A 112,776-nucleotide genomic window follows, 5' to 3' on the forward strand; every position below is an offset into this window, starting at 1 on the left:
ACACGATAAGCGCGGCGAGCGCGCCGAAGACGTCGAAGCCCCTCTTCCACACACCGCCGATGGCAGGCGGCTCGTCGATGCCAAATCGGGGCTTGTCTTCCCTGCTGGCCGTGGATGAAGCGAGTTTCATACGGATCTCCAAAATGCACGAACACGCGAAAGGCTGTTTCGCATTGCACCATAAGTATGGGAGTGGAAATAAGCGTGATGTGTGCCCACAATCGGACAGTGGACAAATATTGCATCATAATTTGTAACGAGAGGACACCAGAAGGCATTTTTAAAGTAAAAATTCGCAACTAAGAATTGAAAACACCGAAAAACAAACAAAATAGTGATTTCTATCGTAAGAAATATTTAAACAAATATTTTTGATAACGATGTTATCTGGCAAAGATCGCAAACCAATATCGATTTTCCGCTGGGCGCCAATGCAAAAACATCTATCGCAATGCAGCGTAGATGACGTGCATCCGGCGCTTTTCATTGCATGGCCTCGACGAAATGACTATAGACGTTCAAGGTATGCGGGGGCGCGCAAGAGGCCCGGTGCAAAGTCAGGCTAGGGCCCTGCGCCGCGTTTCATGCCTGCTTGGATTCTTGGGGTCGTCGATGTCGTTCTCGTTGTTCCTGCGTGGATTCCTGGTGGCGATCGCAATTTTTGCGGTCGTTACATATTTCCTCACGCAATCCATCTGGACGACGGTGATCAACACGATCATCTGTGCGGCCTTGATACAGATCGGCTATGTGATCGGCATCCTTTGGATGGTCGCGCGCACGAAAGCCAGACCGGCCGATGACGCCCATGAGGAGCGGGCCGATACGTCCGGCCTCGATCCCGCCGCCTCCAAGAAGCCGGGTCGCATCGGCAATATCCCAGGATCGCGGCACCCCTAGCGTTCGTCTTCGACGGGAACGCCGCCGGCACCGTCTCGCCACAGTTCTGATCGATGTCTCGCCCTCGAATGAAACGAGAGGTCTGCATTTGAAGCCGTTGCGCCACAACGAGCCGGTCGCTGCCGATGTCTGCGTCATCATCGCGGCCATGGATGCGGCCGCCACCATCGGCCGCGCGGTCTCCTCTGCGCTGAACGAGCCGCGGGTGAAGGAGATCGTGATCGTCGATGACGGATCGCGCGACGATGCGACCGTTCGGGCGGCGCAGGCCGCCGATGATGGCACCGGTCGGGTCAGTGTCGTTCAGCTGGACGAAAATCGAGGCCCCGCTCACGCGCGCAATGTCGCGATAGCCCGTTCGAAAGCGCCGTTCCTTGCAATCCTCGATGCCGACGACTTCTTCGTCTCCGGCCGGTTCGACGCCATGATCGACGGAGAGGATTGGGATTTCGTCGCGGACAACATCGTCTTTGTCGATGAACGCCAGGCGGGACGCCTGCCCGAAATTCCCGCTTTCCACGCCGAACCGAGCTTCGTAAGCTTCAGGGAGTTCGTCGACGGAAACATCTCGCGCAAGGGTACCGAGCGGGGTGAGATCGGTTTTCTCAAACCGGTCATGCGCCGGTCCTTCCTCGACCGGCATGGCCTGCGCTACGATGAAAGCCTGCGGCTGGGCGAGGACTTCGACCTTTATGCGCGTGCGTTGGCGCTCGGCGCGCGCTACAAGGTGGTGCGCCATTGCGGATACGGTGCCGTCGTGCGTGCGGGTTCGCTCAGCGGTCGTCACCGTACGCTCGATCTGAAGCATCTGTATGAGGCTGATCGCGGCATCCTGGCTTCGATCCGCCTGGATGCGACCGACGAGCGGGCGTTGCGCCGCCATGAGCATCATATCCGAGGTCGGTATGAATTGCGCAACTTCCTGGACCGGAAGGCGCAAGCGGGGCCCTTGCGCGCCGGGCTAGAACTGCTCGCGCAACCATCGGCTCTCCCGGCGGTGGTCAGCGGCATCGCATCGGACAAATGGCAGGCCGTGCGCAGCCGCGAAATCCTGCGGGTCCATTCACAGGTCCAGCAACCGCGTTTCCTGCTCCAGGCCCGCAAGGTCTCTCAGAAATAGTCGCGGCGCACCTCGTCGAGGACGGAACGGAGTCGGTCCTTGCAGGCTTGAAGGAGGGCACCGTCGCTCAGTTGCGGTGTGGCGCGCGCGGCACGCCACAGCCCGAGTGCGGCCGGGCTGCCAAGAAGGCTCTTCGCCAGGGACCGAACGCCCTGTGCCTGGGCTGTCTGCCGTTCTTCGAGCAGGAGATCGCCGCCACGAACCGGGCTCCCATGCACCCTGCCGGAATAATCCATCCCCCAGAAGCGCGCGCCCTTGGTGATCGCCTCGGCGCGGGAGGAGAGCGCGATCCGGCGCGGCGCATAGGTGAGGTCGAGCGATTTCGCCCAGTCGTTCCACTTGAAGCTGTTGATGCTCGCCAATGTCGACACAGCCACCCACGGCACGCGGAATGCGTCGGCGAGGATTGCCGCGTGCATGGATTCGGCGATGACCAGATCGGCGCCAGCGATCTGCCTTATGACTTGCCTTGCCTCTCCGCACGGGTCGACATAGCCAATTCCGGCAAGGTCGCAAAGCTGCGGCCACAGCCCGCCAATGGTCGATTCCCAATGCGGCACGAACATCGTGGCACCCGTCTTCTCGATCGACCGGAACTCCGGCATCTCGGTCACCATCACGGCCGGGTCTATGATTCCGAGCGATGGATCGCGTCCGAACTTCTGCGCCGTCAGCGGGCCGCGCAACGCACGTATGTCCCAGTCGGGACCAGTCATGTCCGGCATCTCGCCATAGCCGAAACCGCTGCCGATCACGAGCTTCCGTCCAGCAGGCGGCAGCAGCGCTGCGTTGAGCACCGTGCCGACTCCGACGAGGAGGATGTCGTCGGCGACGTCGCGAAAGCCCGGCAGCAGAAAATCCCAAAGCCACAGATTGAGGTCGTCGCCGAAATTGCCGTGTGCGGATTCCCAGTAGAATGGGGTCATCGCTGGCCGGCCCTGGGCAGAAACTTGCCGGCGGCAAGTCGCATCGCGCTTGTCACGATGTGCGGGTCGCGCCAGGCCCAGCCGGCGAGCTGGCGAAGTTGCGGCGTCTTGCGCTCGCGCATCAACCGCGCCTGTCCCCACAATGCCTGCTGGCGCGCGGTCTGCTTGTAGGACGCGATCGACGCCCGATCCTTCGCGTCGTGCGAAAATCGCGTCTCGAGCCTGTCCAGCGCCACCCAGGTGTTGAACTGCTGTCTGAGGAAGAGCGGCGAGCCACTGTCGACACCGTGAAAGATGTTGACCCCTTCGCCGCGCGTCGCGCCGATGGCGTCGGAAAGGATGGTGCGTCGGGCGTTGCGCACGCACTCGTAGAAGAAGAGCACGTCCTCGGCTGCCAGCCGCAGGGTGGCCTCGAAGCGCGTGGAGCCGAAGAGCGGCGCGCCGATCACCATCGCGGAAAGGTGCATGAAGCTCCAGTTGCGCAGCATCACGCTGGCGATGTCGGGAATTTCGACGATAGGCGGGTCGTCGCTGAGGCGGGTTATTTCCGTCATGTTCGAAAGCGCGGAGACGCCGAAATGATAGTGGAAGGCCGCGCCGCCCGCGATCGACGCGAAATAACAGTCCGCCTCAAAACGTGACAGATGTTCGACGGCGATCTTGAGATGATCGGGGGTCCAATCGTCGTCGGAATCGAGAAACGCGACATAGTCGCTGTCCGTCGGAACGGCGTCGAGGCCGGCATTTCGGGCCGCGCCCGGGCCGGCATTCTTCTGGGTCACGACGCGGATGCGCCGGCGTTCTTCGACACTTAGCCCGGCGAGCTCGGGCTCGAGCGGACAGGGCGATTCGTCGTCGACGACGATGATGTCGAAATAGGCGTGCGACTGAGCGAACACCGAGGCCAGTGCCCGGCGCAATATGCCCGCATCGTGCTGGTAATAGGGGATGATCACGCTGCACTTCGTCATCTTTTCGTGCCTTTTCTGACGATGGAAGGTTCGCACGACGCACGCATATGCCGGCGTCTGGATGCCGATATCACCGGACCTGACTGACTGGTCCCGCGACCAGTACGAAAGAGAAATTGCCGATGGCGCCAGTGATCTCGTTTCGAACGGTGACCAACAATGTCGGTTGGAGCATCCTTTCGAAGACCAGCACTTTCGGGCTGAAATTTGTCACGGTTCCGATCCTCGCCCGGCTTCTGAGCCCCGAGGAATTCGGCATCGTCGCCGTCGCCCAGTTGGTCGTCCTGTTCCTGACCATGGTCGGCGGCGCCGGTCTGGCCGCTGCACTGGTGGTCGAGCGCACCCATGACGAAAAGACGGTGCATTCGGTCTTCTGTACCAATTTCGCGATGGCGATCGTCATGGCGCTGGCGCTTTTCGTCTTCGCCGAACCGCTGGCGACGATGATGGGTGCGCCGGGCGGCGGCGTCGTCGTCCAGGTCATGGCGCTGATCATCCCGATCCTGCTTTGCGGCGACGTCGCCTATGCGCTGCTTGCCCGCCGCATGGCGTTCGACAAGGATGCGTTCTGGAGCGTTCTCTCCGAATCTGCCGGTGCGCTTTGCGCCGTCGCGCTGGCGCTGACGGGATGGGGCTTGTGGGCGCTGGTCGCTCAACTTTTCCTGTCGGCGTTCCTGCGGCTCGGCGGGCTCTTTTACGCGACCGGTTACCGGCCGCGCTTCATGTTCTCGTTTGCGCGTGTTCGCGCCTTGTGGAGGTACAGCGCGAGCCTGATGGGGTCGGAGATTTTCAATTTCATCACGTTCCAGTCGCCGCTCGTGATCGTCTCTCGCTTTCTGGGCATTGCGGAGGCGGGGGCCTATTCGGCCGCGAATCGTTTCGCGAGCATTCCGAACCAGGTCGTTCTGGCTGCGCTGATGGGAGTGCTGTTTCCGACCTTTAGCCACATTGCCGACGACCGGGAAAGGCGCACGCGCGCGCTTTTCCTGTCGACACAGGTCTGCAGCCTCGTCCTCGCGCCGATGATGTTCGGCATCTGGGCGATCGCGGAGCCGGGCATGTATGTGATCTTCGGCCGGCAATGGGCCTGGGCCTGGCCAGTCCTGGGTCTGCTTGCGTTGTCGAAAGGCATATTGGCGCCGTGCAGCACCTACATCCCCTATCTGAAGGGCGTCGGCAAAAGCCACGTTCTCTGGTGGGTTGCGGTCGCCCGCGCCGTACTCGTCAGCGCGGCGGTGGCCTATGGCGCGATTTCGGGGGGGCTCGTCCAGGCCATGATCTGGCTGTGCATCTCGAATGCCGCAACGCTCGTCTTCTATTGCTGGACCGTGTTCCGAACCGACGAGATCCCTTTCCTGCGCAATTTTCTGGTCACCTGCCGGCCGATGGCAAGCGCCTTTGCCATGGCGGTCGCGGTGCGGTTTCTGGTCGACGAACTGCGCGAATCGGATTTCGGCCCCGTCGCCCAGATCGCGATCGGCGGCGCCGCCGGTTCCATGCTCTATGCGACCCTCATCCTCCTGACCGAGCGGGCGCTGTTGCGCGATCTGTTCGGCATGGTCGCGAAATTCCGCAATCGGGCGCAACCCGGGCCAGCATCCTGATTCACGTTACTGGGCGCATGTCGCAGGGCAGTATGCGAACGCTGGATTCGGGCAGACAATGCGCGTGGTCTGAAGAGCGCGATACTAACGCAGTCTCACAATTCGTTATCCCGGCTGGCGCCGCTTTTGGGCTCGCAGCCACATTCTCATCCGGTCGCACGGCTATTTGCATTGCAGCAAGCGCTTCATCGGGAGGTTTCCGCAGCGGCCCTTGGGAGAGGGCGGCGAACGAAGAGGTTATGGATCCATGGATAACGAACCCACCCGTCTGTGCACGATCGCCGCTTCGAGCACCATCGCCATCATCGCCGCGCTCGTGCCGGGCACGACCACCCATGCCGTCGAAGCTGGCGCTTCCTTCGTCGAGGAATTCGACGATCTCGCCTCGGAGCGCTGGTATGTCTCCGACGGCTGGTCGAACGGCGATCATCAGAACTGCACCTGGTCGAAGGATCAGGTTTCGGTGGAGGACGGCGTTCTGCGGCTTGGCTTCGCGACGGATGGCTACAAGGATCGCGACAATGTCTGCGGAGAGGTGCAGACGAACGAACGTTTCGGTTATGGCACCTACGAGGTGCGGATGAAGGCGGTCGAGGGGTCGGGACTCAACACCGGCTTCTTCACCTATATCGGCCCCGTCCACGACCAGCCGCATGACGAAATCGACTTCGAGGTGCTCGGCAAGAACCCGTCGAAGGTCCAGGTGAACCAGTATGTCGACGGCGAGAATGTCGGCGACGAAAAACTGGTCGAGGTGCCCGGCGGGGCGGCCAGCGACTTCAACGATTACGCCTTCGTCTGGGAGGAAGGCCGCATCGCCTGGTACGTCAATGGCGAACTCGTCCACGAAGCGACCGATCCGGACAAGCTGCCCAGCCACGCGTCCAAGATCTATCTGAGCCTGTGGGGCTCGGACACGCTGACATCCTGGATGGGCGCGTTCGAAGCACCGGGCGAGCCGATCGCTGCGCAGTTCGAGCGCGTGGCGTTCACGGCTCCCGGCGACGACTGCCAGTTCCCCGAATCCGTCGTCTGCGCGGACTGAACCCGACAATGCTTCATGTGCTCTATCTCGTTCATGACCTGACCGATCCCGCCGTCGGCCGCCGCGTGGCGATGCTTGAGGCGGGCGGGGCGCGTGTGGCCGTCGCCGGGTTCCGGCGCGACGACCGCGCGGCCCCGGCGCGGCTCGGCAGGTCCACCCCGATCGATCTCGGCATCACGCGCGATGGCAAATTCTTCCAGCGCATCGCAGCCGTCACCGCCGCTGCACTGGCGTTGCGCGCACGGCTGGACGGCGTCGATCAGCCCGACATCATAATTGCCCGGCATCTGGAAATGCTGGTCTTGGCAGACCGCGCAAAGGGACTCTTCCCCCTCCGCCCGGCCATCGTCTACGAAAGCCTCGACATCCATCGCCTGCTTTTGGCCGGCAATGCTGTGGGCCGTACCATGCGCGCCGCCGAGCGGCGATTCGCACGGAGCGCCCAACTTCTCTTGACGAGTTCGCCAGCCTTCCTGCGCGGCTATTTCGAACCCTACGGCCAGCTCGACGCTCCGGTCCTTCTGCTTGAGAACAAGGTTCTCGATCTGGACAATCCATCACCTGCAAAAGCACAGCGACTGCCGGTGCCCACGAAGGGCGAGCCCTGGAAGATCGGCTGGTTCGGCGCGCTGCGATGCGCGCGGTCGCTCGACGTGCTGATCGATCTGGCACGTCATCTCGCTGGCCGTGTCGAACTCGTTCTGCGCGGTCGGCCCGCCTATGACGCCATTCCCGATTTTGACGCGCGGGTCGAAGCCGCCCCTCATGTCGCATTCCATGGCCCCTATCGCAATCCGGACGATCTTGGGGCGATCTATGGCGAGGTTCACTTCAATTGGGCCATCGACTTCTTCGAGGAAGGCCTGAACTCCGAATGGCTCCTGCCGAACCGTCTCTATGAGGGCGGGCGCCACGGCACGATCCCCATCGCCCGCGCCGGGACCGAGACCGCCAGGTTCCTCACCGATCGCGCCATGGGCATCGTGCTCGACACATGTTCCGCCGACGAACTGGCGAGCGTCGTCTCGAACCTCGACGCGGCCCGGTTTGCAGATCTTCACGCACGGCTCGATGCCATCGACCCGGCGACATGGACTGCGACGCGCAGCGACTGCGAAGCCCTCGTCTCGCGCCTGTCGAGCCTTGGTCCGCAACCGGAATTGAGAGCTGCGGCATGACCTTGCAGGCATTGGAACAGCGCGTCATGACCGATGAGCTCGGCACCGAACTGCCACGTACGATGGTGGTCATTCCGTGCCTCAACGAGGCCGCCCATATCGCCGATCTCATCGCAGGACTGATGCCGTCGGCCGAGCGTCTCGACATGCCGATCCTGGTGGTGGATGGCGGCAGCAGTGACGGCACGGCGCGCCTCGTCGAGGACGTCGCCGCGTGCAATCCGCGCGTTCGACTGATCCGAAATCCACGCCGCATCCAGAGCGCCGCCGTCAACATGGCGGTCGCCGATCATGGCGAGCCCTACGGCTACTTCATCCGCATCGACGCCCATGGCGGCTATCCGGACGATTACTGCGATCGGCTCGTGGAAGAAGCGGTGCGTACCGGCGCCGATTCGGTCGTCGTCGCGATGAAGACGGCGGGCGACGTGCCCTTCCAGCAGGCGACGGCGCTCGCGCAGAACTCTCCGCTTGGCAATGGCGGCTCGAAGCACAGGGCGGGCGCGAGCGGGCGTTGGATCGACCATGGCCACCACGCCTTGATGTCGGTCGCCGCGTTCCGCGCCGTCGGCGGCTATGACGAGAGTTTCAGCCACAATGAAGACGCCGAACTCGACCATCGGCTGAACGTCGCCGGATTCCAGATCTGGATGACCGACCGCACCTTCATGACCTATTTCCCGCGCGCGACGCCGGGTGCGCTATTCAGGCAGTATTTCGCCTATGGGCGCGGGCGAGCCCGCAATGTCCTGAAGCATCGATCCGTGCCGAAGGTGCGCCAGATGATCCCGCTGCTGGTGGCGCCGGCGGTGGCTGGAGCCTTGCTGGCCGTGGTCAGCCTTGCGGCCATCGTGCCGGCCTTCGTCTGGATGGCGGCTTGCCTTGCCTATGGCGGCTGGCTCGCGCTGTTTCGCGGCGAGCGAAACGGATTGTTGGCAGGCGTCTCGGCCATGATCATGCACCTCGCCTGGTCGGCCGGCTTCTGGCTTCAACTCGTCTCGCCCGAAGGCAAACGATCGGGCGCGCGATGACCGAAGCACTGCACATCGACATTGCAGTCTGCACCTACAGGCGTCCGCAGCTTGCCGACACGCTGCGCTCTCTCGGTGCGCTTGCGATTCCAGATGGCGTGACGCTCCGGTTGATCGTCGCCGACAACGACACCAGGCCGAGCGCCGAGCGCATCGTCGACAAGATGGCTGGCCAGTTGCCGTACACCGTCGACTACGTTCACTGCCCGGCATCGAACATCTCGCTCGCCCGAAATGCCTGTCTCGACCACGCGCAAGCGGAATGGCTGGCCTTCATCGACGATGATTGCAGCGCTTCGTCGAACTGGCTGGCTGCACTTGTCGCAACAGCGCGCGAGACGGGGGCCGATGCGGTTCTGGGCCCGGTCGCGGCGATCTATGGCGACGCGGCCCCCGTCTGGATGCGGCGCGGCGACTTTCATTCGACCAACCCGGTTTTCGTGCGCGGCGCGCTTTTGACCGGCTACACCTGCAACGTTCTGATGAACGTCACGGCTCCGTCGCTCGAGGGCCGACGGTTCGACCTGGCGCTCGGCCGTACCGGAGGCGAAGACACCGAATTCTTCACCGGCATGGTGCGCGATGGCGGCCGCCTCGCATTTGCCGAGGCGGCGCTGGCGAGCGAACCCGTTCCCGCCGACCGCGCGCAGTTCGGCTGGTTGGCAAAGCGACGTTTCCGCACCGGCCAGACGCACGGACGGCTGCTTGCGAAGAACAGCGGCGGCACGATCGGCAAGGCCGTCGCGCTCGCCGCCGCCAAGACCGCATTCTGCGCGGGCGGTGCGGTTTTGACCGGGCTTCGGCCCGTCACGCGCAACCGCTACTTGCTGCGCTCGATCATGCATGGCGGCGTGGTCAGCGGTCTTCTCGGCCTGCGTGAAATCACCCTCTACGGCAACATCGAAGGGGGGCGCGACCATGCAGCCTGACGTCAGTTTCGTCGTCGCCGCCTACAACGCTCAGACGACGATCGCGCGCGCGGTCGAAAGCGCTCTTGCACAGGAGAAGATCTCGGTCGAGGTCATCGTCGTCGACGACGGGTCGGCGGATGCCACGCTCGAGCGCGTGCGCGCGATCGCCGACCAGCGGATCGTGCTCGTCGAAAAGCGCATCAATGGCGGACCCGGTGCAGCGCGCAATGCTGGATTCGCGCTCGCCAGAGGCCGCTACCTTGCCGTGCTCGACGCGGACGATACCGTGGTGCCGGACCGCAGCGCCCGCCTCCTTGCGCGTGCCGAAGAGGCAGGAGCGCAGATCGTCCTCGACGACCTGCTCGTCATCGACGAGCGCGGCGCGCAAGCTTCGTCTCGGCCGATGTTTGGCCGCGAGCGGCTCGACGCGCTGCCGCCCGTGACGCTCGCCTCCTTCATTGCCGGCAATCTGATGTTCGACGCAGAGTTTTCGCTCGGCTATCTCAAGCCGATCTTCGCGCGTGAGTTCATGCGCGTGCATGGCATCGTCTATGATGAAGGGCTGCGGATCGGCGAGGACTACCTGCTCGTCGCCGACGCGCTCGCTTGCGGCGCGCGCTGCGTCGTCGAGCCCGAGCCCGGCTATCAGTATCACCTCGTCGACGGCTCGGTCTCGCGCGTCTTGAAGCCGCAGCATGTCGCGGCGATTCTCGACGGCGACGAGCGCTTTCTGTCGCGCCACACGCTCGACAACGCGGCCATGGTCGCCCAGGCGCGTCGCACGCGCAGTCTTCGCGAGGCGGCCACGTTCCTCGACATCGTCGCCCATCTCAAGGCGCGCTCGGCGCATCGCGCGGTGCAGGCGGCTTTATCCGATCCGGCCGCGATCCGCCTGCTGAAGATGCCCATCATGGCCCGGCTGCGCCGCCTTGCCGGGCGACGTTCCGCCATGGCGGGGGATGGATAGGAGTTTCGAGGGCGACGAAAGGGCGGGGTGCTCAACATGATGGAATGGAAGACCAGATGAAAAAAGTCAGAAAAGCGGTGATCCCGGTTGCGGGCCTCGGCACGCGGTTCCTGCCCGCTACGAAGGCGATGCCGAAGGAGATGCTGACCATCGTCGACCGTCCCGTCGTGCAATACGCAGTCGACGAGGCGCGCGAGGCGGGGATCGAGCACATCGTGTTCGTCACCGGCCGCAACAAGCACGTCATCGAGGATCACTTCGATATCCAGCCCGAACTCATCGAAACGCTGACCCGGGCCGGCAAGAGCGCCGAACTGGCCGCGATCGAGGCTCTTCAACTCGATGCGGGTCGCGTCAGCTTCACGCGCCAGCAGGCCCCGCATGGTCTCGGCCACGCGGTCTGGTGCGCGCGCGACCTGATCGGCGACGAGCCCTTCGCCCTATTGCTGCCCGACATGGTCTCGTTCGGCGCTCGCGGCTGCCTTGCGACAGCGATGCAGCTTTACCGTGAGGCCGGCGGCAACGTGCTGTCGGTCGAGCAGTGCAATCCGCTCGAGACCGCCAAATACGGCATTGTCGGCAAGGGCGGTCCCGTCGCCGCCGGTTTCGCCATCACCGGGATGGTGGAAAAGCCCAAGCCGTCGCAGGCGCCATCGAACTACTACATCAACGGCCGCTACATCCTGCAGCCGGAAATCTTCGACCTTCTGGAAACGCAGGAGCGCGGCGCGGGCAACGAGATCCAGTTGACCGACGCCATGGCGCGCCTTGCGCGTGTCCAGCCCTTCCATGCGGCGCCCTTCGGCGGACGCATGTTCGACACCGGTTCCAAGGCGGGCTTCATCGAGGCCAATGTGGCGATGGCACTTACGCGCGACGACCTTCGCGATCTGGTTCTCGGGCCGATCGCGGAGCTTGTCGCCGCTCATGCCGGCGCTGCTTCCCGCATCAACCGCTCGGCCTGAGCCGGACCAGAAAGCGAGACGCGCCGCAGGCGCGACCCCGTCATGCACCACAGCAATACCCCCCTGGATACCCGCCGGCTGACGAGGCCGGCGGATTCCGACCAGTTCATCGATCTCGATCGCCTGCTGGCGATGACGCGCCGACGCCTGTCCCTCGTTGCGCTTTGTGCAGTGCTGGGACTGGTGCTGGGGGGCGTATTTCTGCTGGTGACGCCGCCGACCTTCACGGCCGCGACACGCATCCTGCTCGACGAGAACCTGACCAAGTTCACCGAGGAACGGGAAGCCCGGCCCGCGCCGAGCCAGGCCGACTCCATGGTCGCGAGCGAGGTCGAGATCCTGAAGTCGGCGCGGCTCGCCCGCGTCGTCGTAGAGACGCTCGACCTGCACGACAATCCAGCATTTCTCGATCCGCCGCAGTCTCCGCAGGGCTGGCTGCGCAGTCAGCTCCGCTCGCTCGCACGCCTGCTTTCAGGCAGTGCAAGTGCCGGCGAACCGACCGAAGAGGCGCGCATCGGGCGTGCTTCCGCGATCCTCCAACAGAACCTTGTTGCCGAACGCGTCGGACGCAGCTTCGTCATCGACGTGAAATACAGCGCCAAGGATCGCGAGATCGCTGGATCGGTCGCGCGTGCCTATGCCGAACAATATCTGTCGGACCAACTCGATGCGAATTTCGACGCGACGCAACTTGCCGTCACCTGGCTCCAGGGGCGCCTCGATCAATTGCGCAGCGACTGGCTGTCCGCCTCGATGGCGGCCGAACGATTTCGCGCGGAAAACGGTCTGACGGCTGCCCGCGGCGAACTCGTTTCGGAGCAGCAACTGTCCGACCTCAACAACCAGCTCGTTCTAGCACAGGCCGAGACGGCCAATGCGCGCGCGCGCTACGACCAGTACAAGGCGATCATCGACAGCGGCGAGGAGAGCGCAGTCGACAATGCGATCATTCCAACCGATCTGGCGCAAGGATCTGCCCTGACCGATCTGAAGACACGCTATCTGTCGATTACCGAGCGCGCGCAGGAGATCGAGGCACGGTTTGGCGAGGACCATCCGCAGGCCGCCGCTCTGCGCAATCAGGGGAGAGAGCTTCGTCGCCAGATTTTTAAGGAGCTGCGCCAGGTCACGGAAAGCTACCGAACCGAATACGAGGTGGCGCGCACCCGCGAGGCTTCGCTGCGCGAGAATGTCGGGACGATGAGCGGCGAAAGTTCGGCGACCGGCCAGTCGATGGTCAAGCTGCGCGAATTGGAGCAACAATCCTCCGCGCTTGGAAAGCTCTATGAAACGTTCCTCGCCCGCTACGAGGAGGCCTCGCAGCAGCAATCCTTTCCGATCGCCGAGGCCCGGGTGATTTCGCAGGCGAACAACCCGGTTTCGCCCTCGAGCCCGAGCAAGACGCTCGCACTCGGTCTTTTCGTGACGCTGGGCCTGATGGCGGGTGCCGGCATCGGCGGACTGCTGGAATTTCGCGAACGCTTCCTGCGGACCGGCGACGACGTCCGAGACGGGCTCGGCTTCGATTTTCTCGGCTACCTGCCGCTCTTGGGTTCGACCCGCTCGACGCGGACGCAGGCAAGCACGCCGACCGGCGAGCCGAGCGCGCTCGACCATACCGGGTCGAGCCTTCTGAGAGTCGCGGTCTTTTCCCCCGCCTCGCTTTTCGCCGACACGCTGCGCAGCGCCAAGCTGGCTAGCGACGTCCTCTTACCCAACAAGCCCTCGAAGGTCATCGGCTTCGTGTCCGTCCTGCCGCGCGAGGGCAAGACGACGGCGGCCGCGAACTTCGCCGGTCTGCTTGCGGCCAATGGCGCCCGCACGGTCCTGATCGACGGCGATCTGCGCAATCCGGGCTTGAGCCGCCGGCTCGGATCGCAGCCCAAGGCCGGACTGGTCGAAGCGCTCGTCGGACGCGTTGCCTGGCAGAATGCGCTTCTGGCTGACCAGAAGACAGGCCTGTCGATCCTCCCGGCGGTCGTCCGCGGAAGGCTGTCGCACACCAGCGAACTGCTTTCCGGCCAGGCGATGGGCACGATGCTCGAGGAGATGCGCAGTCATTTCGACTATATCGTCATCGATCTGCCGCCGCTCGGTCCCGTGATCGATGCCCGCGCCTTTGCGCCGCTCGCCGACGGTTTCCTGTTCGTCGCCGAATGGGGCGCGACCCCCCGCGCCCTTGTCCGGCGGACCCTGCAGGGCGAACCGCTGATCGCCGCCAGGACGATGGGCGTCATCTTGAACAAGACGGACATGAAGCGCTTGCCCAAATACGGATCGGCGGGTGGCGCGGAGCGCTACTTCCATCGCTATGCCGCCTATTATGGCGAGCAGAGCGGCTAGTGGTGGTTCGAAAGAAAGCGGCCGCGTTTCTGCCAGATGCGCAGCGCGGTCAGCCGCCCGGTCTTGAATGCGCCGGTGTCGAGGTTCATTCGACGGCCGGTTCGTTCGGCTGTGTCGATCGGCGTGTGGCCGTGGACGACGTAGCGCGGCAGGCGGTGCGAAGCCTCGTAAAACGCCTTGCGAATGAAGAGCAGGTCCTCGTCGCGCTGGTCCTCGAGCGCGACGCCGGGCCGGATGCCGGCATGGACGAACAGAAAATGACCGGTATCGACGAGGATCGGCATCGCGCGCAGCAAGCTTACGTGATGCGCGGGGATGGCCGCACGCACCTTGGCACCGATGCGTGCCGGATCGGAGCCCAGCGCCCGCAAATTGCCGGCTTCGATGTCATAGGAGGCAAGCGTTGGCAGTCCGCCGACCGTCAGCCAGTCGGCGAGCGTGATCCGGCCGTCGAGGAAGTCGAGCATGAACCGCTCATGGTTGCCCATCAGGCAGATGCGGTCGAAGCCCGGTGGTGGCGGCCGCGACAGATGCTCCAGCACGTCGCAGGAGCGCGGGCCACGATCCACATAGTCGCCGAGCATGATGATCAGCTTTTCATCGGCAATCCGCGATGCGTCGTCGGCGATCACCGCTTCGAGTGCCAGCAACTCGTCGAGGCAGCCATGCACGTCGCCGACGGCGTAGACGACGAGCCCGTCGATATCGAGACGAATCCGCTCCGGACCATGGGTCCGGTCCGCTTCGGAAGACCCGGAAGAGAACAGCCTTGGCAGCTTCCAGCCTGTCATGCCTTCACCTCACGCCCGAACACGTCCGCATCAGCGAGAGGCGCGGCAGGCCCATGCAAGACCGGAGAAGTCGATGTTGCAGACCCATCCTGCACCTTACGCCGTTCCACCTGTGTCGAACTCCATGTCGCAACGTGTCGCGATCGCGAGAACGCTGTGCATCGCTTTCATGACCTTCGTCCACGTGCAGCCCGGCATAGCCGAGAACGTCTACGATCGCGAGGCCGGGTTTTTCGACATCGTCTATTTCGTCCTCACGCGGCTGATCGGACTGAGTTCCGTTTCCCTGCTCGGCATCGTCTCGGGCTATTTCATCGTTTCCAGCCTCGTCAAGGCGGGCCCGGCGCGCGTCCTTGCCGCCAAGTTGCGCACCCTCGTCGTTCCGCTTGTTTCGTGGAATGCGTTGATGCTTGCGCTGCTTGTCGCCTATGGCGTGCTTTCGGACAATTGGCGCGACATGCTGCAGGCGACGCCGCTCGGCATCGCCAATGCCTTTCTCGCACTGACCGAATGGCCACTGGTCGTCCCGCTCTGGTTCCTGCGCGACCTGTTCGTCTGCTGCCTCGTCTCGCCGCTTCTGCTGCTCGGCCTGCGCCGTTCGGCGCCGGCAGTGTTCGTGGTGCTGGTAGCCTATACGCTGTTCGGGACAGACTGGTATCTCATGCAGCGGCCGCAATTGCTGTTGTTCTTCGCCATCGGCATGTGGCTGCGCCTGGCCGATATCGGCGAATGGCCGCTCGACCGCGTGTTGCGACCGTTCCTCGCCGGGCTTGCCATCATGGTGGCGATCTTTCTCGCATTGCGCATCGAGCGTGTGTCGATCGGTGAGATGAACGAGACGCTGCGCATCGTGCTGGATACGCTGCTGCGCGTGTCCATGGCCGCTGGATGCTGGCTTCTGACGGGCGTCCTGCGCCGCTCGCGCTTCGGCTCGCTGCTGATCCGGTTCGAGCCTTACGCGTTTTTCCTGTTCTGCAGCCACGCGATTGTCTTCGTCTTCGGCGGCATCCTTCTGCGTAGGGTTTTTGGCAATTATGGATCGGAGCTCTATCCGGTCTCGTTCTTCATTCAGCCGGTCATCGCCGTCGTCGCGGCGATCGTCGGCCTGCACCTCATAAGCCGCTTCGCGGCCCTGACGTTTTTTCTCAACGCCAGCAAAGGGCTTCCGGTCGCGACACCTCCGAGCTCGGCGGCCAACCGCAATTCACTGCCGCAGCAAACGCGGTGACCATGAAGATTCGTGTCTAGACAAGGAGCCAGGATGACGATTCTTGTAACGGGTGGTGCCGGTTATATCGGCAGCCACATGGTATGGAAGCTGGTCGAAGCCTGCGAGGATGTGGTCGTGGTCGACAATCTGTCGACCGGCTTCGACTGGGCGCTGCCCATCAACTGCAAGCTGGTCTTGGGCGACATTGCCGATGACGATCTGGTCGACCGGATCATGAGCGAACATTCGATCGACGCCATCATCCATTTCGCAGGTTCGATCGTCGTGCCCGACTCCGTTGCCGATCCGCTCGGCTATTATCTGAACAATACCATCAAGTCCCGCGCGCTGATCGCCTCGGCCGTCCGCAACGGCGTCGCGAACTTCATCTTCTCCTCGACGGCAGCCGTTTACGGTTCGACCGAACAATCCCTGTTGGCAGAGGATGCGCCGACCCTTCCTGGATCTCCCTATGGCACTTCGAAGCTGATGACCGAACTGATGTTGCGCGATGCGGCCGCGGTACACGAACTGCGCTACACGGCGCTTCGCTACTTCAACGTCGCCGGCGCCGATCCGGACAGACGGACCGGCCAGTCGAGCCGGGGCGCCACGCACCTGATCAAGGTCGCCGCCGAGGCCGCGTTGGGCAAGCGCAAGGGCATTGACATCTACGGCACCGATTATGCGACGCCGGACGGAACCTGCATTCGCGACTATATCCACGTTTCAGACCTCGTGAACGCGCACTATCTGGCGCTGCTGAGATTACGCGGCGGAGGCGGAAACCTCGTTGCAAATTGCGGCTATGGTCGTGGATACTCGGTTCGCGAGGTTATCCGCGCGGTCAGTGACGTTAGCGGCGTGGAGTTCGACGTGCGTTTGGCCAGCCGTCGTCCGGGCGACACGGCAAGGGTGGTCGCGAATTCGGACCGCGCGCGATCCGAATTCGGCTGGCAGCCCGAGCACGACGACCTGAAGCGCATCGTCGCCCACGCGCTCGCCTGGGAAGAAGCACTCGCACGGCGCAATTCCACCATTTCAACTGTATGAAACGCGCAGGAACGAATAGATGAATCTTTTCAACGCCTTTCGCAGCCGGTCTCCCTCCCGGGACGCCGACACGGACAGGCAACGCTTCGAGCGGCTGTCCACGACGTTGACCTCAGTCCGCGACGAGGTCGAGCGGGAACAGGAAGGGCTGCGCCGCCGGTACGACGAAAGCCGGCGCGATGCGGGCATGGCGCTCGAGGCCCTGGATGAAAGGCCATTGAGCGCGAAGTTGGCCGCTTCCGTCGACCAGCACAGCGACACCATTCTCAAATGCGAAAAGCGTTTGCAAACGCTCGAGGCGCAAAAACAGCACTTTGCGCGCATTGGTGACCTCCTGTCGGAATTGCCGGGTTCCCGACCATCGGATGCTCCGGCCCGCGTTCTTAGCTGAAGTGATTGCACAAAGCCTTCGACCTGCCGGCGAACACGTTTCCAATGCCGATCAGAACGGGTTGCCCTTGCCGGCTCTGGCGCAGCATATTCCCAACCCGCTCACATCCGTTGCATGGATCCTCTCGCCGAGGCGAGCGATATTCACACCGACGACCGCCGGCTGAGGCTCGAATTGGCGGCGATCTTCCCGAGTTTCTGACCGCCCGGGGCAAGATTTACATTACGTCAATCACCATCGGGTTATTACCGCCCGTGCATTCGCCGAAAGGTACGTTCATGCCCGATATCTGGCAGCCGCTTTTTGCAAATGTCGCGCTGATCGCCATTGCGCTGCTCGCCTGGGAACGCCTGTCGGATTTCTTCTCTTACCAAGACACATATTGGCGATCGCTGACATTCGGGGCCGTAATGGGCGCCGGTTCCATTGCCTCTATGGCGATGGCATCCGAAGCCGTGCCGGGCGTGATCTTCGACTTGCGAACTTCGCTCATTTCGGCGGCGGGGCTTTTTGGCGGAATGCCGGCCGCTCTGGTCAGCGCCGGCCTCGCCTTGGCTTACCGCACCTCGTTGGGGGGTGCCGGCCTCTTTGCTGGAATGATTTCCATAATTCTGGCCTATGCAGTGGGGCTCATTGCGCACAGCCATACGAGCCATCGATCTTTACGTTTTTCGGACGTCCTGATTGTTGCCTTCATCGTTCCCATGTGCACGCTTTTGAGTTTTCTGTTTTTGCCTCAGGGCGGAAGGCTGACAATGTTCAGCGAGACAGGGCTGCCGGTGTCGACTCTGTCCTTCGCGGCTACCTTGCTCATTTCGTCTGCCCTGTATCGGGATGGCCGCCAGCGTGAACTGACGCGCCGGAACCTCATTTACCGCTCCATGGTGGATGAATTGCCCGATTGCCTGAACGTCAAGGATCTCAACGGGCGTTTCCTGGCCGCCAATCCACCGACGGCAAGATTGATGCGCGCCGGCTCAGTTGCCGATTTGATCGGCAGGACCGACTTCGATTTCTATCCGGCATCGGTCGCCACGATCTTTAGGGACGATGAACAAAAAATCCTCGCCAATGGTGAGGCGCGCCGCTTCGACCAGCGCATTCATCTTGACGACGGTACCGACGGCTGGCTTTCAACGCTCAAGGCGCCGTTGCGAGACGAAACCGGCCGGATAATTGGTGTCATCACGCACAATCGAGACGTCACCGAAGAGAGGCGCAACCAGGAGATCAAGAACGAATTCATCTCCACCGTCAGCCATGAACTACGCACGCCGCTGACCTCCATTCGGGGATCGCTTGGTCTCGTCTCGGCCGGCATTGCGGGCGCGCTGCCGCCCAAGGCGGAAAATCTCGTGCGCATCGCCCACACCAACAGCGAGAGGTTGGTCAGGCTCATCAATGACATTCTCGACATGGAGAAAATCGAGTCGGGGAAGCTGATATTCGACATGCAGCGCCACGCGCTGCGTCCGATCGTTGAACAGGCCATCGAGGCGGCCAACAACTACATGCCCGATCGCCAGATACGCATCGTTCTCGTCGATGATGCGCCCGGCTCCGTCGTCGACGTCGATTCCGACCGGATGCACCAGGTCGTCACGAACCTTTTGTCGAATGCGATCAAGTTCTCGCCGCCGGCGGGCATCGTGCAATTGCGCCTTGCCCATCTCGACAACCACGTGGAAATCGCCGTCAGCGATCAGGGAGCAGGCATACCACCCGCCTTCCGCGACCGGATTTTCGGCAAGTTCGAACAGGCGGATTCGTCCAACACGCGGGAGAAGGGTGGCACCGGGCTCGGTTTGAGCATCACCCGAGCACTCGTCCAGAACATGTCGGGCGCGATAGGTTTCGAAACGACCGAGGGCGCCGGCACGACCTTCAAGGTCACCTTGCCGCTCGCTTCCGACGACACGCTCGCAAAGTCGGGATCGCTCCAGACGCGCGAGGCGACGCGCATCCTCATCTGCGAAGACGACGCGGAAACCGCATCGATCATCGCGAAGCTTCTTGCAAGGGACGGATACGGGGCGGACCACGCGCCCGACTTCTCGTCGGCGCAGTCGTTGCTGCGCGACCGGACTTATGCGGCGATTGCGCTCGACATTGACCTCGCCGGCGATTCGGGCGTGCGCCTGTTCAACGAGGTGCGCAATTCGCACCACAACGGCAATATTCCCATCATCGTACTGTCTGCGGCTCCCGATGAGGCGCGCAAGTCGCTGAATGGAGCCGCGGTTGGCATCATTGACTGGCTCGCCAAGCCTGTCGACCCCGAGCGTCTTCACGCTTCGGTCCAGAAGATCGTTGCCGTGCAATCTCGTCATCGCCCCCGCATCCTCCATGTCGAGGACGACCAAGACGTTCTGGAGGTAATGGCGGCCGGACTGGGCAACGACGTCGTCGTGACGTTCGCACACAATCTTGCCGAAGCTCGCGAGCATTTGGCGAAGCAAAGCTTTGAGTTGGTCATCCTCGACATCGGATTGCCGGACGGGTCCGGTCTCGATCTTCTCGGCGTCCTCGACGACGCGACACCCGTCATCATCTTTTCCGCGGCGGATCTAGACGGCGCCCTCGCAAATAAGGTCAAGTCCGTCATGACGAAGACAAAGAGGTCCGAGATCGACGTGGCGCGCTCCGTACGCGCGATACTTGCAGACCGAACCGAGCGGGGTTGAACAGAGAAATCGATGCCGAAAATCCTCTATGTCGACGACGAGGACGACATTCGCGAAATAGCGGAGATGGCGCTCGGACTCGATCCGAGCTTCGAAATCAGGTCCGCCGCGTCGGGCAGGGAAGGGCTGGAAGTTGCAAGATGCTTTTCGCCGGATCTGATCATGCTCGACGTCATGATGCCCGGAATGGACGGACCGTCTACATTTTCGGCGGCGCGGGCGGATCCCGATCTTGGCCACGTCCCGGTTGTCTTCATCACGGCCCGCACGCAGACGCATCAGGTCGCGGAACTGATGGCGCTCGGTGCGCGGGGCGTCATCCCCAAACCGTTCGATCCGATGACACTCGCCGCCCAGGTGTCCCGACTGCTGGATGATGAGGGCAATCGGTGAGATTCACGCCGCAATTGCCGAGGCTGTTCGCCCTGGCATTGCTGGCGACGTGCTCGGCTGAAACGGTTCAAGCGGGCGAGACGATGGACGAGTTGAGCGCTGTCGACCCACCGCCGATCTGGCAGGCCCCGATTTTTTCGCCCGGCCCGGCACCCGACACGATCGCGTTGCAGGGGACGCGTGGGGCGGCGGGCTTCGATCCTCAACTCGCTTATGTTCCCAAGACCGAGCGTCCGGAGGCAGGCGGTCGCGAGCCGTTGCCATTTCGCGCGGATATCCTGGCCGACGCGACGCCGCGCCCGTTCGGCCGCGGCGAACGGGTCGAGATCGTGGCGGGGGATCGAATGACGATCGCCTGCACAAAGGGGGATTTTCCCGCGGGCGCTGTCTTCTCGTTTGCCGGCCGCTTTCCGCAGGAGGCAGCGTTCGAGATCGTAGTCGACGGGCACCTCGAAACCGTCGGTCTGGCTTTGGTGCGCAAAGGTGGTGATGCCAGCCGTCCGGCCGATTTGATCGGCTCCTACGACCCATCGTCCAACCGCATTTTCGTGCCGGCCGGCGTGGCGACGGGCGATGCCGAACTCGTCCTTCTGTGCCCCACCGGCGGGACGCATGTCGAGATCGCCTCCTTGACGCTTGAACCGCGCCGGGTTGCGCGTGATGCGACCCATGGAGCGTGGATTTGGGATGCAGCAGGCTGGCTCGACTGTCCGGACGCGCTGCTCGAGAAGTTGCGTGCCGCCGGCCTCGATGAAATCTACCTCCAATTGCCGCTCGGCGATTCGACGACGTTCGATCCGTGGACGGACTTTCTGCGGCATTTCCGTGATGCAGGCGTGCGCATTGTCGCCGTCGAAGGCGACCCGGCAATGGTTCTGGACCATGGCCGTCGCAACGCGGTCCTGAGGGCGACGAGGCTGGCGGCGTTCCGGCGCGAGCATCCCGGTCTGATCGCAGGCGTGCAATACGACGTCGAGCCCTACCTTCTTGCCGCCCATGCCGCCGATCCCGAAACGAGCTGGCGCGCCTGGGCGGAGCTGATCGTCGAACTGCGAGGCATTTTCGATGCGCCGGTTTCCGTAGTCGTGCCGTTCTGGATGATGGGCGATCCAACGGCGAGAACGGCCCTGACGAAAGCTGTCGCTCATGTCGATGATTTGGTCGTCATGGCCTATCGTACTGACTTTGGCGCAATCGAGGACATCTCCGCGCCCTGGCTCGAATTTGCTGCATCGGAGTCGATCGGTGTCCGGATCGCGCTGGAAAACGGCCCGCTGCCGATCGAGCATCACCGCATCTATCGGCGGGCGCAAGCAGGCGAGGTCGCGCTGCTCGCCGGGCCGATATCGACGGTCGAGCTTCACCCGGGCCCTGTCCATGAAAGCCCGGGTCGCAAGGTCTACGCGTTCAGTCACGAGGTCGTGACCGATCCGCTGCGCACCACCTTCGACGGCGATCTCGCCGGCCTGGCGGCGGCGCGCACGCGCCTGACCGAAACCCTCTCGGCCTGGCCGTACTTTCGCGGGCTGGCTTTTCATGGGTTAATCGCGCTATCAGAATCAACGTCGCATGGCGGATGCGACGCGAGGGACAGATGAGCGATATGAAGACGATCCTGGTCTGCGACGATGACCCGTTGCTGATTGAACTGATGGAATTTCGGCTACGTGCAAAGGGTTTCGAGGTCGCTGTTGCCTGCGATGGGGCGGAAGCGCTGGAGAAGGCGGACGAGGTGCGCCCGGCGGCGATCGTACTCGATGCGATGATGCCGCGCGTGGATGGCTTCGAGGTCCTGAGCCGCCTCAAGGCGAATACCGCGCTTGCCGACATTCCGCTGATCATGCTGACGGCCCGCAAGTCGGAGACCGACATCGTCTCGGCGCTGGACAAGGGCGCCGACGACTATCTCGTCAAGCCCTTCATTCCGGATGAACTGATGGCGCGCCTCTCCCGGCTACTCGCCCGGCAAAAGCGCGGCTAGGCGACCATGCGTCGAATCTCCCGCATCGCTGCAGCCCTCTTTGCCGGTTCGCTGACTGTGTTGCCGGCCGCCGCGCAAACCGCGTCCGAACTCTACGAAGAAGGTGTCACCGCCCGTCAGGAGCAGCGATTTGACGTTGCCATTGTGTCGCTCGAGCGCGCGCTCGCGCTTGAGCCCGGCAATGCGGACGCGCTGGTGCAACTCGGCTTCGCTCGCCTGGGCGCGGGCGATACGGCCGGCGCGCGGACGGCCTTCGAGGACGCACTCGCCATCGCGCCGGCCTATTCCGACGCCACCTTTGGCCTCGCGCAGATCGCGTTGCGTGAAGGCGATGCGGAACGCGCGCGCAGTCTGATCGAACCGCTTGTAGCGGCAAATCCCGACAATGCCGAGTTCCGCGATCTTCAGACATCGGCCGCCGCCGCCAGCGCATCCGATGCGCGCCGATGGCGTCTCGACATCGGAACGGAAGCGAGCGCACTTTCCGGCGGCCGCTCCTCCTGGACCGACAGCGCGGCGGGCCTGTCCTATCGGGCGACCGACCGCACGAGCGTCGGCGGCCGTGTTCGCCACGCACGTCGTTCCGGCGCTGACGACTGGCAGGTCGAGGGACGCATCGATCATCGCCTGACCGATCGGATCGCCGTCCACGGACTTGCTGCTGCGACGCCCGATGCCGACTTCCTCGCCCGATCGTCTTTCGGCATTGGAGGGACTTGGCGCCTTTTCGACGGAACGTCCGTGACTGGCCCGGCCATTTTCGGCATCGATTCCCGCTACGACACCTTCGCGCTCGCCAATGTCTGGACCTTTGCGCCGAGCGTCCAGGTGTTCACAGCCGACGAGCGGTTCGGCTTCACCGCGCGCTGGATTCACGCCGAGGACGACCGCGGCACCGTGGCGGACGGCTTTCTGCTCCGCGCCGACTGGACCGCGACGGAGCGGCTGCGCCTCTTCGCGGGCTATGCCGACGCACCCGAGATTTCCGACGGTCAACTTGACGAGACCGAGACCGTTTTCGGCGGTCTGGCTTTCGACGTCACCGACCGGCTGACGCTCACCGGCAGCTATGCGCATGAGCGCCGCGAGACCTTCGATCGCGACACGTTCGGCATCGGGCTCTCGTTGAGGTTCTGATCGTGCTCGTTCTGATCTGGACCCTGTCATTGATCCTGAGCGCGATTTCGATCCTCGTCATGGTGATCCTCGTTCTGAGGCGCGTCGTCGCCGCGCGCCGGGAAGAGCGCGACGCGGAAAGCCGTCGACGCATCATGACCGCGATGATCTGCCTTGCCCACGACAAGGACGTCGACGCGTTCCTGGCGGTTGCGGCGCAGGCATCGACAAGCGTCACCGCGGATGCGAGTTCGGAATTTCTCGGGCTCGTCCGCGGCGAGGAACGCGAAGCGGTGCTCCAGGCCCTGCTGCGCGCAGGCCAGCCGGACTTTCTCGAACGCGAATTGAAGCGCGGCGACGAAGTGCGTCGGCTTCATGCGGTCGAACTGATCGCGGCCTACGCGCCCGATGTCGCGATCGGTCCGCTGCGCGGACGACTGGAGGGGGACCGCTCGCGCGAGGTTCGCATCGCGGCCGCCATCGAACTCGCCAAGATCGGCACCGTGCCGCCGCTTGGCGAACTTCTCGACCGGATCGGCTACCGCGGACAGCGCTCGCGGCGCCTGGCCGAACTGTTCGGGCTGCTGCCGGAGCAAAGCGCGGCCGAACTGCGCGACCTGACGCGGCAGCGCGATGCGCCCGGTTTCCTGCGCGCTTCGGCTCTCGAGGCGCTCTGGCGGCGCGATGGGCTCGTCGAGCCGTCGATCTTTGTCGAGGCGGCCGAAGACAGCGTGCCGGAAGTTGCCGCCGCGTCCTTGCGCGCGCTCGGCCGGATCGGGCAGCGTACCTCTCTGCCGCTGCTCCTGTCGAAGCTGTACCACCCGGATTGGGAAGTGCGCATGGAGGCGGTCGAGGCCGTCGGGCGGCTCGGCGACCCGGATGCCGCGAAGGCTGTGACCGATCTTCTCGACGACGAGCAATGGACCGTTCGCTACAAGGCCGCGCAATCCCTGCTGCGGCTCGGCCCGGTGGGCGAGGCAACCTTGCGCACGGTCGCGCTGGAAGGCACCGCGCGCAAGCAGCGCACGGCCTCGCTCGTCCTGTCGGAGGGGATGCCGGCATGATCGAGCCGTGGAGCCCCGCGATCGTCTGGGCCGCGACAATCATCGCATGGGCGGTCATCGCTCTCGGGCTGGCCCAGACCACCGTCTACCTCGCTCAACTCCTGTTGGCGGCCTACGCCTTGTCCAAGAGGCCCCCGGTCGCGCGCTCGGCATTGCTTTGGCGCCGCTACGGCGAAGTCGCGCCTCCGATCGCGCTGATCGTTCCGGCCTATAACGAGGAAGTCAACATCGTCGAGAGCGTGCATTCGATGCTCGCGCTGGAATATCCGAACTTCGAGGTGATCGTCGTCAATGACGGATCGAAGGACGCCACGCTGGAGCGTCTCGTCGAAGCCTTCGGCCTGCGGCGCGTCAACCGCCCCTACGAGGAAGCGCTCGCGCACCAGCCCATCCGCGGCATTTATTCGTCACCGATGACGGAGCGGCTATTCGTCGTCGACAAGTCCAATGGCGGCAAGGCCGATGCACAGAATGCCGGCATCAACATATGCCGCGCGCCGATCTTCTGCGTCATCGACGGCGACTCGATCCTGGAGCCCGATGCGCTGATGCGCGCTGCCCAGCCCTTCATCGACGACCCGGTCCGCGTCATCGCCGTCGGCGGCACGATCCGCGTCGCCAACGGGTCGACTATCGAGAACGGCCGGGTCACGCAGATTCACCTGCCGCGGCGTCTGCTGCCTCTCTTCCAGGTCGTTGAATATCTCCGCGCTTTCCTGATGGCACGGCTCGCCTGGAGCCGGATCAACACGCTGATGCTGGTCTCCGGCGCCTTCGGCGTGTTCCGGCGTGCCGAGGTGGTCGCGGTCGGAGGTTTCACCAAGGGCTCGCTCGGCGAGGATTTGGACCTCATCATCAAGCTGCACAGACTGATGATCGATGCCGGACGCGACTATCGGATCGAGTTCATTCCCGAACCGGTATGTTGGACCGAAGCGCCCGAATCTCTTGCCGTCCTCTCGCGTCAGCGCTCACGCTGGCAGCGCGGAGCGTTGGAGGGCTTCTTCCGGTATCGCTCGATGTTGTTTCGCCCGCGCTATGGCCGCATCGGCTTCCTCGGCATGGGTCATATCCTGATCGTCGACGTTCTGGGGCCGATCGCCGAGGTGCTGGGCTATGTCCTGATGCCGCTCTTCTGGTTGCTCGGCATCTTGTCGTGGCACTATTTTCTCGCCTTCACCGCGCTCGTCTTCACCTATGGCATCGTCATCAGCGTCTGTTCGCTGATCCTGGAGGAAGCCGAACTCCAGCGCTTCCCTCGTGCTCGCGATCTTGCAATCCTGACCATTGCGGCGATTGTCGAGAATTTCGGCTATCGCCAGCTCAACAATATCTGGCGCATCAAGGGGTATTGGCAGTTCCTGCGCCAGGATAACAATTGGGGCGAGATGACCCGCACAGGCATTGCCAGGAAGGACGGCTAAGCGGTTCACTGACCGTTCTTTGGGTAGGTCCTTACTTTCGCAACCTGTATCAATCCCACCGGTGCGCCGGTGATTTTTTTACAACGAAGAGCATTGCGTATACGAACGTCTCACGGCGCTGCTTGAATCGCCGTTAGATTGGAGCCGCGGCGTTTCAGCTTGTCGACCGGGCGTCGAGGCCCGTCGTTGCGGCGGCAAAGCGCCGGAGGCGCAATGCATTTGCCAGAACGAACACGCTCGAGAGAGCCATCGCGCCTGCCGCGAGGACCGGCGACAGGAGAATCCCGAATTCGGGGTACAAAATGCCGGCCGCGACCGGGATCAGCGCCGCATTGTAGGCGAAGGCCCAGAACAGGTTCTGCCGAATGTTGTCGATCGTCGCCTTCGACAGGGCGATGGCGTTCGCAATGCCTTGCAGGCTTCCGGACATCAGGACGACGTCGGCAGCCTCGATCGCGATATCGGTTCCCGTTCCGATGGCCAGCCCCACATCCGCTTCGGCGAGCGCCGGCGCATCATTGATGCCGTCGCCCACGAAAGCCACCGCGCCATGCTCGCGCTTCAGGCGACGAATCGCATCGACCTTGCCGCCCGGAAGCACTTCCGCGACGACGTCGTCGATGCCGAGACGACCGGCGATGGCCTGTGCCGTCCGCGAGTCGTCGCCGGTAACCATAGCAACCTTGATGCCGAGACGATGGAGCGTGGCGATCACAGGTGGCGTCGCGGCCTTGACCGGATCAGCGACCGCGATGACGGCCGCCGCTTTTCCACCGATCGCAGCATAGAGCGGTGTCCTTCCATCGGCGGCAAGCCGATCCGCCATGGTGCGAAAGCCCGTCACGTCGACGCCGATAGCCGCCATGAACCGCTCGGCGCCGACCTCGACGCGCAGTCCGTCTATGGTGGTGGCGCGAACACCAAGGCCGGTCACGGATTCGAAGGATGCGATCTGGGGTAGAGCGATGCGCTCCGCCTGCGCCGCATCGACGATCGCTCCGGCGATCGGATGTTCCGACTTCGACTCGGCCGCAGCGACCAGACCCAGAACCGTGGAGCGATCGAACCCGTCGGCAGTTTCGAAATCGGTGAGCGAGGGCTTGCCTTCCGTCAACGTTCCCGTCTTGTCGAAGGCGACGACCTTGGCGTTCTTAAGCGATTGCAGGGCCTCGCCCCTGCGAAAGAGCACGCCCATTTCCGCGCCGCGACCGGTGCCGACCATGATCGATGTCGGCGTGGCAAGACCCATGGCGCAGGGACATGCGATGATGAGGACGGCGACGGCGTTGACGAGGGCAAATGTCAGCGCAGGCGACGGACCGAAGACCAGCCAGATGACGAAGGTCAGCACCGCGATGGCCATCACCGCGGGGACGAACCACAGCGTGATCTTGTCGACCAAAGCCTGGATCGGCAGTTTCGAACCCTGCGCCTCCTCGACCATGCGGATGATCTGTGCAAGCATGGTCTGGCTGCCGACGGCGGTCGCCCGGAACGAGAATGCGCCCTTCTGGTTTACGGTGCCGCCGACGACGATGCTGCCCAGGGATTTTGCCACCGGAACGGGTTCGCCGGTGATCATGGATTCGTCGACATAGCTTTCTCCCTCGATGAGTTCGCCATCGACCGGAATGCGCTCGCCGGGACGAACGTCGATGACGTCTCCCGCTGCGACCTCCGCGATCGACAGTTCAACGGCCCCGCCCCCGCGGCGCACACGCGCGGTCCTCGGCTGCATTCCTACTAGCCGCTTGATCGCCTCCGACGTCCGACCCTTTGCCCGCGCTTCGAGATACCTTCCCAGGAGGATGAGGGTGACGATGACCGCGGCCGCCTCATAGTAGACGTTGACGGTGCCCTCGGGCAGTAAGCCCGGCGCAAAGGTGGCGACGAGCGAGTAACCATAGGCCGCAGCCGTGCCCACGGCGACGAGCGAGTTCATGTCGGGCGCTGCACGGAACAGGGCGGGAAAACCCTTCCGATAGAAACGGAGACCCGGCACGAACAGGGTGAATGTCGTCAGCGCGCACTGGATATACCAGTTCCAGTTCATGCCGATCGAACGTTCGATAAGCCCATGGATCCAAGGCAGCAGATGCACGCCCATTTCGAGTATGAAAACCGGCAGTGTGAGTGCCGCTGCAAGCACGAAATCACGCCGCAATTCGCGGCGCTCCTCGTCCTTTCGCTTGCCGGCGCTCTCGAACAACGCTTCGGCATTCTCGCTATGACGGACCTCGTAGCCCGCTGCCGCGACGGCGGCCACCAGATCGGCCATATCCGCCGAACCGGCGATCGTTGCCCGTTCCGTCGCGAGATTGACGCTCGCATTCACGACGCCGGGAACCTGCCGCAATGCCTTTTCGACGGCGCCGACGCAGGACGCACAGCTCATGCCCTGCACGGTGAGCGAGGTCGTCGATGAAGTTTGACTTTTGCGGAACGGAGCGTTCACGGCCGCTTCTCCTTCAATGCTTTCAAGCAGGAAAGGAAGATGGCGCTTCCAGCCACTGGAAGGTCAAGCGCTCGATTGGCATGTTTTGCCTTCCGTCCGGCGCGAATGCCGGGCGGCGCGCCGGTTCAATAGACGGCGCGCCCGCCGGATATGTCGAAGACCGCCGCGGTCGTAAAGGAGCAATCCTCGGAAGCGATCCAGGTGATCATCGCCGCGACCTCGGCCGGCTCGACGAAACGGTTGAGCGGAATCTTGGCGAGCATGTAGTCGATATGTTCCTGCGTCATCTGGTCGAATATGGCGGTGCGGGCCGCTGCGGGCGTCACGCAGTTCACCAGGATTCCCGACCCGGCGAGTTCCTTGCCGAGCGACTTGGTCAACGCGATCAGGCCGGCTTTCGAGGCAGAGTAGTGCGAGGCGTTGGGATTGCCCTCCTTGCCGGCGATCGACGCCACATTGACGATTCGGCCATAGCCCGAAGTCATCATCAGCGGCGCGAGGGCATGACACATGAGATAGGGGGCGACGAGATTGACCTCGATCGTGCGCCGCCAGATATCGGGTGCGAGTTCCCATGTCTTCGCGTTGCCGCCGGTGATGCCCGCATTGTTGACCAGGATATCGACCGGCCTGGCCTCGAAGCTCCTGCGCGCGGCTTCAGCGACCGCGACATCATCGGTCAGTTCGACCACCGCGCCGCTTGCTTGTCCGCCAAGCGTGCGGACCGCTTCGCCTATGGCCGCCGCATCGACGTCCCACAATTCGACGGCCGCCCCACTGGCGATCATCCGCTCGGCCGTGGCAAAGCCGATTCCGCGCGCGCCCCCCGTGACGATGGCCTTGCGGCCCTGAAGATCGATGCGGTTCATGCGCATTTGCCCCCTTGCTTGCGATCGATGCCATTCAGTTCGGCGACGATGTCGGCAAGCATCGGCACATAGTCGTCGCCCCGTCCGATCCCTTCGGCGGTCGCGAAGCTGTTCTTCACGCTCGACGCCATGTGCGAGGCAATGCCGCTCTCGCTGGCAAGGCCGGTCAGATAGCGCATGTCCTTGTGCGCGTTGCGCAAGGTGAACTTGTGCGCGTCGCGGTTCCGGTCGACCGCGTATTGCATGAAGGTCTGGAAGAAGCCGCAATCCATCCGGCCGCCATCGATGACGGCACGAAACGTTGCGGCGTCGACGCCGTTCCTGGCCCCGATCGCAAGCACTTCGGCATAAAGCGCGGCATAGCCCAGCGCGACGAAGTTGTTGAGAAGCTTGACCGTGTGGCCGGCGCCGACATCGCCCACCCGCACGATGCGAGCTGCCCAGCATCCGAGCAGCGGTTCGAGCCGCGCGAAATCCGCCTCGCTGGCGCCCACCATCGTATCGAGTTTGCCTTCCCAAGCCTCCTTCGGCGTGCGCGCAAGCGGTGCGTCGACAAAGGCGATGCCGGCCGCCTTGCATCTGGCGGCGAGATCGCGCGTCGAGACGGGATTGCTGGTCGAACAATCGATGATCGTATGGACCGCACCCTTGGGCGACAGGATTTCTCCGACCACCGCTTCGACCTGCGGACTGCCGGGAAGGCACAGGAAGACGATGTCGCACCCGGCGGCGAGATTGGCCACCGTTTCCGCCTCGCTTGCACCGCGCTTGCGAAGATCCTCGACGGGCGCGCGGTTGCGATGGCCCATGACGGTCATCGGATAGCCGGCCTCGACGATGTTCTTCGCCATGCCATGACCCATCAGGCCGACACCGATGAAGCCGATCTGTTCGCGTGCGCTGGTCATGTTGCGTTTCCTCCGGTCTCATGTTTTCGGGCACGTTCGTCGGCGATATGCGCCTGTACGATCGCCGCGAAATCCGGATCGGCCTTGAAGCCCGCATTCGCCGCACGCTCGGCCGAAAAATCACGCGGCCAGCCGGCGACGATCCTGCTTATCGCCGCATCCGGCTCGCGCCTGATCAGCGCCACCGTTTCGTCGCCGGCGATCCGGCGCAGTGTGTCGACCATCTCGCCGACCGTGACCGACAGGCCGGGCATCGTCAGTGAACGCCGGTCGCCAAGATCGGCCGTGTCGAGCGTGGCCGCATGAAGGAGAAAACCGACCGCCGCCGCCGGGCTCGCCACCCAATGACGTACGTCGTCGCCGACCGGCAAGACCGCCTCGACGCCGGCGAGCGGCTCGCGGATGATGCCGGAGAAGAAGCCCGAGGCTGCCTTGTTCGGCTTGCCGGGACGAACCACGATCGTCGGCAGCCGGATGCCGATGCCGTCGACGAAGCCCTTGCGGCTGTAGTCCGAAATGAGAAGTTCGCAGATTGCCTTCTGCGCCCCGTAGCTCGTCAGCGGCGCGTGCAGGAAAGTGTCGCGGATCGGTTCCTCGAACGGCGCCCCGAAGACGGCGATCGAGGAGGTGAAGACGAGGCGCGGCCGATAATCGTCGCCCGCAAGCCGGATCGCTTCCAGGAGGTTCTGCATCCCGACGAGATTGATCCGATACCCCTTCTCGAAATCGGTCTCCGCCTCGCCGGAGACGACCGACGCCAGATGAAAGATGACGTCCGGCCTGGCCTCGACGAGGTTCGTGATCGTATCCGCATCGGCAATGTCGCCGGCGCTCGTCGAAACGAGCGGCGAGGCGAATCCGCCTTCGACGACGTCGAAGCAATGGATCGCGGAGATCGGACGCCCGGAAAGCGTCCCGTCGGCAACAAGTGCATCGATCAGCCGGCGGCCGATCATGCCCGCGCCGCCAAGAACCAGTATGCGCATCGGCATCTCCCTCCCCTCCTGAACTTTCAGTGGTTGTCGCGCGGAACGAGCGGCATCTTGCCGTCGACACCACCCTGGGCGAGCCGGCGGTAGGCGACGGCCGGTTCCAGCACCATGCCCGTTTCGAGCTGAGAGACGAGGCCGCGCTGAATCTCCTGCCAGGGCGTCTGGTGCGCTGGAATCTCATATCCGCCCCGGCGTTCGAGCTCGGTGCGGCGGCCTTGCAGTTCGCCGTCTTCGACCAGCATGTCAGCCGTGCCGTTCTTCAGGTCGATGCGGACGCGGTCGCCGGTCCTGAGCAGCGCCAGCCCGCCATTGAGCGCCGCCTCCGGCGAGGCGTTGAGGATCGAGGGTGAACCGGAGGTTCCCGACTGGCGGCCGTCGCCGATGCAGGGCAAGGAGTGGATGCCGCGCTTGATGAGGTAATCCGGGGCGCGCATGTTCACCACTTCGGCCGCACCCGGATAGCCGATCGGCCCCGCACCCCGCATGAAAAGGATGCAATGCTCGTCGATCCCGAGCGCCGGATCGTCGATGCGGTGATGGTAGTCCTCCGGCCCGTCGAACACGATCGCCCGCCCCTCGAATGCCATGGGTCGAGCAGGGTCGGACAGATAGCGGTCGCGGAATTCCTGCGAGATCACCGACATCTTCATGATGGCGCTGTCGAACAGGTTTCCGCGCAACACCCGGAAGCCGGCATTGGTCTTCAGCGGCCGGTCGAAGGGCCGGATGACGCGATCGTCCTCGATCGCGGCGGCGCGGCAGTTCTCGCCGATCGTGCGCCCGTTGACGGTGATCGCGTCCGCGGCGATCAAGCCGTTGGCCATCAGTTGCGCGACCACGGCCGGCACGCCGCCTGCGTGATAGTAGTCCTCACCCAGATATTCTCCTGCCGGCTGGAGATTGACCAGAAGCGGCACGTCCTCGCCATAGGTCTGCCAGTCGTCGATCGTCAGTTCCACCCCGACATGGCGCGCCAATGCGTTCAAATGGATCGGAGCGTTGGTGGAGCCGCCGATGGCCGAATTGACGCGTATGGCATTGACGAAGGCGTCGCGCGTCAGGATGTCGGACGGCTTCAAGTCCTCTCCGACCATTGCGACGATCCGCTTGCCGGTCAGGTAGGCCATTTCCTGGCGGTCCCGGTAGGGAGCCGGGATCGCGGCCGAACCGGGAAGCTGCATACCCAGCGCCTCGGCCAGGCTGTTCATGGTGGTCGCCGTCCCCATCGTGTTGCAATAGCCGGTGGAGGGAGCCGAACTGGCCACCAGCTTGATGAAGCCGGCATAGTCGATCTCGCCGGCGGCCATCATCTCGCGCGCCTTCCAGACTATGGTGCCCGATCCGGTTCGTTCGCCGCGGAACCAGCCATTGAGCATCGGTCCGACCGAAAGAGCGATGGCCGGGATGTTGACCGTCGCCGCCCCCATCAGCATGGCGGGGGTCGTCTTGTCGCAGCCGATGTTCAACACCACGCCGTCGAGCGGGTAGCCGTAGAGCACCTCGACCAGGCCGAGATAGGCGAGATTGCGGTCGAGCGCGGCTGTCGGGCGCTTGCCGGTTTCCTGGATCGGATGGACGGGAAACTCGATCGCGATGCCGCCCGCCTCGCGAATACCCTCGCGCACCCGCTTGGCGAGTTCGAGGTGATGACGATTGCACGGCGACAGGTCGGAGCCGGTCTGTGCGATGCCGATGATCGGCTTTCCCGACTGCAATTCCTCCTGCGACAGGCCGTAATTGAGATAGCGTTCGAGATAGAGCGCCGTCATGTCCGGGTTCAGCGGATTGTCGAACCAGGCGCGCGACCGCAGCTTTCGACCTTCACCCATCGTCATGATTGAACCCTCCCGATTGCCGCCCGTGCGAGTCATTTCCAGTAATTTGGCAGCGCTGCCATTCCTATCGTGCGTTGGCTGCCGACACAACACCCTTGCGCCTTCATGTGGATGCTTCCTGCCTTTTGCGGAACGTCGAATACAGGACGGACGCCCAGATCAGGGCGAGCGCGACAGCGAGCACGGCGGCGATCGGGCGGTTGACGAAGGTCAGGAGCGAGCCGTCGGACTTGATCATCGTCGTGATGAAATTGTGCTCGAGGATCGGCCCGATCACGATACCGAGTATGCAGGGGGCGATCGGAATGTCGTTTTCTTCCATGAAGAAGCCGAGAAGGCCGAACACGAGCATGACGACGATGCCGTAGGCTGCATTGTTGGAGGCGAAAGCGCCGACGATGCAGAAGACGAGAATGATCGGCATCAGGATCGAACGCGGCGTGCGCAGCAGACCTCGCGCCAGCTTGATCACCATCCATCCCAAGGGAATCATCAGCAGATTGGCGAGAATGAAGATCAGGAAGACCGCATAGATCGTCTGCGGATTGAACAGGAACAGTGTCGGCCCCGGATTGAGACCCTTCACATAGAGAACCCCGATGACGATCGCCGTGATCGTGTCGCCGGGGATGCCGAAGACGAGCGCGGGAACCCATGCGCTCGACAGCGCGGCGTTGTTGGAGGATGTCGCCTCGACGAGACCCTCCACATGTCCCCTCCCGTATTTTTCCGGCGTTCGGGAAAAGCGCCGGCTGATCGCATAGCTCACATAGGCCGCCACATCGGCGCCCGCACCCGGCAGGATGCCGATCGCCGTGCCGGTCACGTTTCCCCTGATCTGCTGGCGCCAGTAGTGGGCCAGCATCCCGCCCCAATCGCGGAAGATGTTGCCGACCTTGACCTGGACATTGTCCCAGGACGGTGCCCCGGCCGCCATGGTTCGCATGACCTCGGAAACGGCGAACAATCCGATCATGGCCGGAATGAAGTCGATGCCCGCCATCAGATCGGTCGAGCCGAAAGTAAAGCGCGGGACGCCCGACGCATTGTTGAGGCCCACCGTCGCGACTAGAAGACCGATCAGCAGGCTGACCATGCCCTTGACCGGCGAGGCCGACCCGATGAAGGTCGCGCAGGTGAGGCCGAGCATCGCCATCCAGAAATATTCCTGCGACGAGAAGCTCAGCGCGAACTCCGCCAGCGCCGGTGCAGCGAAAATCAGGACAAGCGTGCCGAAAAGCCCGCCGAGCGCCGAGAAGAGAACGCAGGCGCCCAGCGCCCTTTCCGCCTCCCCCTTACGCGTCATCGCATAGGCTTCGCTGGTATAGGCTGCCGAGGCAGGCGTACCGGGCATTCGCAGCAACGTTCCGGGAATGTCACCGGCGAAGATCGCCATTGCCGCGCAGGTCACCATCGCGCCGACGGCGGGAATCGGATCCATGAAGAAGGTCAGCGGCACCAGAAGAGCCGTCGCCATCGTGGCGGTCAGGCCCGGAACCGCTCCGACGAGCAGACCGAACAGGGCCGCTGCCGTGACGGTCGTCAGAACCTGCCAGGTGAAAACGAGCCCGAATGCCTGGAACATCGCGTCCATTCCGCCCTCCTCCTACCAGGGCAGCCGTGGCATCACGCCGAACGGCAATGGAACCAGCAGCAGGCTGCGGAAGACATAGTCGGTGGCCATCGTCGCCGCGACGGCGAAGAAAATCGCCTTGCCCCATGAGACCGACAGCAATCGAAACAGGACGAGGAGCATCGCGAAGGAAATCGGCACGAAACCGACACGACGGGCAAGGAAGATATAGGCGATGATGCAAAGGATCGTGACGAGAACGGCAAGCAATGCGCCCGGCTGACGGGTCCATTCGGTTCGCGCGACCAGCGGCAGCCGTCCCGCCTGCCATCCCTTGACGAACAGAATGAGCGCGCAGCAGACCATCGCCAGCCCTATCAGCGTCGGAAAGGCCGCCGCGCCATATTGCTGTCCGGGTACAGCCGGCAAGGTGCGCGCATAGATAGCTATGGCGGCTCCGAGAAAAAGGAGCACGATGCCGAGCATCGTGTCGCTGAACCGCATCAGGACCTCCGCCCTACCGCTTGCAGACTTGATCGATCGCCTGCCGGCCGTCCGGCCGACAGGCTCCGCCGTCCGGGCTTATTGCGCGAGCCCGACCGCCTCCATCGTTTCGCCGAGCGAAGCGTCGGCCTGTTCCATGAACGCCCCGAACTCTTCGCCTCTGGCCCAGCGCACGCCATAGCCCTGCGCGGCCATGAAGTTCTGGTAGTCCTCGCTGTTGTAGACGGCTTCGAGTGCATCCATCAGGCGCGTGGCGACGTCATCGGGCAAACCCTGCGGACCGACGATGCCGCGCCATGCGCCGATCTGCCAGTCGGAGCCGATCGCTTCAGACAGGGTCGGCACATCAGGAAAAAGTTCGGCGCGTTCCGGGCCCATCAGGCCGAGCGACTTGACGCGGCCGGCTTCGATCAGCCCGCGCGCCTCGACGAGCGAGACGGGAACGAGGTTGACGCCGCCGGCCATCAGATCCTGCAAGCCGGATGCCGCGCCATCGCTCGGCACCCAAGGCACATTCACCGGATCGATGCCGCGATCGTTCAGCAGGCCGGCGATCGCCAGATGCCAGATGCCGCCCTGGCCGGTTCCCGATGCGCGGAACGTTCCGGCGGGCGAACCGGCAATCGCGTCCAGAAGATCTTCCAGCGTGTCGTATTCGGAATCGGCAAGCACCTGGACCCCGGCGGCATCCTCATTCATCAGGGCGAGCGGCATGTAGTTCGCGTAGGTCAGTTCCGTCAGGCCCTGCCAGTGCATCATGCCGATCTCGACGGTCGCGATGCCGATCGTGTAGCCGTCCGGCTCCGCCTCGGCGATGGCGGAATGGCCGACAACGCCGGAACCGCCGGTCCGGTTCACCACGCTGACCGGCTGACCGAGTTCCCGTTCGAGGCCGGCGCCGATGATGCGCGCGGTGGCATCGGTGCCTCCGCCCGCGCCCCATGGCACGATCAGGGTCAATGGCCTGTCGGGATATTGCGCCGCGGCATACGGTATGCTCCCTGCGGTAACCGTGAGCGCGGCGCCCAGTGCCAGAACGGTTCTTGCAATCATCTTCGTTTCCTCCCTTGGCAATGAATCGGATGGGACCGATGCCTCCCGCATCGGTCAGGTGGTGGCTCCCCTGACAAGTTCGAACGGAACGTCGACGATTTTCGCGCCTCCCTGTTCCATCACCATGCGCGCGCCGATCTCGCCGATTTCGGTGCGCGGCGTGCGAAGGGTCGTCAGTGGCTGGGGTGCGAAGCGGCCGATGTCGAGGCCGTTGAAGCCCATGATGGCGAGTTGCGACGGCACGGCGATGTTGTTAGCGATACAATGAAAAAGACCGCCGACCGCGAAATCGTCATTCGAAAAATAGACTGCGTCGAGATCGGGATTTCGCGCCAACATCCGCTCGAGGGCGGCGCGCCCTGCTTCAGTCGACGAAGTGCGTCCCATGAGCTCCGTTTCCACAACGCTCGCACCGGCTTCGGCGACGACCGCGCTAAAGCCCTCGAAACGCTTTCGCGCTCGTGGGTCGAAGGAGAATTCAGGTCCGACATAGCCGATGCGCCGATAGCCGCGCTCGACGAGGTGACGGGCGCTCACCGCGCCCGCCTCGCGCTGCGAGAACCCGACGACGATATCGATCCCCTCGTCATCGGTATCGAGCAGTTCGGCAATGCGCACGCCGCTGTTCTTCAGCATGGCGCGCGTGCGCGGCGTATGCTCCAGCCCGGCCACCAGAAAGGCGGCGGGGCGCCACGCCAGCATCGATTGGATGACCTTCTGCTCCTGTTCTAGATCGTAATCGGTGACTGCGATAACCGTCTGGAAGCCGATCGGATTGAGCGTCAGCGCCGCTCCGCTCAACAGGTCCGGGAAGACGATGTTGTGCAGCGACGGGATGACGATCCCGACAAGGTTGGACCCTGAGGAAGCCAGCGTTCCGGCGATCCGGTTGGGCACATAGCCCAGTTCCTCGACCGCCTTCATCACGCGGTCGCGGGTGGCCTGCGAGAAGGAGCCGTGGTTGCGCAGGACACGCGAGATCGTGCTCATTCCAAGGCCAACGGCCGCGCTGACTTCGCGCAGCGTGACCTCGTTCCGGTGCTTGTGATCGTCGTCCTGATCCATGGTGCCGATACCCTAGCGGCAACGTCGAGCGACGGCTACCACATATTTGGCAGCGCTGCCAAATATTACTTGCCAGCAATTTGACGATGCGTTACCCGTTTGCTCCAGGTTGCCCGCCGACCCGTTTGCGAACGGTCAGGTTGTACCGGGGAGGAGTGCTGTGACGTCGACGGTGCGGAACATGCCGCATGGCTGATCATGCCCAAAAAAAGGTTTCCGTCGCACTGGTGACGGGAGGCGGTACCGGGGTTGGCCTCGCAATCACGACCGCGCTGGCAAAGTCGGGATGGCAGGTGGTCATCACCGGGCGCCGCGGTCCGGTCCTTCAAGACGCCGTGGCCCGGCTTGGGCGCGACGGCATGGCGGTGACGGCCCTCGTGGCCGACCTCGCCGATCCCCAGGCGGTGCAGCGCCTCTTCGACGAGATCGTGGTTCGCCATGGCAGGTTCGATCTTCTGGTCAACAATGCCGGCATCAACGCGCCGCCCGTGCCGCTGGAAGAGGTCGATTTTGCGGACTGGAATGCTGTCGTCGGGTCAAATCTGACCTCGGCATTTCTTTGCACCCAGCAGGCGGTGCGCCTGTTCAAATCGCAGTCTCCCAAGGGTGGCCGGATCATCAATAACGGGTCTGTGTCGGCGACCACCCCGCGACCCAATTCGGCGCCATACGCCGCGACCAAACATGCGATCACCGGGCTCACCAAGGCGACGTCGCTGGAAGGTCGCACTCACAACATCGCCTGCGGCCAGATCGATATCGGCAATGCGGCGAGCGAGATGACCGACACGATTTCAAAGGGCGTGTTGCAGGCCGACGGGCGGATCGCCGCCGAGGCGACGATCGACCCGCGCGATGTCGCCGACGCGGTCGTCTACATGGCCGGTTTACCGCTCGGAACCAACGTCCTGACGATAACCGTCATGGCAAACACGATGCCGTTCGTCGGGCGCGGATAGCGCGCTCGCATTTCAGCCGGCGCACGGGAAACCAGGGAGAACATCCAATGGCGTCAGTCGAAATCGACGACGTACGCAAATCCTTCGGAAATCACCCGGTCATAAAGGGTGTCAGCGTCGATATCGAGGACGGCGAGTTCGTCATCCTGGTCGGTCCATCCGGCTGCGGCAAATCCACCCTGCTGCGTATGCTCGCCGGTCTCGAGCACATCACTTCGGGCGAAATCCGCATCGGCAACCGGGTCGTCAACGACCTGCCGCCCAAGGAACGCGACATTGCGATGGTGTTCCAGAACTATGCGCTCTACCCGCACATGACTGTCGCCGACAACATGTCGTTCTCGCTCATGCTTGCCGGCGTGCCGAAAGCGCAGATCGAGGAACGTGTGAAGCCGGCAGCTGAAATCCTCGGACTTTCCAGTCTGCTGCACCGCTACCCACGGCAGCTTTCGGGCGGCCAGCGCCAGCGCGTGGCCATGGGCCGGGCCATCGTGCGCGATCCGCAGGTTTTCCTCTTCGACGAACCGCTTTCCAATCTCGACGCCAAGCTTCGCGTGTCCATGCGCACCGAGATCAAGAACCTCCACCAGAGACTGACCACGACCACGGTCTACGTCACCCACGACCAGATCGAGGCGATGACGATGGCCGACAAGATCGTCGTCATGCATGACGGTATCGTCGAGCAGATCGGGGCGCCGCTCGATCTTTACGACAACCCCGCCAATCTCTTCGTCGCCGGCTTCATCGGCTCGCCCGCGATGAACTTCCTCAACGGGCGCATAGACGATGCCGATCCGACCCGCTTCGTCTCCGACGACGGCGTCGCATTGCCGGCCCCGCAGGACATCCGGTCGGCTCGCGGAAAGGCACTTGTCTACGGCATCCGGCCGGAAGCCTTTTCGTTGGGGGGGCCGGTCGAACTCAATGTCCAGGTGATCGAGCCGACCGGCTCGGAAAGCCAGATCGTCGGGCTGATCGGGCAAACGCAGGTGACCTGCGTCTTCCGCGAGCGGGTGGCGCTTGCGCCAGGCGAAACGCTGAACGTGGCGATCGATCCGCACACCGTGCATGTGTTCGACGCGGGCAGCGGGATGCGACTTACCGACTGAGGCAGAGGAGCGGGCGAGGAGGGCGGGAGGCCCAAGGCGTCCCAAACACGAAGGAGGAGATGACATGACGTTCAATCGCAGACAGATCATGACAGGTGCCGCCGGACTTATCGGAACGGCCGCGCTCGGCGGCATAACCATGCCGCGGCGCGCTTTTGCCCAAAATGCCATGCCCACCTACACGCCGGAATCCGGCGCGACGCTGAGGCTGCTGCGCTGGGTTCCCTTCGTCAAGGCCGAGGAAGATGCGTGGAACGCCAACACGCGCGCTTTCACCGAGGCTACCGGCGTCGAGGTGCGGATCGACCAGGAAAGCTGGGAGGACGTGCGGCCCAAGGCGGCGGTCGCCGCCAATATCGGCTCAGGCCCCGATCTGGTGATGGGCTGGTTCGATGACGTCCATCAATATCCCGACAAGCTGGTCGACGTGACCGAACTCGGCACCGCGCTGGGTGAGGCGCATGGCGGCTGGTATCCCGGCCTCGAAGGCTATGCGCGCCGCGACGACGGCTTCATCGCCCTGCCGCTCTGCGCCATCGGCAACGCGATCTGCTATCGCGCGAGCCATGTGGAAGCGGCCGGCTTCTCGGAGTTTCCGAACGACACGGATGGCTTCCTGGAACTATGCAAGGCATTGCAGGCCAACGGCACGCCGGCTGGCTTTCCGCATGGCAAGGCCGTCGGCGACGGCAACAACTACGCGCACTGGCTGCTGTGGAGCCACGGTGGACGCATGGTCGACGAAAGCGGTACGGTGGCCATCAACAGCCCGGAAACGCTTGCCGCCATCGAATATGCGCAGGCTCTCTACGCGACATTCATCCCCGGCACCGAAAGCTGGCTCGACATCAACAACAACCGCGCCTTCCTCGCCGGCCAGTGCTCGCTCGTCGCCAATGGCGTCTCGCTCTACTATGCGGCCCGCAACGATGCGGCCATGCAGGAGATCGCCGACGACATCCGCACCACGACCCTGCCGATCGGACCGGTCGGTGAGTCGGTCGAATTGCACCAGACGTCGACGCTGGCGATCTTCAATCACACGCCCTACCCCGAAGCCGCCAAAGCCTATCTCGCCTTCATGTACGAAGCCGACAACATGAACGCGTGGATCGAGGGCGCCAGCGCCTATTGCTGCCAGCCCCTGCGCGCATTCGAATCGAACCCGGTCTGGACGTCCTCACCGATCCACGAGCCATATTCGAAGGCTTCGGCGAGCCTGCGGCCGAATGGCTGGCCCGGCCCGCTCGGCTATGCGTCGGCGGCAGTCATGGCCGACTATGTCCTCGTCGACATGTTCGCCGAGGCCGTCACCGGGCAACGCACACCCGAAGACGCCATTGCAAACGCCGAACGGCGCATCAACCGGTACTACCGCGTCTGACGCGGCGAGCGCCGGGCTTTTTCGAGCCCGGCGCTTTCGCCTGAGCCCATGTCTACCCGGTGAGGAGTTCACGCCAATGTCCACGACCCTGGAAGGCGACGACGTCACGTCCTCCCGGCCTCGCACATCGATGCTGGCGCGCCTTAGCGAAAGCCGCAACGGGCTCGGCCTTTTGTTCATGCTTCCTGCGGCAGCCTTCCTGCTGTGTTTCCTGACCTATCCGCTGGGCCTTGGCGTCTGGCTCGGCTTCACCGATACGTCGATCGGCCGTCCGGGAATCTTCATCGGCCTCGAGAACTATGTGTGGCTTTGGAACGACAACGTGTTCTGGCTCTCGGTCTTCAACACGCTGCTCTACACCTTCGTCGCTTCCGTGCTGAAATTCGCGCTCGGCCTGTGGCTTGCGCTCGTCCTCAACCAGCATCTGCCGTTCAAGAATTTCTTCCGCGCGATCATCCTCCTGCCCTGGGTTGTGCCAACCGTGCTTTCTGCGCTGGCCTTCTGGTGGATCTTCGATTCGCAATTTTCCATCATCTCCTTCGTGCTGATGGAATGGGGTCTGGTCGAACGCCCGATCAACTTCCTGGGCGACCCGAATCTCGCCCGCGCTTCAGTGATCGCCGCCAATGTGTGGCGCGGTATTCCGTTCGTCGCGATCTGCCTCCTGGCTGGCCTGCAAACGATCCCGCAATCGCTGCATGAGGCGGCAGCGCTCGACGGCGCACGTTCCTGGCAGCGGTTCCGCTATGTCACGTTGCCGCTGCTGACGCCGATCATCGCCGTGGTGATGACGTTCTCGGTGCTGTTCACCTTCACCGACTTCCAGTTGATCTACGTCCTGACGCGCGGCGGACCGGTGAATGCGACGCATCTGATGGCGACGCTCTCCTTCCAGCGCGCCATTCCCGGCGGGCAACTCGGGGAAGGCGCCGCGATCGCGGTCGCGATGATCCCGTTCCTGCTCGGCGCGATCCTGTTCAGCTTCTTCGGCCTGCAACGCCGCAAATGGCAGCAGGGCGCAGCCGATTGAGGACATGTCCATGACCGACAACGCAATCGCCGCCAAACCCGCCGAAGACGACATCGTCGGCATGGGGCAGTACGACACGCTGATGCGCCGCATCGTCGTCGTCTACCTGCCGCTCCTCGTCTTCGTCTTCGTCCTGCTGTTCCCGTTCTACTGGATGGCCGTGACGGCCGTGAAGCCCAATCACCAGCTCACGAATTATCGTGACTACAGCCCGTTCTGGGTCGTCGGGCCGACGCTCGATCACATCAAGTATCTCCTGTTCCAGACCTCCTATCCAGGATGGCTGTGGAACACGATGATCGTCTCCGTCTTCTCGACGATCCTGTCGCTCGCCGCCTCGGTCTTCGCCGCCTATGCGATCGAGCGGGTGCGGTTCACGGGCGCGCGGGTGACGGGGCTGATGATCTTTCTCGCCTATCTCGTGCCGCCCTCAATCCTGTTCATTCCACTCGCCTTCATGGTGTTCCAGTTCGGCATCTACGACACGCGTCTTGCACTCATCCTCACCTACCCGACCTTCCTGATCCCGTTCTGCACCTGGCTACTAATGGGCTACTTCCGCTCGATCCCCTTCGAACTGGAGGAAAGCGCCCTCGTCGACGGGGCGAGCCGCTGGCAGATCCTGACCAAGATCGTCCTGCCGCTCGCCATTCCCGGCCTGATCTCGGCCGGTATTTTCGCCTTCACGTTGTCGTGGAACGAATTCATCTATGCGCTGACCTTCATCTCCTCGTCGGAGAACAAGACCGTGCCCGTCGGCGTCCTGACCGAGCTCGTGCGCGGCGACGTCTATGAATGGGGGGCGTTGATGTCCGGCGCGCTGATCGGCTCGCTGCCGGTCGTCATCCTCTATTCGTTCTTCGTCGACTACTACGTGTCGTCGATGACGGGCGCGGTGAAGGAGTAGGCTTTCTCCAGGAGAAGCGGCGAAAAGGCCGACGCATACGTGTGCCGGCCTTTTCATTTTTCAGATAGTCTTGCGCGGGTCAGTCTGCGGCAGTCCGCTGGTTCTGCTCGCCCAGTCCCTCGATGCCCAGACGCATCGTCTGGCCGGCCTTCAGATAGACGGGCGGCTTCTGACCCATGCCGACGCCGGGCGGCGTGCCGGTGGCGATGACATCGCCCGGATGTAGCGTCATGAATTGCGACAGATAGGAAACGAGATGGGCGACGCCGTAGACCATCGTTTTGGTCGAGCCGTCCTGATAGCGGTGTCCGTCGACTTCCAGCCACATGCCGAGATTCTGCGGGTCCGCTATCTCGTCCGCCGTCACCAGCCACGGCCCGATCGGCCCGAACGTGTCGCAGCACTTGCCCTTGTCCCAGGTGCCGTGGCGCTCGAGCTGGTATTCGCGTTCCGACACGTCGTTGACGACGCAATAACCAGCAACATGCGACAGCGCCTCGGCTCCCGACACGTATTTCGCGGTCTTTCCGATGACGATGCCGAGCTCGACCTCCCAATCCGTTTTCACGGAGCCGCGGGGAATGCGAACCTCATCATTCGGCCCGACTATAGCCGAACGCGGCTTCATGAACATGATCGGTTCCGGTGGAACCTTGGCGCCGCTTTCGGCGGCATGGTCGGCATAGTTGAGGCCGATGCAGATGAACTTGCCAACATCGCCCACGCAGGGGCCGATGCGCGGATTGCCGTCAACCTGCGGCAGGCTCGCCGGATCAATCCTGGCGAGGCTCGCAAGCCCGGACGGCGTCAGCGCCTCACCTGAAATGTCGGCGACCTTGCCCGAGAGATCGCGGATGCGTCCCCCGGCATCGAGTAGCCCCGGCTTCTCCTGCCCCGGCTCGCCATAGCGCAGCAATTTCATGCGTCATTCCCTTCCTGTTGATCAGATCGCCCAGCCGCCGTCGATCAGGTGAATCGCGCCGGTCGTATAGCTTGCCGCCGACAGATAGACGACAAGATCGGCGATCTCCTCGGCCGTCCCTATGCGTCCGATCGGCTGACGTGCGATGAACGCTGATCGCGCCGCCTCGTAGTCGCCCTGCGCCCTCAGCCTTTCGTGCAACGACGGGCTGTCCACTGTTCCCGGGCAGATCGCATTGCAGCGGATGCCCTGCGCCACATAATCGGCGGCGACTGATTTCGTCAGGCCGATCACCGCTGCCTTGGAGGCGCTGTAAAGGCAGCGATTGGGCACGCCCTTCACGCTCGAAGCGACCGACGCCATGTTGATGATGCAGCCGTCGCGACGCTCCAGCATACCCGGCAGCACGGCCTTGATCATGCGGATCTGCGCCTTGACGTTCAGCGCGAAGGCGAAGTCGAACTCATCGTCCGTGCAGTCGAGCACGGTGCCGGCATGAACGATGCCGGCGCAGTTGAACAGGATATCAATCCGTCCGAGTTCACCGACCAGTGACGAAATCGCCGTCGGATCGAGGACATCGAGCGGCCGTGCCGTAATGCCTCGCACGCCTTGAAATGCCGTGAGACCTTCAGAATTGATGTCGGTCGCAACGACCGTCGCGCCCGCTCGCGCCAATGCAATCGCGCTCGCATGACCGATCCCCTGCGCGGCGGCGGTCACGAGCGCGGTTCGGCCCGTCAGATCGATCATCATTCCTCCCTCCTCATGATCTTCCCTCCTAACACCACGCGCAAAGGATGAGAACCGCAAAATGGCAGCGCTGCCAGACCCAGTTGTCCCGAAGCCCTTACTCCATGCTTGCACCAATGGGCAAAAGCGCATCTGGCCCTAAAGCCACACCGGTCTCGCCCTTGAGGCATGTCGAGCGAGATGCGACAACGGTCCCGTTCCGGATATCGAGGTTCGCAATGCTCAAGACCCCTTATTTGCTCTTTCTGGGCGACGCGCCCGATCCGCTTGCGGCCAAGGTCGCCAACGGCATCAAGGACTGGCGGCCCGATCTGTCCGTCGGCCAGTTCCGCATGGAAGGCTGCAAGGCCGATCTCGGCTTGAAGGACATGGCGATATCCGAGGCGAAGGCTGCGGGCGCGAAGACGCTGGTGATCGGCGCAGCCAATCGCGGCGGCGTCATCTCGCAAAGTTGGATCGCGGTGATGAAGGAAGCGATCGAGGCCGGCATGGACGTTGCGTCCGGCCTGCACGATCTTCTCTCCGAAGTGCCCGAACTCGTCGAAGCCGCCGAGCGCTACGGCACAAGACTGATCGACGTGCGCATCCCGACCGTCGATTATCCGATCGCAAACGGCGTCAAGCGCAGCGGCAAGCGGTGCCTCGCCGTCGGCACGGATTGCTCAGTCGGCAAGATGTACACTGCGCTGGCCATGGAAAAGGTGATGCGCGCGCGCGGCATGAAAGCAACGTTCCGCGCCACCGGCCAGACCGGCATCCTGATCACCGGCGAGGGCGTGCCGCTCGACGCGGTGATCGCCGATTTCATGGCCGGCTCGATCGAATGGCTGACGCCCGACAACGATGCCGACCACTGGGACCTGATCGAGGGACAGGGCAGCCTTTTCCACGCCTCCTATTCGGGCGTGACGCTGGCGCTGATCCATGGCGGCCAGCCCGACGCGCTGGTGCTCTGCCACGAGCCGACGCGCAACCACATGCGCGGTCTTCCGGGCTACAAGCTGCCCACGCTCGAGGCGCTGCGCGATCTGGCGCTGACCATGGCGCGAATGGTCAATCCCGATTGCAAGGTCGTGGGAATTTCGATCAACACGGCGGCGATGCCCGAATCCGAGGCGCGCGCCTATCTCGCAGAAGTCGAGGCGAAGATGGACCTGCCGACCGTCGACCCGTTCCGCAACTGCGCGGAACGGCTGGTCGACGCATTGGAGGCGTGACTACGCCTCGTAACCTTCCATGATGGTCATTTCGGCATCCGCCACTTCTTGGCGGATCGCCTTGGCCGCCTGGTATTCGGCCGAATTGTAGCAGTCGAGCGCGTCCTGCATCGAAGCGAATTCGATCACGACATTGCGCGCCCGCCCCTTGCCTTCCATGGCATGATGGGTGCCGCCGCGGGCCAGGAACTTCGCGCCATAGCGCTCGAAGGCCGGCTTGGCGGTCGACACGTAATCCTTGTAGCGCTCGGGATCGCGGACATCGACATGTGCGATCCAGTAACCCTTGGCCATGTTCATCTCCCTTGGATGGTTTGCATTTCGTCGAGAATGGCGCTTGCGGCCGCCCGGCGGTCCGGCGCGGCAATGATCGGGCGTGCGACGACCAAGTGACTGGCGCCAGCGCGCAAGGCGTCTGCGGGCGTCACCACGCGCTTCTGGTCGCCATGGTCGGCTCCGGCCGGGCGAATGCCGGGCGTGACGACCGCCATGTCGGAGCCGACGATGCCGCGCACGCGCGCCGCTTCCGCCGCCGAGCACACGATGCCGCCCATGCCTGCGGCGCGTGCCTGCTCGGCCCGGTTTGCGACCAGCGTCGCGGGGTCGTCGCGATAGCCGGCATCCGCCAGGTCGGCCGCGTCCATCGAGGTCAGGACCGTGACGCCGAGAAGGCAAAGGTCGCTGCCGCGCGCCGCCTCGACAGCCGCGTGCATCGTCTTCGGATAGGCGTGCACAGTCAGCATCGAAACGCCCATCTTCGCGACGTTCTCGACGGCCTTCGCGACCGTGTTGTCGATGTCGAGGAGTTTCATGTCGAGGAAGACATGCTTGCCCTCGGCGGCAAGGTCGCGGGCAAACTCCAGCCCGCCGGCGAAAACGAGCTGGTAGCCGATCTTGTAGAAGGTCGCGAGCCCGTCGAGGTCGTTCACAACCCGTTCGGCATCGGCGATCGTCGGAACGTCGAGACCGACGATCAGGCGGTTGTCCGCTTTCATTATCTCATTCTCGGCGAGAGCAGGCGCGTGCGCTCGATCAGCGTTCGGCAGACATTTTCCATGGCCTTGCGGGTGCGCTCGTCCTTGAAGCGGCCGTTCTCGTCGAAAGCCTCGCCCGCCCGCGCAACCGAGCATTGCGGCGTGACGATCTCGACGCCGCAATTCATCAGAACGGCGCGCAGATGGTAAAGCCCCCGAATGCCGGCGAAATTTCCGTCCGACGACGAGCAGAGGCCGGCGACCTTGCCGGCATAGGGTTTGAACGGCTTGCCATTGTCGGCATGGACGCGGCTGACCCAGTCGATCGCATTCTTCAGCAAGGGCGGGATGGAGGAATTATATTCGGGGCTCGCAATCAGGAGCCCGTCATGCGCCGCGATCTGGCGCGCGAGCCGAAGCGCATTTTCCGGAACGCCGTGTTCGCGCTCGAGATCCTGATCGACGATCGGCATCGGATAGTCCGCAAGCGAGATGCGGGTCACATCGGCGCCTTGCGCCCCGAGCTCGGATTGCGCCACATCGGCCGTCTGGCCGCTATACGCTCCGGTCCGGGTCGATCCGGCGAAGACCAGAATTCTGGGTGCTGCCTGCATACCGCCTCTCATCGCTTCCAAGGCGATTAAAGCGCCTGCCGGTGCTTGTCAAAGGTCAGGCGAGCTGGCGTCGATAGAGCCAGAGCTGGCTCGGCGGCAGGTTGCGAAACACGAAATCGTGGTGCTCGACCGTGTAGTTGCCGCGGCCGGGCGGGACGGGAGATTTCGGGCCGTAGCTGATCTGGACGACCGGCCGCCCATGAGGGATGCGCGCCAGAAGATCCTCGACATAGGCGACGCGCCGATCGACGGGAAAATTGAGCAGTGGAACTGCGGAGACGATCGAATCGAAAACGAGGTCTCTCTTGTCGCCGAGCGTCGCATCGAGATCGAAGGCGTCGCCCTCGATAATGTGAACCTGCGGGAACTCGACCTGAAGATGTTCGACGAAGTCGGCGGAATACTCGATCGAATAAAGCTTCTCCGGCGCGACGCCGCGCTCCAGGATCGCCTTGGTGATGACGCCAGTGCCGGGTCCGAGTTCCAAGACGGGCAGACCCGACGAAGTGTTAATGACGGAGGCCATGCTGCGCGCGGTGACAGAACTCGTCGGCAGCATCGCGCCGACGGCACGTGGCTGATCGATCCAGCCCTTGAAGAATTTCAGTTCCTCGTCGAACCGACGCGTCAGCTTCTGCAATCCGCTCTTCATTTCGCCTTCGTCCCTCCTGAGATGATGGCGGAGACTACAGGCCAAGTGCGACGGAACAAGGACAAACATGTCGCTCGCACGCAATCGTGTGGCGCAATCGGGGTTCTCAGTTCCCGAAGGATTCGAAGAAGTCCTTCATGCGCGAGAAAAAGCCTGAGGATTGCGGGCTGTTCTCCGTGGAGGACAGTTCCTCGAATTCCTCCAGCAGTTCGCGCTGGCGCTTGGAGAGGCTTTGCGGCGTCTCGACCGCCACCTGAATGTAGAGATCGCCGACCTGATTCTGGCGCAGGATCGGCATTCCCTTGCCCTTCATGCGGAACTGGCGGCCGTGCTGGGTGCCCTCGGGCACCTTCACGCGCGTCTGCGTGCCGTCGAGCGTCGCGACCTCGAAAGCGCCGCCGAGCGCGGCCGTCGTCATCGAGATCGGCACCTTGCAGTAAAGATCCGCGCCGTCGCGCTGGAAGAATTCGTGCGGCTTCAGCGACAGGAAGATATAGAGATCCCCGGACGGCCCGCCGCGCAGACCCGCTTCTCCCTCGCCCGCGAGGCGAATGCGCGTGCCATCCTCGATGCCCGCCGGAATGTTGACAGACAGGGCGCGCTCCTCGGTGACGCGGCCCTGGCCGGCGCATTTGCGGCACGGGTCCTGGATCGTCTGGCCACGGCCCTGGCATTGCGGGCACGTCCGTTCGACGGAAAAGAACCCGCCCGTCTGCGCCCGCACGCGCCCCGCGCCGCCGCACATCGAACAGGTGACGGGCTGCGTGCCGGGCCGGGCGCCGGAGCCCGCGCATTCGTCGCAGGCCATCGAGGACGGCACCCTTATCTGGGCTGTCTTTCCGGCGAAGGCCTCTTCGAGCGTGACTTCCATATTGTAGCGCAGATCGGCGCCGCGATTGTTGGCGCCGCCGCGTCGGCGGCCGCCCATCATTTCGCCGAAGATGTCCTCGAAGATGTCTGCGAAACCGCCTGCCTGCCCGAAGCCCGCTCCACCGCCGCCGCCGAATCCGCCCTGCTCGAAGGCGGCGTGGCCGAACCGATCGTAGGCCGCCCGCTTCTGCGGGTCCTTCAGCGCTTCATAGGCTTCGTTGATGTCCTTGAACTTCTTCTCCGCCTCGTGGTCGCCTGGATTGCGATCGGGGTGGTACTGCATGGCCAACTTGCGAAAGGCGACCTTCAATTCCTTCTCGTCAGCGCTCTTCTGCACTCCGAGGGTCTCGTAATAGTCGGCCTTCATGGTCATCCCTGGTTCAGTCTCAAGATTGGGCGAAGGACGGCGCGATCGCCTCGAGCCGAAGCGCGGCGCCTTAGCTGCCCGATTTAGGAAGCCTGCGGCCGATATGCCATAGGCAGGACCATCCGCCATGCGTATTTCGGCAACAGCCGGCATCTAAACGAAGAAACCCGGCGCACGGCCGGGTTCCCGATTCGTCGGCCGATCAGGTCAGGCCGACTTCTTCTTGTCGTCATTGTCGTCGATTTCCTCGAAATCGGCGTCGACCACGTCCTCGCCGCTCTTCTGCGCATCGGCCTTGGCGTCGGCTTCGGCCGCTTCCGCCTGGCTGGCTTCATACATGGCCTGGCCGAGCTTCATCGAGACTTCGGCCAGATGATTGGTCTTGGCGGTTATCGCCTCTGCGTCGTCGCCTTCGGTCGCGCTGCGCAGGTCCGCGATTGCGTCCTCGATCGCCTTCCTGTCCTCGGCCGAAACCTTGTCGCCATAATCCTTCAGCGACTTTTCGGACGAGTGAAGCAGGCTTTCGGCCTGGTTCTTCGCCTCGACGGCGGCACGGCGCTTCTTGTCCGTATCCGCATTGGCTTCGGCGTCCTTCACCATCTTCTCGATGTCGGCGTCCGAAAGGCCGCCCGACGCCTGGATGCGGATCTGGTGCTCCTTGCCGGTGCCCTTGTCCTTGGCCGAGACGTTGACAATGCCGTTGGCGTCGATGTCGAAGGCAACCTCGATCTGCGGCACGCCGCGCGGTGCGGGTGGAATGCCGACGAGATCGAACTGGCCGAGCGCCTTGTTGTCGGCGGCCATTTCGCGCTCGCCCTGGAAGACGCGGATCGTCACGGCCGACTGGTTGTCCTCGGCCGTCGAGAACGTCTGCGCCTTCTTGGTCGGGATCGTCGTGTTGCGTTCGATCAGGCGCGTGAACACGCCGCCCAGCGTCTCGATGCCGAGCGACAGCGGGGTCACGTCGAGCAGCAGCACGTCCTTGACGTCGCCCTGCAGAACGCCGGCCTGGATCGCCGCGCCCATGGCGACGACCTCGTCCGGATTGACGCCCTTGTGCGGCTCCTTGCCGAAGAACTGCTTCACGACCTCGTGGACCTTGGGCATGCGCGTCATGCCGCCGACGAGGACGACTTCGTCGATCTCGCCCGCATTGAGGCCGGCATCCTTCAGCGCGGCCTTGCACGGGCCCACGGTGCGCTGCACGAGATCGTCGACGAGGCTCTCGAACTTGGCGCGCGTCAGCTTCATCGTCAGGTGCTTCGGGCCGGTCTGGTCGGCCGTGATGAAGGGCAGGTTGATCTCGGTCTGCGCGGACGAGGACAGCTCGATCTTGGCCTTTTCGGCGGCTTCCTTCAGGCGTTGGAGCGCGAGTTTGTCGCCCTTGAGGTCGATGCCTTGTTCCTTCTTGAACTCCGCCGCAAGGTATTCGACGAGGCGCATGTCGAAATCCTCGCCGCCGAGGAAGGTGTCGCCATTGGTCGACTTCACCTCGAAGACGCCGTCGCCGATCTCGAGGATCGAGATATCGAACGTGCCGCCGCCAAGATCGTAGACGGCAATCGTCTTGCCGTCCTTTTTGTCGAGGCCGTAGGCCAGGGCGGCCGCCGTCGGCTCGTTGATGATGCGCAGCACCTCCAGACCGGCAATCTTGCCGGCATCCTTGGTCGCCTGACGCTGGGCGTCGTTGAAATAGGCCGGAACGGTGATGACGGCCTTCTCGACCTTCTCGCCGAGATAGGATTCGGCCGTCTCCTTCATCTTCTGAAGGATCATCGCGGAAATCTGCGAGGGGGAGTAGTCGGTGTCGCGCGCCTTGACCCAGGCATCGCCATTGGCGGCCTTGACGATCTTGTACGGCACCATGTCCTTGTCCTTCTGGGTCGTCGGATCCTGGAAGGTGCGGCCGATGAGGCGCTTGATGGCGAACATGGTGTTTTCGGGATTGGTGACCGCCTGGCGCTTGGCCGGCTGGCCGACGAGACGTTCGCCGTCATCGGTGAAGGCTACCATCGACGGCGTGGTGCGCGCGCCCTCGGCATTCTCGATCACCTTGGCGTCCTTGCCGTCCATGACGGCGACGCAGGAATTGGTCGTTCCAAGGTCGATACCGATTACTTTAGCCATTTTCTTTCTTCTCTCCGCGTAAGCAGGCCGTCTGGACCCAATGCGAGGCGTTCCGGACGACGGCCCCTGTTCAGTGAAAACGCCGGTGCCATGGCATGTTCCCATACCCGGCTCGGCTGTGCGGCGTATATAAGAAGGGGGCATTTTTGGCGCAAGTGACGGCAGGCGGCGATTTTCGGTTCCGTGCCGTCATCCTCAGACATCGGCCCAGCCGCCGCCTTTGCCGGCTGCGAAAATCGCGTCGATCACCTTTTGATTGCGGATCGAATCCTCGAGCGTGAAGACAGGCACGGCCTCGCCTTGCGCGGCGCAGGCGAAAGCCTCCACTTCAAGCCGGTATTGCCGCGTGCCGGGAAACCGGAAAACGCGCGATTCGGTGCGGCGCTGGTCGTGAAGCTCGATCCGGTGGTGATCGAAATCGCCGGCATTAAAGGGCGCCTGCACTTGGATGAAGCCGTCCTCGCCGTGGAAGACCATTTCCTGGCGCAGCGCCATCTGCGTGGAGCAATAGAAGGAGAGGTCGAACGTGCCGAAATCGGCGGTGACGTTCGCATAGATGTCGGTGCCGAAGTCCGGGTCGCGTTCCACCGTGGCGCGAACGCGAAACGGTTCCTGCCCTGTCGCTATTCGCGTCGTGACGACCGGGTAGACGCCGATATCCGGCAGCGCGCCGCCTCCAAGCTGCGGCTTGTTGCGCATGTTGTCGGGGTCCCGGTTGAAATAGGAGAACGCACCTTGCACATGGCGCAGACGGCCGATCGCGCCCGATGCAACGAGTTCGCGGACCTTCGCCCATTGCGGGTGATAGAACACCATGAAGGCTTCCGAGACGATGACCATGTTGCGGTCGCGGGCTTCGATCACAGACGCGATTTCGGGCGCCCTCAGCGCCAGCGGCTTTTCGACCAGCACATGCTTGCCGGCATCGGCCGCCCTGATCGCCCACTCGACATGATCGGATGTCGGCAGCGGAATATAGACGCCATCGATTTCGTCCGACGCCAGAAGCGCCTCATAGGAGCCGAAAGCGCGCCGCGCGGCGAAGCGATCCACCAAGCTGCGCGCTCGCGCCTCGTCCCGGCTTGCGATGGCGACGAGCACGCCGTTCCCGGATTCCAGGATTGCCGGAATGACATGATCTCGCGCGATCTTGGCTGTCGAGAGAACACCCCAGCGAAACATCCGCATCTCCTTCGTTGCGGTCTTTTGGGAATAGACCCGCCCGCGCATCGTTACCCGTTCGTTAACGGAGTGGGTCCTCATGCGAAACCGAAAAACGATCGCGCTTGCCGCACTTGCCGCAACGCTCATCCATTTCAGTCCGGCGTTTGCCGGTCCGGCCTATCATGCGCGCGCCGCCGTGGCCGCGCTCGATCTTCCCAAGGTCAAGCGCCAGCCGGCGGCCGATCGGCGCTGTCTCGCTCAGGCGCTTTATCATGAAGCGCGCGGCGAAAGCGTGACGGGTCAGATTGCGGTGGCGCAAGTGATCATCAACCGCGTCAAGAGTCGCGCCTATCCAAATTCCGTTTGCGGCGTGGTCTACCAGAACAGGCACCGGCGCAACGCCTGCCAGTTCTCCTTCGCCTGCGACGGCGTGTCCGAGCGCGCACGCGAAAAAGCGGCCTATGCCAGATCCGAGCAACTGGCCTCGGAGATCCTGTGCGGCTCGGATTGCAAGACGGCGCGCAAACTCGTGCGTCTGACGAGACTGACCGGTATCGTTGCTCGTGCCACCCACTATCACGCGACCAGCGTCATGCCGTCATGGGGGCGCAAGAAGAAGCGCCTGACCAGGATCGGCCGGCACATCTTTTATACGAGCACGCGCGTCACGAAGACGATGTAGTCAGGTGCGCAATACGCCGCCCGTCGACTTTTCGACATTGGCGACGATCCTGGCGGCAAGCGCTTCGAAATCCTCGTCGGTCAATGTCCGGTCGGTGGGCTGGATCGCGACTTCGATGGCGACGGATTTCTTGCCCGAACCGAGCGAAGCGCCCTCGAAGACGTCAAAGACGCGCGCATCCGTGATCAGCTTCTTGTCGGCGCCCGAAGCTGCCTTGACGATGGCGGCCGCCTCGACCCTCCTGTCGACCACGAAGGCGAAATCGCGCTTCACCGCCTGGAAGGGCGAAAGGTCGAGGCGCGGCTTTGTCCGCGTGGGCTTCGCCTTCGGCTCGGGGATCGCATCGAGATAGATCTCGAAGCCGGCGAGCGGTCCGCTCGCGTCGAGCGCCTCCAGAATCCGCGGATGGAACTCGCCGAACGTGCCGAGCACGATCTTCGGTCCGAGCTTGATCGTGCCGGAGCGGCCGGGGTGATACCAGCCCGGTCCGCCAGCCTCGACCTGTAGTTTTTCGACCGGCGCGCCGGCGGCTTCGAGTGCTGCAAATGCATCGGCCTTGGCGTCATAGACGCCGACGGCGCCGGCATTTCCGGCCCAGTGGCGGCCGTGACCTTCAAGCCTGGCGGTGCCGCGCCGGACGCCCGCTGCAACGCGCCGCTGCTGGTCGGCGTCGTCACCCTCATAGATGCCGGAAACCTCGAACAGAGCGACATCACCCATGCCGCGATCGGCATTGCGCTGCGCAGCAGCGATCAGGCCCGGCAGAAGCGAGGGCCGCATGTCCGACATGTCCGCCGCGATCGGATTGGCAAGCTTCAACGCCGGTTGACCGCCGCCGAAGAGCCTTGCGTGCGCCTCGGGAATGAACGACCAGGTGACGGCCTCCATCATGCCGCGCACGGCAAGCGCGCGCCTGGCGGAGCGGGTGCGGATCTGGATCGGCGTCAGCATCTTGCTGTTGACCTTGCCGAAGGTGGGCAGCGGCGCCGGCGCGATCCGGTCGACGCCATGAATGCGCATCACTTCCTCGACGATATCGGCCTTCCCGTCGACATCCGGCCGCCAGGACGGCACCGCGACCTCGATCGTCTCGCCCTTGTCCTGCGGCGCGAAGCCGAGCCGGTCAAGGATTGAGATGGACTCGGCCTTGGTCACGTCCAATCCGGTCAGTCGCCTGACCTCGGAGACGGGCATCGAAACCTGCTTGGCCTCATGCCCCGCATAACCGACGACCTCTGTCTCGCATGGCGTGCCACCGCAGATGTCGAGAACGAGTTGGGTGGCCAACTCCATGCCCGGAACCATGAATTCGGGATCGACTCCGCGCTCGAAACGATAACGCGCATCGGTGATGATGCCGAGTTCGCGGCCGGTGCGCGCGATGTTCAGCGGCGACCAGAGCGCGGATTCGATCAGGACGTCGGTCGTCGCCTCGTCGCAACCCGAATGCTCGCCGCCCATCACGCCGGCGATGGACTCGACGCCGTTCTCGTCCGCGATGACGCACATGGCGGAGGTCAGTTCATACTCGCGCCCGTCGAGCGCCAGCACCTTCTCGCCGTCCATTGCCGCGCGCACGACAAGGTCGCCGGCGACCTTGGCCGCGTCGAAGACGTGGAGCGGCCGGCCGCGGTCGAAGGTTACATAATTGGTGATGTCGACCAGCGCATTGATCGGGCGAAGACCGATCGCGATCAGTCGCTGCTGCATCCATTTCGGCGACGGACCGTTCTTCACGCCCCGAATGAGGCGCAGCGCGAAGCCGGGGCAAAGCTGCGGATCGGCGATCGACACTTTCACCGGCGTCTCGCCCTGACCGGCGACCGGAGCGACGGCCTGAGTCTTCAGCGTCCCGAGCCCAGATGCCGCGAGATCGCGCGCGATGCCGTAGACGCTGGTCGCATCCGGCCGGTTCGGCGTCAGATTGATCTCGATCACCGGATCGTCGAGCCTGGCATAGGTCGCGAAGGGTGTTCCGACCGGCGCATCGGCCGGCAAGTCGATGATGCCGTCATGCTCGTCGGAAAGCTGCAATTCGCGCTCCGAGCACATCATGCCGTGACTCTCGACGCCGCGAATCTTGCCGACGGAAAGCGTCACGTCGATGCCGGGCACATAGGAACCGGGCGCCGCGAATGCGCCGACGAGACCCTCGCGGGCATTCGGCGCGCCGCAGACGACCTGGATCGGCTTGCCGTCGCCCGTGTCGACCATCAAGACGCGCAACTTGTCGGCGTCGGGATGCTGGACGGCGCTGACCACCTTCGCGATCACGAAGGGCTTCAGCGCAGTCTTGTCATCGACGGCCTCGACCTCGAGGCCGATCATGGTCAGCCGATCGCAAATCTCGACCAGCGAGGCGTCGGTTTCGAGATGGTCCTTGAGCCAGGAAAGCGTGAATTTCATCGGTCTCGTCCAGTCTGGTCGTCAGCGTTCGATCGAAAACCCGTCGAAGCGCGGAAGGTCGTCGTCAATCTGAAAAAACGGCAGCCGCCGTTTCTCGAAGGCGTGCATGGTCGGCGCATAGCGCTCCGGTTCGTCCATGAAGCCGAGCGAAAGATAGGTCTCGCCCGGCAGCTTGTCGTCGCGATAGCCGATCTGACTGCCGCAATGGTCGCAAAAGCGCCGCTCCACACCGCCGGCCCGCCACGTCTTCGGCTCGCCATGCCAGGTCAGGTCATCGTCGCGAAAGCCCACGAACGCCATCACCGGCGCACCGGTCTGCTTGCGGCAGTCGCGACAGTGGCAATAGGAGCGCCAGAAGGGTTCGGCGCTCGCCTCGGCGGAGATGAGGCCGCAGCGGCAGGAGCCGGAATGAAGCGTCATCCTTTCAGGCGACCTTCTGCGGGGCACGGGCGCCCGGCGCCTTCTTGCCGAGAAACATGCTCTTGACGGAGATGCCTTCGTCGACGGCAGTCCACCAGATGCCCTCATGCATCAATTCGATATCGTTGAGCTGCGCATGATCGAGCTCGGCGAGGAACGGGTACCACCAAAGCGGCGTCGCAATGGAGCGACCGTCGGCCAACGTGACATGCACGTCCTCATTCGTGCACCACGCCCTGACAGGACGCATCTCGTCGGTCTCAAACGCCAAAGAAGTCATTCCAAGCACCCATCCAGTCATCGCGACGCTCGGCAACGACGGTGAGCAGTCGCGCCACTTCGCGTTCATTGTATCCCTTGTTGGTGGTGATCTCCAAGCTTTGCAGCCAGACCTTCAGGGATTTGCCGTCCTTAACAATGTGAACATGCAGCGGCTCGTCGATATCGAGGGCGTAGAAGCGGAACTTGTAGCCGTGCCAGATGAGCAGTGTCGGCATTCCCTAGCTCGACAACCCCCCGAACAAAGTCGGCATATCCAGCGGCCTGAAACCGTAATGCGCCAGCCAGCGCATGTCGGCGTCGAAGAAGGCGCGCAGGTCCGGCATTCCGTATTTCAGCATGGCGATGCGGTCGATGCCCATGCCCCAGGCAAAGCCCTGATATTCGTCCGGATCGAGCCCGCCGGCCCGCAGCACGTTCGGATGGACCATGCCGCAGCCGAGAATTTCCATCCAGTCGTTTCCCTCGCCGAAGCGCACCTCACCCGGCCGCGAGCGGTCGCACTGGATATCGACTTCCATCGACGGTTCGGTGAACGGGAAGAAGGACGGGCGAAACCGCATCTTCACGGACGGCACCTCGAAGAACGTCTTACAAAACTCCTCCAGCACCCATTTCATGTTGGCGACGTTGGCGGTCCTGTCGACGACCAGTCCCTCGACCTGATGGAACATCGGCGAGTGCGTCGCGTCGGAATCCTGCCGATAGGTCTTGCCGGGTATGACGATGCGGATCGGCGGCTTCTGCGCCTCCATCGTGCGGATCTGCACCGGCGAGGTATGCGTGCGCAAAAGCTTTCGCTCTCCTGCCTCGTTCGGCGGCAGGAAGAACGTGTCGTGCATCTCGCGCGCCGGGTGGCCTTCGGGGAAGTTCAGCGCGGTGAAATTGTAATAGTCCGTCTCGATGTCCGGGCCTTCGGCGATTGCGAAGCCCATGTCGCCGAAGATCGCCGTGATCTCGTCGATCACCTGGCTGATCGGATGGATGCGGCCGCGCTCGGCCGGCGCCTGGCGGACGGAGAGCGTGACGTCGAGCTTTTCGGCGGCGAGGCGGGCATCGATCGCCGCATCGCGCAATTCGTGTCTGCGCGCGGCGATCGCTTCGGTGACGCGCAGTTTCAGCCCGTTGATCGCCGGCCCCATCGTCTGGCGCTCGTCCGCGCTCATCGCACCCAGGGTCTTCAGCTTCTCCGAGATCGAGCCCTTCTTGCCCAGCGCAGCCACGCGCACGGCCTCGATCGACTGCTCGTCCGAGGCCGACGCGATGTCGTCCATCAGGCTCGTTTCCAGGGATTGCAGATCGCTCATTTTGAATTCCAGCTCGAAAGGGGGCGCAGACGGGCCGCACAATGAAAAACCCGCGCAGGCTTTGCCAGCGCGGGTTCCCGATATCAGGTCGAACGAGTTCGGGAAAGACGCTGGCGCTTAGGCGACAACGCTTTCAAACTGGTTCGGGGTCGTGTCCTTGAGGTAGTCGAGCGAGGCTTTCGACTTGACGACGAGCGCAGCGAATGCCTGCGGCTCGTGGATCGCCATGTCGGAAAGAACCTTGCGGTCGATCTCGATGCCGGCCTTGTTCAGGCCGTCGATGAAACGGCCATAGGTCAGGCCGTGCTCGCGGACGGCAGCGTTGATGCGCTGAATCCAGAGCGCACGGAAATTGCGCTTGCGGTTCTTGCGATCGCGATAGGCATATTGCAGCGACTTCTCGACTGCCTGCTTGGCGATGCGGATGGTGTTCTTGCGGCGGCCGTAGAAACCCTTGGCGGCCTTCAGAACCTTCTTGTGCTTGGCGTGGGACGTTACGCCCCTCTTGACGCGTGCCATGTCATGATCTCCTTAAATTCTTCGGTCCGAGGGCCTTAAAGGCCGCCGCCATTGGGCAGATAGTTGCGGATCACCTTCTTGGCGTCGGGCTCCGCGAGAACCATCATGCCGCGCGCGTCGCGGATGAACTTGTTGGAACGCTTGATCATGCCATGGCGCTTGCCTGCGGCAGCCGCCTTGACCTTGCCAGTGCCGGTTATCTTGAACCGCTTCTTGGCCGAAGACTTCGTCTTCATCTTGGGCATTTTGCTTCTCCGGTTATTTGGCTCACGGCAGGGTCGCTTTCGCTCCCCGCCTCCGCACGGGGCGGCCGATCACGGCCGACGCGCAGTCGCGCTTGCCTCGCTATCGCTCGGTTTTGCGCTTGTTCTTGAGCTTGTTTGAGCATTTCGAGCCGACACGGCATGCCCTGCCGGACGGCTCACGAACGCGCGGTCTATAACCGCATGGCGAAAAAAGCGCAACGGAGATTCGTACCGTCTCCGTCGCACCTGAAAGATCGGTCAGCGCGGCGCCAGCACCATCATCATCTGGCGGCCTTCGAGCTTTGGCTCGGCCTCGACCTTGGCGATCTCGGCGACTTCCTCCCGCACCCGGTTCAAAAGCTTCATGCCAAGTTCCATATGCGCCATTTCGCGGCCGCGGAAGCGAAGCGTCAGCTTGACCTTGTCCCCTTCGTCGAAGAACCGGCGAACGGCCTTCATCTTCACCTCATAATCATGAGTGTCGATGTTGGGACGCATCTTGATCTCCTTGATCTCGATGGTCTTCTGCTTCTTGCGCGCTTCGGCCGCCTTTTTCTGATTGGCGTATTTCATCTTGCCGAGATCGGTGATCTTGCAGACGGGCGGGGTCTGGTTCGGCGAGATTTCCACGAGATCCATGCCTGCATCCTCGGCGAGGATCAGGGCTTCATTGATCGACACGACGCCACGATTCTGGCCTTCGGCATCGATGAGCTGCACCTGCGGTACACGGATGTCACGGTTGGAGCGCGGGCCTTCCTTGGTCGGCGTCGCGGCTTTGAACGGTCTGCGAATGGTCGTAGTCTCCTCAAATCATTGACGTTCGGGGTCTGCAATCGGCAGTCACGGACGAACTTGCGCTTCTGTCGCCGCGCCACGGGGCGTGTCAATAGCACAGACGGCGCGAAAAATCACGGGGGTCGCGAAAAAGTGGCGAGGTCGCCGTCCCATGCTATCAGATGGCGCGAAACGGCCTGGAATCAAGGAGACGACCATGGAGCGCCCCGCGCCCGCCACGCTGCAAGTCGACGGAATCGACATCGTCTATCGTCGCCGTCCCGGCCGCGCGCCGGGGATCGTCTGGCTCGGCGGATATCGCTCCGACATGCTCGGCACCAAGGCTGAGGCGCTGGACGCATGGGCCGCAGAGACGGGCCGCGCGAGCCTGCGCCACGACTATTCCGGCCATGGCGAATCCGGCGGCCAATTCATCGACGGGACGATCTCCAAGTGGCTGGCCGAGAGCCTGGCCATCTTCCGCAGCCAGACCAAGGGTCCGCAGGTCCTCGTCGGCTCGTCGATGGGCGCATGGATCGCGCTGCGCATGGTGCAGGAGTTGCAGAAGTCGGGCGACGGCGACCGGGTCGGCGCGCTCCTCCTGCTCGCGCCCGCGCCCGACTTCACGGTCGAGTTGATGGAGCCGCAACTTTCGACCGCGCAGCGACGCGACCTCGAGACGAACGGCCACATGGAGGAGCACTCCGAATACTCGCCCGAGCCCAACATCTACACGCGCGCGCTGTTCGAGGACGGCCGCGCCAACCGGGTGATGACCGGCATCATCGATACGCACTGCCCGGTCACGATCATCCAGGGCCTCGCCGATCCCGACGTTCCGCATACCCATGCATTGAAGCTTGTCGAGCATCTGCCAGCCGACGACGTCACGCTGTCGCTCGTCAGGGGTGGCGATCACCGCCTGTCGCGGCCTCAGGACATCGATCTGATCGTCAAGGCCGCAAAAGGCTTGTGCGAGCGGATTTCCGCCTGATGCGGCTTTCGGTCGTCGTCTCCTCCTTCGTCGCCGCGGTCGTCGGCTTCGGCGGGACGCTGGCGCTCGTCATCGCGGCCGCCGTTGCGGTCGGCGCGACGCGGGAGCAGACCGCCAGCCTCGTGACCGCCGTCTGTCTCGCCAAGGCGGCCGAAACGCTGATCTTGTCCTGGTGGACGCGAATGCCGGTCATCACCGCATGGTCGACGCCCGGTGCGGCGCTCGTCGGTGCGAGTGCGGGCTTCACCATGAACGAGGCGGTCGGCGCGTTCATCGGCGCTGCTCTTCTGCTGGTCCTTACCGGCTTCTTTCGCCCGCTCACCCGACTGGTCTCGATGATCCCGTCTTCCGTCGCTTCGGGTATGCTGGCCGGCATCGTCGTCGCCTTCGTCATGGGAGCGGCGCGCGCCGCCAGCATGGACCCGGTTCTGGCTCTGCCGCTGCTTCTGGCCTTCTTCGTCATCCGGCTCTTCCATCCTGCTCTTTCCGTGCTCGCGGTGCTGTTGGGCGGCGGCGTGCTTGCCGTCGTGCTCGGCCGCGTCAGCGGGCTGCCGGCATTCGAGATGTCGACGCTCGTCTGGACACGACCTGATTTTTCGTTCGCGGCGTTCATCGGCCTCGCATTGCCGCTTTATTTCGTCACCATGGCCTCGCAGAATCTTGCCGGCATCGCCGTCCTGCGCGCGGCCGGCTACAATCCGTCAGCCGGAATCCTGATCGGAACGACCGGATTCTTTTCGCTCCTGTCCGCCCCATTCAATGCGCTGACGACGAACCTCGCGGCGATTTCGGCTACCATCTGCACCGACCCCGAAGCGCATCCTGACCCGACCAAGCGCTGGCTGACCGGGCCGTTCTACGCGCTCTGGTACGTTCTTTTCGCGATCTTCGGCGCTTCGCTGGTCGCGCTTTTCGACTTACTTCCGCAAAGCCTGGTCCTGCTGGTCGCCGGAATCGGGCTTCTCGCCCCGCTGACCAATGCGCTGGCTCTCGCCATGGCCGATCCCGCCGAGCGCGTGCCGGCCGTGATCGCCTTCGCAGTCACCGCCTCGGGTCTGACGATCGGCGGCATCGGCGCCGCCTTCTGGGGGCTGACCGCGGGGTTGCTCGTTCTCGTGCTCGACCGTCTGGCGGCCCGTCGGAAACGGAGTTGATTGCGCGGCGTGTCCGATTTTTCTTGAAGTCGGTTTCCCCCGTTCCCATCTCGCAATGAAGCAGCCGGATGGGCTGCGAGCCACCGAAAGGAACGGGTGACGATGACGAAAGCACTGATCCGTCCTGCATGGACGCCTGCCACCATCGCCTTGATGGTCATCGGCTTCATGGTGTTCTGGCCGCTCGGCCTCGCCATGCTCGCCTACATCATCTGGGGCGACCGCCTCGACGCCTTCAAGAGCGACGTCAATCGCGCGACGGACGGATTCTTTTCGTCCTGCCGCAAGGCTTCTTATCGTGCGGGTGCGCCACGCACCGGCAATGTCGCCTTCGACGACTGGCGCACCAAGGAACTCAATCGCCTCGATGAAGAGCGCCGCAAGCTCGACGAGATGCGCGACGAGTTTGACGAGTATGCCCGCGAATTGCGTCGCGCCAAGGACCAGGAAGAGTTCGATCGCTTCATGGCCAACCGTTCGCGCAACACGCCGCAAAAGCCCCAGGACGGCGAAGTCTTCAATCCGGCCTGAGTCGCCGCGATTGGGATGAGATGAAGACGGCGTCGCGCAAGCGGCGCCGTTTATCATTTTGCTCCGTCGATCTTCACCGAATCGCCTAGATTGCCGCCATGGTTCTCGGCCTCTTCAAACCGCGCCCGCGACAGCCCGCTGTTCCCATCGAGCGAATGCACGCCGTCGCCGCGCGCACGCTTCCCCTGCGCATCGTCGAGAACACGCGCGCCAAGCGGCTGACATTACGCATCGAAGCGGGCGGGAAGGGGCTGCGGGTCACCGTGCCGCCGGGCATCGATCCGCGCGAGGTTGACCATTTCCTCGCTCGGCATCGAGGCTGGCTCGAAACGCGACTGGCGAAACTGCCGGAGGAGGCGGCCCTGCGTCCCGGCGTCAAGCTGCCCGTGCGTGGCGTCCCGCATCTGATCGCACACCAGCCGGGGCGCGGCACGGTGACGGTCGGCGCGATCGAGGGCGAGCCGGCGCTCATCGTCCATGGCGACCGCGCGCATTTGCAACGGCGCCTCGCAGACTTCCTCAAGCGCGAGGCCAGGCGCGACATCGAAATCCTCGTCGCCAAACACACCGACGCTGTCGGCCGCCGCGCGAAAACCGTTCGCTATCGCGATACGACGAGCCGCTGGGGCTCATGCACGTCCGACGGCACGCTCTCCTTTTCCTGGCGCATCATGATGGCGCCGAAGACAGTGATCGACTACCTCGTCGCGCATGAAGTGGCGCATCTGAAGGAGATGAACCACGGCCCGAAATTCTGGGCGCTCTGCCGCGAGCTTTGCCCGCGAACCGACGAGGCCCGCGCCTGGCTCAAGAAGAACGGCGGCGCGCTCCAGGCGATCCGGTTCGAATAGCAACCGCTCCTCGACTTCGCCGCGATTCCATGGCACTTGCCCGGCCATGACCCTCGACATCAAGATCTGCGGCTTGAAGACGGATGCTGCCATCGACGCGGCGCTGGCCGGCGGTGCGTCGCATGTCGGCTTCATCTTCTTCCAGAAGAGCCCGCGCCATGTGAGCCTCGGCGAAGCCGCGCGGCTTCGAACTCGGGCGAAAGGCAAGGCGATGGCCGTCGCGGTGACGGTCGACGCCGACGATGCCATGCTCGACGCGATCGTTTCCGCAATGTCGCCCGACATGCTCCAACTTCACGGCAAGGAGACACCCGCGCGGGTGGCCGAGGTCAAGGCGCGCTTCGGCCTGCCGGTCATGAAGGCGTTTTCGGTCAGGGATGCCGCCGATCTCGACGCGGTCGCGCCCTATCGCGGCATTGCCGACCGCTTCCTCTTCGACGCCAAGCCGCCAAAGGGCTCCGACCTGCCTGGCGGCAATGGCGTTTCATTCGACTGGCGGCTTCTCGCCGCCCTTGACCCCAGCCTCGATTACATGCTTTCCGGGGGTCTCAACGCCGGCAACATCGCCGATGCGCTGCGGCAGGCGAGCCCGCCCGGCATCGACATATCGTCCGGTGTCGAAAGCGCTCCGGGGGTCAAGGACCCGGCGTTGATCGCGAAATTCTTCGAGGCGGTGCAGACCGCCCAAGCCGGCCTGCCGGCTCCAAGGGAGTTGACGTCATGAACAGTCCTGTTGCGCCCAATTCCTTTCGCACCGGACCCGACACCGAAGGCATGTTCGGCATATTCGGCGGCCGTTTCGTCGCCGAGACGCTGATGCCGCTGATCCTCGACCTGGAAGAGCACTGGAAGGCCGCGCGCACCGACCCGGATTTCAAGGCCGAGCTCGACCACCTGAACACGCATTACACCGGCCGGCCTTCGCCGCTCTATTTCGCAGAGCGCCTGACAGAGCATCTCGGCGGCGCGAAGATCTACTTCAAGCGCGACGAGCTGAACCACACCGGATCGCACAAGATCAACAATTGCCTCGGCCAGATCCTTCTGGCGCGGCGCATGGGCAAGACCCGCATCATCGCCGAGACGGGCGCCGGCCAGCACGGCGTCGCGACGGCCACCGTCTGCGCCCGATTCGGCCTGCCCTGCGTCGTCTATATGGGCGCGACCGATGTCGAGCGTCAGGCGCCCAACGTCTTCCGCATGAAGCTGCTCGGCGCCGAGGTGATCCCGGTCTCGTCCGGTCACGGCACGCTCAAGGATGCGATGAACGAAGCCCTTAGAGATTGGGTGACCAATGTCGAGGACACCTATTATCTGATCGGTACCGCCGCCGGGCCGCATCCCTATCCGGAGCTTGTCAGGGAATTCCAGTCCGTCATCGGCAAGGAATTGCGCGAGCAGATGATGGCGGCCGAAGGGCGTCTGCCCGATCTTCTGGTCGCAGCCGTCGGCGGCGGCTCGAACGCCATCGGCCTGTTCCATCCTTTCCTCGACGATGCGTCGGTGAAGATCGTCGGCGTCGAGGCCGGCGGCAAGGGACTCGACGGCGAGGAGCATTGCGCCTCGCTGACCGCCGGCGCGCCCGGCGTGCTGCATGGCAACCGAACCTATCTGCTACAGAACGAGGACGGCCAGATCAAGGACGGACACTCGATCTCGGCCGGTCTCGACTATCCGGGCATCGGGCCGGAACACTCTTGGCTGAAAGAGACCAACCGCGTCGAATATGTGCCGATCATGGACGACGAGGCGCTGGAGGCGTTCCAGCTCCTGACTCGGCTCGAAGGCATCATCCCCGCGCTCGAACCCGCCCACGCGCTGGCCGAAGTCGTCAAGCGCGCGCCGAAGATGGCACGAGACCAGATCATCGTCATGAATCTGTGCGGCCGCGGCGACAAGGACATCTTCACCGTCGGCAAGATTTTGGGCATGGGGCTTTAATCATATGACCACCCGCATCGACCGCCGAATGGCGGATTTGAAGGCCGAAGGCCGTCCCGCTCTCGTCACCTATTTCATGGGCGGCGACCCGGACTACGACACCTCGCTGTCGATCATGAGGGCGCTGCCGAAGGCCGGCTCCGACATCATCGAACTCGGGATGCCTTTTTCCGATCCGATGGCCGATGGTCCGGCGATCCAGGCTGCCGGTTTGCGGGCGCTCAAGGCCGGTCAGACCTTGAAGAAGACGCTGCGGATGGCAGCGGAATTCCGCAGGCAAGACGACGCGACGCCGATCGTCCTGATGGGTTATTACAACCCCATCTACATCTACGGCGTCGAGAAGTTCCTGGCCGACGCCAAGGCGTCCGGCATCGACGGGCTGATCGTCGTCGACCTGCCGCCCGAGATGGACGGCGAATTGTGCATCCCGGCGCTGAAGGCCGGCATCAACTTCATTCGTCTGGCGACGCCGACGACCGACGACAAGCGCCTGCCCAAGGTGCTCGAGAACACGTCCGGCTTCGTCTATTACGTTTCGATGCTGGGCATTACCGGCTCGGCGCTGCCTGACACGACCAAGGTTGCCGGCGCGGTGGCACGCATCAAGGGCCACACCGATCTGCCGATCTGCGTCGGCTTCGGCGTCAAGACGGCCGAACAGGCGCGCGCGATCGGCGCGTCGGCGGACGGCGTCGTGGTCGGCACGGCGATCGTCAACGCGGTCGCCAACGTGCTCGGTCCGAAAGGCGAGAAGACCGCCGATCCGGCGGAAGCCGTCGCGACCCTCGTGTCCGGCCTCGCACAGGGCGTTCGTTCAGCGCGTCTTGCACAGGCCGTCTGACACCCCATTTTCCAGATAGAACGGAAGGCTCCGCGATGAACTGGATCAACAATTACGTCCGTCCCAAGATCAACTCGATGCTTGGCCGGCGCGACATGCCCGAAAATCTCTGGATCAAGGATCCTGAGACGGGCGAGATGGTGTTCCACAAGGATCTGGAGAGCAACCAGTATGTGATCCCGTCGAGCGGGCATCACATGAAGATCTCCGCCAAGGAACGGCTGCGCTATTTCTTCGACGAGGGCCAGTACGAGACGATCGAGAACCCGAAAGCCGCGATCGATCCGCTGAAGTTCCGCGACGAAAAGCGTTACACGGACCGCCTGCGCGACGCCAAGACGAAGACCGGCATGGAAGACGCCATCGTCAACGCCACCGGCACCATCGACGGCCTGCCGATCGTCGCAACCGTGCAGGATTTCGCCTTCATGGGCGGCTCGCTCGGCATGGCTGCGGGCGATGCGATCATCCGCGGCTTCGAGACGGCGGTCGAGCAGCAGCGCCCGCTGGTGCTCTTTGCAGCTTCCGGCGGCGCGCGGATGCAGGAAGGCATCCTGTCGCTGATGCAACTTGCCCGCACGACGGTCGCGGTCGACCGGCTCAAGGAAGCCGGCCTGCCCTATATCGTCGTCCTCACCAATCCGACGACCGGCGGCGTGACCGCCTCCTATGCGATGCTGGGCGACGTCCACATCGCCGAGCCGGGCGCGCTGATCGGCTTCGCCGGCCCGCGCGTCATCGAGCAGACGATCCGCGAGAAGCTGCCGGAGGGCTTCCAGCGCGCCGAGTACCTGATGGATCACGGCATGGTCGACATGGTCGTCTCGCGGCTGGAACTGAAGGCAACGATCGCCGGCCTGCTCAAAATTTTGACTCATGCGCCCGCCGCCGACATGCCGGCGCTCGCCGATATGGAGCCGCCGCCGGCCGAGCCCGTCGACAGCCGTGCGCCCGCCTGATCCTCCGGTCCGGACACCTGCCATGACCCTTTTGACCGCCGGGCAGCAGATCGAGCGGCTGATGTCGCTTCATCCGAAGGGCTTCGACCTGTCGCTGGAGCGCATCCGGCGGCTGCTTGAACGACTGGACAACCCGCAGGACCGTCTGCCACCTGTGATCCACATCGCCGGCACCAATGGCAAGGGTTCGGCAGCGGCTTTCTCGCGCGCGCTGATCGAGGCAGCGGGACGGCTCGTCCATGTCCATACGTCGCCGCATCTGGTGCGTTGGCACGAGCGATATCGCCTGGGCGAGGCGGGCGGCGGCCAGTTCGTCGACGACGCCGTGTTCGCAGATGCCATCGCCCGCGTGGCCGACGCCAATCGGGGCGAGACGATCACGGTCTTCGAAATCCTCACCGCGGTGGGCTTCGTTCTTTTTTCCGAGCACCCGGCCGACGCGGCCGTGCTCGAAGTCGGCCTCGGCGGCCGCTTTGATGCGACCAATGTGATCGCGCGACCGGCCGTCTCGGTCATCATGCCGATCTCGCTCGACCACGAAGCCTATCTCGGCGATCGGGTGGAACTGATCGCGGTCGAGAAAGCCGGTATCATCAAGCGCGGCGCGCCTGTCGTCATCGGCGCACAGGAGCATGACGCCGCGCGCGACGTCCTCGTCGACACCGCCGAACGGCTCAGTTGCCCCGTTCTGGTCTATGGCCAGGATTTCATCGCCTATGAGGAAAACGGCCGGATGATCTACCAGGACGAGGGCGGTCTTCTCGACCTGACGCCGCCACGCCTCGCCGGCCGCCACCAGTTCGCCAATGCCGCAACCGCCATCGCGGCCGTCAAGGCCGCCGGTTTCGACGGATCGCTGCGCGTCGCCGACCGCGCGATGAAGAAGGTCGAATGGGCGGGGCGGATGCAGAAGCTGACCGACGGACACCTCGTCGAGCTTGCTCCTGCCGGGGCTGAAATCTGGCTCGACGGCGGGCACAATCCCGGCGCCGGGACGGTGATCGCCGAAGCCATGGCGGAGCAGGAGGAAAAACGGCCGCGGCCGCTCTTCCTGATCGCCGGCATGATCAACACCAAGGACCAGTCGGGTTATTTTGGCGCGTTCCACGGCATGGCGCGGCACGTCTTCACCGTACCGGTGGCGCATTCGGATGCGGGCGTCCCGAACGACGAACTCGCCGCCCGCGCCATGGAGGCGGGGCTGTCGGCCGAGCCGGTATCGTCGGTGGAAAGCGCGCTCAGGCTTCTGGGCGAGACCTGGAACGGGCTTGAAATCCCGCCGCGCATCCTGATCTGCGGCTCGCTTTATCTGGCGGGCGAAGTTCTGGAGAGAAACGGCACCCCCCCGCGCTGAGACGAAAAAGCCCGGCACATTGGCCGGGCTCGGACTTCTGACAGGATCGATCAGACGTTGCCGCTGATCCAGGACGACAGCGCAGTCTTGGGCGCCGCGCCGACCTTCATGTCGGCCACTTCGCCGCCCTTGAAGATCATCAGCGTCGGAATCGAGCGCACGCCGAACTGGGCGGCGAGTTCCGGGTTCTCGTCGATATTGACCTTGGCAATCTTGACCTTCCCGCCCATCTCGCTTGCGATCTCGTCGAGCGCCGGCGCGATCATCTTGCACGGGCCACACCATTCCGCCCAGAAATCCACGACCACGGGCTCTGCGGCCTGAAGGACGTCTGCCTGAAAATTGTTCTTGTCGATCTTGACCGTGGTCATTTGGGTCTCCTTGGAACCATCGTTGGAGCAGATGTGGTGCGGCAGGTAGCCGGCTTCAAGCCGACTGCGCGCACGGAATCGCCCAACAAACGTCACAGCACAATTCCGCCGCCCGTTCAAACCGAACCGGCCCGCTTGATCCGATCGCGACAGTTGATTCATCCCAATTGACGCTTCCGGCCAAAGCGGGATTTCAAGAAGGTGCCTGATACCTCGAGCCCATGCGGACTGGCTCGCACTGGCCTTCGCCAAACCGCGCCTCGCGCAAGATCCGGACGAAGGCAGATGCGTCAATCGCTTGTCAGTCCGGGTAAGGTCGCCCCTTGGACGCCGGGCCGCTATTCCTTCTTTTCGATGGCGGCATAGAGAACGTTGCGATTTTCACCGAAAAACACCTGCACGTCGACGGTGTTGCGATCCACGCTGGCATTGACGATGTTCCACATGTCGGCCTCGGTGCGCAAAAGCAGCACCCAGTCCATGAACGTCTCCCTGTATCCGGCGTCAGGATTGCCCTCCGCATAATTTGCAAAGAGGAAGGTGCCCTTCGGCTTCAACATCCGCAGGCATGTCCGCGTGAGCTTGATGGCAACGTTATCAGCCAGATAGTCGTAGAGGCCCGAAGCATAGATGAAATCAAACTCGCCAAGCTTGGCGCTTCTGGTGAGCATGGTTCGCACCGATCCGTCCACGGCCTGGACCGCGGTGCCGGCGAAGTCGCGCGAGATCAGTCCGACGCTCTGCGGATCCTGGTCGAGGGCAACCCACCGCTTGAGGCGGCCATCCCGCAAGGCGAGCGAATTGTTGGCCTCGCGCAGATGACCGGCGGCGATCGCCAAAATCTCCGTTTCAGAGCCCTTCTTGTCCGCGATCTCGTCGACATAGCGTGTCAAGAGGTCGCGCCGCTCACGGGCTGCCAGGCAGGACGGCACGTTCTGGGTATGGCTGTAAAGCGCCTTCCCGAGTTCCGACGCGTTCACGACGTCCTGGGCAACGTGCGGGTCACAATAGATGTAGTCCAGGAGCTGGGCGTCACCGGAATAGCCTCGCGGCTTTTCGAACGACCAGCGCGTGAGGGGGTCTTCGAGAAAATAGGCCATGATCGGGTGATCGTGAACCACCGGTATCAGCGCGTGCCAGATGTCGGGATGAACCTTGGATCGCATTTCATTGAGCCGCGACATGAGCCGGGAGATGATCGCCGCCGGGTCACGTGCTTGTTCAATCTGCTGATGTGTCATGGTCAAGATGAGCCCGAGTTCGGCGCGGGCGATTTCGAACGCATCGCCGGAATACTCAGACCTTCTTCGGCGGAGATTGGCGGTGATCGATTCGGCGGTAATCAGACTTTCGCCATCCAAGACAGTTTTCACCCCGACACTCCCCATTTCGATTTAAATCGATATTACGTAAAATACCTCTCTTGCCAAGGGCCGCTTGCAATTGAGCGATTTCGCTAGGGCTCTGTAAAGCATGGCGACGTTTCGACCCTGACGCGACGAATTTTAGACCGCGGTTAAAGAAAATTAGTTGACGCCACGCTATCGTGGCAGTCGGCGCGGCGTGTCGCGTTTGAATGATCTGGTGCTGCAGGAGCAGTTATGGAAACGGTCTGCTAGTTGGCGAGCCCTCCGGGAAGGAACTTAAAAATGGCGCTTGAAGGCGTGCCCTCGTCATGGGCAAACATGAAAGTTCTGGACCAGTCCGGAGCGCGCATCGAGCGAAGCATCGCCGAACTGCGCCATCTGTTCCGCCAAGACGCCCAGGCCACCCGACGGAGGGATGCAAGGCCGGGGCTTTGGATCGCCGTCGTGATCTACTGGCTTTTCTCCTTCACGGATCTGCTGCTGGTCCCTGACGTCGCATTTCAGACGATCCAGGCTCGCCTTGCCGTCGGGGTCGCCGCACTTGCAGTTCTCGAAATCCAGCTTCGCCTGCAAGCCGAAACGAAATGGATAGACGTCACATGCGCGGCCGCCATCGTGTTCGGCTATCTTGGATGGTTGTGGCCGACGATGACCAGTGCGCATACCGAGAGCGCATCATATTATATGGTCTTCGGCACGATCTTCATGATGAGTGCAAACCTATTTTTCACTTTCGATATTAAATTCTCGATTGTAACGTCAACTTTTATATTGTCCGTACTTTTTATTGTAAATTATTATTTCCCTTCGCCCGATACGTACAAACTTGTGTTTGCAAATTTCTACGTTTCCTGCTTTGCGTTCACATCATACGTGAACTGGAAGCTCAACAAGGAACGCTACAACGTCTTTCTGAATGCGCTTGAGGCCGCGACGCAGCACAAGGAAGCTACCGAACGCGGGCACGCATTGCTGAGACTGTCGAGAACCGATCCGCTGACCGGCCTCGAGAATCGGCGAGCGATTGACGAAAAGCTGCGGCAATACTGGAACGATTGGCACAATTCAGGCCATCGTTTCGCAGCGATGCTCATTGATGTGGATTTCTTCAAGGGCTTCAACGATTTCTACGGGCATCAGGACGGCGATCGATGCCTGGTCATCGTCGCCAGCGCCCTTGCCGATCTGGTCAAGCAGCACAATGGCTCGATCGGACGCTACGGTGGAGAGGAGTTCATCGTCCTGTCGCGCTTGCCAGACGACGAGCAGACCATGGCTCTGGCAGACGCTATCCGTGCCACGGTAGAAGGTCTTGCACTCCCCCACGACCAACGAAAAGACGGAACCCCGGTCGTGACCGTAAGCGTCGGCGTCGGGGTCACGCGGGAACACAGCGGCGCCAAGCTGGAGAGGATCATCCACGAGGCCGATCGCGCATTGTATCTGGCAAAGGCAAGCGGTCGAAATTGCGTCTGGCTGTTCGACCCGTGCGATCCTCAAAGCAGCGACGAGCGCGAGAATATTGCGGCGCTGCTCAAGATCGCGATTTCACAGAGCCTTGTTTCCCTGGTCTACCAGCCCATCCAGAACATCGCCTCCGGTCGGATCGAAGCCGCCGAAGCCTTGATGCGCCTCAAAATGCTGGACGGCACGCCGATCCCGCCGAATGTGTTCATTCCTGTCGCCGAACAGACAGGTGCAATCTTGAAGCTTGGTCGCTGGGCAATAAAGACGGTCTGCACCGAGTTGCTGGCGCATGATCATCTCGCCGTCGTCAGCGTCAACGTCTCGCCTATCCAGCTCAAGGCGCCTGGCTTTGCTGCTTCCGTTGCCGCCATTTTGGCCGAGACGGGTGTTTCCGGCAGTCGATTGGCATTCGAGATCACAGAAGGCCTGGAGATGGAGATCCATTCGGACGTGCTCCGCTGCATCGCCGATCTGAGGCGATTGGGCATCCGGATATGGCTCGACGACTTTGGAACGGGGTTTGCGGGGCTTTCATGGCTTCGTCTGATCGAATTCGATCTGGTGAAGATCGATCGCTCGTTCCTTCACGACTGCGGTTCTCCGAAAGGCAAAATGATGCTGCAAGACATCATATCGCTGATCAGGAACCGTGGGCACAGCATATTGATCGAAGGAGTTGAGACGAACGAACAAAAGACATTCGCTCGTGAACTTGGCATAGACATGGTCCAAGGTTTCGATATCGGCCGCCCGGTTCCTGCCGCCGAATTCCTGTCGCGATGGACGGCCTGCGAGCGCATCTTCCCAATCGCCAAGAGAGCTTGATGCCGGCAAACCGTTGACGGAACCCGCCTTCTGACCGTGTCATGGCAATACCGCACCGCTTCGGACGCTCGGCAACGAAAAAGCCTTCAAATCCGGGTTCTTTGCGGCTGAGCAGCACCTGTCGATGCGATTGGCGGTGGTTTGCCCTTGGATAGCTGTCCTTGTTGATCGTCAGCACGCCGGACGCTACGGTTGAAGCCTTCCTGCTGGCATCGTTGCGTCGGTCGTTGGAGAACCTCTTGGAAACGATCGAAATCCTATCGAGGCTGCGCAAGAAATTTATCGAGCGGTGCGCCGAGCAGCGGGGCCAGATTGCTTTGGCCGCGACGGCCTGGCAGGTTGATGGGGATATTGCGGCGCGAACCGAACTGCTGCGCCTTGTGCACGGGCTCGCCGGCGCCGGCGGCACATTCGGTTTCGATCGGCTGAGCCGTATTGCCGCCGATGCGGAAGCTGCGCTGGAAACGCCGGGCGCATGTTCTCCAGCCTCTGCGATTGCCGATCTTCTGGCGGAGATCGACTCCATCGCCGCCGACCGCGAATGACGGGTTAGAGTCTTTCACGATTTGTCGGAAGCGTATCCGGCGTTTGCGAAGTCGTTTTCGCACTCGCCGGGTCTGATTGTCGCAAAGAGGTGGCCGATGTGTCGCCAGGTCTCCTCAATTGTGCGCTTCTGGGCCTGTCGCCTCCAGTGCTTGACCTTCGCGAAGGCTTGTTCGATGGGGTCGAGGTCGGGCGAGTAGGCCGGCAGGGACCAGATCCTGGGCTTCGACCAGACGCGGTCATATAGCTGTTGGCGGGTGAAGCGGTGTTCCATGCCATCAACGCGTGGTCTGACGGCTCCAGTTGCAAGGGAGTGCGATCGGCGGCCATCTCAGAGCCCCCAAAAGATGACTCAACGAACTCGTAACACTCTGTAATCGCTTGCCGAATTTTCATAATCTGATTCCGGGCGTCTACATTATCTCCATCAATATGCCTCAAATCGGGCCCGCCGGCGGTTTCGGAAGTGCAAACAAAAAAGCCCGGCTAGGCCGGGCTTCCCATTGTATCGCAGAATTCTCTAGATGAGGTGTCGCACCTGTTTTCGCTCGTAGAATCGGGCATGGAGCAGATCCTTCCGGAATGCCTGCTTCACGCCCAGCTTGTCGAGCTTCCCCTTCAGAGCCACGTGGTGGATGCCAGTGTCCTTTGATAAGGTGGCGAGGCTCACGTAGCGGTCGGCGAATCTCTCGACGCTTGCCGGCTTGAGGGCAATCCGACGCCTGCCCTGCACGGGGTTCCGACAAACGAAAGTTTCGATCAGTCCCTCGTCCACGAGCGCTCGAACCACCTTGCTCGATGTTCTGATCATGCCCTCGGCCTGGGTTATCGTCATGCCTTGGAAACGCCTAGTGACGACGGTTCGAACTTCGGCAGGATCGACCAGAACCGACTGGAACCCGCGTTTGTCGGGATCGATGCGGGCATTTTGCAGCTGGTTGTCCAGAAGCATCCTCACGATGTCAGGAGCCCCACATCCCGCAGTCCGGGTCGCGTCGGCGATGCTTTGGAATTGCTGATCCGCCGCGGTAAGCATCCGGCCGTTGCAAATCAATCCGCGCAGAAACGCGTCCAGGCGGCTCTTCGGGAACGTGTGTTGTGTCAGCCGGCCATCTCCGGTTTCCACCAGAGGCTTTACGAACTCCTTGCCAAACCAGCGGCAGTCGACGTTCAGGTTCATGTACCGCGCCGCGGCTTGCCAAGGCATCGCATCCCGCGCAAGCTCCAAGAAGTCCTGCGCGCGTGCAGCTTCAAAGAACACCCGATCGTTATGCAAGGCGGACGACGAGGCATCTACGAACCCTGCTTTCTCCAGCAATCTACGCAAGCGCGTCGGGTGTGTTCGGATTTGCCTGGCCGCCGAACGCACCGAGTGGATCAAACGTCTCTCTACGGGTTTGCCGATGCAGGTGTTGCCGGGCCCCAACGGCATCGTCGCAACGGACTGGTCGAAAACCAGATCACGAAGGATGTCGTACCCGGCGTCCGATGACTTGCACAGATAACGGTGGAGTGCCGGCCACGCTTCCGACGGCTTTACCGGCGGCACGGAAAGCCGACGCTGCACTTTTCCCAGCAACGCTTTGACGCCTTCATCGCCCAGACATGAGGCGTTGTATCCGTGCCGCGCCGCGCGCTCGACTTCCCCGGTATCCAAAGCCGAAACGTGCGTACCGGGGTACAAGTCGCACGCGCCCACCATCTCGCAGACGCGTCCCGCCGCGTCGATCCGGAAAAAATCGAGCCAGTGGCCTGTCCTGCCGCTGCCCCACAGACGGGAGTCGACATACGATTCGAAACCCTTTGCCCCGGCCTCGACGATGGGGCTTTTGGCAAGGCAACTCAGTCTCCGCTGGATGGAACCCGCGAAGTCGAGGCCGGAGCCTTCCGGAAACAGGAGTAGACCCACATCATGCCGGGGACAGGACCGATACGCGGTAAAGACCCAAGAAACCCGACGGTAGGGACGTAGCGCTTCCGGTGCGGTCCCGCGATCCCGATCCTCCGCCAAGCAAGAGGGACAGACGCGGAGCGCGTCGAAATCGAGACCTTGTACGGCCACGACCTCTCCGTTGATGCGGTAGCGGTTTCTCTCGACCCTCACGAACAACCGGCGCTCGAGTTCGGCGGGGTCTGCCCAAGTCACGTACGCGAGCCGTTCGACGGCCGCTTTCTCACCAACACCAAGATCGTTTGGGTCGACCCCGATGTCGTGGCAGAAAGTACCCGGAGGACGCCTGTTGAACCAGGCGACCCGAGAGACGAAGCTCATCGTCGTCTCGTCGTCATTGAGCGCCACGGTAAGGGACTTGGGCAGACGTTGGGTCACTTGCGCCGCTCCAGTCGTGGTTTCTTCTGAACCAACGTGCTCGGGGACGAGGAGAGCGCATGCTGGAGCGCAGTGCCGACGCGGATGTCGCGCCAATCTCTCGACGTGAACACGTTCATGTCGTCGGCGCAGCCCGTCCGGAGCTTGTAGACCCGAGCGAAATGCCGGATCTCCAACGCGCGGCTTCCTTCGCGGAGCGCTGCCAACGCCGCGTCCTGAACGAACTCGATGGCGGTGCCGTATTGCCGTTCGGCGGCGTGGATCACTCGTGCCGCGAAGGTGCCGGCATCGCCGCCGACGTCAAGTCCGGCCTTTTGTTCGACCAGTCGCTTCAAACGCACGCCGAACCATTCCGCGTCGGCCTCGACGTCCAGCGAATCGAAACGCACCACCAGGCAACGCCTTTTGGTCTGGGTGTCCTCTTCTAGGAAAGCCGCGATCTCCGGAGTGCCGGACAGGATCAGCGAGATGGGCCATTCGGGCCGTTGCACAAGGCCCTTCATCGTGTTCCGAATCTTTTGCGCTTCCTTTGTGGTGGCGTTCGTGATGACGTGCTGCAGCTCGTCGATGTGAAGGTAGCGAACCTGCCTGAGCTGAAGTCGTTCACGGACAAGGTTCCACACGACGTGTTCCTTGAGATCCCTCTTGAGGGGATACCCCAGCTTTCCGAGCAGATCGATGCCGAGTTGCTTCAACGTGCAGGGTGACGGTGCCTTGGTGGATACCAGCGGGCTGTCAGCGTCGAGAACGTCCCAGTCCTTCAGTTCGGCCTGCGCCGCGAACACGCGCTCCAGGGCGCGTGTCTTTCCCGCACCGGACAGACCGACCAGCACGAGCATCTTGCCTTCCGCGAGCCGCCCCACGCGAACCCCGTCCGACTTGCGGCCGTGGTCGGCGTTATCGATCAATTCGTCTAACGCGTCGGCAAGGACGAGGTCACGCTCGCTTCCCAAATAGGCCTTGAACAAGGCAGTCGCCACGGGTTGGAAGTCGCGCGGGCTTCCTGCTTCAATCGTCGTTTCCATCCTTAGTCCTCCATAAAGAAATCGTCTGCGTCGACGGCCTTTTCCGCACGCGACTTTGTTTCTACTTCCTTGGACACGCCGCCGTCCGTTTCGGCGAGAACATCGTCGTCGATGCCGTAGACTTCATCGAACATGTCTTCGTCGGTTTCGGACGCAGCGCTGCTGGCGAACTTCGAGCCCACCGCAGCCAACGCGCGGATTTTGTCGCTTCCGTAAACAAGCGGCTTGAGCGCGGCACGCTTTTCGGCTCCGTCGGCAAACGCGCGGAACTCGGCCCGCGCCTGATCGGCGATCGGCTCCGCCGCCTTCGCTTCGGCGGCGAACCTCTCGCGGTCGGCATTTCGACGGTTCAACCAGCCGTCGAGGCTGACGCCGTCGAGATCCCGTCGCTTGGCGGGTACGGTCATCCATGCGTCATCGACCAGGACGAAAACCCGGCCGATGTCCGTCTGGTCGACGCTTACGACGACGTCGAGCGCGCCGCGCCGCTTGTGAAGTACATGGAGATCTTCGTGGGCGTACATGATGCCGAAGACCTCGACCCCCTCGCGCCGAAGCGCACGTTCCACCTTGGTTCCGAAAATCGGTCCGACGGTGTCGTCGTCCACGAGGGACACGCCGTAGCGACGCACCAACCGCTTCCAACATGCGTAGGGGGTTTCCCCGATCAATCCCTCATGCGGCGTATGGTGGTAGACGTCGACGACATAGCGCACCAACAGCCGGTAGAGCTCCTCCGGATCGACTACGGCATGCGCCTCCGCGTCGTAGTCGCCCTTATCGACGACATCCTTGAAAGTCCGTCCGTGGAACGTCGACACGAACTGCGTGTGGATCGTCGAGAAGACCCTCTCGATGCGGCCACGCATCTGGGGCAGGCCGGCCGGCGGGAACATCGCTTCCGCCCGTAAGTCACAGATGGCGGCGCGGGTGTCCTCCGCGATGTACGCTGGCCCCGTATCCATGACGACCGTGTCCCACAAGCCCGTCATCGGCCAGTCCGAAAGGCAATCGGCCGCTGCGGCGATATCCCGCTTGTCCAGCAAAGCCATCCGCATCGTCGCCAGCGCGTCCTCGGCCGTCGGGGATTTCTTGATAAGGTGGACGGCCAGAACGCATCGGGTTGCGGAGTCGATCATCAGCGACACCCAGACTCGGGACCGCTTCACTTTCGCCTTTTGCTGCGGTGTCAGTTTCGCCCATAAGTCGGACCGCATGAGGACAGTGTGAAGCTGCACGTTCCACTCGTCCATCTCCACGCGCTCCAGCGGCCGCGTGACGGCGACGCCAAGCCTGACCGGGTCGAACTTGTCGCGCGCCGCAGCCAGTCCGTTGCGGCTGGCCGCGACTTGGAAGGCATTGAGCTTCTTGACTTCATTCCTGAGCGCGGTCTTGCCCGGCACCCCGACGTATTCCTCTCCACGGTCGGCCCGCTTGGCGTTCAATGCGTCGATCTCGGAGCGAAGCACGTCATGGAGCATCTTGTAGGTCGGCCTCTTCCCGTCGCCGTAGCCGGCGGCAACGCGGGCGAGCACGGCCCTGACTTCGGGATCGAAACGCTCCGTACGATTGCCGCTGCGTCCCCAGCGGTCTCGCAACACGATCGGGTCCAGGTTGGCGGCCTCGTATTTGCGGAGCCATCGCAGCGCGGTCGAAGGCGCGGGGGGAAGACGCATGGCCACTTTGCTGCCGCAGCGCCCCTTGGCGGATCGTCGTCCCAGGTCCGCTGCGGTGATGAAAGGCGCGATCCGCTCGATAGCTTCCTTCGCGGAGCTTTCCGACCGGCCGCATTCTTCCCGGGCTTCCATTTGCCGAAACCGGTCGCACCAGTCCTGCTTCCAGAAGATTTTTTCCCGTTCAGCGTGGGAAAGGCCGGAGAGACCGGCCTTGTCCGGCCCCCGGCCATCGACCTTGACAGGCGCGAAAAAGTCGGGACACCGCTTGATCGCCCGACGGTCCCACAGGCCGCTAAGCTGTTCGTGGCTGAACTCTTCGCACAGGTCCGGCGTCGCTACGCGGCGCAAGACGTGGCGGTCGGGATCGGACGAGAAGGAAGTGTATTCCACGCCGTCGATCACGATTTTATCGTGGATCCCGAAATGCATCCGCATGACGTTAGAGTGATGATGTGACATGTCCGCCCTCCTTACTTGGCTTGCAGGTTGCTGTTGCAGATCCGGGAGTCGTGGTTGAAAGTCCCGCCGTCCACGCATCGGATGAGACCCAGTCCGAAGAGACGGACCGCGGCGTAAAACCCCTCCGGGCTGTCCAGGCCGGCAGCCCGTAGGATGTGCGACAGGGGCGCGACGCCGTGGAGCCTCGCCAGGAAGCTTCGCAGCACCGTGACCTCCCGGGCATCCGCGACGCGGTTGGCATGCAGGATCAAGCGCGCGTTCACGGCCCGATCGCGTGTAATGTGCCGATCGGTACGCAGCAGGACGTTTGATTTGACGGAGCCTGACCTACGAATGCTGTCCAGGGTGCCGCGGATCCCGCTCTTTTCTACATCCGCTTCATACTTCACGGAGATGGCGTGCTCGGTACCGTCGCGGAGGGTCGCCACGAAATCGAAAAAGTGATTCCTTTCGACGTCGTCGGAGGCTTTGAAAGCGACGGGACCTACTTGTTCGCAGAGCCGCGCGACGCGCGGGTCGGCCAGGAGGATGAACGCGGCGTTGCGCTCGAGTGAGCTTTCGTAATGCATCTCGCGGTCGTCTCGAGGATTGATGATCGTTCCGCGGAACGATCCCCTCGACCGCATCGCCACGGGCCGACCGGCAAGCGAAGCCAGGGGTCGGCCACGACGGGCGGTCCGTCGCTCCTCCTCGACCGGCGCGCGGAAGAAGTTATGGCCATCCGCGGATGCGGGATGGCTTGCGACCGCTGCCGGATCGCCGTGACTTTCCGGCACATAGCTTGGTTCTGTTTCTCGGTTGCCAGTATCTCCCGTTGAGAGCTGGCTCCCGCCGTTGCCGACCTCTAAGGCATGCGGCGGCATCGGCTTCGTGCGCCCGGCCGTACGGGTCGGCTGCGAGCTGGTTTCGTCATCGGAAAAGTCGTCTTTGGTTCCCATTTGAGTGAACTCCGTCGTTCCCCGGCGCTACGGCCGTGGTGAGAGGTATTGATGTCCCGCAGTTCGGCCGGCGCGACCGCACGAGCGGACACGGGACGAACTCGCGTTTGGGAATTGAGGTGGGAGCGGTAGACGAGCGGCCGTCTCGCCAAGACGACAAGCAGCGCTGTCCTCTAGCTACGGGACCGATGCCGTCCGGAAACGCGCACCGAAACGTGCTAGGCGATCATGACGCGACTATGTCTTGGAGATTGCCGAAGACAGGCGATCGGCGAATCTACGCGCTTGCTGAGCCTATCGGCTCGGACATATCAGCTTTGATACGGTCATGCTGCGCAACCTTGCAAGGACAAGGACAAGCATGCTTCGTACATGTCCGACGATCGGCTGTCAAGCGGGGCTGTCCAAAGACGCCTCCGTCCCGAGCGTTGATTTCCAGTGGCCCGATGATCCTTCCAGCGGGTTTAACCGTCCGCTCGACCGGCGATCCCGGCCGCGGACTATGCTCGTGCGCTCTCCGCCGCGGCAGCCGCGATGGGGATAAGTCTGGTCGAGCCTTGACGCGCATCCGGTGACCGGCTCTATTGCATCAAGGTTCGGTTGCTAGGCGGACGACGGGAATCGAACCCATATTCCGGGGTGGCTAACCGCGGTTTACACCAGTAAACGTCCGTACCGGGAGTGGCGTCGGTTGCACCCGATTCCACTCCCACTTTTTATCCGGCTCTAGTCGGTTTCAAGTCTCGTCCTCCCTTGTTCGGTGATGCTCAAGTCGTGGCCGCTGCGGGCGATCAGCCCGCTCGACTGTAGACGCGTTTTCGCCTTGTCTGCGGCCGATCTGGTCCAGCCTCTTCCCATGACCAGGTCCGTGATATCGCCCGAGGGCAAAGGACCGTCGGACTCGGCCAACGCCAAGAGAATGATCCGCCAAGCGGGTTCCTGTCCCGCGCCCTGCCGCTCGCTTGAGGCGACGGCGGCCCTTGACGGTTCCTCGATGCCGTTCCCTCCGGCGGCTGGGAGATGCTTTGGGCGCGGGGCGACCGGAAGAATCGGAGCGAAAGCCTCTTCCTCGAGCGCGGCCCGTGCCAAACGCGCGTTAAGGGCATCGCGATCGGCGAGATAACGGGACAGCGCGGCCAACCTCTTGTCGGCCGCCTCGGCATCGATTTCGCGAAGCTCCCTTGCCAACCCCTCGGACAACGCCGCGGCACGGCGTCGGATTTCAAGGATTTTGTCGTCGGGTCTGGACATGATTGCTCCGTGTCTTGACCATTCGTAAACCGGCGGATTCACGTTGTCGATGCCCGGCGAATCGGCTCGAATCTTGTCCACAGCTTCTGGACGATGGACGTCATGTCGTGCCCGGCAAAGCGGACCGTTACAAGATTGTCCGATCGAGGGAAGCTGCGGAAGGCGGGATACTACCGTGTCCGGTCATTTTGATCGATCATGTCCGGTCTCCGGACGTCCTCGCGCGCATGGGCTTTGCGCCGTTTGATCTTTGCGGCGGGCTCGGACGCTCTAGGTGCTTCATGTCCTCTGGCGGCTTCGTTCGACAGCGCCGGCATCGACCACCCCCTTTTCAAGGCGGCGACGGACCTTGAAGCCCCGGCGGCGGCACTTGGTCGGCATCGGGATCACGCCCTTGCCTTTGGTCGAGCCACCGCATTGCCGGGGTGACCGTCGTGCCGTGCAAGATGATCGAGAACGACACGACCACGCCGACGATCGCCCAAAGGCGGTCGCCTTCTTGAATCGACAGGTGGTTGAGACCGTAGGCAAGATAGTAAAACGATCCCACACCGCGTATCCCAAAGAAGGCGAGTGGAAGCCGCTCGCTCCATGTCGCGTTCGATCCCGCCAATCCGAAGAGGCCAGTTGCGGGTCGGATGACTAGGAGGATTGCGACCGCCGCGAGAATGTCCATGGTCCGCAAGGGTGCCAGGAGCCCACTGACCAATGCCCCACCGAAAAGGACCAGCAGGATCATCATCAGCAGCCGCTCTACTTGCTCTGTCACGTCATGCATCTGACGATGGAATTCATGCTCGCGGTGCGCGTGGCGGAGAGTGAGCGCGGTGACGAAGACGGCAAGAAACCCGTAGCACTTGACCAATTCTGTCAGGCCGTAGGACACGAATGTGGCGGCCAAGGCGATCAGGCCGTCGCCCGTCTTAGCCAGCTTCGTGTCGGCGGGCACGTGGAAGGTGAGCCAGCCGAACGCGCGGCCGACCAGCCAGCCGCCGGCAATCCCGGCACCGATCTCCCAAATCACGCTGTGAAAGACCCAGTCGGTCACCCAGGGATCTCCGGTGGCCGCCGACAGTCCGAGCGCGATCGCGAGGTTCACGAAGGGGAACGCAAACCCGTCGTTCAAGCCGGCCTCGGACGTCAGACCGAAACGGACCTCGTCCTCTTCACCCGACTTCGGGGGCCCGACCTGCACGTCCGCGGCAAGGACCGGATCGGTCGGAGCGAGGCTTGCTGCGAGAAGCAGGGCTATCGCCCACGGGAGCCCGAGTGCCCATACGCCCAAGAGCACTATTCCGAAAATGCTGAGCGGCATGGTGATCGCAAGCAAGCGCCACGTCACGGTCCACCGTACCCAGCTGAAGGGACGGTCAAGCTTCAGGCCCGCTCCCATGAGCGCGACGATGACGACCAGTTCGGTAAAGCGCTCGGCAAATTCCGGGTATGCCAATGGCAAAGGTTCGTCAGAAATCCGCGGCACCGAGAACAAGGCGGCTCCTAGGGCAACGCATACGATAGGCAGCGATAGCGGCGCGCGTTTGAGGGCCAAAGGCAGCCACGCTACAAGCGCGATCAAGAACCCAAGCCCGGTGAGCACCAGGATGTACGGATCGGCTGACCATTCGTTGAATGCGGGCATGACTTTCAACCGTCAAGAACGCGCTTTTGACCCAGCGGCTCGGCCCAAGCTTGAAAGAGCCCTCGCCGTCCATCACTGTCGGGCTATACCTTGCCGATATCGTTTCGGAGCGGACTGATCGGTGTCGGACAAACCCGACAGACCGTTCCATCCGGCTACATCCTCAAATGTGATGACGCTGCCGAACCGCGACAGGTGGGGCTTGTATTTGGCCAGCTTCGTCCGGCTGCAAAGGAATAAGGTGGCCGCGTTGGAATGGCGGATCACCGACTTGGGCGGTGAAGTCGTCCAACAGGCCGCCCGACTCGCATAGCTGCCCGCCTGGTTCTTGTGAGCAGGGAACCTGTCCCTTGGCTGCTTGACCTCGACGTGCAGGGCGAACCGTAAGCCGGCCTGCGCTTCGAAGACTGCGAGCAGGTCGGTCTCCTGCCCGCTGCATCCTTCGCACCGGCATGCTTCCGTGTAGTGGGAACGCCACCAGGTGGTCGAGAAGCGGCTGCGTTTCGCCTTCATCTCTTCGTCGAGTAGGCGCGCGCCGTCCGCGAATTGTTTGAATTTCGTTTGCCGCAACACCCAGGCGCGGAACGCCGCATTGCGCGCTATGGCCTCCGCAAACGGCTCGGCGTGGGCGTGTTCGATCGAGCCGTATAGCATGACGTTTCCTCGAGGCTCAACGGCGCGCGGCGCGCCATCCCGCGTCGCGCGCCTCGGCTTCCGAGCAGAACCACCGCTCCCCCTTGGCCGTGTTGATCTGCGTCTTCTCGTAATGTTGTTGTCCCGGAACGTGATAGATGCGTTCGCCGTGGGAGGCGACGTTACCCTTGATCTCGCATCCGCCCGAGGGCGACGCAGCCCCCACGAGCGGAGCCGTCCGGGTAGGCGGCTTCGCCCGTCGTCGGTCGGCGCGCCATTCCCAAGGGGGCTTCACGGATCCTGTCCAAATCCCGATCCGCTCACCGCGCGCTGTCTGCTGTTCCGATGCGTACTCACCGCCGCTGTAACGCGGCCAGTCCATGGCCCAGCCGCTTCTGACCATCGCGGCCTGCACGCTGTTCCCGTCGGCCAGATAGCAATTCCCGACATAGCGGCCGTATTGGTCCCGGTCCACGTAATCGCAGCTGGTCGGTGACGAAGCCGCCAACATCTCGGCCAACGCCTCGGCGGCTTGAGCGCCGCACCGATAGGACACGCCGTGTGCGTCGTTACAGGTCTGGGACGATTCCGGAGCGTCGATCCCGTCGAGCCGGATACGCTCTCCCCGGATCTCGATGGTGTCGCCATCGATTACCGAAGCGCGGCCCGAAAGGGTTTGACTGCTGAAAGACGAACTCGCGACGATCTTTGTCGATCGAGCAGGCACGATCGAGGGTATCAGGTCAGGAACGGAATTCCGTAGCAGGTCGGGACCATGGTAGCCCACCGAAGCCGCGGCGAGGAGAGCCATTGCGACCAGAACGGGTCGACCTGGCTTTCGCTTCTTGCGCTTGAAGCCGAGAATTTTGACAATGCGTGTCTTGCTCACGATGCCTCCTTGGCGGCGTCGAGAGAGTAAATCGGCAAATAGTTGCAGACTGGTTCAAGCTCATCGAAGTTCCAGTCCCATAACGAAAATGTGGGACACCTGCGCGCGGACGCCTTCGCTCCTGCGACACCTAACGCTTTGGAGTTTTCTACCCATCCTCTTCAGGCATCTCGTCTCCGGCGTCGGGCGGGAGGTCTGGCGCTGAATCCAACAACTCGAGCGCGGCCCTCGGATCGCCACGACTGGCTCATTCTCGCAGGCGAACGATCTGGGTGGCCTTTTCCATCACTTCGTCGAAGTCCACTCCTTGCCCGACCTCAAGTCCGGCGATGCCCTGGGCCTCCTGGAGAAGATGCGCCCCTTCACCATCCAGCCAGCTCGCCAGGATCCTTGAAGGTGGGGGATACCTCGAACTTAAGCCTAGGAGATGATGACGGGCTAGTCGATAAGCCGTCTTATCTGTCAATGAGGATGCTGCCGAGCGACTTATCGGGCGAGCTTTGCGAGATCCATTTCGGTCCTCTGGTAAAAATGAATCCTTGTCGCTACGTCGTCCAGGCTGGTGTGGGCAGGCACCATGTCGATCGTCTGGAGCAGGGTAAACTGGTAGCCTTCGGTGCCTGCCGCAGGATTGATGATGTCGCCGACTAGCCGAAGCCCCCACAAGCCTTCGCCGACCTCGAGCGGCTCGAATAGCTCCTCGATGGTTCCTGCCGGCCGATAGAACACGCTGGGGAGGGACCCGGGACTCGGATCGAACACGCACCAGACGAAGTTCCGGCCGTCTTCGGTCATGGAGATGGGCATGTAAGCCAGCCAAGTGGCATTGGTGCCGGAAACGACTCTCCTGACGCCGAAAGACAAGCCTTGCTCGCCATTGTCGAGAAGAGCGCTGCCTTCGTCGAACTCCATCGCGACCCGGTGCGCTGAACCGTATCCGGACAAGGCACTGCGTCGCTGTCGATGATACCACCGGTTCACACAGGCACTCGTCACCATGGTCCGGGTGAAGGTGCCGATCATGCCGACCCTGAGGTGATCCGGGTCGGGATACTCGATCCACAGCGCGCGCACTGCGTCGACCGTGTCCGTCATGAAAGCGGAATCGCGGTCAGGCTCGAGCAGCCGCGGCAATTCCAAGGGGTCTATGTAGAGATGGCCGGCCAGCCTTATGAGCAGCGATATTCCGTCAACAGCGTCCCGATAAGCGTCCTGTACGTTCGCAGCCGTATATGTCGATGACGAAACATCCAGGTAGGGGGCATGGAAGCCGACCAGCGCACCCCGTTCTAGCTGGCGGTCCGGTGCCTGTCTCGGGATGTCATCCTCCGCTGACAACAATGGATCCCTGAGTTCTGCGGAGCCGCCCATGAACGCGATGGCGCAAGCGGAGAAACAAGCGTCGCCTGTCCTGACAACCGTCTTGATCCCTCTCTGGCGCAGCTCCAAAGCCAGTGACAGCCCGGTCAGATAGTCGCCGCCGGGACCTTCGAGTTCGAGCAAGACCCTGGCTCCGCCACCATCGCGGTCGACCGCCTTCGCAAGCCTCTCGACATCGCCTGTCGTGATCTCGCCTTCGAGGCGGAAGACATGGGCCGTCTCGAAACTATCCTGCTGTTGCCCGAGATAGGTTACCGTCGCGGCCGCGCCTGGCAACGTCATCGACCAGGTTATAACGGCTGCACAAAGGAACTTCTTCAGCATTCAGTCGGCCACGCCCGGACACAGGACCTGGAAACTGCTGAGAGCCACGTGATAGCCGGAGGCACTGGACCCGTCGAGCAACTCGCCGGTCTCGATATTCCTGACCCTGTAGTCAGCCATGGAATTCGGATCTTCCTCAGCTCCCAGTAGAACGAAGCGACCGCCGCCCAGCGACGTCCACGTGCCTTCGTCGCAATTGCCCCATAACCGATCTCCCACCTGGACCTCGGCCATCGTCCTTCGGACACAGGCCATTGAATTGTCGTTCAGGTATTGGGTGCAGAACTGTTTCGCGTTTGCCGGTCTGTGCTCCACGTGGACCACGGCCCGAGAGGTCCCGATGCCTTCCTTCGACACGACGGTAACCGTCATTCCGGCACGCGAACCGTAGTACAGTTCATCATCAGCGGCCGAAGCGGCCGTAGAGATGGCGGTGGCAGCAAAAATCGCTACTAGCAGTTTCATAAGTGATTACCCCGTCAGTACTGGAAGGATTTCGAGGAGGCGTCCCGTGCCGCCGCCTCTTCCATGTCGAGGCAGCCGCTAAGCGTAAGATACGATCCGCCGCCGAATTCGGCGATCGTTCTGCACTCTGCTTTCATCTCATGCGGCACGCTTGGCCAACGCCGCTTGAGGCCATCGTAGCTGGACTGCTCCAAGTCCAAACAGCCGACATAGGTCATGTTCGAGAAAGTGCCGCCGAACGAAGCGATCTTCTTGCACTCCGTTTCCACGTCATAACGAGGAAGACTCTCGCCGAAGGCGGCAGGTGTGAGGGCTAGAAGCCCCGCTGTCGCTATGAATGCGAATCTGCTCATGGATACTCCCAAAATCCGAGGCACAAAGTGCACTAGGCGGCATTGGGATGGAAGGAGGGAGGGATTTTGCTGGGTAACGATCCCCACAGAAATGGTGCCGACCCGATAGCTGGCATTATCGGGCGCATTCCGCCTAAGATGTCAAAGCCGCCTGTGCGGCGTCGAATTTGGCGCGAGCATGTGCATCTGCTGCCCTTCAATTCGGAGCCGCCTGTCCGGCGGCGAACCGAAGCGGACCGCTATACGCGATGCCTATGGGCTGCAACGCGCCGGTGGCCGCATACAGGCGGCCGTCGAGCAGGCTGTCGACCGCGCCGTGGCCCACAGGGGCATCGTCCGCCACGGCAAGTTCCTGTCGATCGCGGACTCGCAACCGCAGGTCCGTGACCGCAGCGGCGTGTCGTCACCGGGATTGCGGAAGCCTGAGAATTTGCCCCCGTCAGAGCTGGAGGTCGGGATCGAGCGCGTCGCAACGGAGAACCTCGGCGCTGCGGAGGGCGAAATAGTGTCCACGTTGGCACGGCATCTCGGTTCAAATCGACGAGCGCCCAGTTGCGCGCTGTCATCACCAAAGTCGTTCACGACATGGTCGATCGTGCTCGCCTCGTGCGTTCCAACGGGCTTATCGTTCACCCATGAAAGGGATACCACCGTGCGTCTATACCGCCGCCCTCGCCGAACGCTTCGCGCCCCGTCTCGAGTTGCGCCGGTCCACGTCGGCATCGGCAGCAAGTAAGACCGCCGAGACATCCTCCCCAGACACAGTCCCTTCCAGAAGCAGTTTTTCGGAAAGGGATTCAATGGCGCTGCGCCGCTCAAGCACAAGGCGGCATGCCCTTTCGAAGCAGGAAGCAAGCAGCTCGGAAACCCATCTGTGGGCAGAGGGATCGAATGCCAGTCCGGCCGTGCTCGCCGTGGTTTCTTCCATGAAGGTGAGCCGATCGCCCAAGCCCCACGACCGGTAAGCGGCCGTCGCCAAGGCGGTGGCGCGGTGGAGGTCGGAACCCGCCTTCCCGCCGATTCCGGCCGAATGGTGTCCGAACATCATCCTCTCGGCCGCCGCGCCCGCCATTAACGTGGTGGCTTCGTGCTCGATCCTGGTCAGAGTTCTACATTCGGTTCGAACGATCTCAAATTCGACAGCGCCATCCACCTGCGCCTCCACATCCGCTTCGAACCACTCCGGAATTCGAACCTGGCGGATGGTGCCGTAGCCTGTTTGGAGGCCGACGACGGCGTGGCCGGCCTCGTGCACCGCGATACGCCAGCGGTACTCTCTGGGCATGGCGATCCTTTCGGGGAGTGAGGCCTCCAGATCGGCAATAGTGGGGGATCGCGACTGTCGCCGTGCCCTTCTGATGCCCTCGCGCGCCAGACGCTCCAGGTCCGCGCCGGAGCGGTTCGGCAACCGCGCGGCGATGGACTCCAGATCGGGACGGTCGATCTGGTCTCCGAAAAGTCGATGCAGGATTTCGGCGCGGGCTTTCCGGTCCGGAAGCGAGACCCGCACGTGCCGGTCTAGACGGCCCGATCTGGTGATCGCGGCGTCGAGTCTATCCGGATGATTGGCCGCACCGACGACGATCACGCCCTCGCGGCTGTCCACCCCGTCCAAGCATTCGAGCAGTCCCGCGACGACCTCCGTGCAATATTGCTCGTTGTGGCCGTTGAATTTCGCTCGATCGCCAAATGCGTCAATCTCATCGATGAAAAGAATCGACGGCGCTTTCTCCTTTGCCGTGGCGAAGGCTTCGCGCATGGATTTGAGGAGGGCGTTCAAATAACCGGCGGCCTGCCACCGCGCCAAGGACCCGGAAATGAGTTCAACCCCGCAAGTGTTGGCCAGAGCTTTGGCGAACATGGTCTTCCCGCAGCCGGGGGGCCCGGACAGGAGAATCCCGCGGTCGACGTCCGACCATGAGATGCGGCCTTGCTTCCAGTCGGCCAGGTCCCGTGCCAATTCCCGACCCCACTCTTCGGCTTCGCCCATGCCCACCAAATCGTCCAGCAGCGGCCCGCTTGTTGCCTTCAAAGTACCTTCTTTACCCTCGGCCAGGCCTTCGCCCGCCTCGGTGACGCGCGAGACGATCTCCGCCGCTGATCGGCCGTTGCGCGCGGCAGCGTCTAGAATGGGGAACGGAATCTTCAGCAGGAGCTCGGCGTCCTCCGAGGAGATCGGTCCGCGCGACCCCATCCTCCATGCGCTGATGACGTCGCGAGAGGTGGCGGGCTCGACATCGACGACCGCGTCTGCTGCGAGGGCGACAGCGAAAGGAACAATGTTGTCACCATTGCACAGGACCACCACCTTCAGGGCGTGGCCAAGCCAATCCGCGATATCCTTCGGCCAGCCGTCGTCCTTCTTGGATCCGATAAGGACCACGAAGGGATCGATTCGGCGTCGGGAAGTCTGGGGAACGTTGATGTAAGCTTTGGCTGCGGCCTGATAGTGACTGACGCTCGCATCCGGAGGTAGTTTGAGGACGACGAGCCCGGAAGGAAGTTGATTGAACCGGTGCTGATGCCGTAACGCGCGAGTTACCGCGCAATAAGCAATAGCTGTCGGCAGCGAGGCAGCCAGCCTCGCGATGGCATTTCTAGGCTTTTTCATGGAAACGGTCCTTGCGTGGGCATTGCGCCCGACAGGAAAATGAGCAAGGCAAATCGCGCCTGCAGCTCGTCAGCTGCGTATTATCAGGCGGTGATAGGTGGCGGTGCGCGAAAGGCCCATGGGACCGGTCTCCTTAGATAGGGAACAAATAGAGAACAAGAACTGACGTGTCAATCCCCAATCGTTTGATGCGGACGCCTCGATAGGTGAGGCGCGGCCCGTTTGCCTCGGGCGGATTGTACGGTATGGCGAGACGGGTTGGTCTGGCCCGCTTGGTCGACTACGGAAGAGGGTTCCCCAAGTTGTGGTCGAGCTCGGTGCCGAAGTAGGTGTCAAGAGGATGGCGTCAGCATCCATTCCCGCAAAGGGTTCACGATCCAATCTCCGAGGCCGGGATGAAACAGGCCAGGCAATGGAAACAACTGGTGAATCGACAAAAAATCCTTAGAATTGAGCGTCGCGATAGGGATGCTTTCGACGATGGATTGTGATGCTATCATGAGATCGAGTCCCATCTTCGGTGCCTTCATCCGAGGGTCCGAAATCCATAGGTGCTTCAGAGCTCTGCATCCTGTCATGCGCCCGTATAGTCTAGCAGCGGCGGTGCATAGAAGCGGTGTATGCACGTCTGAGGCCAGCAATGTCTCCAACCACTCGTCGAGTTGCGCCGCTCTGATTGGGTTGTCTGGGCGGAGCAATTCGATGCCCCGTGACACTTCGACGATCGAGGCTGTCGGCAGTGCGAGCGAGAAGTCCTGCGGTGCGGTTAGCCAATCCACGATCCGTAGGTCCGGCCGCTTTTTGGCCAGTTCGCTCACTACGCTGGTATCGAGCAGAAACCTTTGCGCGTCCACACTTCAGGTATCCGGTCTTGCCCCCAAAGCGATGCTAGGCGAGGAGGTTTGACGCATGGTTAACGAATCGTCGGACGGTTACTCCGCCAAGCTCCACCGTATCGGCGACGATCGATGGACGTGCGATACCGACATCCGGCAAATCGAAGATCTACTCGAGGCCGCACGGGAACGGGAGCAATTCGTCGCGTTGAACGGGAGGGTTTACGGCGTGAGGCTCGTCGAGCGTGAGCAAAGGGAGTCTGCACGGACGGTACTCAGCCGAGGCGGGCCGCTGGAAGGTTGACCCGTCTGGATCGTGATGGGCTTGCTCCGGCTCGCAGCGTGCAGGGAAACAAAGTCTGAGAGTGCGCTGCCCATCGGCGAAAGCCAAGTGAATTTAACGACGGTGCCAAGGGATGCCTATATCCCAAGGACGCCAGCAGCCAGGGCACGCTGAATTCCTTTTATGTCAGTGTGTTTGCTCAAGGTTCGTTCAATCGGCTTGGGCTCTCCGGATACCCAAAGTTTCAATTCCGCGTCCAGATCGAACGTTCCGGCCGTCTCTAGCGAAAAGCGGGTTATCGAGCGGTACGGGATCGAGAGGTAATCGATCTTCCTCCCTGTGATGCCTTGGATGTCGACCAGGATGAATCGGCGGTCGGTAAACACGAAGAAGTCACGGATAATTTTGAACGCAAGCTGAGCCTGCTCACCCGGAAGCAATATCCCATCCAGCTTGGCGATGATCTTCCCAATCTCGGCTTCGCTCCCATGGCCAAGCAGTCCGTCGAATAAACCCATTTCGTCGCCTGTCTCCCTACAACCATTGAATATTAGCCCTGACGACGGTCGCCCCATGCCGACAGCCTAAAGCGGCGAAAAACACAACTCGGAGTTAGTGGCAATGTACCGTCCCCGAGCTGTTGTCCATGTGGCAGCATTGGCCTGGTGGCGAACTTTTGCGACAGCCTCCCCCATGAGCGTACGACTGAGTGGCGGCGAAATACGCCACCAGCAAGATGATTGAGGTTCTCACCTGGCTTCTCCCCTCCCTATAACCCAACGCAAGGTTGCACGCGGGAAGCCTCCTCGCAATCTCCAATTCCGCGCGCCCACTTGCCAAAAAATAGTCGCTACGTCGCAATTTTCCGCAGGTGAAGCTTTGAACATTCATATTTAGTCGGATGGTCAAGCAGGGCCGAAGTGGGAGGTCAGAATTACGTCACCATGCCGAAATTAGCCCGACTGGGCCGACTCCGAACGAGACGGAAATCGATTGCCGCGTGAACGGCGAGCACACCTTCTGCACGGCGTCGGCAATGGGGTGGATTACGGACCGTCCGCTAATTGCTGCAACGACATTGAAGCAGACACTGATGGCTCTCCAAGCATCCGCATTGCCCCTCCTTGTTTATCGATGCGATGCGAGACGAGCGACGAAATGACGTACTGTCGATCGACATACTGATTGTCACCCCGATCATGACCGATGGGGTGCAGCCTTCACGTCGGACTTGCTCAATCCGTTACGCTCGGCGGCTTGCCCGGCACGTGTCGCCGCCATGGAAGCCTCCCTTCAATTTCCACTTCAAGAGAAAAACTGAGGAACGTGCGGATGAGGACAATAAAACCGAGGACCGCCAGATTTTCTATTGTGGGCTCGACAACGACGGTCCCGATGAGATCCGCTGCCACGAGAAGTTCGACGGCCAAGAGAAGGCTTCTCGCCAGACCGACCCGGTAGCGATGAAACGCTGCCTCGAACCCTTTCTCTTTTCGCAAATCAATGACGAAGAAGACCGATGCGGCAAGAGCGCCGATCACAAGTGTCGCGACTGCCACCACCTCGATAAGAAGCGCGACGAGTCGGAGCCAATTATCGATCCCTGCGCGTTCGATCACATCCATCAAGCGGCCCCTCATTGTGTGTTTCGGCAACTGGCCGCTAATCGGAACGATCCACCCCAGTTGCAGTTGGATAGCGTGAGGAGAGCGTGCAATGTCTTTTAGAACCCCAATCGGATCCATTCTCATGTGGTCCGAGGAGGACCATGCCGATCGCAATGGGACATCGGCCAACGAGATCGTTCATCTTGTTCTCGTCTTTGCGCTATTCATTGTCGCACTGGGCGTTTTAGTCTTGGCCATAGTCTAACCGGCATCGCATCGACCTGCTATTTGAGGTCCGCGATCAACCGCTTCATTTCGCCGATCTCTTCGCGTTGTGCGCGAATGATCTCGTCCGCAAGTTCCCGCACACGCGGATCTGAGATTTTGGCGCGTTCACTGGTCAATATCGCGATGGAATGGTGCGGAATCATTGCCCGCATGTAAGCGACATCCTGAACGGATTCTTGGCTTCGTACGAGATAGAGCGAGCCCGTGAACACGAGGGAGCTCGCTACCAGGATGGCCGCATTGGCCGCGCGGCTGCGATACATAGTCCACATGAACAGAAGCATTACCACCGACATAGTTGATCCCATGACCAGAGCCATGTAGGCGCGGGTTTCGCTGAAGAACACGTGGTCAGCGCTATAGGTGTTTAGATACATTAGACCGAACATCACGGCTGTCGATGTCAGGATCATCACCGTGAATCTGAGGTAAGCAGTCATTGCTTCTCCTTTTGGTTGGAGATCGTTGCGAGGCGGATCGGCTCTTCACGCGCCGATGCGGGAACAATCTATGCGCCTCGCGCGATTGGAGGACGCTCAAGGAGCCATCCGTTTCGAGGATGACCGTTATCGTCTCATCAACCTCTGGATGGCCAGCTTGGCGGACAGCAGCCTGCACCTCGTCGAAGGTGAGACGCTCTCGCAGCAATGCGTCATCGACGACATTGCCCTGCGTAAGCAGGACGGTGGGCTCCGCTTTGACCATCTGCTTCCACGTGTCAGACCGAGCAGAGACCCACGTGATTGCAAACTGAAGAGCGATCAGAAGCGCTAGAGCCGCAACCCCTTCGGCCAGAGGAACTGATCGGTTTAGCAACACGGTGGCAAGGGTCGATCCCAAGGCGATGGTCACAATGAGATCGAACGCATTCATCTTCGACAGCGTTCGCTTTCCGGAGATACGCAACATCAGCACGAGGGCTGCATAGGCCAAAGTTCCGACGACAAAGACGCGGCCAAGGCTGATCCAGGTATCGAAGAAAATCTGCTGTTCCATAGGCTTCTCTTTGTGGGTTTACCCGATCCGAACACTCCGAACCAGGATCCGTTCCGCTGACTGCCCGGGTGTCATCACTATACAAATCTCTTTGGAACAATCTGGGATCGACCCTGTTGGCTTCGTATCACCGCACCACAAGCGTGCCGAGCCAACCTCTGAACAAGGATGGAACAATGTTTATCAAACTCGCCTCGACCACTGCGATCGCGACCGCGATGCTCGCACTGACCGCAACAGGTGCGGGAGCACAGCAGAACCCGCAGACCAATGATCAAACACAGATGGCTGAAGCTTGCCTGCTCGAGATGAACGAGTTCGCTGAACGCATGTACGAAGACGAGTTTTGGTTGTCAGGCTGGGGAACCGGCTCATATGGGGCTCCACCAGCGCCGCAATCGACCCAGAGCCCAGCAACCACTGCACCGGCAACTGGGGACACCACGTCACGGGCGACGAGCGCAAAAGATATTGAAGCTTCCGCAATGGATCCTCGCGGTGAAGTGGTCGGCATCGACGCGCCGCGTTACCAGATCCGTGCGCTCTACGGCGCGGGTCGCGTTCTCGCATACCGCGGTGACAACGAAGGCTGCGAGTATATCGTTGCCAAGATGAACAAAGTTTACGACAGCTACTCCCAGCAACTCGAGGAGGCAGGTGTGGATCCTGCATCCGTAACGACCTGGCGTCAGGAGCGACTTGCGCTCGCTGAGCCGCTCGCGGCCGACGCAACAACCCGCTATCGGATCGACAACATCACCGGCACCGACGTCCGAAATATGGAGGACGAGAACCTCGGCAGCGTCAGTGACGTAATCATTGATCCGGAAAGTGGGAAAGCTGCTTACGTCATCGTGGCTCGCGGCGGATTCCTCGGAATGGGTGAAGACCACTATGCCATCCCGTGGGACGAGGTGCGTGCCGCACCGGGGTTGGAAGTAGTTGTCGTTGACCGCACCGCGGCCGAACTGGACGAAGCACCAGCAATCGATCCAGACCGTTTCCGCAACCCTGGAACGATGATGGATGAACGCCGCACGACCGACGAGTTTTGGACTCAGCGAGGTTGATCCTTCTGCCGATGACGTTTTGAGGGGCGGCAACTGCTGGCCCATCAAGGCGATTTCCTCGCATCCATAGCCGACCAATGAGGAGACGTGAGATGACGAACAAGGCCGACAGCAAGATCCGGAACATGAGCACGGGCGGGCATCTTGGAGGCACCAATCTTGGCCAGGGGAAGGACGCCAAGACGACCTCGACCGTCGAAAAAGGGGGCGACAAAGCGCGTCCCAATGAAGGGCGCGAGCAGCCCCTGGATTTTATTGACAAGAGCTCCGACTAGCGGAGGCAACTATGTCGCGCATCCGCCACCTATGGCGATACCACGACCCCGGCGGGACCGAGCGCCGCAAGGAGATTTATGCGGCGTACGAACTTGATGAAGCTCGGCATGACGCCAGAAGAATACCGATCAAAGTGGAACTTGCCGAATGATTACCCAATGGTGTCTCCCCCGCCTATGCCAAGGCGCGCTCCGACATGGCTAAGTCCATGGGGCTCGGGCGCGAGCCGGGGACGTCCAAGAAAGGCACAGGCGCAAGAAGGCCGCTTAGCAGGGCCCGCAGCACGCCTACCCTTTCATTTGATAGATAACCTGGAAAGCCGGAATTAACCTGTCGCCGCCATGAATGATCCTCGACGACGGGGGTTATCATGGCAGCTTTTTCTATCCGTACAGGCCGGTTTGCACGACTGATCGCCGTTCCGGCAATGCTTGGGGTTTGTGCCCTCGCTGCGCTGGTTGGCGGGCTCCTGGTCTGGGCTGGGCAGGAGGCGGACGAGGTTGCAGTCGACCGACAGGTTGCATTGGCAACACTCGTTGTCAGCAATTTGCGGGAGACCATCGCCCATAATCAGGAAAGCGTCACTGTATGGGACGATGCGGTCACGGCGGTGGGAGAACCATCAAGTGCCGAATGGATCGATTATAATCTCGGCAGCTGGATGCACACCTATTTCGGCCACGACGGGGCCTATGTCCTCGACCCAGCCAACACTCCCATATATCAGTTCTCTACTCACAGCGATGACCGGCCCTACCGCGATGTCGAAGAGGTCGCGAAGCCTTTGGTCGATGCGCTGCGCCAACGGTCGGCCAGTGGCGACGAAAGCGGCATTTCGGATCGGATTCTGAGCCTTGGCGAAGCAGATATCGGCATCGTCGCGGGACGTCCTACCCTCGTCAGCGTAAAACCGGTCGTCTCCGACACCGGCGATATCGAGCAAACTCCCGGCACGGAATACCTGCATGTTGCAGTTCGATTTCTCGATAGCGATTTCGTGGCAGCTTTGTCGCGGGACTATCAGTTCGACGATCTACGGTTCAGCTGGACTCCGGCATTGGAGAGCGGCCAAGCCAACCTTCCTTTAACCACGGCTTCCGGTGCCACCGTCGGATACTTCGCATGGCAGCCCTATCGCCCAGGAGCTGCGGTGGTCAGCCGAATTGCGCCTGTAGCCGCTGCGGCGCTTGCAATGATGCTCGGTCTGGTCGGCGGTCTCCTCTTCCTTCTGGATCGGCGTTCACACCGCTTGGCTGAACGTGACGCCAAGATGAAGCATTTGGCCCTCCATGACCCGCTCACCGAACTTCCAAACCGTGCCTTGTTCCACGACCGCCTTGACGCAGCTCTCCGGGGCCAGTCCGACAGCGAACTGGTCGCTGTGTTGTATCTCGATCTCGATCACTTCAAACAGGTCAACGACACGCTCGGCCATCCGGCAGGGGACGCCGTCATCATTGAATTCGGGAAGCGCCTCTCCGGTCTTATTCGCTCCACCGACACATTGTCGCGCCTAGGGGGGGACGAGTTCACGGTTGTTATTCCTGCCTTACGCAGTGTGGAAGATGTCGAATTGCTCTCTGATCGGATCATCGACACCATTCGGCAACCATTCGACATCGATGGTCATCAGGTGTTCATCGGAGTGACAATCGGAATCGCCATTGCGCCACGCGACGGGGACACGCGAACGGAGCTCTGCCGCAAAGCCGACATCGCGCTCTATCACGCAAAGAGTTCCGGGCGCAGCCGCTACGCGATGTTTGGCGCAGAGATGGGTGCGATCTTGCAGGCACGGCGCGATATCGAGCGCGATCTGCGCGCCGCTCTGGCCGGAAAAGACCAACTCGAAGTTCACTACCAGCCGCTGTTCAACGCAGCCACGCAGAAGATCATCGGCGTCGAAGCGCTGTTGCGGTGGCGGCATCCTTACGATGGCTGGATATCGCCCGACGTGTTCATTCCCATCGCGGAGGAAACAGGCCAGATCGAAGCAGTCGGGGATTTCGTCTTGCGGGAAGCCTGCAACGCCGCAAAGCTCTGGCCGTCGCTAGCAATCGCTGTGAACGTGTCGGCCATCGAGCTGCGCAACCCCGCCTTCGCCACCAAGGTCGCCGCCTTGCTGCTGGAAACCGAAATCGATCCACGTCGTATCGAACTGGAACTAACCGAAAGCGCTCTTACTGACCCGAACGGGGTTGGCGATCAAAACGTCAAAGCGCTCCGAGCACTGGGTGTGCGCATTGCACTTGATGATTTTGGCACGGGCTTCTCCTCGCTTGGCCGCCTCCAGCAGCTCGAGGTGGACCGTATCAAGATCGACCGCAGCTTCGTCAGCGGCTTCGGGCGGCTGAACGGCGACGAGGCCATCGTGCAGGCGATTGTGGAGCTGGCGAAGGCCCGCGGGCTCAAAACCACGGCCGAAGGCGTGGAGACGGTGGAACAAGGCACCCATCTCCAATCAATCGGTTGCGACGACCTACAGGGCTTTCTCTACTCCCGACCGGTGCCGCCTATTGAGGTCACTGCTTTGCTCGCGCGTGGCAGCTTTATAGCAAAACAAGCCTGAGGCGCTCTGGTGGGGTTCAGCTCGGCTTGCCTCGCACTGCGGTGGTCCGACGGCGCGAAGGTGGTTGATCGCCCGTCATGTTCTAGAACCAGTCCCACTCTTACCCAGTTGTGAGACAATCACGCAGTCCGGCCTCAACGCTGCCGCGAAGATGTTCCGCGACATCACATACAAAGCCTGCCGTGCTTTCCATGTGGCAGGCATCCCGGTTCTGGATGGCGTGAAGAAGCTCGCGCCGCGTCTGGCATCCAAGGCCAAAGTGAAGGAGGCCGACATTCTCCTGCTTTCAATAACGCCGGTTTGTGAGAGGAAAGGCCTGACATTGTGACGAGCGGCCGTAAGCAGAAGTTTAAGCGCGGTCAAATTTGAAAATGCTGGGGGCTGAAATTGAAAGCCTGATGTCCGGCCAGAGCTCGCGCGGCCGTCAAGTACGGCGCAGTTGATTCTGAATAGCAAGAAGCGGTCGTCCGAAGGGCGATCGCTAGGACCGCTTCCGAGCCAAAGGCTCTGGCCGCTGCGTTGAGAGGCAAGCGGCGCGAACCGAGCCCGCTATCGCCTAAGTTGTTCCGCAGTGGAATGTCGGCTAGCGCGCTGCTTGTGCTGGGGGGCGGTTACTTCGCGCCAGCCGTCGGCGGATTAGAATCCGCAGGGTGATTATGCACCTATGTTCTATGGCTTCATAGGCTGTCGCGCGATGAAGCGGTCAGTGTTGATGCTCGGGTAGTGCTTTGAGTTCGTCTTTCGTCCAGGTCGTCACGGCATGCACTGCGTGCGCCTCGTCCCGCATGAAATCCAGCCGGCTGATTGGGATTGCCACGGGCTTTGCGCCGATGCCGAGTAAACCACCGACGTCAACAACCACTTGCGCATCCGAGCCAACGCCGTGAAGGTGCGACACTTGGCCGATCTTTTCGTCACCAGGCCCATAGATCGTCGCGCCCTCAAGGTTGTTCTCTGTAAGTTCGTCAACCTGCAAACGTACGTGATTGGAATGATCCATTTTTGCTTCTCCTTTGGGTGGAAGGAGAACAGGCGCGGACTCGGATCGTTCCAAAATTGCGCAAGCTAAAGATGCGGGCAACATTCTCGCACCCGAACGGTCGAGACGGTACGCGTCACAAGGTCTGTCTTCTTCCAGGATAAAATTGAAATCTGTGCGCACGACGAAGAGCACAAGGTAGATTAGAGGCGGTCCTGGCAATACGTCTTAATGGCGGCTTTGGGTCGTAGCCGAATGTCCTTGGCCAGAACCGGGCCGTCCGATGACGGCTTCGCGATGCGAGACGAGCGACGGAATGACCTACTGTCGATCGACATACTGATTGCCACCCGATGATAACCGATGGGGTGCAGCCTTCACGTCGGACTTGCTCAATCCGCTATGCTCGGCGGCTTGCCCGGTACGTGTCGACGCCATGGAAGCCTCCAACTGCGATATACAAAATCCAGGCTTCGGATATTGCCGCTCGGCGATCCCAGCTGCTTTCAAGCTTCACAAGTTGAATCGGCATCTAACGGTTGGTGGCAGCGAAGCCAACGAAGCGAATTGTTGCGTTACTTAATCATTCACGATCAATGCCCTTGAACGTATGCTTGAAGGTCGCGTCGCCACTCTTCTTGCCCGAAAGCACTCGGGGATCGGCGCTCACTACCCCGTCATTGGAACCGCCGTGCTGCGGCTTTGCATAGGCTCCCTTGGCGTCGCCTTCCGGCGAACCTTCCATGGTGTCGGCTTGATCGGATTGATGTGTTCGCTCATCCGTATCGTCCGGATGACGGGACAGCCCGGCTCCACCAGGATTCTCGGGCATGCCTGCGTTCTGGTCAGTGGCTCCCGGCCGGAGATCGCTCTTCGGCACGCGTGCACCCGTTTCTCGCTTGTTGTCGGTCATTGGACACTCCATTTCGATGACGCAACATCGTCTGGACCCGATGTGTTCCCCACAAAAGCCCAGCGCAAAGAGAGACACATTGATCTGGCAAAGAAGCCCCGCCATTTTCCGCGTATGACGTTCATCAGCATCTCAATGCTAATCACCTCGACGCTCACATTCGTCGGCGCTGCGAGTGCTGCCAAGGCGTGGGCCGTTTCGAAAAACAGCGTTCTTTGGCTATTCACGACGCTCTGAGCCTGTCAGCGGTGATCCAACTGATCGCGGTCAATATCGTTGCGGTCGCGCTTTACGACGAGCGTGTCTCGGGCGTGCAATCGGTAGGAGTCATACTGGGCGTCATGGCGGTCGCTCTGATCACATTAGGCGCTTCCGATAGCTGAGGCGAGTTGGCATCGTCACGATCGGACATGGCCGTGAACGGCATAGCGATGACCCACCCAGCACTTCCGGTATTTCATTACAGGCTTGCGACGTGATTGCCCGTTTGCATTCACTCAGGCCAGACGAACTCGAACCGGCACCGACTTGGCCGCCGGCGTCTTGCTTTCTTCCGCATGCTGGTAGAGCGGGATGAGCGGGTTTGTCTCGGGATAATAGGCAGCGATGCAACCGCGTGGCACATCGAACTCGATGATGCGTAATCCAGCAACGCTGCGGATCATGCCGTCATCACTCGCCGTTTCCAGACCCACCAGATCGTCGGCCTTTACGCCCAGCCTTGCCATGTCTTGGCCGTTCATCATCACGATCATGCGCGAGCCCTGGATGCCGCGAAGCCGGTCGTCGTAGCCGTAGATCGTCGTGTTGAACTGGTCGTTCGAGCGGATCGTCATGAGACGCAGTACGTCCGGCTGCGAGCCATCGTCGAAGGTCGCATGCAGCGCTTTGGGCAGGAGGAAGTTTGCCTTGCCGGTTTCGGTTTCCCATTTGCGATCGCGTGCGCCGATCGGGCGCGGAAAACCTCCGGGCGTGTCGAGGCGGGCGTTGAAGTCGTGGAAATCGTCCGGGTATGTCTGTGCGATCGCATCGCGCACGAGACCGTAGTCGCCAACCCAATCGTCCCAAGGCACTTTAGGATTGGGCGCGAGTGTAGCCTTTGCGATACCCGCCACAATGGCGGGTTCGGAAAGAAGGTGTTCGCTGGCCGGTGTCGCCACTCCGCGCGACGCATGGATGCATGTCGTCGAATCCTCCACCGTGACGATCTGCGGCCCGCTCGCTTGTTCGTCGATTTCTGTGCGCACGAGGCAAGGCAAGATGTAGCTGGTCTTGCCTGCAACGAGGTGACTGCGGTTGAGCTTGGTCGCGATCTGAACGGACAGTTCGAGGTCACGCCATGACTCTTCCATGCGCATGGTATCTGGGATCGCGCGCACGAAATTTCCGCCGAGGCTGATGAACGCCTTCACCGTGCCGTCAAGGACGCCCTCGCACGCCTCGACGGTGTTGAGGCCGTCCTTCGTCGGCGGCGAGAAGCCGAACTGCGCTTCGAGCTTGTCGAGGGGAACGAGTGCGGTCTTGTCGGAGATGCCGACCGTCCGCTGACCTTGCACGTTCGAATGGCCACGCACAGGGCACATACCCGCGCCCTGCCTGCCGATATTGCCTCGCATCAGCATCAAATTGACTAGCATCTGGACGTTGTCGACGCCGAGCCTGTGCTGGGTCAGGCCCATCCCGTAGATGGCGATCACGGCCTTCGAACGGGCATAGACGTCCGCCGCCTGTTCCATCGCAGCGCGCGCCAGTCCGGCCTCGCGTTCCAGGTCGTCCCAGGACTGCGCCCGCACATACGCCGCGAACGGCGCGAAGCCATGCGTGTGCTGCGCAATGAAATCGACATCAAGCACGCGATCTGTGCCGGCCGCCTTTGCCTGGTGGTCGAGCTCGAGCAATGTCTTGGCAATACCCACCATCGCCGCTATGTCGCCGCCGGTGCGGACCTGATGGTATTGGGTTGCGATCTCTGTCCCCCTGTTCGTCAACATTTCCCCTGCGTGCTGCGGATTGACGAACTCCTCCCAGCCGCGCTCGCGCAACGGATTGAAGACGATGATCTCGGCGGCGCGCTTGCGGGCCTGCTGCAGTGGGTGAAGCATGCGCGGCGCGTTGGTGCCTACATTCTGACCGAAGGACAGGATGCAGTCGGTATGCTCGAAATCCTCGAGCAGCACGGTGCCAACGGGCGTCCCGATGCTCTGCGGCAATGCGACCGAGGTCGTCTCATGGCACATGTTGGAACTGTCGGGCAGGTTGTTGTTGCCGTACATGCGGGCCAAGAGCGCATACATGTAGGAGGTTTCGAGAGAGGCCCGGCCGGAAGCGTAGAAGACGACACTTTCCGGATCGAAACCCTTGAGACGCGACCCGATGTCGGCGAACGCTTCCGCCCACTCGACCGGCACATAGGTGTCGCTGGCAGATTCGTAGCGCATTGGATGCGTCAGGCGGCCCTCGTTTTCGAGGTCGTAGTCCGACCAGCCGAGCAATTCCGTGACGGTATGCTGTGCGAAAAATTCCGGTGTCGTACGCTTCGAGGTCAGGTCCCAGAAGGTCGCCTTCGCGCCGTTCTCGCAGAATTCGGCGGCGTGAGGCTTTGCGGGCTTTGCCCAGGCGCAACTTGTGCAGGCATAGCCGCCGAGTTTGTTGTGATGGCGCAGGAGATCGGGAGCCGTGCCAATGGCGTGCTGCCGGGTGGAGTGCTTGACCAAGGACTTGACCGACCCCCATCCGCCTGTCGGTGCGTCATAGGGCTTGTAGGTTACTTCGTCGGTCATATCGGTCTCCTGTCCGCTTGGGGCTAGAACCGGCGATGATCGTTGACGTTCCATGCGCGTACGGTCGTCTTGCGCAGCCGTGTGGTCAACGTGTGAGCATGCACGCTTCGACCAACAGTATGTTCAGAGCGCCCGTTGGTCTCTGTATGTCGTCCTCGTTCTATGCCGGAACATCGATCCTCCAGCGCGGTTCGGCGGTCATCGACACACCAGCATGTGAAGGGGACGACCATGACACGAAGCAAGGACACCAAGTCAGCGACAGCGATCATTCACGACCAAGATCTGGTGCGGGGCAGCGGCGGCGAACTGCACCAGGTCGCTGATGGCGACACGCCGCTCCTGACGACCGCGCAAGGCGGCCCTGTCGCCGACGACCAGAACACGCTGAAATATGGCGAGCGCGGCCCTTCGCTGATCGAGGACTTTCATTTTCGCGAAAAGATCTTCCACTTCGACCATGAGCGCATTCCCGAGCGCGTTGTTCACGCGCGCGGCTATGGCGCGCATGGCTATTTCGAGACCTACGAGTCGCTGGCGAAATACACGCGCGCCGACATCTTCCAGCGCGCCGGCGAGAAGACGCCCGCCTTCGTGCGGTTCTCGACCGTCGCCGGCTCCAAAGGTTCGTTCGACCTCGCGCGCGACGTGCGTGGATTTGCGGTCAAGCTTTATACACAGGAAGGCAACTGGGACATCGTCGGTAACAATATTCCGGTCTTTTTCATCCAGGATGCGATCAAGTTTCCCGACATCATCCATTCGGTGAAGCCAGAGCCCGATCGCGCCTTTCCGCAGGCCCAGTCAGCCCACGACAATTTTTGGGATTTCATCTCACTAACGCCCGAGAGCATGCACATGATCATGTGGATCATGTCCGACCGTGCGATCCCGCGCTCCTTCCGCTTCATGGAGGGCTTCGGGGTCCATACGTTCCGCTTCTTGAACGCCGAAGACGAGTCGACTTTCGTCAAATTTATCTGGAAGCCAAAGCTCGGCCTGCAATCTGTGGTCTGGAACGAGGCGGTGAAGATCAACGGCGCTGACCCGGATTTTCACCGCCGAGACCTGTGGGACGCGATCCAGGCCGGCGACTATCCCGAATGGGAACTATGCGTGCAGCTCTTCGACCAGGAGTTCGCCGACAGTTTCGACTTCGACGTGCTGGACCCGACCAAGCTCATTCCGGAGGAAATCTTGGAGCCGATCCCCGTGGGCCGGCTGGTGCTCGACCGGATGCCGGACAATTTCTTTGCCGAGACCGAACAGGTCGCATTCATGACACAGAACGTGCCGCCCGGCGTCGATTTCTCCAACGATCCGCTGCTGCAGGGCCGCAATTTCTCCTATCTCGATACCCAGATCAAAAGACTCGGCTCGACCAATTTCACGCATATCCCGATCAACGCGCCCAAATGCCCGTTCCATCATTTCCAGCAGGATGGACATTTGGCGATGCGCAATCCGGTTGGCCGGGTGAACTACCAGCCAAATTCTTGGGGCGAAGGTCCGCGCGAGCACCCGGCACGCGGCCATCGCTCCTACCGCGACGAGGTGGAGGGGCCGAAGGTGCGGCTGCGCGCGGAAAGCTTCGCCGATCACTACAGCCAGGCACGGCAATTCTTCAACAGCCAGATCGAGGTCGAGCAGAACCACATCGCCATGGCTTTGACCTTCGAGCTTTCTAAGGTTGAGACGCCCGTCATCCGCGAGCGCGTCGTCTCGCACCTTCTCAACATCGACGAGACGTTGGCGACCAAGGTCGCCGACAAGCTTGGCATGAAGAAGCTGCCGAAACCGGCAGATGCGGCGATCGCCCCGCGCGACGACCTCGAGCCTTCGGATAGGCTGTCGATCGTTAAGAACGGACCGGAGAGCTTCAAGGGCCGCAAGGTCGGCGTGCTCGTCACCGACGGTTGCGATGCCAAGCTGCTCCGAACCTTGAGCGACGCGCTGAAGACCGAGGGCGCGAACATGGAGATCGTCGCGCCGAAGGTCGGCGGCGTCGAGGCCTCGGACGGCTCGCTCATCGAAGGAAAGCAGATGATCGACGGCGGACCGTCGGTCCTCTACGACGCCGTCGCGCTCATCGTCAGCGCGGAAGGCGCAGAGCGCCTGACGAAGGAAGCCGCAGCGCGCGACTTCGTCGCCGACGCCTTTACGCATTGCAAGTTCATCGCCCATGTCGAAGACGCTAGGCCGCTTCTCGACAAGGCCGGCGTCGAACCGGATGAGGGCGTGATCGCGATCTCTGCCGCCGCCGACGTCAAGGGCTTCGTGGAGACGTGCCGCAAGCTCCGCCTTTGGGCGCGGGAGACCAAGGTCAAGCTCTGATGGCTGCGGGAATCCGCTTCGGCCCGATCGGCGAGAATTGGGTTCATCTCTGCATAGACATGCAGCAACTGTTCGCGCCTGGCGGCCCTTGGCAGGTGGCGTGGTTCGAGCCCGTCCTGCCCCTGCTCGTCGCATTGGTGGAACGGGCTCCCGAACGCACCGTTTTCACGCGCTTCGCTCCTGTCATGGACGCCGAAAGCGTGGCTGGAGCCTGGCAACGATACTATCGTGCTTGGCCTCAGATCACGCGTCAGAAGCTTCCGGATCGCTTTCTCGAACTCGCCCCGTCCCTGGGTCGCTTCGTCCCGCCGGCGCGGGTCGTCGACAAGCAGGTGTATTCGCCTTGGACCGAGGGGCGGCTGGATCGTCTGCTCGTCGACGGCAAGGTCGATGCGCTGGTGGTGACAGGCGGGGAGACCGAAATGTGCGTGCTCGCCACTGTCCTCGGCGCTGTCGATCGCGGCTTTCGCGTCGTCCTTGTGCGCGACGGCATCTGCAGTTCGCGAGATTCGACCCACGACGCCGTCATGCGACTTTACGAGGAACGTTTCGGACAACAGATCGAGGTTGCCGATCTGGCTGGGATAATGGACGCGCTTTAGGAACCGGTATGCACCTCATCGAGATTTTCCTGCCAACCAAATTGCCTTCCGGACGGCCGGTCAGCGACGCCTTGTGGACCGAGGTCCGCGACGAACTGGTGGCGGCCTTCGGCGGCTTGAACGCTCGGGACGACAAACCTGCCAAGGGCATCTGGCAGGACGAGCATGACGAAATCCTCATCATAGAAGTCATGTGCGAGGAACTGGACGTGGCGTGGTGGCAAGGGTTCAGGCAACGGATGGAGCGCGCGTTCGAACAGGATGAAATCCTGATCCGGGCCGTCGCGGTCGAAAGGCTGTGAACAGCCGCGGATACGGCCAGGCAGATGCATCGCCGGGAGTTGATCGGATACTCGATCGATCCCCGTTTGAGGGTTTCAAAGTGGACCCGCGGCGAGGATCGTCGGATCGCTCTCCGATGTCATCTTTGTTCTTGTCGAAGTCGTCGGCGTGTTCTTTCGGGTCGAGCAGTGTTTTCTCGACTTCGGTTGCCCAACGAGAGGCCGGCTTCGCGATGCGTGAGCTTTCACTTCTTCTGTGTCGGCTTCCGCTCGATCCCCGACATGCTGTTGCGATCGGGATCGGAGTTGTTTTCACCCGCGGCGTCGCGATCGCTGTTGGGATCGTCTTCGGCCGGGAGGTAGCCGCTCGGGCGGTTTTCGGGTGGACCTTCCCATCGAGGCCGTTCGTCGGTGGTTCCCGCAGCGGGCTTTCGCGTAGTGTCTGTCATCATGATCTCCATTTGCCTGGAAGATGAGGGCCATCGGCTGGTTGCCGATGGCCCTGCTCCTCACGCGGCTTTCGCCATCTCATTAGCCTGGCTGTCGGCCAGCTTCGTCAGGTCGCCGTCCGTCTTCGATTCTTCCTGAAGCGTCTGGTCGAGAAGCTTTGCAGCGTCGTTCATGCCAAGGACGGTCGCCCAGCGTTTCAGCGTGCCGTAACGGGTGATCTCGTAGTGCTCGACTGCCTGCGCCGCCGAGATCAGCCCGGCATCGAGCGCCGGCGTACCCTTGAACTCGTCCATGATCTCTTCGCCTTCGGCGATGATGCCTTCGATAGCATCGCACGTCTTGCCACGCGCCGGCTTGCCGAGGATCTCGAACACCTGCTGCAGGCGCTCGATCTGCATCTCTGTCTCTTCGCGGTGCTTGGCAAACGCAGCCTTCAGATCGGGGGACTGCGCAGCCCGCTCCATCTTCGGAAGTGCCTTCGAGATCTTGCGCTCGGCGTAATAGATATCCTTGAGCGTATCGAGGAACAGGTCGTCGAGTGTCTTTTCCTTGGCCATTTGAATCTCCTTGTTCACAGGGGTGTGATGCCTGTCGAAGCTCGCATCGCCGCAAATGTTCCGTCGCAGACAAATCCGAGTTCCGTCGAACATTCTCGCCCTACGGATGGTTGGGGCATCTCCAGACAAGGAGATCGAAATGGCCACGAAGAAAGAAGTTGCACGACAGCGCAAGGTCCAAAAGGAGGTGGACGGCCGCGACGCCAGAAAGAGCCGCGGCGGGTCAAAGCCCCCGATGCAGGCCGGTGCGCGGGCGTACCCCGTGCCGCCCTTTCCCAAACAGCACCAGCCGAAGCCCGGGGACGAGCGGCAGCTTGATCCTGCGCCGATGTACGACGCGCCCTTCTATCGGGGCTCGGGCAAGCTGGATAGCAAGGTCGCAATCGTGACCGGCGGCGATTCCGGGATCGGCCGGGCCGTGGCGATCCTGTTCGCACGAGAGGGAGCCGACGTCGCGATCGTCTACCTGTCCGAACATGCAGACGCCAAGGAGACGAAGAAGGGCGTCGAGGCGGAGGGTCGAAAATGCATCCTGCTGCCTGCCGACGTGTCGGACATGTCCGCCTGCACCAAGGCGGTCGCCGCGACGGTAAAGGAGTTCGGACGACTGGATGTCCTTGTCAACAATGCCGCGTTCCAGGTCCATGAACATGATTTCGAGAACTTGACCGCCGAGCATTTCGATCTCACGATCAAGACCAATCTCTACGGCTATTTTTACATGGCAAAGGCGGCTGTTCCGCATATGGAGCCTGGCTCGGCCATTTTGAACACCGGCTCGGTGACAGGCATTTCGGGAAGCGGTGGGTTGGTCGACTACTCGACCACGAAGGGCGGCATTCACGCGTTCACGCGGGCGCTGTCCTCCAATCTGGCACCTAAGGGAATCCGGGTGAACTGCGTCGCGCCGGGTCCGGTCTGGTCGCCGCTAAATCCCTCCGATAAGGAGGCTGGCGACGTCGCCGAATTCGGCGCGGACACCACCATGAAGCGCCCGGCGCAGCCGGAGGAGATCGCGCCGGCCTACGTCTTCCTCGCCTCGCCCCAGTGCTCGAGCTACATCACCGGGGAAATTCTCCCTATTGTCGGAGGCTACTGAGCAGCAAAAGGTCGGGCGACCGGGCGACTTGCCCCGGCCGCCCCGCTCGTTCAATTCCGCTTGTCGCGGGCAGACAAATGGTCGGTGGCTTTGTCTGCGGTATCACGAGCCTGATGAAGACTGGCGTCGGTGGCGCTTTTGAGCTCGCCCCCAGCCGACTTGGCGACGTCAGCGACCTTGTCCGCCAAGGGCTTTGACCCCGGCATCAGACCTTGTTGGTCAGCCTCGGCCTTGGCCGCAGAGTAGACATCGCTTGCCACGTGTTTGGCCTTGTCTATCCCTTCGTCGATCGCACTCTCAGCGGTCTCGCGCGCCTTTCGGCTCACATCGCCCAGATATTCCTGTTCAGTCCGCGTGGCCGGAAGCATCGCGCCGATCGCAGCACCCACGGCGACGCCTAGCGCGCCAAGAACGAGGGGCTCTCGTTCCAACGCGTCCATAAATGTCGACCTCAGACGGTTGCCGGCGTCAGCACCTGCCTGGGATGCGCTCGACATGTAGTCGCCTGCTGCGTCACGCAGGTCGTGCGCCGTGGCAGCCACGGAGTCCTTGGTAGAAGACGCGGTATGCCCCATCGAAGCGGCAACGGATGCTCCCGTATCCCGCAAGGCGTCCGCTCCCTTTGCCATCGCCGAACGGTCCGAACCTTGCGTTCCGGACCGAAGCGACGTCGAAGCGTCCACGGCGGCGGCTGGCCGATATTGCGGGGTCGTTGGCATCGCAGGTGCACGGGACGCGGATGACGTCCGCGTCGCAGGACCGGACCCCATCATCAGCCATGCCAATCCGCCGCCGACCATGGCCAAAGCCAGCGGGTTGTCGCGGACCTGGGTCTTGAGATTGGCAAGAAGCTGATTGGCATCGCCGTCCTTGAAGTAATCGACGACCTCGTCCATCAACTGGCCCGGCGACATCTTGTCCTTCAAGTGCTCGGCCGTGTCGGCGATCTCGGCACGGACGCGCTCTGCCTCGCGCTCCAACTCGGAGGGCGATCGGTCGGAAGCTGCATGGTCGGTCATCGTGTTTGCTCCTGTGCGAGTGCGGCATCCTTGCGCAATTGATCGGTCGTTCGCGTCGGGGCCAGTTCGGAGGGCGACATGTTCGTCGTGCCCCGCCGCACGAGGATGACGCCGATCACCGCGACGACGACGCCGACCAGCAGTGACGCCCACGCCGGGTGGAGCCCGAGATTGGAGAGGGCCACGATCAGCGCCTGAAGAAGCACGATGAGAGCTGCAAGAAGAAGCAACGCTCCCCCCGCGACTTCCATCGCGCCATTGCCAACCTTATGGGCGCTTTCGGTCAGTTCGCTGCGGAGCAACTTGCCTTCCGTCTGGACGAGAGAGGAAAGCTGCTGGACGAGATCCGAAAGAAGGCTGGGGATCGACCTGGAATCCTTGTCCGGTGTCATCGGCCGACCTCCTGGCCCGTGATCGGGCCGGTTCCACCAGCGGACGTCGCCGTTGATCGTTGCCTCTCATCCGAGCCAGCCGCAGCGGTGGTTGCGACGGACGCGAAGCGGCCGAGAGCAAGTCCTGCCAAAACGGAGCCTGCGAGGAATCCGACCGGGTTTTCACGGCCAAACCTGCGCACCGTCTCGATCATCTCGCCCGTGGACTGACCGTGCAGCGACCGCGTCAGACCCTCGAGGCCCGAAGCGGCGTTGGAGACCATTTCCGCGGCAGGCCCGCTCTGGTTCCTGCCGAGTTCGTCGCTCGCCGCCCGAAGCGCGTCGGCAATGACGTCGAGGTGGGACGCGGCCGCTTCCTTCACCTTCTCCGCCTGCTCTCCAGCCATTTCCTGTGCCTGCGCGCCGACCTGCTTGGCCTCCTGTCGAACGGCTTCGGAAGCTTCGGAGAGATTCGATTGTGCCTCCGCCTGCTCGACCTGAAGCCTGTCGCTCAACCCCGATCCTCCATAAGAAGCGGGTTGCGGCTGCAACCCTGCGCCGCCTGGTTTGTCGTTCTCGTTCATTTTCAATGTTCCTCGAATGGCTCGGTGGCGGATTGCCGGACCGGATATTCACGCTTGGAATGGATCCGACAGCCATTTCGGGCATCCGACCCTTTCAGGGTTCGAACCTCGCTTCTGCGCCAATGTTCCTGGATAGGTAACGGGGAACTTCGAGACCATCGCCGTGTTGCCAATCACGATACATACAAAAGCAATCTCCATGGTTCATGGCTCGCCAAATCTTCCCGGCATCGACGTCTCGAGCTACAGCCTGACGCTCGAGGACGGAGGCGGCTTCATCGGTGACCGTGCGAGCGGCCGCGCATTTTTTGGCATCCTTGATGAACTGCGCAGTCCCCTGTGCCGCGCAGGAACGGACCCGTTTGGTGGCAAGGACACCGACGACCTCTCGCACAAGGACATCGACAAGGCTTGGCGCAAGGGAGACGCATTCGCCGCGGGACTGGTGCACACCTCGATCGAGGAATTCGCACGGCGGCTGGCAGGGGTGGTGCGCGCTTACCGGAGCGCCGACGAGAACTGGGCCAAAGTCACACGGATCGTGGTCGGCGGCGGTTTGCGCGACAGTCGTATCGGCGAGATCGCCATCGGGCGTACGACGGCGATCCTCAGGTTGGAAAGCGTGGCGGTCGACCTCGTTCCCATCAAGCGAGATCCTGACGAAGCGGCCCTTGTAGGCGGACTGCGGCTGATTCCGGGAGAGCGCCTGCGCGGCTGTTCGCAGTTGCTGGCAGTCGATATCGGAGGTTCAAGCATTCGCGCGGGGTTGGTCAACTTCTCGGCGAAACACCCCCACAAGCTCGCCAGGGCTGCTGTCGTCGCACACGCCCAATGGAAATACGGTGATGAGAAAACTAAGCCGAGCCGGGACGAGGCGATCGGTAAGCTCGCTCAGATGATTGACGGCTTGCGGAAGAAGGCTGGCGACGATCTCGCCGATGTTATGACCGTCGCGTGTCCCGGCCGTATCACGCCCGACGGTGACATTCGAGACGGGGCACAAAACCTGCCTGGGAACTGGGAGGCAAAGGACTTCAACCTGCCTGCAACGCTTGCCGCCGCTTTGGATGATGAGTTCGAGATCGTTCTGCACAACGATGCCGTCGTCCAAGGTCTCAGTGAAGCGGACCGGATGAAGGACGTGCGGCACTGGGCGGTGGTGACGATCGGCACGGGTCTCGGCAACGCTGCTTACCGCAACACCGCGAGTTGAGTGGCGAAGCGACGCCGCGTGTCGCTTCGCCACGGTGTTCAGGCCAGTTTGCTGGCTTCGCGTTCCAAAGTCGCACGGTCATTGCCGTGCTTCTTGATCAACTCGCGTACTTGCTCCGGAGAGATCCGATTGGCCTGCGCAAAATACTGGACCTCGTGGTCTTGATCGGCTGCCACGCGGGACCGGTCCTGATAGCCTTTCTTGTTCGGGTCGTCGGACATGATCGATGCTTGATTGTTGCATTGCCCGCCGAATCCCCGGACGGGCTGGATGTTCCGATGCGCTAAGGCGTCATGACCACCTTGATGCAGCCATCCTTCTTGTCGCGGAAATCCTTGTAAAGTTCAGGACCCTGCTCAAGCGTGGCGCGATGGGTGATGACGAAGGACGGGTCGATCTCTCCCTCCACCACTTTGTCGAGCAACGGCTGGAGATATCGGTGCGTGTGCGTCTGGCCCATTTTGAAGGTCAGTGCCTTGTTCATGGCAGCGCCGAAGGGGATGTGATCGAGCATGCCAATATAGACGCCCGGAACGGAGATCGTGCCGCCTTTGCGGCAAGAGAAGATCGCCTCGCGCAATACGTGCGGTCGGTCGGTGCCGATGTGGAGCGCCGCCTTCGCCTTGTCGAGCATGGCGTCGGCGCTCGCGCCAGCATCCGATTCCGTTCCCACGCAGTCGATGCACCGATCCGGGCCGCGCCCGTCGGTCATGTCCATCAGGGCGTCGTAGATTTTGACGGCTCCGAAATCGAGGGTTTCCGCACGGCCATAGGTCCGCGCCATTTCGAGCCGCTCGGGGACGGTATCGATCGCAATGACCCTGCCCGCTCCAAGCATCCAGGCGCTCTGGATGGCGAACTGGCCAACAGGGCCACAGCCCCATATCGCGACCGTGTCGCCATCTTCGATCCCGGCGTTTTCCGCTGCCATGTATCCGGTTGGGAAGATGTCGGACAGGAACAGGACCTGATCGTCGTCGATCCCGTCCGGAACCTTGATCGGACCAACGTCCGCGTAGGGCACACGAAGGTACTCGGCCTGCCCGCCCGCATAACCGCCAAGCATGTGCGAATAACCGAACAGCCCGGACGGTGAGTGGCCCATCGCCTCAATCGCCTTCTCAGCGTTACGATTGGAACGGTCGCACAGCGAAAACAGCTCCTTCTTGCAGAAGAAGCAGTTTCCGCAGGCGATGTTGAACGGGACGACCACGCGGTCGCCGACGTTGAGTTTGGTGACGGCTCTCCCAACTTCGATGACCTCGCCCATGGTCTCGTGCCCCAGCACGTCACCGGATTCCATCGTCGGCATGTAGCCGTTCATCAGATGCAAATCCGAGCCGCAGATCGCACACGACGTCACCTTGATGATGATGTCCCGGTCGTCTTCGATGCGTGGGTCTTCGACTGTATCGCAGCGGATGTCGCCTTTGCCGTGCCAGCAGAGCGCCTTCATTTTTCCGATCCCTTCGCTTGCTTTTTCTACTGGGCGAACAACAGGTGCAGGGTAATGTTCCGCATCGGCTGTGGCGCAACCATTTGGGTTTGCGAGCAAACCGTCGGAGCCATACGAAAGGGGACGGCGGAGGGGAAACGTCATGACCAAGCCTGGGAGCATCGACGCCAGTCTTGACGAGGCTGATCTACGGGTGCGGCTCGCCTTACAGGCTGCACGGATCGGCATTTGGGAATGGGACATCGCCACCGGTGCGATGGACTATTCTGCAAGGGCGCGCGAAATCTGCGGCTTCCCGCCGGGCAGCGAAATTTCCATCGACGACGTTCGCAGGGTGACCCACCCCGACGATCTGCCGAGAACGTCCGAAATGGCGCGGCGCGCGCTTGACCCCGTCATCCGCGAGAAGCCTGTCTTCGAGTACCGCATCCTCAAAGCCGGTTCAGGTGCGCAGCGTTGGGTGCGCGCACATGGCGAGGCCATCTTCGGCATGAACGATGCCGGACTGCCAGCGGCGCTGCGCTACGTCGGCATGATCTGGGACATCACCGACCGCAAGGGCCTCGAATATTCGCTGGAAGAGGCCCAACTGGCGCAGCGGCTGGCGATCGATGCGGCGCATATGGCCGTGTGGGAGCTCGACATCCGGCGCGACGCGCTCGCGACAAGTCCGGAACTCAATAGGCTGTTCGGTTTCGCAGAGGACGAAATCCCCTCGGTGGATCAGTTCCGGCAATGCTATCTGCCCGGCGAAAGGGACAAGGTTCGTCAGGCGGCGATGTCGGCGCTCGAACTCGGCCAAAGCCAGTTCGAGGTCGAGTTTCGTATCCAGCGCCGCGACAAGGCTGCCCGCTGGCTGTTACTACGCGCGCAAGTCTCGAAGGATACCGACGGCAATTATGACCGGGTCGTCGGCGTCGTGATGGATATCGACGACCGAAAGCAGTCCGAGGAACAGCGCGAAATCCTCCTGCGCGAACTGAACCATCGGGTGAAGAACTCGCTCTCGGTCGTACTTGCGATCGCGTCCCAGACGTTCCGAAACGTATTGCCGATGAACGACGCGCTGGACGTATTTCGCGGCCGCGTGCAGGCGCTCGCCGCCGCTAACGACGCGATCATTCAGAGCGATTGGACCGGGTTCAGCATCGGCGGGCTCGTTGAGCAAATCACCGCGCCCTACCGCCAGCAGGACTCGGATCCGTTCGTCCTTAGCGGGGACGACATCGCCTTGCGCCCTGCGATGAACGTTCCGCTTGCCCTCGTCCTGCACGAGCTCTGTACGAACGCGGCGAAGTACGGCGCGCTTTCTGTGCCGGGCGGCACGGTTGCCATCCGTTGGGCAGAAAACGATGACCTTCTCAATCTGACTTGGCGGGAAGTCGACGGCCCTCCCGCTGCCGAAGGTGGTGCGGGCTTTGGAACGAAGCTGTTGCGCGACCTCCTGACACGCGAATTCGAGGCATTTTCGCTGGAGATCAAGCCCGCGGGTGCAGTCTGCGAGATGACTATCCGTATGTGAAAGTATCGAAACGGCTTCACCATCGGCGTTGGGCGCGGCTAACCAATGGACGACAGGTTTCGGGTAATCCGCAGCTCAGCCTGAATGACCGATTTGGGGTCGTAAGCAGATGAGGTGGATGGCTCCCGCTCCCGGCATCTGAGTGCCAAAGTGGGTTTGCTGTCAGGCAACCCGAGCAAAGGAGCCATCCGCCATGCAGATTACCACCGTGGGCCTTGATCTGGCCAAGCGTGTTTTTCAAGTTCATGCCGTTGACGCGTCTGGAGACGTCGTTGTGCGCAAAGCACTGCGGCGATCGCAGGTTGTGCCATTCTTCACCAAGTTGCCGCCCTGCCTGATCGGCATGGAGGCTTGCGGCACATCCCATCATTGGGCGCGCGAGCTGACACAGCTGGGCCATGAGGTCCGCATGATGCCGCCGGCCTACGTGAAGCCCTATGTGAAGCGCGGCAAGAACGATGCGGTGGACGCGGAGGCGATCTGCGAAGCCGTGACCCGCCCGACCATGC

Annotated in this window: 109 protein-coding genes and 5 pseudogenes (2 of these 114 cut by a window edge); 53 read left to right on the forward strand and 61 right to left on the reverse strand. The window is 62.3% G+C overall.

The features are described 5' to 3' along the window. Nucleotides 1-130, reverse strand: the start of a protein-coding gene (locus tag PZ895_RS13600; RefSeq protein WP_275839525.1) for a sugar transferase. It extends 551 nt beyond the left edge of the window; only the first 130 of its 681 coding nucleotides appear in the window; its start codon is at nt 128-130; the stop codon falls past the left edge of the window. A 515-nt stretch (nt 131-645) separates the two neighbouring features. Here PZ895_RS13600 and PZ895_RS13605 point away from each other — a divergent pair. Next, the gene (locus PZ895_RS13605) at nt 646-900 is read left to right on the forward strand and encodes an exopolysaccharide production repressor protein (RefSeq protein WP_275839526.1); all 255 of its coding nucleotides are present in this window, start codon (nt 646-648) and stop codon (nt 898-900) included. Nucleotides 901-988: 88 nt separating this feature from the next. Further along, nucleotides 989-2,020, forward strand: coding sequence for a glycosyltransferase family 2 protein (locus tag PZ895_RS13610; RefSeq protein WP_275839527.1), 1,032 nt, complete (start codon nt 989-991; stop codon nt 2,018-2,020). Here the strand turns inward: PZ895_RS13610 and PZ895_RS13615 are convergent. Both PZ895_RS13615 and PZ895_RS13620 read right to left on the reverse strand, forming a co-directional pair. Beyond that, nucleotides 2,011-2,946 (reverse strand): polysaccharide pyruvyl transferase family protein, encoded by a 936-nt coding sequence (locus PZ895_RS13615; RefSeq protein ID WP_275839528.1) that lies wholly within the window; start codon nt 2,944-2,946, stop codon nt 2,011-2,013. The genes PZ895_RS13610 and PZ895_RS13615 overlap by 10 nt on opposite strands. Then, on the reverse strand, nt 2,943-3,917 hold the full coding sequence (locus tag PZ895_RS13620) for a glycosyltransferase family 2 protein (RefSeq protein ID WP_275839529.1): 975 nt from the start codon (nt 3,915-3,917) through the stop codon (nt 2,943-2,945). The genes PZ895_RS13615 and PZ895_RS13620 overlap by 4 nt, the downstream gene beginning before the upstream one ends. 122 nt (nt 3,918-4,039) lie before the next feature. Here PZ895_RS13620 and PZ895_RS13625 point away from each other — a divergent pair, with 122 nt between their 5' ends. From PZ895_RS13625 to PZ895_RS13660, 8 genes are all read left to right on the forward strand, one after another. Then, nucleotides 4,040-5,521 carry a lipopolysaccharide biosynthesis protein gene (locus PZ895_RS13625; RefSeq protein WP_275839530.1) on the forward strand — a complete coding sequence of 494 codons (1,482 nt, stop codon included), beginning with the start codon at nt 4,040-4,042 and terminating at the stop codon, nt 5,519-5,521. 247 nt (nt 5,522-5,768) lie between these two features. Next, nucleotides 5,769-6,566 carry a glycoside hydrolase family 16 protein gene (locus PZ895_RS13630; protein ID WP_275839531.1) on the forward strand — a complete coding sequence of 266 codons (798 nt, stop codon included), beginning with the start codon at nt 5,769-5,771 and terminating at the stop codon, nt 6,564-6,566. Between the two features lie 8 nt (nt 6,567-6,574). Then, nucleotides 6,575-7,744 (forward strand): glycosyl transferase family 1, encoded by a 1,170-nt coding sequence (locus PZ895_RS13635; protein ID WP_275839532.1) that lies wholly within the window; start codon nt 6,575-6,577, stop codon nt 7,742-7,744. Between the two features lie 26 nt (nt 7,745-7,770). Continuing rightward, nucleotides 7,771-8,775, forward strand: a complete 1,005-nt coding sequence (locus PZ895_RS13640) for a glycosyltransferase family 2 protein (protein ID WP_275839533.1) — start codon at nt 7,771-7,773, stop codon at nt 8,773-8,775. Further along, the gene (locus tag PZ895_RS13645; protein WP_275839534.1) at nt 8,772-9,704 is read left to right on the forward strand and encodes a glycosyltransferase family 2 protein; all 933 of its coding nucleotides are present in this window, start codon (nt 8,772-8,774) and stop codon (nt 9,702-9,704) included. The genes PZ895_RS13640 and PZ895_RS13645 overlap by 4 nt, the downstream gene beginning before the upstream one ends. Next, on the forward strand, nt 9,694-10,653 hold the full coding sequence (locus PZ895_RS13650) for a glycosyltransferase family 2 protein (RefSeq protein ID WP_275839535.1): 960 nt from the start codon (nt 9,694-9,696) through the stop codon (nt 10,651-10,653). The genes PZ895_RS13645 and PZ895_RS13650 overlap by 11 nt, the downstream gene beginning before the upstream one ends. A 56-nt stretch (nt 10,654-10,709) precedes the next feature. Then, nucleotides 10,710-11,618 carry a UTP--glucose-1-phosphate uridylyltransferase gene (locus PZ895_RS13655; protein ID WP_275839536.1) on the forward strand — a complete coding sequence of 303 codons (909 nt, stop codon included), beginning with the start codon at nt 10,710-10,712 and terminating at the stop codon, nt 11,616-11,618. Between the two features lie 42 nt (nt 11,619-11,660). After that, a complete protein-coding gene (locus PZ895_RS13660) occupies nt 11,661-13,961 on the forward strand; it encodes a Wzz/FepE/Etk N-terminal domain-containing protein (RefSeq protein ID WP_275839537.1) in 2,301 nt (766 codons plus the stop codon). On the opposite strand, the gene PZ895_RS13665 is transcribed toward PZ895_RS13660, so the two are convergent. Beyond that, nucleotides 13,958-14,752 carry a metallophosphoesterase family protein gene (locus PZ895_RS13665; RefSeq protein WP_275839538.1) on the reverse strand — a complete coding sequence of 265 codons (795 nt, stop codon included), beginning with the start codon at nt 14,750-14,752 and terminating at the stop codon, nt 13,958-13,960. The genes PZ895_RS13660 and PZ895_RS13665 overlap by 4 nt on opposite strands. A gap of 124 nt (nt 14,753-14,876) precedes the next feature. Between PZ895_RS13665 and PZ895_RS13670 the strand changes: the two genes are divergently transcribed. Genes PZ895_RS13670 through PZ895_RS13715 form a run of 10 tightly spaced genes read left to right on the forward strand, consistent with a single transcriptional unit; the run spans nt 14,877 to nt 26,068 of the window. Beyond that, a complete protein-coding gene (locus tag PZ895_RS13670) occupies nt 14,877-15,980 on the forward strand; it encodes an acyltransferase (protein ID WP_275839805.1) in 1,104 nt (367 codons plus the stop codon). 33 nt (nt 15,981-16,013) lie between these two features. Continuing rightward, nucleotides 16,014-17,015, forward strand: coding sequence for a UDP-glucose 4-epimerase GalE (galE, locus tag PZ895_RS13675; protein ID WP_275839539.1), 1,002 nt, complete (start codon nt 16,014-16,016; stop codon nt 17,013-17,015). 19 nt (nt 17,016-17,034) lie between these two features. Continuing rightward, nucleotides 17,035-17,406 carry a hypothetical protein gene (locus PZ895_RS13680; RefSeq protein WP_275839540.1) on the forward strand — a complete coding sequence of 124 codons (372 nt, stop codon included), beginning with the start codon at nt 17,035-17,037 and terminating at the stop codon, nt 17,404-17,406. A gap of 5 nt (nt 17,407-17,411) precedes the next feature. Then, entirely contained in the window at nt 17,412-20,090 is a 2,679-nt protein-coding gene (locus PZ895_RS13685) for an ATP-binding protein (RefSeq protein ID WP_275839541.1), read from the forward strand. A gap of 12 nt (nt 20,091-20,102) precedes the next feature. Then, on the forward strand, nt 20,103-20,483 hold the full coding sequence (locus PZ895_RS13690; protein ID WP_275839542.1) for a response regulator: 381 nt from the start codon (nt 20,103-20,105) through the stop codon (nt 20,481-20,483). Further along, nucleotides 20,480-22,081, forward strand: a complete 1,602-nt coding sequence (locus tag PZ895_RS13695) for a hypothetical protein (RefSeq protein ID WP_275839543.1) — start codon at nt 20,480-20,482, stop codon at nt 22,079-22,081. The genes PZ895_RS13690 and PZ895_RS13695 overlap by 4 nt, the downstream gene beginning before the upstream one ends. Beyond that, nucleotides 22,078-22,464, forward strand: coding sequence for a response regulator (locus PZ895_RS13700; protein WP_275839544.1), 387 nt, complete (start codon nt 22,078-22,080; stop codon nt 22,462-22,464). Before PZ895_RS13695 ends, PZ895_RS13700 begins: the two co-directional genes overlap by 4 nt. A 6-nt stretch (nt 22,465-22,470) precedes the next feature. Then, nucleotides 22,471-23,601: a YaiO family outer membrane beta-barrel protein gene (locus tag PZ895_RS13705; protein ID WP_275839545.1), complete on the forward strand. Its 1,131-nt coding sequence runs from the start codon at nt 22,471-22,473 to the stop codon at nt 23,599-23,601. Nucleotides 23,602-23,603: 2 nt separating this feature from the next. Continuing rightward, nucleotides 23,604-24,644 carry a HEAT repeat domain-containing protein gene (locus tag PZ895_RS13710; RefSeq protein WP_275839546.1) on the forward strand — a complete coding sequence of 347 codons (1,041 nt, stop codon included), beginning with the start codon at nt 23,604-23,606 and terminating at the stop codon, nt 24,642-24,644. Further along, the gene (locus PZ895_RS13715) at nt 24,641-26,068 is read left to right on the forward strand and encodes a glycosyltransferase family 2 protein (RefSeq protein ID WP_275839547.1); all 1,428 of its coding nucleotides are present in this window, start codon (nt 24,641-24,643) and stop codon (nt 26,066-26,068) included. The genes PZ895_RS13710 and PZ895_RS13715 overlap by 4 nt, the downstream gene beginning before the upstream one ends. Before the next feature lie 154 nt (nt 26,069-26,222). On the opposite strand, the pseudogene PZ895_RS13720 reads toward PZ895_RS13715, so the two are convergent. The 9 genes and pseudogenes from PZ895_RS13720 to PZ895_RS13760 all read right to left on the reverse strand — a co-directional run. Next, nucleotides 26,223-28,478: pseudogene (locus PZ895_RS13720) on the reverse strand (heavy metal translocating P-type ATPase); the annotation flags it as partial. Nucleotides 28,479-28,648: 170 nt separating this feature from the next. Beyond that, entirely contained in the window at nt 28,649-29,392 is a 744-nt protein-coding gene (locus tag PZ895_RS13725) for an SDR family NAD(P)-dependent oxidoreductase (RefSeq protein ID WP_275839548.1), read from the reverse strand. Further along, nucleotides 29,389-30,300, reverse strand: a complete 912-nt coding sequence (locus PZ895_RS13730; protein WP_275839549.1) for an NAD(P)-dependent oxidoreductase — start codon at nt 30,298-30,300, stop codon at nt 29,389-29,391. Before PZ895_RS13730 ends, PZ895_RS13725 begins: the two co-directional genes overlap by 4 nt. Beyond that, nucleotides 30,297-31,286 carry a D-erythronate dehydrogenase gene (gene denD / locus PZ895_RS13735; RefSeq protein ID WP_275839550.1) on the reverse strand — a complete coding sequence of 330 codons (990 nt, stop codon included), beginning with the start codon at nt 31,284-31,286 and terminating at the stop codon, nt 30,297-30,299. The genes PZ895_RS13730 and denD overlap by 4 nt, the downstream gene beginning before the upstream one ends. A gap of 26 nt (nt 31,287-31,312) precedes the next feature. Next, nucleotides 31,313-33,127 carry an IlvD/Edd family dehydratase gene (locus PZ895_RS13740; protein WP_275839551.1) on the reverse strand — a complete coding sequence of 605 codons (1,815 nt, stop codon included), beginning with the start codon at nt 33,125-33,127 and terminating at the stop codon, nt 31,313-31,315. 103 nt (nt 33,128-33,230) lie between these two features. Beyond that, a complete protein-coding gene (locus PZ895_RS13745; protein ID WP_275839552.1) occupies nt 33,231-34,721 on the reverse strand; it encodes a tripartite tricarboxylate transporter permease in 1,491 nt (496 codons plus the stop codon). Between the two features lie 12 nt (nt 34,722-34,733). After that, the gene (locus tag PZ895_RS13750) at nt 34,734-35,204 is read right to left on the reverse strand and encodes a tripartite tricarboxylate transporter TctB family protein (RefSeq protein ID WP_275839553.1); all 471 of its coding nucleotides are present in this window, start codon (nt 35,202-35,204) and stop codon (nt 34,734-34,736) included. A 78-nt stretch (nt 35,205-35,282) separates the two neighbouring features. Beyond that, nucleotides 35,283-36,257, reverse strand: a complete 975-nt coding sequence (locus PZ895_RS13755; RefSeq protein ID WP_275839554.1) for a tripartite tricarboxylate transporter substrate binding protein — start codon at nt 36,255-36,257, stop codon at nt 35,283-35,285. Between the two features lie 54 nt (nt 36,258-36,311). Further along, nucleotides 36,312-37,322 (reverse strand): LacI family DNA-binding transcriptional regulator, encoded by a 1,011-nt coding sequence (locus PZ895_RS13760; protein ID WP_275839555.1) that lies wholly within the window; start codon nt 37,320-37,322, stop codon nt 36,312-36,314. A gap of 188 nt (nt 37,323-37,510) precedes the next feature. Between PZ895_RS13760 and PZ895_RS13765 the strand changes: the two genes are divergently transcribed. The 5 genes from PZ895_RS13765 to PZ895_RS13785 all read left to right on the forward strand — a co-directional run bounded on the left by PZ895_RS13765 (nt 37,511) and on the right by PZ895_RS13785 (nt 42,714). Further along, a complete protein-coding gene (locus tag PZ895_RS13765) occupies nt 37,511-38,281 on the forward strand; it encodes an SDR family oxidoreductase (RefSeq protein WP_275839556.1) in 771 nt (256 codons plus the stop codon). 47 nt (nt 38,282-38,328) lie between these two features. Continuing rightward, entirely contained in the window at nt 38,329-39,393 is a 1,065-nt protein-coding gene (ugpC, locus tag PZ895_RS13770; protein WP_275839557.1) for a sn-glycerol-3-phosphate ABC transporter ATP-binding protein UgpC, read from the forward strand. A 64-nt stretch (nt 39,394-39,457) separates the two neighbouring features. After that, nucleotides 39,458-40,777 carry an ABC transporter substrate-binding protein gene (locus PZ895_RS13775; RefSeq protein WP_275839558.1) on the forward strand — a complete coding sequence of 440 codons (1,320 nt, stop codon included), beginning with the start codon at nt 39,458-39,460 and terminating at the stop codon, nt 40,775-40,777. 76 nt (nt 40,778-40,853) lie between these two features. Then, nucleotides 40,854-41,807: a sugar ABC transporter permease gene (locus PZ895_RS13780; RefSeq protein WP_275839559.1), complete on the forward strand. Its 954-nt coding sequence runs from the start codon at nt 40,854-40,856 to the stop codon at nt 41,805-41,807. Nucleotides 41,808-41,868: 61 nt separating this feature from the next. Continuing rightward, complete coding sequence (locus PZ895_RS13785) at nt 41,869-42,714, forward strand: carbohydrate ABC transporter permease (protein WP_275839807.1); 846 nt, start codon at nt 41,869-41,871, stop codon at nt 42,712-42,714. Between the two features lie 79 nt (nt 42,715-42,793). Here the strand turns inward: PZ895_RS13785 and PZ895_RS13790 are convergent, their stop codons facing one another. After that, nucleotides 42,794-43,636: an ureidoglycolate lyase gene (locus PZ895_RS13790; protein WP_275839560.1), complete on the reverse strand. Its 843-nt coding sequence runs from the start codon at nt 43,634-43,636 to the stop codon at nt 42,794-42,796. Between the two features lie 21 nt (nt 43,637-43,657). After that, complete coding sequence (locus PZ895_RS13795) at nt 43,658-44,392, reverse strand: SDR family oxidoreductase (protein ID WP_275839561.1); 735 nt, start codon at nt 44,390-44,392, stop codon at nt 43,658-43,660. A gap of 215 nt (nt 44,393-44,607) precedes the next feature. Here PZ895_RS13795 and dgcN point away from each other — a divergent pair, with 215 nt between their 5' ends. Then, nucleotides 44,608-45,606: an N-acetyltransferase DgcN gene (gene dgcN / locus PZ895_RS13800; protein ID WP_275839562.1), complete on the forward strand. Its 999-nt coding sequence runs from the start codon at nt 44,608-44,610 to the stop codon at nt 45,604-45,606. On the opposite strand, the gene PZ895_RS13805 is transcribed toward dgcN, so the two are convergent. From PZ895_RS13805 to PZ895_RS13835, 7 genes are all read right to left on the reverse strand, one after another. Then, nucleotides 45,607-45,900, reverse strand: a complete 294-nt coding sequence (locus tag PZ895_RS13805; protein ID WP_275839563.1) for a DUF1330 domain-containing protein — start codon at nt 45,898-45,900, stop codon at nt 45,607-45,609. Nucleotides 45,901-45,902: 2 nt separating this feature from the next. Next, nucleotides 45,903-46,601: an orotidine-5'-phosphate decarboxylase gene (gene pyrF / locus PZ895_RS13810; protein ID WP_275839564.1), complete on the reverse strand. Its 699-nt coding sequence runs from the start codon at nt 46,599-46,601 to the stop codon at nt 45,903-45,905. Continuing rightward, entirely contained in the window at nt 46,601-47,194 is a 594-nt protein-coding gene (locus PZ895_RS13815) for an NAD(P)H-dependent oxidoreductase (protein WP_275839565.1), read from the reverse strand. The genes pyrF and PZ895_RS13815 overlap by 1 nt, the downstream gene beginning before the upstream one ends. 55 nt (nt 47,195-47,249) lie before the next feature. Then, complete coding sequence (pmtA, locus tag PZ895_RS13820) at nt 47,250-47,846, reverse strand: phospholipid N-methyltransferase PmtA (RefSeq protein WP_275839566.1); 597 nt, start codon at nt 47,844-47,846, stop codon at nt 47,250-47,252. Nucleotides 47,847-47,952: 106 nt separating this feature from the next. Continuing rightward, the gene (gene dnaJ, locus PZ895_RS13825) at nt 47,953-49,083 is read right to left on the reverse strand and encodes a molecular chaperone DnaJ (RefSeq protein WP_275839808.1); all 1,131 of its coding nucleotides are present in this window, start codon (nt 49,081-49,083) and stop codon (nt 47,953-47,955) included. A gap of 207 nt (nt 49,084-49,290) precedes the next feature. Further along, entirely contained in the window at nt 49,291-51,210 is a 1,920-nt protein-coding gene (gene dnaK / locus PZ895_RS13830; protein ID WP_275839567.1) for a molecular chaperone DnaK, read from the reverse strand. A gap of 195 nt (nt 51,211-51,405) precedes the next feature. After that, nucleotides 51,406-52,392 (reverse strand): Gfo/Idh/MocA family oxidoreductase, encoded by a 987-nt coding sequence (locus tag PZ895_RS13835; protein ID WP_275839568.1) that lies wholly within the window; start codon nt 52,390-52,392, stop codon nt 51,406-51,408. A 79-nt stretch (nt 52,393-52,471) separates the two neighbouring features. On the opposite strand from PZ895_RS13835, the gene PZ895_RS13840 reads away from it, so the two are divergent. After that, nucleotides 52,472-53,056, forward strand: a complete 585-nt coding sequence (locus PZ895_RS13840; RefSeq protein ID WP_275839569.1) for a cell wall hydrolase — start codon at nt 52,472-52,474, stop codon at nt 53,054-53,056. Here the strand turns inward: PZ895_RS13840 and pheT are convergent, their stop codons facing one another. The 8 genes from pheT to infC all read right to left on the reverse strand — a co-directional run bounded on the left by pheT (nt 53,057) and on the right by infC (nt 59,027). Continuing rightward, nucleotides 53,057-55,462 carry a phenylalanine--tRNA ligase subunit beta gene (gene pheT, locus PZ895_RS13845; RefSeq protein ID WP_275839570.1) on the reverse strand — a complete coding sequence of 802 codons (2,406 nt, stop codon included), beginning with the start codon at nt 55,460-55,462 and terminating at the stop codon, nt 53,057-53,059. A 21-nt stretch (nt 55,463-55,483) separates the two neighbouring features. Beyond that, the gene (locus tag PZ895_RS13850) at nt 55,484-55,882 is read right to left on the reverse strand and encodes a GFA family protein (protein ID WP_275839571.1); all 399 of its coding nucleotides are present in this window, start codon (nt 55,880-55,882) and stop codon (nt 55,484-55,486) included. 4 nt (nt 55,883-55,886) lie between these two features. Beyond that, a complete protein-coding gene (locus tag PZ895_RS13855; RefSeq protein ID WP_275839572.1) occupies nt 55,887-56,162 on the reverse strand; it encodes a DUF2442 domain-containing protein in 276 nt (91 codons plus the stop codon). Continuing rightward, a complete protein-coding gene (locus PZ895_RS13860) occupies nt 56,143-56,379 on the reverse strand; it encodes a DUF4160 domain-containing protein (protein WP_275839573.1) in 237 nt (78 codons plus the stop codon). Before PZ895_RS13860 ends, PZ895_RS13855 begins: the two co-directional genes overlap by 20 nt. Nucleotides 56,380-56,382: 3 nt before the next feature. Continuing rightward, nucleotides 56,383-57,468: a phenylalanine--tRNA ligase subunit alpha gene (pheS, locus tag PZ895_RS13865; RefSeq protein ID WP_275839574.1), complete on the reverse strand. Its 1,086-nt coding sequence runs from the start codon at nt 57,466-57,468 to the stop codon at nt 56,383-56,385. Nucleotides 57,469-57,585: 117 nt separating this feature from the next. After that, a complete protein-coding gene (gene rplT, locus PZ895_RS13870) occupies nt 57,586-57,987 on the reverse strand; it encodes a 50S ribosomal protein L20 (protein ID WP_252925337.1) in 402 nt (133 codons plus the stop codon). 35 nt (nt 57,988-58,022) lie between these two features. Further along, entirely contained in the window at nt 58,023-58,232 is a 210-nt protein-coding gene (gene rpmI / locus PZ895_RS13875) for a 50S ribosomal protein L35 (RefSeq protein ID WP_252925338.1), read from the reverse strand. 258 nt (nt 58,233-58,490) lie between these two features. Next, nucleotides 58,491-59,027 (reverse strand): translation initiation factor IF-3, encoded by a 537-nt coding sequence (gene infC, locus PZ895_RS13880; RefSeq protein ID WP_275839809.1) that lies wholly within the window; start codon nt 59,025-59,027, stop codon nt 58,491-58,493. Between the two features lie 199 nt (nt 59,028-59,226). On the opposite strand from infC, the gene PZ895_RS13885 reads away from it, so the two are divergent. The 9 genes and pseudogenes from PZ895_RS13885 (at nt 59,227) to PZ895_RS13925 (ending at nt 67,637) form a co-directional block, all read left to right on the forward strand. Continuing rightward, nucleotides 59,227-60,003, forward strand: coding sequence for an alpha/beta hydrolase (locus tag PZ895_RS13885; protein WP_275839575.1), 777 nt, complete (start codon nt 59,227-59,229; stop codon nt 60,001-60,003). Further along, nucleotides 60,003-61,157 (forward strand): benzoate/H(+) symporter BenE family transporter, encoded by a 1,155-nt coding sequence (locus tag PZ895_RS13890; protein ID WP_275839576.1) that lies wholly within the window; start codon nt 60,003-60,005, stop codon nt 61,155-61,157. The genes PZ895_RS13885 and PZ895_RS13890 overlap by 1 nt, the downstream gene beginning before the upstream one ends. 102 nt (nt 61,158-61,259) lie before the next feature. Next, nucleotides 61,260-61,688 carry a DUF2852 domain-containing protein gene (locus tag PZ895_RS13895; RefSeq protein ID WP_275839577.1) on the forward strand — a complete coding sequence of 143 codons (429 nt, stop codon included), beginning with the start codon at nt 61,260-61,262 and terminating at the stop codon, nt 61,686-61,688. A gap of 98 nt (nt 61,689-61,786) precedes the next feature. After that, entirely contained in the window at nt 61,787-62,539 is a 753-nt protein-coding gene (locus PZ895_RS13900) for a M48 family metallopeptidase (protein ID WP_275839578.1), read from the forward strand. Between the two features lie 46 nt (nt 62,540-62,585). Then, nucleotides 62,586-63,263 (forward strand): phosphoribosylanthranilate isomerase, encoded by a 678-nt coding sequence (locus PZ895_RS13905; protein ID WP_275839579.1) that lies wholly within the window; start codon nt 62,586-62,588, stop codon nt 63,261-63,263. Further along, nucleotides 63,260-64,480 (forward strand): tryptophan synthase subunit beta, encoded by a 1,221-nt coding sequence (gene trpB, locus PZ895_RS13910; RefSeq protein ID WP_275839580.1) that lies wholly within the window; start codon nt 63,260-63,262, stop codon nt 64,478-64,480. Before PZ895_RS13905 ends, trpB begins: the two co-directional genes overlap by 4 nt. Before the next feature lie 4 nt (nt 64,481-64,484). After that, the gene (trpA, locus tag PZ895_RS13915; RefSeq protein WP_275839581.1) at nt 64,485-65,324 is read left to right on the forward strand and encodes a tryptophan synthase subunit alpha; all 840 of its coding nucleotides are present in this window, start codon (nt 64,485-64,487) and stop codon (nt 65,322-65,324) included. A 35-nt stretch (nt 65,325-65,359) separates the two neighbouring features. Continuing rightward, a pseudogene (gene accD, locus PZ895_RS13920) lies at nt 65,360-66,199 on the forward strand (acetyl-CoA carboxylase, carboxyltransferase subunit beta); the annotation flags it as partial. A gap of 106 nt (nt 66,200-66,305) precedes the next feature. Then, nucleotides 66,306-67,637: a folylpolyglutamate synthase/dihydrofolate synthase family protein gene (locus PZ895_RS13925; protein WP_275839583.1), complete on the forward strand. Its 1,332-nt coding sequence runs from the start codon at nt 66,306-66,308 to the stop codon at nt 67,635-67,637. Nucleotides 67,638-67,687: 50 nt separating this feature from the next. Here the strand turns inward: PZ895_RS13925 and trxA are convergent, their stop codons facing one another. Then, nucleotides 67,688-68,008: a thioredoxin gene (gene trxA / locus PZ895_RS13930; protein WP_275839584.1), complete on the reverse strand. Its 321-nt coding sequence runs from the start codon at nt 68,006-68,008 to the stop codon at nt 67,688-67,690. A 338-nt stretch (nt 68,009-68,346) separates the two neighbouring features. Then, a complete protein-coding gene (locus tag PZ895_RS13935; RefSeq protein WP_275839585.1) occupies nt 68,347-69,396 on the reverse strand; it encodes a class I SAM-dependent methyltransferase in 1,050 nt (349 codons plus the stop codon). 297 nt (nt 69,397-69,693) lie between these two features. On the opposite strand from PZ895_RS13935, the gene PZ895_RS13940 reads away from it, so the two are divergent. Both PZ895_RS13940 and PZ895_RS13945 read left to right on the forward strand, forming a co-directional pair. Continuing rightward, nucleotides 69,694-71,667 (forward strand): GGDEF and EAL domain-containing protein, encoded by a 1,974-nt coding sequence (locus PZ895_RS13940; RefSeq protein ID WP_275839810.1) that lies wholly within the window; start codon nt 69,694-69,696, stop codon nt 71,665-71,667. Between the two features lie 161 nt (nt 71,668-71,828). Then, the gene (locus tag PZ895_RS13945) at nt 71,829-72,212 is read left to right on the forward strand and encodes an Hpt domain-containing protein (RefSeq protein ID WP_275839586.1); all 384 of its coding nucleotides are present in this window, start codon (nt 71,829-71,831) and stop codon (nt 72,210-72,212) included. Nucleotides 72,213-72,226: 14 nt separating this feature from the next. On the opposite strand, the pseudogene PZ895_RS13950 reads toward PZ895_RS13945, so the two are convergent. The 15 genes and pseudogenes from PZ895_RS13950 to PZ895_RS14020 form a co-directional block, all read right to left on the reverse strand. Then, nucleotides 72,227-72,430 (reverse strand): annotated as a pseudogene (locus PZ895_RS13950) (IS630 family transposase); the annotation flags it as partial. Nucleotides 72,431-72,730: 300 nt separating this feature from the next. Further along, the gene (locus tag PZ895_RS13955) at nt 72,731-74,539 is read right to left on the reverse strand and encodes a TniQ family protein (protein WP_275839587.1); all 1,809 of its coding nucleotides are present in this window, start codon (nt 74,537-74,539) and stop codon (nt 72,731-72,733) included. Further along, complete coding sequence (locus PZ895_RS13960; protein WP_275839588.1) at nt 74,536-75,564, reverse strand: ATP-binding protein; 1,029 nt, start codon at nt 75,562-75,564, stop codon at nt 74,536-74,538. Before PZ895_RS13960 ends, PZ895_RS13955 begins: the two co-directional genes overlap by 4 nt. Before the next feature lie 2 nt (nt 75,565-75,566). Beyond that, the gene (locus tag PZ895_RS13965) at nt 75,567-77,699 is read right to left on the reverse strand and encodes a Mu transposase C-terminal domain-containing protein (protein ID WP_275839589.1); all 2,133 of its coding nucleotides are present in this window, start codon (nt 77,697-77,699) and stop codon (nt 75,567-75,569) included. An 11-nt stretch (nt 77,700-77,710) separates the two neighbouring features. Then, entirely contained in the window at nt 77,711-78,637 is a 927-nt protein-coding gene (locus tag PZ895_RS13970) for a hypothetical protein (protein WP_275839590.1), read from the reverse strand. A gap of 726 nt (nt 78,638-79,363) precedes the next feature. Continuing rightward, nucleotides 79,364-79,888, reverse strand: a complete 525-nt coding sequence (locus PZ895_RS13975; RefSeq protein ID WP_275839591.1) for a hypothetical protein — start codon at nt 79,886-79,888, stop codon at nt 79,364-79,366. Nucleotides 79,889-80,219: 331 nt separating this feature from the next. Next, a complete protein-coding gene (locus tag PZ895_RS13980) occupies nt 80,220-81,527 on the reverse strand; it encodes a cation:proton antiporter (protein WP_275839592.1) in 1,308 nt (435 codons plus the stop codon). Nucleotides 81,528-81,599: 72 nt separating this feature from the next. Further along, nucleotides 81,600-82,181, reverse strand: a complete 582-nt coding sequence (locus PZ895_RS13985; RefSeq protein WP_275839593.1) for a hypothetical protein — start codon at nt 82,179-82,181, stop codon at nt 81,600-81,602. A 16-nt stretch (nt 82,182-82,197) separates the two neighbouring features. Continuing rightward, a complete protein-coding gene (locus PZ895_RS13990; protein ID WP_275839594.1) occupies nt 82,198-83,049 on the reverse strand; it encodes a thermonuclease family protein in 852 nt (283 codons plus the stop codon). Nucleotides 83,050-83,535: 486 nt separating this feature from the next. Next, on the reverse strand, nt 83,536-84,753 hold the full coding sequence (locus PZ895_RS13995) for a hypothetical protein (RefSeq protein WP_275839595.1): 1,218 nt from the start codon (nt 84,751-84,753) through the stop codon (nt 83,536-83,538). Beyond that, complete coding sequence (locus PZ895_RS14000) at nt 84,754-85,218, reverse strand: hypothetical protein (RefSeq protein WP_275839596.1); 465 nt, start codon at nt 85,216-85,218, stop codon at nt 84,754-84,756. It lies immediately after the preceding gene. A gap of 14 nt (nt 85,219-85,232) precedes the next feature. After that, a complete protein-coding gene (locus PZ895_RS14005) occupies nt 85,233-85,571 on the reverse strand; it encodes a hypothetical protein (RefSeq protein ID WP_275839597.1) in 339 nt (112 codons plus the stop codon). A 196-nt stretch (nt 85,572-85,767) separates the two neighbouring features. Next, the gene (locus PZ895_RS14010) at nt 85,768-85,914 is read right to left on the reverse strand and encodes a hypothetical protein (protein WP_275839598.1); all 147 of its coding nucleotides are present in this window, start codon (nt 85,912-85,914) and stop codon (nt 85,768-85,770) included. Nucleotides 85,915-86,229: 315 nt separating this feature from the next. Further along, on the reverse strand, nt 86,230-88,182 hold the full coding sequence (locus PZ895_RS14015) for an AAA family ATPase (protein ID WP_275839599.1): 1,953 nt from the start codon (nt 88,180-88,182) through the stop codon (nt 86,230-86,232). A 332-nt stretch (nt 88,183-88,514) separates the two neighbouring features. After that, complete coding sequence (locus tag PZ895_RS14020; protein WP_345803530.1) at nt 88,515-89,036, reverse strand: PIN domain-containing protein; 522 nt, start codon at nt 89,034-89,036, stop codon at nt 88,515-88,517. 55 nt (nt 89,037-89,091) lie between these two features. Here PZ895_RS14020 and PZ895_RS14025 point away from each other — a divergent pair, with 55 nt between their 5' ends. Then, nucleotides 89,092-89,322 carry a hypothetical protein gene (locus PZ895_RS14025; RefSeq protein WP_275839601.1) on the forward strand — a complete coding sequence of 77 codons (231 nt, stop codon included), beginning with the start codon at nt 89,092-89,094 and terminating at the stop codon, nt 89,320-89,322. 116 nt (nt 89,323-89,438) lie between these two features. Here PZ895_RS14025 and PZ895_RS14030 read toward each other — a convergent pair whose 3' ends face one another. The 4 genes from PZ895_RS14030 to PZ895_RS14045 form a co-directional block, all read right to left on the reverse strand. After that, a complete protein-coding gene (locus PZ895_RS14030) occupies nt 89,439-89,819 on the reverse strand; it encodes a PH domain-containing protein (RefSeq protein WP_275839602.1) in 381 nt (126 codons plus the stop codon). A gap of 717 nt (nt 89,820-90,536) precedes the next feature. Next, complete coding sequence (locus PZ895_RS14035; protein WP_275839603.1) at nt 90,537-90,926, reverse strand: DUF1622 domain-containing protein; 390 nt, start codon at nt 90,924-90,926, stop codon at nt 90,537-90,539. A gap of 266 nt (nt 90,927-91,192) precedes the next feature. Next, complete coding sequence (locus tag PZ895_RS14040) at nt 91,193-91,636, reverse strand: DUF305 domain-containing protein (protein WP_275839604.1); 444 nt, start codon at nt 91,634-91,636, stop codon at nt 91,193-91,195. Next, nucleotides 91,554-92,192, reverse strand: coding sequence for a YetF domain-containing protein (locus PZ895_RS14045; RefSeq protein ID WP_345803531.1), 639 nt, complete (start codon nt 92,190-92,192; stop codon nt 91,554-91,556). The genes PZ895_RS14040 and PZ895_RS14045 overlap by 83 nt, the downstream gene beginning before the upstream one ends. Before the next feature lie 176 nt (nt 92,193-92,368). Here PZ895_RS14045 and PZ895_RS14050 point away from each other — a divergent pair, with 176 nt between their 5' ends. From PZ895_RS14050 to PZ895_RS14075, 6 genes and pseudogenes are all read left to right on the forward strand, one after another. Continuing rightward, a complete protein-coding gene (locus PZ895_RS14050; RefSeq protein ID WP_275839605.1) occupies nt 92,369-93,262 on the forward strand; it encodes a PRC-barrel domain-containing protein in 894 nt (297 codons plus the stop codon). Nucleotides 93,263-93,339: 77 nt separating this feature from the next. Continuing rightward, a complete protein-coding gene (locus PZ895_RS14055; protein WP_275839606.1) occupies nt 93,340-93,537 on the forward strand; it encodes a hypothetical protein in 198 nt (65 codons plus the stop codon). Between the two features lie 11 nt (nt 93,538-93,548). Further along, nucleotides 93,549-93,689: a hypothetical protein gene (locus PZ895_RS14060; protein WP_275839827.1), complete on the forward strand. Its 141-nt coding sequence runs from the start codon at nt 93,549-93,551 to the stop codon at nt 93,687-93,689. Continuing rightward, nucleotides 93,643-93,848: pseudogene (locus tag PZ895_RS14065) on the forward strand (MucR family transcriptional regulator); the annotation flags it as partial. The gene PZ895_RS14060 and the pseudogene PZ895_RS14065, both read left to right, overlap by 47 nt. A gap of 60 nt (nt 93,849-93,908) precedes the next feature. Further along, the gene (locus tag PZ895_RS14070; RefSeq protein ID WP_275839607.1) at nt 93,909-96,107 is read left to right on the forward strand and encodes an EAL domain-containing protein; all 2,199 of its coding nucleotides are present in this window, start codon (nt 93,909-93,911) and stop codon (nt 96,105-96,107) included. A 151-nt stretch (nt 96,108-96,258) separates the two neighbouring features. After that, nucleotides 96,259-96,435 (forward strand): hypothetical protein, encoded by a 177-nt coding sequence (locus PZ895_RS14075; protein WP_275839608.1) that lies wholly within the window; start codon nt 96,259-96,261, stop codon nt 96,433-96,435. A gap of 375 nt (nt 96,436-96,810) precedes the next feature. Here PZ895_RS14075 and PZ895_RS14080 read toward each other — a convergent pair whose 3' ends face one another. Together PZ895_RS14080 and PZ895_RS14085 are read right to left on the reverse strand one after the other, a co-directional pair. Then, nucleotides 96,811-97,107: a PRC-barrel domain-containing protein gene (locus PZ895_RS14080; protein WP_275839609.1), complete on the reverse strand. Its 297-nt coding sequence runs from the start codon at nt 97,105-97,107 to the stop codon at nt 96,811-96,813. Between the two features lie 562 nt (nt 97,108-97,669). Beyond that, the gene (locus PZ895_RS14085; RefSeq protein ID WP_275839610.1) at nt 97,670-97,999 is read right to left on the reverse strand and encodes a hypothetical protein; all 330 of its coding nucleotides are present in this window, start codon (nt 97,997-97,999) and stop codon (nt 97,670-97,672) included. A 188-nt stretch (nt 98,000-98,187) separates the two neighbouring features. Here PZ895_RS14085 and PZ895_RS14090 point away from each other — a divergent pair, with 188 nt between their 5' ends. Next, the gene (locus tag PZ895_RS14090) at nt 98,188-98,382 is read left to right on the forward strand and encodes a hypothetical protein (RefSeq protein ID WP_275839611.1); all 195 of its coding nucleotides are present in this window, start codon (nt 98,188-98,190) and stop codon (nt 98,380-98,382) included. A gap of 114 nt (nt 98,383-98,496) precedes the next feature. Here PZ895_RS14090 and PZ895_RS14095 read toward each other — a convergent pair whose 3' ends face one another. Further along, nucleotides 98,497-100,779: an FdhF/YdeP family oxidoreductase gene (locus PZ895_RS14095; RefSeq protein WP_275839612.1), complete on the reverse strand. Its 2,283-nt coding sequence runs from the start codon at nt 100,777-100,779 to the stop codon at nt 98,497-98,499. A gap of 231 nt (nt 100,780-101,010) precedes the next feature. Here PZ895_RS14095 and PZ895_RS14100 point away from each other — a divergent pair, with 231 nt between their 5' ends. The 3 genes from PZ895_RS14100 to PZ895_RS14110 are packed head-to-tail and all read left to right on the forward strand — an operon-like array spanning nt 101,011 to nt 104,017. Next, nucleotides 101,011-103,113, forward strand: coding sequence for a catalase (locus PZ895_RS14100; protein WP_275839613.1), 2,103 nt, complete (start codon nt 101,011-101,013; stop codon nt 103,111-103,113). Continuing rightward, nucleotides 103,113-103,715, forward strand: coding sequence for an isochorismatase family cysteine hydrolase (locus PZ895_RS14105; RefSeq protein WP_275839614.1), 603 nt, complete (start codon nt 103,113-103,115; stop codon nt 103,713-103,715). The genes PZ895_RS14100 and PZ895_RS14105 overlap by 1 nt, the downstream gene beginning before the upstream one ends. Nucleotides 103,716-103,723: 8 nt before the next feature. Further along, on the forward strand, nt 103,724-104,017 hold the full coding sequence (locus PZ895_RS14110) for a hypothetical protein (RefSeq protein ID WP_275839615.1): 294 nt from the start codon (nt 103,724-103,726) through the stop codon (nt 104,015-104,017). A gap of 224 nt (nt 104,018-104,241) precedes the next feature. On the opposite strand, the gene PZ895_RS14115 is transcribed toward PZ895_RS14110, so the two are convergent. Then, on the reverse strand, nt 104,242-104,448 hold the full coding sequence (locus tag PZ895_RS14115) for a hypothetical protein (RefSeq protein WP_275839811.1): 207 nt from the start codon (nt 104,446-104,448) through the stop codon (nt 104,242-104,244). A 57-nt stretch (nt 104,449-104,505) separates the two neighbouring features. Then, nucleotides 104,506-105,003 (reverse strand): ferritin-like domain-containing protein, encoded by a 498-nt coding sequence (locus PZ895_RS14120; RefSeq protein WP_275839616.1) that lies wholly within the window; start codon nt 105,001-105,003, stop codon nt 104,506-104,508. Nucleotides 105,004-105,142: 139 nt separating this feature from the next. Between PZ895_RS14120 and PZ895_RS14125 the strand changes: the two genes are divergently transcribed. Continuing rightward, nucleotides 105,143-106,102, forward strand: coding sequence for an SDR family oxidoreductase (locus PZ895_RS14125; protein WP_275839617.1), 960 nt, complete (start codon nt 105,143-105,145; stop codon nt 106,100-106,102). Between the two features lie 50 nt (nt 106,103-106,152). On the opposite strand, the gene PZ895_RS14130 is transcribed toward PZ895_RS14125, so the two are convergent. Genes PZ895_RS14130 through PZ895_RS14140 form a run of 3 tightly spaced genes read right to left on the reverse strand, consistent with a single transcriptional unit; the run spans nt 106,153 to nt 108,007 of the window. Next, on the reverse strand, nt 106,153-107,121 hold the full coding sequence (locus PZ895_RS14130; RefSeq protein ID WP_275839618.1) for a DUF3618 domain-containing protein: 969 nt from the start codon (nt 107,119-107,121) through the stop codon (nt 106,153-106,155). Beyond that, nucleotides 107,118-107,513: a phage holin family protein gene (locus tag PZ895_RS14135; protein ID WP_275839619.1), complete on the reverse strand. Its 396-nt coding sequence runs from the start codon at nt 107,511-107,513 to the stop codon at nt 107,118-107,120. Before PZ895_RS14135 ends, PZ895_RS14130 begins: the two co-directional genes overlap by 4 nt. Further along, nucleotides 107,510-108,007 carry a hypothetical protein gene (locus tag PZ895_RS14140; RefSeq protein WP_275839620.1) on the reverse strand — a complete coding sequence of 166 codons (498 nt, stop codon included), beginning with the start codon at nt 108,005-108,007 and terminating at the stop codon, nt 107,510-107,512. The genes PZ895_RS14135 and PZ895_RS14140 overlap by 4 nt, the downstream gene beginning before the upstream one ends. 268 nt (nt 108,008-108,275) lie before the next feature. Between PZ895_RS14140 and PZ895_RS14145 the strand changes: the two genes are divergently transcribed. Then, complete coding sequence (locus tag PZ895_RS14145) at nt 108,276-109,289, forward strand: ROK family protein (protein WP_275839621.1); 1,014 nt, start codon at nt 108,276-108,278, stop codon at nt 109,287-109,289. Between the two features lie 38 nt (nt 109,290-109,327). Here the strand turns inward: PZ895_RS14145 and PZ895_RS14150 are convergent, their stop codons facing one another. Next, nucleotides 109,328-109,510: a DUF3606 domain-containing protein gene (locus tag PZ895_RS14150; RefSeq protein ID WP_024587533.1), complete on the reverse strand. Its 183-nt coding sequence runs from the start codon at nt 109,508-109,510 to the stop codon at nt 109,328-109,330. A 62-nt stretch (nt 109,511-109,572) separates the two neighbouring features. Continuing rightward, nucleotides 109,573-110,745: a zinc-dependent alcohol dehydrogenase gene (locus PZ895_RS14155; protein ID WP_275839622.1), complete on the reverse strand. Its 1,173-nt coding sequence runs from the start codon at nt 110,743-110,745 to the stop codon at nt 109,573-109,575. Between the two features lie 142 nt (nt 110,746-110,887). Between PZ895_RS14155 and PZ895_RS14160 the strand changes: the two genes are divergently transcribed. Next, entirely contained in the window at nt 110,888-112,267 is a 1,380-nt protein-coding gene (locus PZ895_RS14160) for a PAS domain-containing protein (RefSeq protein WP_275839623.1), read from the forward strand. 193 nt (nt 112,268-112,460) lie between these two features. Next, nucleotides 112,461-112,776: pseudogene (locus tag PZ895_RS14165) on the forward strand (IS110 family transposase) (it continues 721 nt past the right edge of the window).

The organism is Mesorhizobium sp. YIM 152430, assembly GCF_029210365.1.
Lineage (GTDB): Bacteria > Pseudomonadota > Alphaproteobacteria > Rhizobiales > Rhizobiaceae > Aliihoeflea.

What these genes read in the sequence shown, in the direction of transcription:
- PZ895_RS13615 (WP_275839528.1), bottom strand. Translation starts at nt 2,946, where the DNA reads ATGACCCCATTCTACTGGGAATCCGCACACGGCAATTTCGGCGACGAC.
- PZ895_RS13620 (WP_275839529.1), bottom strand. Translation starts at nt 3,917, where the DNA reads ATGACGAAGTGCAGCGTGATCATCCCCTATTACCAGCACGATGCGGGC.
- PZ895_RS13625 (WP_275839530.1), top strand. Translation starts at nt 4,040, where the DNA reads ATGGCGCCAGTGATCTCGTTTCGAACGGTGACCAACAATGTCGGTTGG.
- PZ895_RS13630 (WP_275839531.1), top strand. Translation starts at nt 5,769, where the DNA reads ATGGATAACGAACCCACCCGTCTGTGCACGATCGCCGCTTCGAGCACC.
- PZ895_RS13635 (WP_275839532.1), top strand. Translation starts at nt 6,575, where the DNA reads ATGCTTCATGTGCTCTATCTCGTTCATGACCTGACCGATCCCGCCGTC.
- PZ895_RS13640 (WP_275839533.1), top strand. Translation starts at nt 7,771, where the DNA reads ATGACCGATGAGCTCGGCACCGAACTGCCACGTACGATGGTGGTCATT.
- PZ895_RS13645 (WP_275839534.1), top strand. Translation starts at nt 8,772, where the DNA reads ATGACCGAAGCACTGCACATCGACATTGCAGTCTGCACCTACAGGCGT.
- PZ895_RS13650 (WP_275839535.1), top strand. Translation starts at nt 9,694, where the DNA reads ATGCAGCCTGACGTCAGTTTCGTCGTCGCCGCCTACAACGCTCAGACG.
- PZ895_RS13655 (WP_275839536.1), top strand. Translation starts at nt 10,710, where the DNA reads ATGAAAAAAGTCAGAAAAGCGGTGATCCCGGTTGCGGGCCTCGGCACG.
- PZ895_RS13660 (WP_275839537.1), top strand. Translation starts at nt 11,661, where the DNA reads ATGCACCACAGCAATACCCCCCTGGATACCCGCCGGCTGACGAGGCCG.
- PZ895_RS13665 (WP_275839538.1), bottom strand. Translation starts at nt 14,752, where the DNA reads ATGACAGGCTGGAAGCTGCCAAGGCTGTTCTCTTCCGGGTCTTCCGAA.
- PZ895_RS13670 (WP_275839805.1), top strand. Translation starts at nt 14,877, where the DNA reads ATGTCGCAACGTGTCGCGATCGCGAGAACGCTGTGCATCGCTTTCATG.
- galE (WP_275839539.1), top strand. Translation starts at nt 16,014, where the DNA reads ATGACGATTCTTGTAACGGGTGGTGCCGGTTATATCGGCAGCCACATG.
- PZ895_RS13680 (WP_275839540.1), top strand. Translation starts at nt 17,035, where the DNA reads ATGAATCTTTTCAACGCCTTTCGCAGCCGGTCTCCCTCCCGGGACGCC.
- PZ895_RS13690 (WP_275839542.1), top strand. Translation starts at nt 20,103, where the DNA reads ATGCCGAAAATCCTCTATGTCGACGACGAGGACGACATTCGCGAAATA.
- PZ895_RS13700 (WP_275839544.1), top strand. Translation starts at nt 22,078, where the DNA reads ATGAGCGATATGAAGACGATCCTGGTCTGCGACGATGACCCGTTGCTG.
- PZ895_RS13705 (WP_275839545.1), top strand. Translation starts at nt 22,471, where the DNA reads ATGCGTCGAATCTCCCGCATCGCTGCAGCCCTCTTTGCCGGTTCGCTG.
- PZ895_RS13715 (WP_275839547.1), top strand. Translation starts at nt 24,641, where the DNA reads ATGATCGAGCCGTGGAGCCCCGCGATCGTCTGGGCCGCGACAATCATC.
- PZ895_RS13725 (WP_275839548.1), bottom strand. Translation starts at nt 29,392, where the DNA reads ATGAACCGCATCGATCTTCAGGGCCGCAAGGCCATCGTCACGGGGGGC.
- PZ895_RS13730 (WP_275839549.1), bottom strand. Translation starts at nt 30,300, where the DNA reads ATGACCAGCGCACGCGAACAGATCGGCTTCATCGGTGTCGGCCTGATG.
- denD (WP_275839550.1), bottom strand. Translation starts at nt 31,286, where the DNA reads ATGCGCATACTGGTTCTTGGCGGCGCGGGCATGATCGGCCGCCGGCTG.
- PZ895_RS13740 (WP_275839551.1), bottom strand. Translation starts at nt 33,127, where the DNA reads ATGACGATGGGTGAAGGTCGAAAGCTGCGGTCGCGCGCCTGGTTCGAC.
- PZ895_RS13745 (WP_275839552.1), bottom strand. Translation starts at nt 34,721, where the DNA reads ATGGACGCGATGTTCCAGGCATTCGGGCTCGTTTTCACCTGGCAGGTT.
- PZ895_RS13750 (WP_275839553.1), bottom strand. Translation starts at nt 35,204, where the DNA reads ATGCGGTTCAGCGACACGATGCTCGGCATCGTGCTCCTTTTTCTCGGA.
- PZ895_RS13755 (WP_275839554.1), bottom strand. Translation starts at nt 36,257, where the DNA reads ATGATTGCAAGAACCGTTCTGGCACTGGGCGCCGCGCTCACGGTTACC.
- PZ895_RS13760 (WP_275839555.1), bottom strand. Translation starts at nt 37,322, where the DNA reads ATGGATCAGGACGACGATCACAAGCACCGGAACGAGGTCACGCTGCGC.
- PZ895_RS13765 (WP_275839556.1), top strand. Translation starts at nt 37,511, where the DNA reads ATGGCTGATCATGCCCAAAAAAAGGTTTCCGTCGCACTGGTGACGGGA.
- ugpC (WP_275839557.1), top strand. Translation starts at nt 38,329, where the DNA reads ATGGCGTCAGTCGAAATCGACGACGTACGCAAATCCTTCGGAAATCAC.
- PZ895_RS13775 (WP_275839558.1), top strand. Translation starts at nt 39,458, where the DNA reads ATGACGTTCAATCGCAGACAGATCATGACAGGTGCCGCCGGACTTATC.
- PZ895_RS13780 (WP_275839559.1), top strand. Translation starts at nt 40,854, where the DNA reads ATGTCCACGACCCTGGAAGGCGACGACGTCACGTCCTCCCGGCCTCGC.
- PZ895_RS13785 (WP_275839807.1), top strand. Translation starts at nt 41,869, where the DNA reads ATGGGGCAGTACGACACGCTGATGCGCCGCATCGTCGTCGTCTACCTG.
- PZ895_RS13790 (WP_275839560.1), bottom strand. Translation starts at nt 43,636, where the DNA reads ATGAAATTGCTGCGCTATGGCGAGCCGGGGCAGGAGAAGCCGGGGCTA.
- PZ895_RS13795 (WP_275839561.1), bottom strand. Translation starts at nt 44,392, where the DNA reads ATGATGATCGATCTGACGGGCCGAACCGCGCTCGTGACCGCCGCCGCG.
- dgcN (WP_275839562.1), top strand. Translation starts at nt 44,608, where the DNA reads ATGCTCAAGACCCCTTATTTGCTCTTTCTGGGCGACGCGCCCGATCCG.
- PZ895_RS13805 (WP_275839563.1), bottom strand. Translation starts at nt 45,900, where the DNA reads ATGGCCAAGGGTTACTGGATCGCACATGTCGATGTCCGCGATCCCGAG.
- pyrF (WP_275839564.1), bottom strand. Translation starts at nt 46,601, where the DNA reads ATGAAAGCGGACAACCGCCTGATCGTCGGTCTCGACGTTCCGACGATC.
- PZ895_RS13815 (WP_275839565.1), bottom strand. Translation starts at nt 47,194, where the DNA reads ATGCAGGCAGCACCCAGAATTCTGGTCTTCGCCGGATCGACCCGGACC.
- pmtA (WP_275839566.1), bottom strand. Translation starts at nt 47,846, where the DNA reads ATGAAGAGCGGATTGCAGAAGCTGACGCGTCGGTTCGACGAGGAACTG.
- dnaJ (WP_275839808.1), bottom strand. Translation starts at nt 49,083, where the DNA reads ATGAAGGCCGACTATTACGAGACCCTCGGAGTGCAGAAGAGCGCTGAC.
- dnaK (WP_275839567.1), bottom strand. Translation starts at nt 51,210, where the DNA reads ATGGCTAAAGTAATCGGTATCGACCTTGGAACGACCAATTCCTGCGTC.
- PZ895_RS13835 (WP_275839568.1), bottom strand. Translation starts at nt 52,392, where the DNA reads ATGTTTCGCTGGGGTGTTCTCTCGACAGCCAAGATCGCGCGAGATCAT.
- PZ895_RS13840 (WP_275839569.1), top strand. Translation starts at nt 52,472, where the DNA reads ATGCGAAACCGAAAAACGATCGCGCTTGCCGCACTTGCCGCAACGCTC.
- pheT (WP_275839570.1), bottom strand. Translation starts at nt 55,462, where the DNA reads ATGAAATTCACGCTTTCCTGGCTCAAGGACCATCTCGAAACCGACGCC.
- PZ895_RS13850 (WP_275839571.1), bottom strand. Translation starts at nt 55,882, where the DNA reads ATGACGCTTCATTCCGGCTCCTGCCGCTGCGGCCTCATCTCCGCCGAG.
- PZ895_RS13855 (WP_275839572.1), bottom strand. Translation starts at nt 56,162, where the DNA reads ATGACTTCTTTGGCGTTTGAGACCGACGAGATGCGTCCTGTCAGGGCG.
- PZ895_RS13860 (WP_275839573.1), bottom strand. Translation starts at nt 56,379, where the DNA reads ATGCCGACACTGCTCATCTGGCACGGCTACAAGTTCCGCTTCTACGCC.
- pheS (WP_275839574.1), bottom strand. Translation starts at nt 57,468, where the DNA reads ATGAGCGATCTGCAATCCCTGGAAACGAGCCTGATGGACGACATCGCG.
- rplT (WP_252925337.1), bottom strand. Translation starts at nt 57,987, where the DNA reads ATGGCACGCGTCAAGAGGGGCGTAACGTCCCACGCCAAGCACAAGAAG.
- rpmI (WP_252925338.1), bottom strand. Translation starts at nt 58,232, where the DNA reads ATGCCCAAGATGAAGACGAAGTCTTCGGCCAAGAAGCGGTTCAAGATA.
- PZ895_RS13885 (WP_275839575.1), top strand. Translation starts at nt 59,227, where the DNA reads ATGGAGCGCCCCGCGCCCGCCACGCTGCAAGTCGACGGAATCGACATC.
- PZ895_RS13890 (WP_275839576.1), top strand. Translation starts at nt 60,003, where the DNA reads ATGCGGCTTTCGGTCGTCGTCTCCTCCTTCGTCGCCGCGGTCGTCGGC.
- PZ895_RS13895 (WP_275839577.1), top strand. Translation starts at nt 61,260, where the DNA reads ATGACGAAAGCACTGATCCGTCCTGCATGGACGCCTGCCACCATCGCC.
- PZ895_RS13900 (WP_275839578.1), top strand. Translation starts at nt 61,787, where the DNA reads ATGGTTCTCGGCCTCTTCAAACCGCGCCCGCGACAGCCCGCTGTTCCC.
- PZ895_RS13905 (WP_275839579.1), top strand. Translation starts at nt 62,586, where the DNA reads ATGACCCTCGACATCAAGATCTGCGGCTTGAAGACGGATGCTGCCATC.
- trpB (WP_275839580.1), top strand. Translation starts at nt 63,260, where the DNA reads ATGAACAGTCCTGTTGCGCCCAATTCCTTTCGCACCGGACCCGACACC.
- trpA (WP_275839581.1), top strand. Translation starts at nt 64,485, where the DNA reads ATGACCACCCGCATCGACCGCCGAATGGCGGATTTGAAGGCCGAAGGC.
- PZ895_RS13925 (WP_275839583.1), top strand. Translation starts at nt 66,306, where the DNA reads ATGACCCTTTTGACCGCCGGGCAGCAGATCGAGCGGCTGATGTCGCTT.
- trxA (WP_275839584.1), bottom strand. Translation starts at nt 68,008, where the DNA reads ATGACCACGGTCAAGATCGACAAGAACAATTTTCAGGCAGACGTCCTT.
- PZ895_RS13935 (WP_275839585.1), bottom strand. Translation starts at nt 69,396, where the DNA reads ATGGGGAGTGTCGGGGTGAAAACTGTCTTGGATGGCGAAAGTCTGATT.
- PZ895_RS13940 (WP_275839810.1), top strand. Translation starts at nt 69,694, where the DNA reads ATGAAAGTTCTGGACCAGTCCGGAGCGCGCATCGAGCGAAGCATCGCC.
- PZ895_RS13960 (WP_275839588.1), bottom strand. Translation starts at nt 75,564, where the DNA reads ATGGAAACGACGATTGAAGCAGGAAGCCCGCGCGACTTCCAACCCGTG.
- PZ895_RS13965 (WP_275839589.1), bottom strand. Translation starts at nt 77,699, where the DNA reads ATGTCACATCATCACTCTAACGTCATGCGGATGCATTTCGGGATCCAC.
- PZ895_RS13970 (WP_275839590.1), bottom strand. Translation starts at nt 78,637, where the DNA reads ATGGGAACCAAAGACGACTTTTCCGATGACGAAACCAGCTCGCAGCCG.
- PZ895_RS13975 (WP_275839591.1), bottom strand. Translation starts at nt 79,888, where the DNA reads ATGTCCAGACCCGACGACAAAATCCTTGAAATCCGACGCCGTGCCGCG.
- PZ895_RS13980 (WP_275839592.1), bottom strand. Translation starts at nt 81,527, where the DNA reads ATGCCCGCATTCAACGAATGGTCAGCCGATCCGTACATCCTGGTGCTC.
- PZ895_RS13985 (WP_275839593.1), bottom strand. Translation starts at nt 82,181, where the DNA reads ATGCTATACGGCTCGATCGAACACGCCCACGCCGAGCCGTTTGCGGAG.
- PZ895_RS13995 (WP_275839595.1), bottom strand. Translation starts at nt 84,753, where the DNA reads ATGCTGAAGAAGTTCCTTTGTGCAGCCGTTATAACCTGGTCGATGACG.
- PZ895_RS14000 (WP_275839596.1), bottom strand. Translation starts at nt 85,218, where the DNA reads ATGAAACTGCTAGTAGCGATTTTTGCTGCCACCGCCATCTCTACGGCC.
- PZ895_RS14005 (WP_275839597.1), bottom strand. Translation starts at nt 85,571, where the DNA reads ATGAGCAGATTCGCATTCATAGCGACAGCGGGGCTTCTAGCCCTCACA.
- PZ895_RS14015 (WP_275839599.1), bottom strand. Translation starts at nt 88,182, where the DNA reads ATGAAAAAGCCTAGAAATGCCATCGCGAGGCTGGCTGCCTCGCTGCCG.
- PZ895_RS14025 (WP_275839601.1), top strand. Translation starts at nt 89,092, where the DNA reads ATGGTTAACGAATCGTCGGACGGTTACTCCGCCAAGCTCCACCGTATC.
- PZ895_RS14030 (WP_275839602.1), bottom strand. Translation starts at nt 89,819, where the DNA reads ATGGGTTTATTCGACGGACTGCTTGGCCATGGGAGCGAAGCCGAGATT.
- PZ895_RS14035 (WP_275839603.1), bottom strand. Translation starts at nt 90,926, where the DNA reads ATGGATGTGATCGAACGCGCAGGGATCGATAATTGGCTCCGACTCGTC.
- PZ895_RS14040 (WP_275839604.1), bottom strand. Translation starts at nt 91,636, where the DNA reads ATGACTGCTTACCTCAGATTCACGGTGATGATCCTGACATCGACAGCC.
- PZ895_RS14045 (WP_345803531.1), bottom strand. Translation starts at nt 92,192, where the DNA reads ATGGAACAGCAGATTTTCTTCGATACCTGGATCAGCCTTGGCCGCGTC.
- PZ895_RS14050 (WP_275839605.1), top strand. Translation starts at nt 92,369, where the DNA reads ATGTTTATCAAACTCGCCTCGACCACTGCGATCGCGACCGCGATGCTC.
- PZ895_RS14055 (WP_275839606.1), top strand. Translation starts at nt 93,340, where the DNA reads ATGAGGAGACGTGAGATGACGAACAAGGCCGACAGCAAGATCCGGAAC.
- PZ895_RS14060 (WP_275839827.1), top strand. Translation starts at nt 93,549, where the DNA reads ATGTCGCGCATCCGCCACCTATGGCGATACCACGACCCCGGCGGGACC.
- PZ895_RS14070 (WP_275839607.1), top strand. Translation starts at nt 93,909, where the DNA reads ATGGCAGCTTTTTCTATCCGTACAGGCCGGTTTGCACGACTGATCGCC.
- PZ895_RS14075 (WP_275839608.1), top strand. Translation starts at nt 96,259, where the DNA reads ATGTTCCGCGACATCACATACAAAGCCTGCCGTGCTTTCCATGTGGCA.
- PZ895_RS14080 (WP_275839609.1), bottom strand. Translation starts at nt 97,107, where the DNA reads ATGGATCATTCCAATCACGTACGTTTGCAGGTTGACGAACTTACAGAG.
- PZ895_RS14085 (WP_275839610.1), bottom strand. Translation starts at nt 97,999, where the DNA reads ATGACCGACAACAAGCGAGAAACGGGTGCACGCGTGCCGAAGAGCGAT.
- PZ895_RS14095 (WP_275839612.1), bottom strand. Translation starts at nt 100,779, where the DNA reads ATGACCGACGAAGTAACCTACAAGCCCTATGACGCACCGACAGGCGGA.
- PZ895_RS14100 (WP_275839613.1), top strand. Translation starts at nt 101,011, where the DNA reads ATGACACGAAGCAAGGACACCAAGTCAGCGACAGCGATCATTCACGAC.
- PZ895_RS14105 (WP_275839614.1), top strand. Translation starts at nt 103,113, where the DNA reads ATGGCTGCGGGAATCCGCTTCGGCCCGATCGGCGAGAATTGGGTTCAT.
- PZ895_RS14110 (WP_275839615.1), top strand. Translation starts at nt 103,724, where the DNA reads ATGCACCTCATCGAGATTTTCCTGCCAACCAAATTGCCTTCCGGACGG.
- PZ895_RS14115 (WP_275839811.1), bottom strand. Translation starts at nt 104,448, where the DNA reads ATGATGACAGACACTACGCGAAAGCCCGCTGCGGGAACCACCGACGAA.
- PZ895_RS14120 (WP_275839616.1), bottom strand. Translation starts at nt 105,003, where the DNA reads ATGGCCAAGGAAAAGACACTCGACGACCTGTTCCTCGATACGCTCAAG.
- PZ895_RS14125 (WP_275839617.1), top strand. Translation starts at nt 105,143, where the DNA reads ATGGCCACGAAGAAAGAAGTTGCACGACAGCGCAAGGTCCAAAAGGAG.
- PZ895_RS14130 (WP_275839618.1), bottom strand. Translation starts at nt 107,121, where the DNA reads ATGACCGACCATGCAGCTTCCGACCGATCGCCCTCCGAGTTGGAGCGC.
- PZ895_RS14135 (WP_275839619.1), bottom strand. Translation starts at nt 107,513, where the DNA reads ATGACACCGGACAAGGATTCCAGGTCGATCCCCAGCCTTCTTTCGGAT.
- PZ895_RS14145 (WP_275839621.1), top strand. Translation starts at nt 108,276, where the DNA reads ATGGTTCATGGCTCGCCAAATCTTCCCGGCATCGACGTCTCGAGCTAC.
- PZ895_RS14150 (WP_024587533.1), bottom strand. Translation starts at nt 109,510, where the DNA reads ATGTCCGACGACCCGAACAAGAAAGGCTATCAGGACCGGTCCCGCGTG.
- PZ895_RS14155 (WP_275839622.1), bottom strand. Translation starts at nt 110,745, where the DNA reads ATGAAGGCGCTCTGCTGGCACGGCAAAGGCGACATCCGCTGCGATACA.
- PZ895_RS14160 (WP_275839623.1), top strand. Translation starts at nt 110,888, where the DNA reads ATGACCAAGCCTGGGAGCATCGACGCCAGTCTTGACGAGGCTGATCTA.